A 115,343-nucleotide genomic window follows, 5' to 3' on the forward strand; every position below is an offset into this window, starting at 1 on the left:
GGCCATACGAGGTCTACCTTTTTTCTGTGGTTTGAGTCGAGATATACCTTCGCAAGCATAGAGTTTTTGCCATTGAAATAATATGCCTGAAGATGATAAATCGAAGTAGGCACTTGTATAGGTTAAAGACCACTCATTCATATGCATCGTTTTAAGTGCTTTAAGCTTAAAGGATTGGGTATATGACATTTGTTTGTGTAAAAAACTGCTTTCACCATGAATACGATACACTTGAGACCAGTAACGAACTTGTCTCGAGTCAACACCGAATTGACGCGCAATCATTCTTGAGCTTTGGTGCTGAGATAACTTTGCTAAATAGAGTTTGAATGCTCTGTGATATTTGGACATAAAAAGACCCCCAGTAATTGGAATGTCCAACTATTGGGGGTCAGTTCAATAATTGGGGCTTTTTGTCGTGAGCGTTTAAAGTTTGGGGATTTTGCGAGCATTAGTAAGAAAATGTGCTAATCCTTATGAATAATCGGAGAGCCTTGGTTAAACTCATCGGCTGTTACCGCCTTGCTAACATAGTAGCCTTGACCAAAATCACATTGGAACGCCGCCAGCATTTTCCATTGTTCTCTAGTTTCTACACCTTCCGCTAATACTTTGATATTGAGTTTATGAGCCATGGCAATGATCGCTTCGACGATTTTGCGATCATCTGGATCATTCTCTAAATCCATCACAAAACTACGATCAATTTTTAGCAAATCTACAGGAAGGTTTTTAAGTTGAGATAGCGATGAATACCCAGTGCCAAAATCATCAATAGCGATACAAATACCCATGTCTTTTAGTGTTTGTAACAAATATCTAGCCAGATGTATGTCTTCAAGAATAGAGGTTTCAGTGATTTCAAAACCAATTAAATGAGCCGGCACTTGATACTTTCCAAGCAGCTCTTGGACTAAAGCTACAAAGTGAGGATCTGATAATTGTTCTGACGCAAGATTGATATGTAATAGAATATCAGGTCTACCTTCCTGTTTTCGCTTTGCTAGGTAAGCGATACTACTTTCCAGAACCCAATAGCCCAATTCAACAATTTTTCCTGTGCTTTCCGCGAGAGGAATGAAGTCATTAGGGAAAATTACACCTTTTTCTGGGTGGTTCCAGCGAATTAGTGCTTCAGCACCAAAGACATGATTGGTGCGAATATTAAATTGTGGCTGGTAATACATTTCAAATTCATTTCTTTGTAACGCAAGCGTTAAATCTTCTTCCGCTTTAATTAAGTTATGCGTGCTGATCTTCATTTTTTCAGTATAAAAAGCATACTGATTTTTACCCTTTAGCTTAGCTTGATACAGTGCCATGTCGGCATTTTGCATGATGGTGACTAGATCATAACCATGCTCTGGAATCATCGCGATACCCAATGACGTGCTTAAAATATACTCTCGTGAATCCATTTTAATGGGAGTTCGAACGCTCTCTAGTATTCGATTCGCTTGTTCACTAGCTTGTTTTTCATCGCCAATCTCCCCCAGTAGGATCCCAAATTCATCACCGCCTAAGCGTACAACAAGATCAGACATGGCTTTTAGTTTGTTTAATCTGTCTCCAACAATAACAAGTACTTGGTCCCCAACATCGTGTCCGATGGTGTCATTAATGCGTTTAAAGTTATCTAGATCGAAATAGATAAAAGCAGATATCCGTTTACGCCTCTGGTTGTTATGCAGGGTCTTGGGTAAGCTATCTTGTAAAAAACGTCGATTTGGCAAGCCAGTTAACGGGTCTTTATAGGCGAGCTCTTGAAGTTCTGCGGTTTTTTCTTTGACTAATTTTCTGAGTTTTAATGGCTGGATTAGGATGGCATATAAAGCAAGAGAGAGTAAAAATGCCACCGCAAAGCTGATGGCATAGCCAGTTATCTTTCGCTGTTTTAACTGTGTGTCTAATGCTCGGCTTATTCGCAGAGTCCAAGTGCCCACTGGCAGAATTAGATTTGTCGAAGCTTGAATATCAGAAAGTGGTGTAACTGAGTCTGATAAAACGATGATTTCCTTTGTCGCAGCATGCTTTCTTGACAGGCTATACTGATAACCCTCACTTTCTAGTTGTTTTAATTGTGTTGCTTCTAATAAATTGTCTAAATAAATAACTGCTGAAGCAAAGCCCCAGAATAGCTCTCTTTGTGTTCCTTTATGCAAGAAAATAGGGGCTCGACTGATGACGGCAACGCCACCTTGAACTAATGCGACCGGACCTATGACAAACATCTGATGATTTTTAACAGACAGCATAGCCTCTTCTTTAAAGCCAGGTGTTGATATGACGTTAAACCCTATGGCGTTTTCGTTTCCTTTCAGAGGATAGATATCAGAAATAACACCATCGGGCGCAAGCTGAAGATTTTCAATACCACCGATTGACTCGATTAGCTTGTTTGCATAATTAGGAAACCACTCACCGCTACCGCCATTTTGTTCTACTTCATAAGCTAGAATTTGTGCTGAGGTGAAGGCAGACGAAAGTCGTCTTTCTAGAACGGATGCTTGTGTTCTAGATATGCCACTTAAAAGAGACTGTTGCTGATTCACTATGGATTTGTTTGTTGACTGAGTCCAATAGCCCCCACAAAAAGCAATAATGAAGAAAGCAACGAATGAAAAAAATAAGGCGGAAGGCTGCTTAAACTCTGCTTTCTTCAACTAACGATCCTTCACTTGATAAAAAATATACCGAAAATAATACAGATAAATTCTTTATTAGTATTTAGTTTTTTTGTAAGCCTGAATAATCGGTATTAGAGTAAAAGCATTGGAGCTTGAGTGATGACTGGTTGAGAGGCTTAGTAGGAAAATATTTCCTGTAGAAGGAAGCGACCACTGTTTTTTTTGTAGACAAAGCAGTGGTCGCTAAGCTTATGCTAGCGCTAAAAATAATCCAGCGATAGCAATTAGACTACCTGTTACGCGAGTCACAATAGGTGCTTGGAAGCGGGCAACAGCCATACCAAAACCGATACCAGCAACATGCAATAGTGCTGTTGCTGCAGCAAACCCCAGTGCGTATTCTGCGCCATTAGCATCTAATGGCATTTCTAAACCGTGTGCAGCACCGTGAAAAAGAGCGAATAAGCCAGCAATACCAGCACAAACGGTAACAGGGAAACGTGCAGCACCAACTAACAAAGCCCCCATTAGAATCACAGACAAGACAATACCTTGTTCGATGAAAGGAACTTGCATGCCAGCAACAGCTAACGTACCACCTACTATCATGGTGCCAACAAAAGCTGTTGGCACAGCCCACAAAGCACGGCCGCCAAGGCTAGCGGCCCAAAGGCCAATTGCAAGCATAGCTAACAAATGGTCTAACCCCCCCATAGGGTGCATAAAGCCTGTCATGAAGCTAGTTGTGTGTTCGTGTCCTGGGTGAGCTGATGCAAGAGCTGGTATTGCGGCAACAAGTGCGGCTAATCCCATTTTAAGCGTCGATAAACGCATGGTGTTGTCTCCAAAAATATATGAGTATGAAAGACTTTACAAAATAGTCCTCTCTAAACCACCGCTCTTGCGGCTGGATGGAGAGATTTTAGCATACCTAGAGTGAGGGTAAATTGAATGATGCTGCCAATAGATAACGAAATATTCAGTTTGCTAAATTCAAGATGATGTAATGGTTGTCTAACTGTGTAATTGAGTCGTAGAATCGGTTGAAAAAGTGACCAATATTTAAACGTATAAATAACAGGGAGGTTTATCAGTGATAATATTTTATTTGGTTTTGGCTATTCTCGGGACTTTTATTCCTTATGCAGCTTTTGTTCCTTGGCTGGTTCAAAATGGTGTCAATATACCACTTTTTTTTGCTGAGATGATGGCAAATCCAATTAGTATTTTTGCATGGTTGGATGTGTTTCTTGCGGCAATTGCCCTCTTGGGTTTTATTCTCCATGATGGCCAAAAGAACCAAGTTAAGTGGCGCTTTATAGCAATAATAGGAGCCTTAAGTGTTGGAGTATCCTGCGGATTACCTTTGTACCTGTACTTGCGGGAAAGGCAGCGTTGTGCAGAACCAAGTAGAAGCGAATAAGAGTATTATTTAATAACAAACTTAGGGGCCGGTATGACCTTTCATCTATGGACTTTGTTTTTCTTGGCTTATTTAGTGACCACTCTGTCGCCAGGGCCGAACGTATTGCTAGTGCTTAAAAACAGTATTCAATTTGGTTGGAAGTCTGCCTTTATAACTATTTTGGGTAATTTGACTTGTCAATTTTTGATTGTTTGTTTGGTTGCCTTGGGCGTTGGTGCGCTCTTACAGACATTACCCGTCTGGTTTCTGGTAATGAAAATAATGGGTGGAACCTATTTGATCTACCTTGGAATTAAAGCTCTACGATCAAAAAAGAAATCAACCTTTGACGCTATAGATAATATAGCTGTCAATAAGTCGACTAAAACCGGACTTGCGCTGTTTGGTGAAGCCTTCTTGGTATCAGCAAGTAATCCAAAAACATTAATATTTTTGTCTGCCTTCTTACCGCAGTTTTTAACCTTAGAGTCGCCAGCATACCAACAGTTTTCAGTCATGTTTATTACTATCTGCGCTATCGTGACCAGTGTGCATATCGGCTATGCTTTTGGTATCGCTCGTCTAGGAAAACGTTTCTCACTAAAAAATATGGAAGCCAAAATTACCAAAATAACTGGCGGCTTGTTTATCACTATGGGTGGCGGAATATTGTTGAGTAATCGATAAGGCCAATACAAAGAAGAGGGCTTGCTTTATGGCTAGTGGTTGGGCGCAAGATGGCGCGGTACAGGATCAAATAGACGCGACGGTCGACTCCGAAGTTGAGCGTGCAAAAAATAGTATGCCAAAAGGAGAGAGTCTGACCCATTGTGAAGAATGCGACGCAGTGATTCCTGAGCCTAGGCGTAAAGCTATTCAAGGTGTGCGCTTGTGTATCCAATGTCAGTCTGAGCTGGAGAAGAAAGGCCGTACTGCTTTGTATAATCGCGCAGGTAGTAAAGATAGCCAACTAAGATAGGTTTTGTTGGTTATTTTCTTCCATTCCATTGATATTGATTCCAGTATATTCCACGGAATCTGTGTATTTATCGTCGAATTCTGCCTGCTTGATCCTCTCCATTATGGTAAGGTTTCGTTTATCTAAAAGAGTATTTTGACCATGAATACTGATGCTCTGTTTCTTTCAGAATAAATAAGGATGAGGTTGTGGTAGACACTTACTCAATAGAAGTGAATAAATTAGAGAAATTACGTGCTGCTTGGTTGCCTGCGGTGGAGTTTCTTTTTGGCGAAGCTGTGACTGAAGCCAAGTTTGATGGCTTTGAGGTTTGGGATGACATTGCGAAACCAAGTGCAGTATTTGAACATGCTGACGAGCCATATCGATACAAAATCCACATGCCTGCGAGAGTATTCAGCAATGACGTTATGTTGCTAGCCGATGTGATTCAAGAAATGGTACGTGGCCAGTATCCAGTGGGTTATGAAGGCGCAAAAGTATCGGCTTTATGTGAAGGCGTGGCTGTATTTGGTGCTGTGACGGCCATTAAGCAAGTGTTTGGAGAGGAGTCTGTTGACTCCTACTTGAATGCTCTGAAGGAACAGGCGTTTCCTTATTACGATGCTTTCTCTTACGTAGCGGTTTTGTTGGCAGAAGACCCTCAAGCGATTAAAAAATTGCGTGGTGTTCAGCCTTTCTTATATAAGGTTGAAAAGGCAGACTTTGAAACGGCGCAGGTAGAAATAGATCGTAAAATCAAAGACATCCTTTTATTAGCTTTTCGTGCTTAATAAATAACGCAAAGCGAAATGAAAAAAAAATGCCGCGTAATAGCGGCATTTTTATTGGTAATTGTAGCGAATTTTGTTTCTAGCTTTTTAGCTCTGACAATTCTTCACTAAACCAGATTTTGCGTTTAAAACGAGGGTTTTTAGACGACATATCGATTTTATAAGGGTTCGGCTCGTGGGTCTGTGGCAAATCAAGAATGTTGCAAAGCTCTTGAGCAAGCCATTTTTCCACTTTCAATACGACCATTTTCTTACGCAAGCGACCTTGTTCATCACGGTTCAAAATAGTCGGTAGGGTATTTAGTGTCAAAATTTCGCCAATGGCTGGGTGTGCCATACGTTCACGACCTTCATCGCTGGCATAAAAATGCGATACCGCAAACACCATACGTTCAGGGTTGATTTGCTGTAAGAATTGGCAAGATTTCACGACGGTAGAGCCGGTGCGAACCATATCGTCAAACAACACAATGCTTGCCCCATCTAGGCCGTCAAAAGTGTGTTCGCTTTCTTTATGCAGAGTGATTTCTACTTTGCGCTCCGCAGTACGGTCTTTATCAAGCATGATGAATTTGGCTTTGCTCAGACCTAGAGTTTTGAACATCTCTTTAACGAAATCACGAGCGCCTTTGTCTGGAGCGCACAGTACTAAGCCTTCGCCGTCTTCACCGTAGTTCAGAATGTTTGAATTCAACAAGTAATGGGCGTAAATTTCATAAGGGATTAAGTTATGGAAGTCGCCTTCAAACACTTCGGTAAACATTTTTTGAACGGAATCAGAATGGTTGTGAATCGTCATCACAGTATCCACACCAGAAAGCTTCAATAGTTGAGCGTATAGCTTGGCAGTGAATGGCTGACCATCGAATTTTTTAACGTCTTGGATATCACGTTCAAAACTGGTTTCACCTAAGCTCTGATGAGGGCCTCGATCTTGCGCGCTGTAGAATAGGTCTGGCTCAACCAAAATAACGCGGTCAGCTCCGTTTTCTTTGGCAGCGCGGGCGATAATTAGATTCGCCATTGCTAACTCTTGGCGGCTTTTTACATGGCTACCAGTACTAACAATAATGACAGACTTACCCTTCAGTTTGCGGCCAATGTTATCAAAATCGGCTTCGTCAGAGATAAAACGTGGGCAAAACTCAGAGTTCATGAATTGCTTCATGCTGATCAAATCAGCGATGTCTTCGTGTTGACCCATTGCATAAGCAACATCAATAGCAAACGGATTATCGGAAGAGTTACTAACAACGACGACATTAGTAGCCTGACCGGTCGACAAAGTCATGAGAGATCCTTAACTAAGGGTAGGGGAATTTGCGCTGATTTTAATACTTGTAGGGTTTTTTCGATAGGGCTGATTGAGGAAAAAGGCATTTTTATGTCGATTAGGTGTTACATGATATTTGTGACAGGTGTAAACCGATGTCATTCTACGTTTTCTTAAAGTCTTATTAGAATGAATAGATCATGGAGCTCCAGTACTGCTATATTTTGATTTTAATCATTTTTTGTTAATAGCCATAAATTTTATAAGGCAGTAAGTATGAGCACGACGGATATTCGTAACATAGAAAAAACGCTGTTATCCGATAACTGGTATACCTTAAATAAGTTTTCTTTTGAACTAAAGGGCAATAATGGTCAGTGGCAATATCAAGAGCGCGAGGCGTACGATAGAGGCAATGGCGCAACGATTCTGCTCTATAACACTGAAAAAAAGACCGTAGTGTTGACTCGACAATTCAGAATGCCCACTTTTGTGAATGGTAATCAGGATGGGATGCTGATTGAGTCTTGTGCAGGTCTATTAGATCAAGATAATCCCGAAGATTGCATAAAACGAGAAACGGAAGAGGAAACAGGCTTTAAAGTTGAACACGTCACAAAAGTCTTTGAAGCTTATATGTCGCCAGGTTCTGTCACGGAAATGCTGTACTTTTTTGTAGCTGAATATTCAGACAATATGAAGGTATCTGATGGTGGTGGCCTTGAGCATGAACAAGAAAATATAGAGGTGCTTGAATTAGATTTTCAGCTCGCCTGCTCTATGGTTGATTCTGGTGAGATTAAAGATGGAAAAACCATTATGTTGCTACAATACGCCAAATTAAATGGTTTGCTTTAACCTTGCCTAGCGTAAAAGCAAAATTTGAGGTTTATCCTGAGAACGTGAGAAGAATCATGTTAGTAATGAAACAATTTACTTCTTCGGTGGTAGAGGAAAAAACTCTTTATTCAAACGAAATTGATGTGGAAGATAAACTGGCTCGGTTGGTGGTGATTGATTCCAAATGGCTTTTAAGGTGGCCACTGTAGCTGGTCCATACAAGCTTGCAGGAACCCCAACTGAGTTTAGCCAGTTGGCAATCCAAGGGTTAAGCGGGTTGTCATCAAAGCCAAAAAAAGTGAAGTCTTCCACAATATCTAACCCCATTTCCTGAGTGAGACGATAGGCGCCATAGGCCAGCATATCGCTTAGGCAAACAATGACATCAGGTCTTTTGGGCATCTCCAATAAAGTTTGCATACTTTTATAGCCAACTTCCAGATGATTCAGCCCTTCTGTGTGGGCATGAGGAATGTCTTCAGGGTTAATGCCTTCCTCAGCCAACCTGTCTAGCAAACCTCTACGCCGTTCGGCAGCCGCGGTAAATTCCAAAGACGCATGAATAATCCCAATGTGTCGTTTTCCATTTTGCAAAAGGATATTGGCAACATCGACCCCAGCTTGGTAATTGTTGATGCCGACATAATGGCTGTTATTGTGGTTTGGTGCAGGGCGATTAACAAAAAGTAGTGTAGTACCGTTATCACGGTAATCGCTTAACAGTTCACTTTGCACGGCACCAATAATGACCACGGCTCGTGCAAGTTGAGACCGCATTTCTCGCAAATATTCGTCTTGAATGTCGGCTTCTTCATGAGTGTCACAAAGGGACATGATGTAGCCTTCGTCTCTTAATGACCGCTCTATTGAAGAGGCCATGGCAGACATGGTTGGATTCGCCAAACTCGCTGCTAATACGCCAACCATACGGCTTTCTTGACACCTCAAGGCTCTGCCAATACTTGCTGGCCGGTAACCAAGTTCTTTCACCGCTTTTTTGACTTGAATGATGGTTTGTTCAGAGGCCTTGTTGGTAATGCCGTTAATAATACGCGAAGCGGTTGCTGTCGATACTTTGGCGTGAGCCGCCACCATAGCCAAAGACACTCTGCTGCTTGTTGAGTGTTTTTGTTTACGACGTTGGCTGGGCGGCATGAGATATCCTTAGTAAAGGTTTTGGCGTGTAAAGATTCTAACTGCGTTTGATAAGGGCAACAAGCAAGCGGCTTGATTCATTGAGCTGGGAATGCTTTAGGGCTTGAGAAGGAAGGAATACCTTGTTTATACTTTGCTTGGTTAATCGATTACCCAATAGTGAAATTCAATACTGCTTGGTAAGCGTTTTAGTCTTCAAAAAATAAAGATAATAAGGATGGTTATGATGATAAATAAGCCGATGACCCGATGCGCCTTAACTCTATTGGTCGCATCCTGTATCCCATTTTCTGCACTAAGAGCGGAAAACAGAATCGATACAATACGCGCAGACGCCCCCGAGCTTGCTGCTTACGGAGAACAAACGGTTGGCGTTAGGCAATTAGATTTTATTCATAAAAATCAAATTGATATTTTGAATACGGATATGAATAGAAAAGAGGGCGATGCGTTTCCCTATTATGATCGTCCTTTAACTGTTGAGGTTTGGTATCCGGCACAGGCCAATTCTAGCGGTTCTCGGGTGCTTAAAGCCTATATGCGAGATGGCAAAACACTCGTTGATTTACATGGCAAAGCCATTTTAGGCGCCAAGCCTGCCAGCACCAAGCAAGCATTCCCCTTGGTTATTATGTCCCATGGTTATCCTGGTAATCGCTTTTTAATGTCGCCGATCGCTGAAAATATTGCCTCAAAAGGCTATGTAGTCGTGTCAATTGATCATACGGATTCTACCTACAGCACCTTGTCTAAAGTCAGCTCAAGTTTGGTAAATAGAACCAAAGATCAGTTGTTTGTTTTGGATCAAATTAGCCAGTTAGCCAAAGATAAAACGTCCTTTTTGTATAATTTAGTTGATGCCGATAACACAGGAATCATTGGTTATTCAATGGGCGGCTACGGTACGGTTGTGACCGTGGGCGGTGGATTAACACAATACGCTTTGGATCAGCGAGAAGGCTTGTTTTCTACTCCAAAAGGCACATTGGACCAGTACTTGAGTGGCAGCAAAGAATATTTAGCTTTATCTGATAAGCGAATTAAAACCGCCGTGACTTTCGCCCCAGCAGGAATGAAAAGACACTTTATGGACTCAAACACCACAAAAGGCATTCGAGTTCCGATGTTCTTTATTGCTGGCTCAGAAGACGATGTGGTCGGCTATGAAGAGGGTGTGCGTGCATTATGGAAGTCGGCAAGCGGAGTAGATCGCTCTTTGCTGACTTTTGAGTATGCAAATCACAACGCAGGTGCCCCAATGGCACCACCAAAAGAAGCCAATGTGATGTCTCCAGACTTGGGCTTTAACCTAAGTATGCATTACCTTGATCCTGTTTGGGACAATGTAAGAATGAACAATATTTCAACTCACTTCATTACCGCTTGGCTGGGCGAGTACTTAAAACAGGATGTCGCCATGTCGAGTTACTTTGATCTTGTTCCAGTATCCAATGACGGGAAGTGGAGCAAAGACAAAAATGGCATGGATAAACCAGATAATACCTACTGGAAAGGTTTCCCTAACAGAAGCGCAAGTGGCTTGAAATTGGAAAGCTTAAAAGCTGGCTCTTAAAAAAAAACACTAAAAGCGTCATGAATTGATACCCTAGGCAATATCCAAAAGTAGTTAATTAGGCTTTTGGGTATTGCTTTCTATTGCGAAATTAACTGGCTTTAGTTTGTGTTATGGGAAAATGGTTAGCTAAAGGGTGATCTAAGGTTACGCTGTAATTTTTCCGGAATTGCATTGGGGTTACATTGAAGGCAAGTTTAAATTTTTTAGCAAAGTAGGCTGAGCAATTGAAACCACTCTCAAAGGCAATGTCTGCGATTTGTTTATTGCTTTCAGTCAGCAGTTGAACCGATTTTCGCAGCCGATAATTCAATAAATAGCTGTTTGGTGAGCAATTCAGAGCGTTGCGAAAGATGCGATAACATTCACTTTCGCTGATGTTTGCAGCTTCACTTATATCGGCAATAGAAATACGTTCTTCATAATTGCTGTGGATGAAATTTAACAAGGATTGTATTCGTTTTTCATTAGCCTTTGCTGTGTTGTGAGTCGCGGTGATATCTTGCTGATTGGTACAGAAAATATACCAGAATTTCATTAGCGCAATGTTCATATAAAACTCGCGGTCGGAACCTTGCTCTTTCCATACATTAAAGGCTGTCGCCAACTCATTGATCGCTTTCTCATGCCAAGCTTTAGCGCCGGAGAATTTATAAAACAGCAGCTCTTTGTTATTGATAACAGGAAGCACATGCTTTTTATAAATTAGCCCAAAACCCATACCACCAAGCATTTTTGGACTGAACACCACGTTCAGTATTCTACAGTCTTCAGTGCCATAGTTCGTTAGCTTGTGTAAGGTATTGGCATTGATAAAGACCATTTCTCCAGTTTTTACGATATCACTGGAATTAATACATTCGACTTTGGTGGCGCCTTCTATAACCAACACGACTTCTATTTCATCATGCCAATGCCACGGTACTTCGCCACCAACAAAATGTGAAAAATGTTCGTCATAAGATTCACAAGGAAAGTCATGACTACCGTGAGTCGTTAGCTCTCTGCCATTTTCTTCTGTTTCAATTTTATAAATTTGCATAGCACCACTTATTGAGCGCGTCTTGGTAAAATCAATATTGATAGAATCGTTATATTTTAAGAGAGTATATACCTATATATAAAACTATGTAGACGGTATTGTTCTAAAAAAATTAAAACAGGTACGTTTATGTTATTGCTTTTTATTATCTATATCGCTTTTATCAGTTTAGGTCTACCTGATGCGGTACTCGGCTCATCATGGCCCGTGATGAGAAACGACTTAAATGCTTCACTGGAATTCGCTGGTGTTATTTCTCTCATTATCAGTGCTGGTACAGTGATCTCCAGCCTTTATGTAAACAAGGCGATTCATTATTTTGGAATAGGAAAAGTTGTTGCGCTAAGTGTCTTACTAACTGCACTGGCATTGCTTGGTTTTAGTATGTCCAATCTGGCATTGGCGCTTGTGTTCCTAGCTATTCCTTTAGGTGTTGGGGCTGGTGCTGTAGATGCTGGATTAAATAACTTCGTTGCATTGCACTACAAAGCTAAGCACATGAACTATTTGCATTCTTTTTGGGGAGTGGGGGCGACAGCTGGCCCGCTTCTCATGGCGAATTTTTTAGCTCTTGCAGAAGGTTGGCGTGATGGCTACATGACTATCGCGGTAGTGCAATTCTTACTGGTCATTTTATTATTTGCTTCCCTTCCACTGTGGAAACAGTTTGTTACCCACTCAGTAAAAAGGGATGAGACAAGTGCTCCATTAGTCACAAATATGACTGCATTAAAAATGAAAGGTGTATCGCTGCAATTAATTATGTTCTTTAGTTATTGTGCCATAGAAACGAGCACAGGGTTATGGGCTGCGAGTTACTTAACGACAGAGCGAAATATTTTGCCAGTTGATGCTGCTTTTTGGGTAGCAATGTACTATTTAGGTATTACCGCAGGTCGCTTTGCCTGTGGAGTGATTGCTGAAAAAGTGGTAGAAGAAACCCTTATCCGCTCTGGTGTTGTGATTATCCTATTTGGTTGTGTCTTACTTGCTTTACCCTTTTCAGGTGAACTTACAAAAATGGGATTGATATTCATTGGACTTGGTTGTGCACCTATCTTTCCTAATACCCTTCAAATGACCCCAAAACGCTTTGGCTCATCGGCATCGCAAGCCATTATTGGGCTATCCATGGCGACGGCTTATACCGGCATCATGGTTGTACCACCAATACTTGGTGCCACAGCAAAGGTCTTCACCTTTGCTTCATTCCCCATGATATTGCTGTTTCTGGTCGCCATCTTATTACTAACCACGGAACGATTAAGGCGTTACAGCGACATGTCATTGCGCCAGTAGGAAAGTGAGGAATTCTGATGAGCAGCAGGAAGATGCAAAATATCCAGCGACAACAAACCATACTGCTTTTGCTAGCACTGGATGGAAAAATATTCTCAGAGACATTAAAAAAGCGATTTAATGTGCCAGAAAACATCATTTGTAACGATATAATTTATTTAGAAAAAGCGGGTTTGTTAAAGCGTATTGAAGGTGGGGCTATTGTTTTAGAATAGGGGGCTGAGACAGAAGAAAACGAATTGTTTCTTATCTTTTTAACTGTCACGTTTTTAGAGTGGCGAAGACAAATTAAAATATATGGACTATGATTTAGATCCTTAGAGAACCTCAGAGAACTTTAATGTCTTTAAAAGCAACCTCTGTCAGATTAGACGAAGAGACACTAAAACGCGTAGGTCAAATGGCGGAAGCGATTAAACAATACGTTGCCCGTGAAGATTGGTTTATCCGTGAAGTGGAAAAAGGCATTGAGTCAGCGGACAAAGGGAAATTAATCGACCACTCGATATTAAAGCGAAATGGGATGCAAAGCGTGCTGCTCAAATGGACTGACTTAGCAGAACTTGATCAATTTCAACCTTACTATTGCTTGGAGTACTTTTAAAATCACAATAACCAATGAGTTGAGCTTCTCTTTCAATAAAATAGGGCTTCGCCCAGACATTATCGACGGCATTGCTGACCAGCTCCAACTAGCGATTTTATAGATGAATTATCGGAATAGACTCTTCTAAAAACCTCATGTTAATAGGTGTTTCGCCTGACTGTATAAGAGCTTCTAACTGGTTCTTATTGAGTTTTTTAGCTTCCTGTTTTTTTGATATATTTCATTTTAACTGTCAATAGAGAAATATCCATTTTAAGAAGACCTCACTCCATAATATTAATTTTTTATTTGAATCTATTGCTCTGTTCTGAATCTTATTTTAAATGAAATGGCTTCCTTTTCTATTTTTTCATTATTTAAAAAATCGACACCTTTTACTTTCCATATTTTTGGTGATTTGCTACAGGTATCATGTACAAAATGAATGTAATAGTTTTCTTTTTCTTGTGCAGTTAATAACTCGTTTTTTGAAATGAAAAAGTGCTTGAAACCTGCTGGATTTGATGTGGACTTTACCTCAATATATATTTCATTTCCCCTTAAATCGAAAGATTTTATATCGTACCCAGCACTATCGTCATGTCGTGAAATATGATCAACTTTTTTTGATAAATCTTCTCTACCTCTATCTTTTAGATATTTACGTTGCTCTATAAGAGCAATCAATTCGCCTCGATCTCCAACAATCTTATTCCTTTTTGATTTTTCTATGAAGTCAGCTTTATTTTCTCTTATGTGTCTTTTACTTGACTCAGATGATAATGTTTTAAGGCTTAAATCAACTTCTTCTATTTTTATACTTTCTATTGGAGGTAAATTTCCGATAGTATGATTTTGTAAGGCTTCATATGAATTACCTAGATCATTTTTAGGTGTGCCAAAAGAGTCATAAAGAAATTGATTAAAGGTTATTGTATTCCAATCTTTCATGACTTCATCATGTTTTTTAAAATCTAATAGTACTTTTTGCTTTACTATCTCAGATTTGGAGTTGTTCTCAAGTGAAAGATTGTTTATAAAATGGTCTAGGTAAACAAATGAAAATGTATTAAGAAATTCATCGGGATAGTAAAGTGATAATATTTTACCTTTAAACATTGGGGATAAATTGTTTTTCTTAAGAGTTTCTAGGTCTCTTTTATTTTCTATTAGCTCAATTATTTGTTCTTTTACATTTATGAAAGCTTCTTTTATATTTGAACCGAAAGAGTGTTTTCCTATTCTATATTTTTTGTTTTTATCATCGCCAAGTGTTCCATAGTAAACACCAAACTTCCTTGCTGTACTTCCATGTATATTCCCCCATAGGTTAAGTTCAGTTTCTATTCGATAACAGAATGAGGATTTAAGACCTTTTCCTACCACATATTCATCAAGTGAAAGAGATCTTATCTTTTCAATTGGATAGTCTTTTACAAAACGTTTTCTGAGTTTTAATAGTTCTTTTGATTCTTTTGAATTTACATATTCTTTATAGTTAAAAAATGCTTGATGCTCTCTTAGCTCACTAATTTTCATTTTTTATCCTTTGCAAATGAATTTTATGGTTGTTGAATTTTAAGTTAAAAATATAAAAAAATTATGTTATAGCATTTTTTTAGCGCTAGTAAAGAAGCCAAGCCCTGCATTGCGTTGCGTTGACGACGTCAGTGACGCAAGCAAAACACCACAAAGTTTGGCTTCCATTGATAAATTTCCCCCAAATAAGCCAACTACCGCGCCTCGCATTGCTTATAGCAGCTTGGCGATCTTGGGCAAACGGCACCGCGTGAGCAAATCAATCGAGCATCGTTGTCTATGCCGCGTTCTACCCAATTAATATTGAGAATTTTCGCTACGCTCATGAGGTCTTTTTTGATGCTTCTCGGGATTTGGGATGAGCCTCCTTTGGTCACGCAAGCTTCCCGTAGATCGGCGGCGATGGAGAGGGCGTCTTTGCCTTGGGCATCAATGGCTGGGTTCAGATCAATACCGGAGCAAAGTACGTGGCTGTTGCCAGCAAGGTCTTGCACTTTGACCGACTCACAAGCGTAAATGCGTGGCTCGTCGCCAACATTAAGAATCGATATTTGTGCCGACGTGCCCGTGCTTGGTTCGCTTATTTTGCGAAACACAGACCAGTGCTGACACGGGTCTTCGACCATACTCATATTGCCCCAAGGCAGAGGAATGCCATTACCCCGATACACAGCCTTCAGTTTGCCAGGCGCATAAGCATCAAAATAATGCCAATGAGGATAAGGCGATGCTGCTGTCATGCGGCGCATGGTCACGGATTCAGAAACACCCGCCAGTTGTGCAGTATTAATTTCGTAACCATTGCGGTCCAGCATTTGTCTAAATGGCACTTTGGGGCACAGCAGCGCACCAGCAAAAAAGCTACATTCAAAGTCTCGCCAAGCAAATAGAATATCCTGAGCGTCCATGCCAGATGATTGAATTTTGGCGTTTTTCGCTTGCAGTGGTGATATCTCATTTCGCCCTGTCACTAACACGTTCTTTAGCCCGTCTTTGTCGTGTAATACCGTGTGACCTATGTGTACCGCAAGATTGTATTTCAGGCGCTGAGGCTGATTTTTCATGATTTGATTGATGTAAATCGTGCCTGGTGGATCAAAAAAAGACGTCACTACATGACTTTCATCAATGCCCATTTCTTGTAAAACCGCCAGCGGTGTTTTGCGGAACCATTTGATTTGTAAGCCCATCTGTTTAGTAATGGCGATAATTTCATCAAGGCTCAATGGTAAGCGTTTGAGTCCCACTTCTTCCGCCGCACGTTCTAAATCTGGGAAATGATTTTGATGATGTTCTTGGTGGGCGCGAATCAATAAATGAGCAAATTGACGACCGCTGGTGCCAGTCTGAGAAAGCATTTCAGGGATGGCTATTTGCAGTATTTCTTTGGAAAACAAAAAGTTTGGCTCTAGCGCCATGCCATCGATACCACCGCCAGATCCTTTGGTTGGGGTAATGGCTTCTTCTTCCGGAATATCATCCAAAAACCAGTCAACATCTTTTTGAAAAACGCTGGCAATCACTTCCAAAACGTCTTCACTGGGAATGCGTTTCCCCCTTTCTATCATGGATAAATATGAAACGGATGGTGCTGATTCTGCATCGACTTTTATGCAGCGAGCAGAGAGGTCTTCCATCGTCAAACGGTTGCGTTTACGCAGGTTGCGGATCTTTGTGCCCAAAAAATGGGCCTTGCGATTGAGGCTATTTTTATTTTTCATTTTTGTAAAATTTACACTGTGTAATTCTTATTGTGAAATTTTAGCTTAGACGGGCATAGACTATAAATCAAGCAATCGTTAGAGAGTTTAAACGCATTGCTAACCCTAAGAATCAGAACGATAAGAGAAAGAAGGAAAGCGAGATGAATATGCCCCAAGCTAAAAATAACAGTGTGATTCATCCAGGGTTTTGCCACTTCATCAATGAAGAAGTGCTATCGCTTCACACGATTGAACCAACAAAATTTTGGCGTGATCTTGAGCAATTAATCGCTGATCTGTCGCCCATTAATCGTCAACTTTTGGCTACTCGCGATGCAATGCAGCAGCAGATTGACCAATGGCATCTTGACCACAAAGGTCAAGGGATAGACATCAAGGCGTATGAAGCTTTCCTACGTAAGATTGGTTATTTAGTCGAAGAAGGGGAAAACTTCACTGTTACCACTTCAAATGTCGATGAAGAGATCGCGAGTCTTGCTGGCCCTCAGCTGGTGGTACCCGTTAAAAATGCGCGTTTTGCGCTGAATGCCGCCAATGCTCGTTGGGGCAGTTTGTACGACGCTTTTTACGGTACGGATGTGATTGCGAAAACATCGGGCTTAGAAACGACTGTTTTGGACAATAAAGGTTACAACCCTGCTCGTGGTGAAGCGGTTATTGCCAAAGCGAAAGACTTTTTGGACCAAGTGTTTCCATTAGAGTCTGGCTCTCACCATGACGTCATCAGTTACATGGTTTATTACCACCATTTATTGGCCTTTTTCCAAGATGGTAGCCAAACCGGTTTGCAACAGCCTTGTCAGCTGGTGGCCGTGAATGGGCAGCGCAGTGAGCCAGAAGCCATATTGCTAAAAAACAATGGTTTGCACGTTGAAATTCAATTTGATCGTAATGGAAAAAATGGCGCAAATGACCCAGCTAATATCAATGACATTTTAATTGAGTCAGCCCTAAGCACCATTATTGATTGTGAAGATTCCGTCGCCGCGGTGGATGCGGAAGACAAAATAGAAGTGTATCGCAACTGGTTAGGACTGATGCAAGGCACGCTGGAAGCCAGCTTTAACAAAGATGGGCAAACGCAAACACGCCGCATGAATCCTGATCGTATTTTTACGGATTTAAATAACCAAGAATACCGTTTGCATGGTCGTTCTCTGCTATTGGTTCGTAATGTTGGTCACTTGATGGAATGCGACTTGATGCAAGACGAGCTGGGTAACTTTGTTCCCGAAGGCATTATCGATGCCGTGGTGACCAGCTTGATTGGCGCTTTGGATTTACAACGTACTGCCCATAGTCGAATGAGAAATAGTCGCACTGGCAGTATCTACATTGTGAAGCCAAAAATGCATGGCCCAGAAGAAGTCGCGTTTAGCTGCGAATTGTTTTCTCGCGTTGAGCAAATGCTAGGTTTGCCCGAAAACACGATCAAGATCGGCATTATGGATGAAGAGCGTCGCACCACTCTGAACTTGAAAGAGTGCATTCGTCAGGCGCAATCAAGAGTCTTCTTCATCAATACCGGTTTTCTAGATCGTACTGGCGATGAAATTCACACCAGCATGCAAGCGGGTGCCTTTTTGCCAAAGGACCAAATCAAGAATCAACCTTGGATCCAAGCTTACGAGAACCGCAATGTAGACATTGGATTGCAATGTGGTTTGCCAGGCAGAGGACAAATTGGCAAAGGCATGTGGGCAATGCCAGATGAAATGGCGACCATGATGACGGCAAAAATAGCCCACCCTAAAGCGGGTGCAAATACGGCTTGGGTGCCATCACCAACTGCTGCCACATTGCACGCATTACATTATCACCAAGTGAATGTATTTGAAGTGCAGGAGCGTATTAAAAACCGCCCAAAAGCGAATCTAACGGATCTACTAACTATCCCAACGATTCCAAGCAACCTTACTTTGTCGCAGCAAGTGATTGAACGTGAAATCGAAAACAATGTTCAAGGGTTACTCGGTTATGTGGTGCGCTGGGTAGAAGCGGGCGTTGGTTGTTCAAAAGTCCCTGATATTAACAATGTGGGCTTGATGGAAGACCGTGCCACTTTGCGAATTTCCAGTCAGCACTTGGCAAACTGGTTGCTGCATGGAATCTGTAGCAAAGAGCAAATTGATGAGGTGATGCAACGCATGGCATTGGTGGTAGATGAACAAAATAAAGCCACCGAGGGATATCGTCCGATGGCGAACAATGCCAATAGCGTCGCTTTCAAAGCAGCGCAGGATTTGATCTTCAAAGGTGCCATTCAACCTAACGGTTATACAGAGCCCTTGCTACATGCCTATCGAATACAGGTGAAGGACACGCACTGAAAACGAATTAATTTCTGAGAATTTGTACCCATTTAAACAACCTAAAGAGCGAGAAAAATGATGCATACTTACAAAAATAAAACGCAACAAGCTAGCCAGACGATCCATTCACAAGGTCCAACTTGGGCAGCGATGAACCCAGAATCTGTGGTTAGAATGCAATTGCAAAACCGTTTTAATACGGGGTTAGATATCGCGAAATACACAGCTAAGATCATGCGCGAAGACATGGCGAACTATGACAAAGACCCAGCGAATTACACTCAGTCTTTAGGTTGCTGGCATGGTTTTATCGGCCAACAAAAAATGATTTCTATCAAGAAACATTTTGGTACAACCCGTAGCCGTTACTTGTACTTGTCTGGTTGGATGGTCGCGGCGATGCGTTCTGAATTTGGTCCATTGCCAGATCAATCTATGCATGAAAAAACTTCGGTGCCAGCTTTGATCGAAGAGCTATACACCTTTTTGAAACAAGCAGATGCCCGTGAGTTACAGCATTTATTCAAAGAGATGGACGAAGCGAGAGAAGCGGGCGATCAAGTTCGCGAGCAAGCGACACAGCAAAAAATCGATAATTTTGAAACTCATATTGTGCCAATTATTGCTGATATCGATGCTGGCTTTGGTAACGAAGAAGCGACCTATTTGCTAGCGAAGAAAATGATCGAAGCGGGCGCTTGCTGTATCCAGATTGAAAACCAAGTGTCTGATGCTAAGCAATGTGGTCACCAAGATGGCAAGGTAACCGTGCCGCATGAAGACTTCCTAGCGAAAATTAATGCTGTACGTTACGCCTTTTTAGAATTGGGTGTAGATGATGGTGTGATCGTAGCGCGTACAGATTCTTTGGGTGCGGGTTTAACGCAAAAGATCCCAGTATCACAAACGGCTGGCGACTTGGCGGAACAATACAATGCCTTTATTGATGGCGAAGAAGTGACGTCACTGGAGCAAATGAAGTCTGGTGATATGGCGATCAAACTGGGTGAGCGTTTGATTAAGCCAACTCGTTTAGCCAATGGTTTGGTGCGCTTTAAGTCGAATACAGGTGAAGATCGTGTGGTGCTGGATTGTATTACGTCTTTGCAAAATGGCGCGGATCTATTGTGGATCGAAACGGAAAAACCGCATATTGGTCAAATAGCTTCCTTGGTGAATCGTATTCGTGAGGTTATGCCAAATGCTAAGCTTGTGTATAACAATAGTCCGTCTTTCAACTGGACATTGAACTTCCGTCAGCAAGTGTTTGATGCTTGGATGGAAGAAGGCAAAGACGTGAGTCAATATGACCGCGACAAGCTGATGTCTCAAGATTACGACGGTAGCGCATTGTCAGAGGAAGCGGATGAGCGTATTCGTAGTTTCCAGAAAGACGCGGCGGCTCAAGCGGGTATTTTCCACCATTTGATTACCTTGCCGACGTACCATACAGCTGCCTTGTCTACGGACAATTTAGCGAAAGACTACTTCGGTGAACTTGGCATGTTGGGCTACGTGAGAGAGGTACAGCGTAAAGAAATTCGCCAAGGCTTGGCTTGTGTGAAACATCAGGACATGTCTGGATCAAACATTGGTGATGATCATAAAGAATATTTCTCTGGTGAGCAGGCCCTTAAAGCCTCTGGTAAAGACAATACTATGAATCAATTTGCGGTCTGATTTAATGGAGTAAGTGTCAGAGTGTATTGATAGCAAAGGCCTACAGTCTTCCCCCTGTAGGCCTTTTTTTGTTTGGTTTTCAATAGTACTTAAATGCACTATGATGGATAAATCAGTCTATTGAAGCTGATGCACCTTAAACTATTAATGGGCATTTAATCTGAGAACGCTATTGAATAATTCACGCTATACGTTGGGCGATCAACAACTCAATGATATTAGCTTAAAGGATTTAGCTAGACGCTCTAGGTATGGCGGTGTATTTTATTTATTAGCATTCTGGGCTGCTACTTTTAGCTCTACAACAGCTCGTGAACACATAGATATTATTGGTGTTTTTTCAGGCTGTTTTTTACTGTTGCAGATTTATCGTTTAGTGTTATTTTTTAAAGTCTCTTCATCAAATGATATTGATATCTCCACGTACTTTCCTCGTTATGCTTTTATCTACAATTTATCCGCCATTTTTTGGGTAAGCGGTTCTGCTTGGCTTTTTTACATTAACCCGATTGTCGACTTGGCGGTGACTATTAATATGATGGCTGCTGCAGGTATCAGTATTGGTGGTGTCACAGTACTGGCACCTTCTTATAAATTAATGCGCAGTTATTTTGTATTGATTTGCTTCCCTTTCGCCTTAGCTGCCGGATTGCTGCTAAACGAGCCTGGTAACTTGATTGTAGTGGGCTTAATTATTGGTTATGGCTTGTTTATTTTTATAACTGGAAAACAACAAAATCGTGTTTACTGGCAGGCCCTTAATGATAATTTGAAACTTTCAGTACAGGCAGAAGAGCTAGAAAAAGCGAAAGTTGAAGCCGAGCGCGCAGGGCAAGCAAAAGCCGATTTTTTAGCCGCAATGACTCATGAGATCCGCACACCTATGAATGGCGTTCTTGGCATGGCTCAATTACTGGCGATGGGCGACCTGAATGAAAAGCAAAAGCAGCAAGTGACGGTCATCAATAATGCCGGTCGAACCTTGATGCATATAATCAATAATATTTTAGATTACTCTAAAATTAATGCTGAACAATTGGCGCTAGAAAAAATTCCTTTTGATACACGCAATGTTGTTAATGAAGTGAAATTATTGCTTGCCCCTCAGTTCGAGAAAAAACCAATCACACTCAAATCTAGTATCGAAAATATTCCCTCGTTCGTACTAGGTGATCCTTTTAGACTGCATCAAATTCTTTATAACTTGGTTGGAAATGCCTTTAAGTTTACCGAAAAAGGGGAAATCTCGATTGAGGTTTCTAGTAAGGAAAGTGATGCAGAAAATACCGTAATCTTGTCGTTTTCCGTTAAGGATACAGGGATAGGAATTTCCCCCGAGGACCAAAAGCAAATTTTTGAGCAATTTTATCAGGTGAGCCATTTCGACCCTAATATTCGTGGAACAGGATTAGGTTTGAGCATTACCCAACGCTTAGTTGAGTTGATGGGCGGAACCATTTCATTGATCAGTGAAATAGGAGTTGGTAGTCGATTTACTGTCGATATTCCATTTGTTTTGGCGACGGAAGTAGAAGGTCAAAAACTTTCAATTCCCATGGAAAATATAGCCGTGCAATCCAATATTGAGTCTGATCTTTGCATCCTTTTGGCAGAAGATAATAAAGTGAATCAAATGATCTGCGAGCAATTCTTTTTGAAGCTGGGGGGCTCTGTGGATCTAGCTGAAACAGGCGTTATGGCATTGGAAAAGTTTAATGGCACCAAGAAATACGATGTGATCTTTATGGATTGCAACATGCCTGAAATGGATGGATTTTCGACTACGGTTGCCATTCGGCGAATCGAGAAAGAAAGAGGGTTAAAGCAAATACCGATTGTTGCTCTAACTGCCCACGTAGAAGAAAAAATCAAAAGACAATGTCTTGATTCTGGTATGAATGCTTTCATTAGCAAACCTTTTTTGTTTGAAGATATAGAGGCTATGGTGAATAAGGTACGAAGCAGGGAATTGCTTTGACTTATTGAGTAAGCAAACTCTCGCTCGTCGGGCGATTTTTCGCCTGACCCCAAGCGAAGTTTTGCTCGATGGTAGAGTGTGTTTTTATTAACCCATTGAAAATATTGACTATTTTTAATTGGCATCCATCTTGCTCTTCCTAGGGCGAGTGTTAAAAACACGTTTTTACTATTTTTTAAATAAGGAATTTTATTATGCCAACGCCATGTTTTATCTCGATCGAAGGGGAATCTCAGGGTCTTATCACTGCTGGTGCCATGACAGTCGATTCTATCGGTGACGTAGGCTTGGAAGGTCATGATGACGAAATGCTGGTGCAACGCTTTGACCACAATGTCACCGTACCGACTAACCCACAGTCTGGTAATCCATCTGGTCAACGCGTACATAAGCCATTCAAATTCACCGTTGCTTTGAACAAAGCGGTTCCACTGCTTTACAACGCCTTGTCTTCTGGTGAAAAACTGCCAAAAGTAGAATTGAAATGGTACCGCACGTCTGCAGAAGGTAAGCAAGAGAACTTCTTCGTTACCGCACTAGAAGGCGCGGTTATCGTGGACATCCATTGCGAAATGCCACATTGCCAAGACCCTGCGATGGGCAACTTCACACAGAACCTAACGGTCTCTATGGCTTACCGTAAGATCACTTGGGATCACATCAACTCTGGTACGTCTGGTTCTGACGACTGGAGCAAGCCAATCGAAGCGTAAGCTCGTTTTGGTTTAGGCCGCCTGTTTGCTCAGGCGGCCTTTTTGCGTATTAATGGTTCACATTTTTTGCGCAATCCTCACGTTCTTCGGGGTAGATGGTCGGTTACGAACGTGAATAATGGGCTGTTTAAAATAGGCACTTCACCACTTGCATTCTACGAATGAGATAGACCGTCATAACAAAGGAAACTGGTATGGCTACATTGATGTTTACACTGGCGCTCGACGGCATGGAAGACAACACTCTGCTTGTCCGAGAATACCAAGGGCACGAATCGCTCTCCGATTCCCTGCTAAAAGACGGCTCGCCTTGTTATGGCTTCCGTTACCAATTGGCCCTCGCCAGCCGTCAATCGGATCTGTCTGCTGATACCATCGTCGATAAAAACGCCGAGCTGCGCGTGTTTCGTAACGGCGAACTGATTCAACGAGTGCACGGCATTGTTCGTCATTTTGAAAAAGGCGACACCGGACACCACTTTACCTACTACGGCTTAACCTTGGTTCCAGCATTGGAACGCTTATCGCTACGTCACAACAGCCGTATTTTCCAAAAGCAAACCGCGCAAGACATCATCAGCCAACTGCTGAATGAAATGGGCATCACCGAACACCTGTTTGATACCCAACGTACACCGCTTGAGCGCGAGTTCTGTGCCCAGTACCGAGAAAGTGACTTAGACTTTGTTCACCGTTTGGCCGCCGAAGAAGGCTGGGTCTACTACTTCACCCACGAAGAAGGCAAACACCAACTGCACTTTGCGGATCAAAGCCAACTACTGCCCAAACACCCAACCCCGATTCCGTACAACGTCTTATCAGGTGGGGGCTCAGACGATCAATACATCGCCACCCTGACGCACCATATACAAAGCTTGCCTAGCCAAGCTGTGCTCAAAGATTACAGCTTCAAAAAGCCCGACTACCGCTTCTTGCATCAGCAAGATGGTGAGAACATGGATTACCAGCTGCCAAACTACGAACACTACGATGCCCCTGGGCGATTTAAAGACGACGTCACGGGCAAAGCCTTTTCACGCATCCGTCTAGAATACCTACGTCGCAGTGCACGAACCTTAGTAGGAGAAAGCAACCACGCCGCCATTCAAGCGGGCCTAAAAATCACCATCGAAGGCCACAGCGAAGACAGCATCAACCAAGAGTGGTTACCCGTCTCGGTCGAACATCACGGCACCCAACCGCAAGTCTTGGAAGAAGAAGGCCAATCTGGCAGCACAAACTACCACAACCGTTTTACCTTCATCCCCGCCACCACCAACTGGCAAGCGACACCGCAACCCAAACCCAGTGTCGATGGCCCCATGATGGCCATTGTGGTGGGGCCCGAAGGGGAAGAAATCTTCTGTGATGAGCACGGACGCATCAAACTGCACTTCCCGTGGGACCGCTACAGCGAAGCCAACGACCATAGCTCCTGCTGGGTACGTGTCTCCCAAGGCTGGGCTGGCAACCAACACGGCATGATGGCGATTCCACGAATCGGCAGCGAAGTCATTGTCAGCTTTTTAAATGGCGACCCCGATCAACCGATCGTGACCGGACGCACCTTTAACGCCAAAAACACCCCGCCGTACCTTTTGCCTGACCATAAAACCAAAACCGTGTGGCGCAGCGATACTCACCAAGGCGAAGGCTTCAACGAGATCAGTTTTGAGGATCAAGTCGACAACGAAAAAGTCTATGTCCACGCGCAAAAAGACATGGAAACCGATGTGCTCAACGACCGCATCACCCACATCGGCCACGACCAACACGAACAAATCGACAACGACCGCTTCACCCAAATCGGCGGTGAAAACGGCACAGGCAATGAGCACCTCACCATCAAAGGCGAAAGTCGTCATAAGATAGATAAAAGCCACACGCTTATGGTGGATGGAAGTCTGCAACAGAAAGTTGGCTCGAAAGTCGTACTGGATGCAGCAAAAGAAATTCATCTAAAAAGTGGCAGTAAAGCCGTGATTGAAGCCGGATCAGAAATGACGGTCAAAGTTGGTGGCAACTTTATAAAAATCGACGCGGCTGGCGTACACGTTGTCGGCTCCGCCATCAACTTCAACACCGGCGGCAGTGCAAGCTCTGGGAGTGGGTTTAGTGGTGTAGAACCTGAGCCACCAGTAATTGACGAAACAACCGAGTAAGTGTTTTACGTAGTAAAAGAGAGCAGCGACACTAGCCGAGCATTCACTGGTGCACTGCCACTCTTTCTTTTAGCTGAAGATAAAATAGATAGCAATCTACGGCTCTGATTCATCGCTCATTATAGAAAAGCATTAAGTTATAAACAGAAACTACAGCACAAAACTATTGAAAAAGCAGAGTGTTAGCAACACTCTGCTCATCCTATCGGCTAAAAAATCGCTTTCGCTTCCTTAAACTCTTTTTGGTTAAATATAGAAATGCCCTCGTCAATTGTTGTCGCGAAGGCATTAAAAGAAACAATCAAACAAAGGCTAGTTAACGAGAATATTCTTCGAAACAACTACTTATAATCCTCTGTACTAAAAATCACCGAAGAAAAGCGTGTACACCTGAGGCTTCGTCGATGAATGAGTTTAGATCGTAGTCGACAAGACCCCCCTTGCCTTTTCTTCAATTTTGTCTTTTGTTCTGCTTCAAAATGGGTACATATACCGAGCATGGTTACACTCCCTCCCTGCGGCGATAGTTTCACCCATACAGCTTTCATCACATGACCAACCTAAATAATCACAATAGCGAGTATAACTTGATACCATTAAGTGTATCACCCATGGGTCACTCGCTTCTGTGCCTGGATGCAGTGAGGAGCTGCTCCCCCCCTTGTTCGGAATTAAGTCACACAGAACCCAAAAATAGCATGAGCACTTATACTACTAATCTATAGCTCAACCATTCTTTAATATTACATTCTGCCAACTCCCTTATAAAACGGGGAGAATAGTGATACCTTAACTAACAAAATCACTTAATAGATTATCGTGCAACAAGTGCACCGACTGTCGAATCATCAAGAAACATATTTATAGTAAGGTCTTTAACAAACTCTTGCGCTCTAGATTCCACTTCTTTCATCTCACTATCTGACAAAATATTAATATAAACCTCTTCCCCTTTATCATTAACAACTTTTTCTTTTATATAAAAAGTCCTATCTTCCCCACTAAAATACTTTTCAACTAATGAATAGTAGTAAGCATTTTTATATTTATCCTTAATATCTTCTGATAATTTTTTAATATCAGACTCAGTTTCGATGTCAGGCAATTCGCGTGAAAAATAAAACAAAAGAGAAAATGCGCCAGAGCTATAACCTAGCGACAATGCCTGTCTTGCTAAATCAAGATTCTCAACACTACTACTATCATTTATATAATATAAATCCATCATGGCAGGCGCATAACCTTGTGTTGCTTCATACTCTAGTAGCTCAACATTTTTTTTCATCTCAATTGGTATGTACATATTATAACTAGCCGCTTTATAACCTCCTGCTTTGACAGCCTCTTCAACCAACTCACCGTATTTTTTTTTCTTCAAAATGGGCACGTACGCCCACCATGGCTTGTCCCCCCAGCGCAATAACGCATACATCGACTTACCATCACCTTCATCAGCTCTTTTTTTCCATTCATCTACTGCCTTATCCATCCAAGCTTCGTCACAAGGCCACCCAAGATAAGCACAGTTACCATTATAGCTTGGCACCATCAGATGCATTGCCCATGGACTTCCGGCCTCTGCCGCTTGAAGCAAAGTGGAGGCTGCAGTAAATTGCTCTCCCGTCTGAAACTGAGTAACCCCCAACCAAAGCATCGCTCTTGCATCACCTTTCTCTGCAAGTGGCTCAAATACAAGAAGAGCTTGCTTGTATTTCTGCTGATTAAATAAATCAACTCCTTCGTCAACTGTTGCGGCGAAGCTTCCATATGAAAACACAACAAGACAGCTTATCAGCCATTTTACAATTTGAATCATTCGATAATCTTCCATTTAGTTTTTTTATACCCCTGTTCAGCCATCGAAGCTTTATCACGGGAAGACATATAATCAGGGAAGTTATTCCTACCACCAACATAATATTTATAATTGTCCTTTTGATATAGACTATTTCGATGGGTTAATTTATCTATATAAAGAACAAATGAATCATAGTTAAGAACCATTAATTCATTATACTTCCGATTTTTAACATCATTTTCCAATGCATACTCATATTTATTCATTACACACCGGACAAAGAACCCCTTTATCTTCAGCAGATTATCTGCATACTTCTCCCACTTTTCACCTGGATCCAAAGAGGTCGGATCTTTCAGATACATCCGTTGAACTGTATTTTCAAAGCGATCCAATTGCTCAGCTTTTGGAATATCTGATTCAGCCCCCAACCATTTAAATATCTGTAAGATGGCGTTACTCTGAGCGGCATTTTGCTCAGCTAGTGCATTCGCTTCTTGTTCTGATGCCCAGTTAAACCAATTGTCTGGGATAACATGATAATGCGTCAGTACCGTTAACAGTTTCGATAACGTTTCCGGCAGTGCGTTTTTGATCCATAAAGCATTTTTGTCAGTATAGGTTTTGTTGTTGATGAAGTTTGCTACAAAGCCAGCGTTTCTTTCTTCCAGTGCTCGCGACTCCATTTCACGAATCAGTCTAAACGGTAGCATGGCTACAACCCCCGCCTTTAAGCCGAACGAAATAGCCACCGTCATTACACTATTTAACGCTTTAAATGTTTCATCATCTCGGCCTTCTTCATCAAAAAAAGCAAACCGTTTAAAACTACTGCTATTCGTAATAGACAATAACAAACTCAAAAATGCCTCCATACTCTGCGGGTTCAACTCGGCTGAGATTGTTCCACCGCAACCAATTCCCTTAGTCACTCCTGCATTAAACATGACGATAAAGCGACTTCCATTGAACGTCAAAGTAAACGAACATTCTGCACCAATACCTAAGGTTCCTCGGACGCCGCCACCCACTTTAAATAAATTTAAAAAAGCATGGTTCAAGTTAAGGTTTTTGGCGTCCGTCGCAGTCGGTTTCCAATTAAACTCACAATTAACCGACCCTCCGACCTCTAACCCTGCAAACGCCTTGCCTTCTACCTTGGCAGGTTTATCGCCCGCAGAAAAGTTAGCAAAGCTCGAACTTGTCGGTGTCGTCCCCCGCACTCCAAACAAACCATTTGCCGTATTACCAATATCTAGTTCTGTCGAGAGGTGTAAACTTGCAGCTATCGAGCCGTAAACCGCGCCCATGATCTTAACTTGAAAAGAGCCAATGTTTCGCTCCTGCTTGGTCTCCGGCAGCGCTTTACCATTGGCATCCATACCGCTATGTATATAGGGCAACATAAGTGGCATTTCTTTTTTCGGTAATGTCAGCGTAATGCTACTCTGGCCTGCAGCCACATCCACACCGGTTTGAATAAGGTTATAATTGGCAGCAGCGCTCTTCTGCCCCGAGACAAGATCCTTCTTTATCGAAATAGAGCCGCCCCCAGTCCAGACAAAACGCATGAATTGCGCTGATGCACTTAAATCCGCACCACCTTCCACACCAAACAGGTTCACATCTTCTTTAAACCATGGGAAGCAAGCCACATCATCCATATCAGACAGTTTTTTGCCTCCAGACCAAGACAAAATATTCCCATATTTCGCTTCTAGGCTCGCCGAAAGCTTTTTCATATCAACAAATGAAGTAGTATCTTCCTTCATATTGCCGCCACCAGTCGCACCTCCAATTGGAGAAAACTGATAACCCACCACGCAGTTTTTGTGCTGAGATAGCTTATCGCTCAGAACGGCATGATTGGAACGAATGTACAAAGGCTTATTTGGTTCACTGGCTAATGCACATTCAACAATATGGCATTGTGCACTACTGTTCGTTGCATATAGCTGATTGGTTAGGTTTTCCGGCTGATAGTCATGCTCGTCCCAGATAAGCTGGATGGGCTGCTGCTCTAGGACTTGGTCAGCAAATTTGGCCCCCTCAACCCTATAGTAAAGCTGCGCCTCCTTCTGTTTTTCTGCACACTCCCTCAGAAAATCAATACGTGCCTGACATTTGTGTGCATAGGGCAAAATTTTGTTTACTTGCGCAACATAATCCTGATTCTTACCAACCAGATCTTTAAAGTCCTTAATCCTTTTAGCCACCTCACGTACGATCAACAATTGCAAGACGTAGGCTGGGTAATACCCTAATGTCTCAACTTTGATTTTCGACAATACTGACTCAAGTTTAGTTAAGCTTGAAGTTTGGTTTTCAAACATTTCACGAATGCGGTTTACATCCGCTTTACCGCTCAATAACTGATCTTCTGTTAAACATTGCTCTTTGACCGCCACGGAAAGCAAGTTCAAGCCAACTATACGAGCCATTATCGTGTAATAGCCGATAGGTATAGAACTATTGATGTTATAACGGACAAAGGCGTCCTCTAGCTCATCTGCCGAATACCCATTTCGACGCAACCGCACATTGGTATAAAAGTCCTTGTTTAGACATTCAACTATCATTTTGTGATTACGGTTTTTCCATATATTGTAGAATTCTTCAACCCGGTCCAAGTCGACAATGTCTGTGTCTGGTTTTATATCCTTAATATCTGCTGGCACATCAATGCTGGCACGCTGACGGTACTCGCGCACTGTATTCAATAGCTGAAATACAGCAGAGCCTTTTGCGGAAGAATAATAGCCGAATTCGCTAAATTCATAGCTGAGCTCCCCTTGAGGAAGCTTGACGGACTTTGCTATTTTCTTAGCCTTGTCTTCATAGTCCGCTATTTTATCTTTCACATCATCAAAGACACTATGAAGCAAGTAAATTAAAGACCTGCGATACCGTTTATTTAGATTCGTACGCGCGATCTTACTCTCTTCTGCCAGTTTGGGTATTTGCCGATAATTATCCCCATAAAGATCGCAAAACCTTCTTTCTAGCCTTTCTTCTTGTGTTTTGTGTAGCCGCTCTTTGATCTCTAACTTACGCTTTACACCTATAACCCCAATATCCCGATTATCTTCTGGGAAAGTTAAATTTTCTGGCTCAATTTCAACCTGCCTACTCAACAAAGCCTTTATAAACAAGGCCTCTCGATAATTATCAGCATCCTTGGTGTTTTCTTTGCTGTCATTCATTCGTAAGAAGACTTCATGAGATAAGCTATTAAAGGCATCAAGAATGCCTAACTTACCCATTTCCGCAACTCGAGAAACATTGTCAGGGATAGTGACCGCTTTAACACAAAGGTCATGCTCGGCCTTTACCGCATCAACAGCTTCCTGAGCTAGAAAAAGGTATTTTTGCTCTGATTTACCTTGTTCACCAAGAAAAGAAGGAACATATAACACATCGGTCAAAGTCACGTTCTTACTGCATTCAGATTGTGTAATCAGAGTATTAGGAAGTGTATTTTCAATTTCTTTGTCCTGAGGCTCCCATTGTGCAATGGTCGATTCCTCCGGTGTAACCAATTCATCGCCGGTATAAATTAAGTTGATGTCTTTTATTTGATCGGCATTGAGCTTTTGCAACGTCGTCACGTCTGTATTGTACAGTTTTGCTAATGAGGAGAGAGTTTCTCCCTTTTTAATCATGTGAATTTTAGTCACGATAATAATTCCTCAGCTAATTCCTTGCTAATCATAAGCGGCGATAGAGTTGGAAAGTCAGATGGATTGGTTATAGGTAATAACGCGTCTACATCTATGACCAAAGAAGAAACACTCAATTCTCGAGCCAACCCACACAACACAGATATTTGAGTCAAATCTAAATGCGGTAAAACGACCATAAGTGATTTCGGTGAATAGAAACGAAACAACAATAAACGGCCGTCTTCTGAAGTAATGGTGATATGTTGCTGTAATGAACTAATAACGTCTGCTTGCAATACAGTATCGTCAAACTCAAAACAAACAGAACTACTCGCCCACTGTTTGTCATTTTGCCACCGCTGCCACACTTCATCCCCCTCATAAAACTGAATCCATAGAGGACTACTTTCTATTTGTGTTTGCCATTGTGTACCTAGATAGAGTTTGCCATACCTAATTTCATGCTCAGCACAAATTCGTGCAACTTCTGGAACACGAATTACATCAATCACAAGGTAACGTTGAGTGTTGCTCATGTTATGCATCCTGAATACATGTACAATTTGCTTTTGCGCAGGCTCCATCAGCCTGTCTCTGACAAAGCTCCATAACAGGTAAATCCAACTCAGCAACAGCAGGAAGCGTTGCCTTCATGCTCGGGCTATGTGGAGCCATAAGCGACTTCTCTGGAGCGACAGGTGAAAGGATACCACCAGGTAAGAGAGGCTCTCCCCCACTAAACCCACTCCCCGCACTTGGGCTACCGCCAGAGTTCAGGTTGATAACGGGGCCGACTAAATGGACACCGCCGCCGTCGATTTTGACGAAGCTGCCGCCTGCGGCGAGGGTAATTTCTGCTCCGGCTTCAATCACGGTTTTGTCACCGCTCTTGATGTGTATTTCTTCACCTGCCTCTAATACGGCAATTTTTCCGACTTTCTGCTGTAAATTCCCATCAATACTGATGGATTGATCTTTATCTATCTTATGACGACTTTCACCTTTGATGGTCAGGTGGTCATTGCCTGTGCCGTTGTCACCGCCGATTTGGGTGAAGCGGTCGTTGTCGATTTGTCCGTGTTGGTCGTGGCCGATGTGGGTGATGCGGTCGTTGAGCACATCGGTTTCCATGTCTTTTTGCGCGTGGACATAGACTTTTTCGTTGTCGACTTGGTCTTCGAATGAGATCTCGTTAAAACCTTCCCCTTGGTGTGTATCACTGCGCCAGACGGTTTTGGTTTTGTTGTCCGGTAGAGCGTATGGCGGGGTGTTTTTGGCGTTAAAGGTGCGTCCGGTCACGATCGGTTGATCGGGGTCGCCATTTAAAAAGCTGACGATGACTTCACTGCCGATTCTTGGGATCGCCATCATGCCATGTTGGTTGCCAGCCCAGCCTTGGGAGACACGTACCCAGCAGGAGCTGTGGTCGTTGGCTTCGCTGTAGCGGTCCCACGGGAAGTGCAGTTTGACTCGTCCGTGTTCGTCACAGAAGATTTCTTCCCCTTCGGGTCCCACCACAATGGCCATCATGGGGCCATCGACACTGGGTTTGGGTTGCGGTGTCGCTTGCCAGTTGGTGGTGGCKGGGATGAAGGTAAATGTATTGCTGTAGTTTGTGCTGCCAGATTGGCCTTCTTCTTCCAAGACTTGCGGTTGGGTGCCGTAATGTTCAACCGAGACGGGCAGCCATTCTTGGTTGATGCTGTCTTCGCTGTGGCCTTCGATGGTGATTTTTAGGCCCGCTTGGATGGCGGCGTGGTTGCTTTCTCCTACGAGAGTGCGAGCACTGCGACGTAGGTATTCTAGACGGATGCGTGAAAAGGCTTTGCCTGTGACGTCGTCTTTAAATCGCCCAGGGGCATCGTAGTGTTCGTAGTTTGGCAGCTGATAATCCATGCTATCGCCGTCTTGTTGGTGCAAGAAGCGGTAGTCTGGCTTTTTGAAGCTGTAGTCTTTGAGCACAGCTTGGCTAGGCAAGCTTTGTGTATGGTGCGTCAGGGTGGCGATGTATTGATCGTCTGAGCCGCCACCCGATAAGACGTTGTACGGAATCGGCGTTGGGTGTTTGGGCAGTAGTTGGCTTTGATCCGCAAAGTGCAGTTGGTGTTTGCCTTCTTCGTGGGTGAAGTAGTAGACCCAGCCTTCTTCGGCGGCCAAACGGTGGACAAAGTCTAAGTCACTTTCACGGTACTGAGCACAGAACTCACGTTCAAGCGGTGTACGTTGGGTATCAAACAGGTGTTCGGTGATGCCCATTTCATTCAGCAGTTGGCTGATGATGTCTTGCGCGGTTTGCTTTTGGAAGATACGGCTGTTGTGACGTAGAGATAAGCGCTCCAATGCCGGAACCAAGGTTAAGCCATAGTAGGTAAAGTGGTGTCCAGTGTCGCCTTTTTCAAAATGACGAACGATGCCGTGCACTCGTTGAATCAGTTCGCCATTACGAAACACGCGTAACTCGGCGTTTTTATCGACGATGGTATCAGCAGACAGATCCGATTGACGGCTGGCGAGGGCCAATTGGTAACGGAAGCCATAACAAGGCGAGCCGTCTTTTAGCAGGGAATCGGAGAGCGATTCGTGCCCTTGGTATTCTCGGACAAGCAGAGTGTTGTCTTCCATGCCGTCGAGTGCCAGTGTAAACGTCAATGTAGCCATACCAGTTTCCTTTGTTATGACGGTCTATCCAATTGATAAAATACAAGTCGTAGAATGCAAGTGGTGAAGTGCTTATTTTAAACAGCCCATTATTCACGTTCGTAACCGACCATCTACCCCGAAGAACGTGAGGATTGCGCAAAAAATGTGAACCATTAATACGCAAAAAGGCCGCCTGAGCAAACAGGCGGCCTAAACCAAAACGAGCTTACGCTTCGATTGGCTTGCTCCAGTCGTCAGAACCAGACGTACCAGAGTTGATGTGATCCCAAGTGATCTTACGGTAAGCCATAGAGACCGTTAGGTTCTGTGTGAAGTTGCCCATCGCTGGGTCTTGGCAATGCGGCATTTCGCAATGAATGTCCACGATGACTGCGCCTTCTAGCGCTGTTACGAAGAAGTTCTCTTGCTTACCTTCTGCAGACGTGCGGTACCATTTCAATTCTACTTTTGGCAGTTTTTCGCCAGAAGACAGTGCGTTGTAAAGCAATGGAACCGCTTTGTTCAAAGCAACGGTGAATTTGAATGGCTTGTGTACGCGTTGACCAGATGGGTTACCAGACTGTGGGTTAGTCGGTACAGTGACGTTGTGGTCAAAGCGTTGCACCAGCATTTCGTCATCATGACCTTCCAAGCCTACGTCACCGATAGAATCGACTGTCATGGCACCGGCAGTGATAAGACCCTGAGATTCCCCTTCGATCGAGATAAAACATGGCGTTGGCATAGTAAAATTCCTTATTTAAAAATAGTAAAAACGTGTTTTTAACACTCACCCTAGGAAGAGCAAGATGAATGCCAATTAAAAATAGTTAATATTTTCAATGAGTTAATAAAAACACACTCTACCATCGAGCAAAACTTCGCTTGGGGTCAGGCAAAAAATCGCCCGACGAGCAAAAACTCGCTTGTTAGGAGTGGTGGGTAATTGCTCTCTAGTTGGAGGGGGAAGTTGTTGTTTTAAAAGAAGATTGTGGCTAGATAAGGTGAATCTAAAAAAAAACATCATTACGAATTATTTACATTTCCTTTGCCTTATCTTTTGTTGAGCTTTTTAGTTTTAGTGCGTATTCTATAAAAATATTAAATGCCATTAGATGATGGCTTCGTAATTTATTAGCAAATTTTTATAGCAATGGAAGGCAGTTTTTTAAGCAATTGGAGTGTTGAAGGGATTTAAACTAAACGCAAAGGTATTATCCTTGATGGGTATTTTTTTTTGTGTTTTACATGGAAGTTATTATTGAATAAATTTGTTAACTTTTCCTATATCCCTGCTTTTTTAATATTCCCTTTTTTAAAATTTTAGATTTATTTAGATTTTTGATATCTAGATATGGCTAGGGTTTTTTATGCTCTTTTTTTGTGTTTTTCAAAGAAAGGGTGTTGTATCGATATTTTTATATGGATTTTGAGTGATTTTAAGTTGTTATCCTTAACTGGTAATGCAGCTAAAATTGTTTTTTTATGACGTCGTTGGATGGAGAAAAGTATGTCAAAAGAGGGAAGTGTCGCACCCAAAGAGCGGATAAATATTAAATATATACCTGCTACTGGAGATTCTCAGTCTGAGGTTGAGTTGCCTCTAAAAACCTTGGTTGTTGGTGACTTTAAAGGTCATGCAGAGGATACGCCTTTAGAAGATAGAAAGAGCATTTCTATAGATAAAGCTAATTTTGAGTCTGTAATGCGTGAAAGTAATTTGCGTCTTCAGACGACAGTTAGTAATAAGCTAGATGAGGAGTCTGATGGTGATTTAACAGTAGATCTTTCTTTTAGTGGGATTAATGATTTTTCACCAGATTCAATTGCATCGCAAGTTCCAGAGCTTAAAAAATTAATAGAGCTAAGAGAGGCTTTAGTAGCGTTAAAAGGTCCATTGGGTAATATCCCTTCTTTCAGAAATAGTTTGCAAGGCTTGTTAGCATCAGATGAAAGTCGTGATCAGCTATTGGCTGAATTAAATCTAGCTCATGGGAATGAGTCAAATTAATAATCTCAACCATTAATACATGACGTTGAAAAATTATTAGCAGGGATACAAATATGTCTACAAATGATATTGCAGTCGAAGGAAGTTCGGTAGGTCAAGGGCGTGGAAATCTGCTTGACGAAATAATGGCCCAAACTCGCATAGCTCCGAATGAAGAGGGTTATGATGTTGCTAAAAAAGGTGTTGCGGCTTTTATTGAGAATTTACTTCAATCAAATAAAACTGAGGAACCAGTTAATAAGACCTTAGTTGATCAAATGCTTGTTGAATTAGATCGTAAAATCAGTAGTCAAATGAATGAAATACTACATGATGAATCTTTTCAGCAAATGGAGTCTGCTTGGCGTGGGCTAAAACTGCTAGTCGATCGAACTGACTTTAGAGAAAATAATAAAATTGAGCTAATTCATGTTACTAAGTCTGAATTGCTTGAAGATTTTGAGTTTGCTCCTGAAACCACACAGAGTGGCCTTTATAAGCATGTTTACTCTTCTGGTTATGGTCAATTTGGTGGTGAGCCGACAGGTGCCATTATCGGTAATTATGCCTTCACTCCTTCCTCATCTGATATGAAGTTGCTTCAGTATATGGGGGCTTTAGGTGCGATGTCTCATGCGCCATTTATTTCAAGTGTTGGTCCTGAGTTTTTTGGTATTGAATCTTTTGAAGAGCTTCCAAACCTTAAAGATCTGAACTCTATTTTTGAAGGGCCAAAATACGCAAAATGGCGCACTCTTCGTGAATCTGAAGATGCTCGTTATATTGGTTTAACTGCACCACGTTTTTTATTACGTGTTCCGTATGACCCAATTGAAAATCCTATTAAATCTTTTAACTATCAGGAAGACGTGAGTAAGTCTCATAGTGATTACCTTTGGGGGAATACCGCTTTTGCTTTTGCTTCACGTTTGACTGACAGTTTTGCTAAATACCGCTGGTGTCCAAATATTATTGGACCGCAAAGTGGTGGTGCAGTAGAGGATTTGCCGGTTCATGTATTTGAGTCTATGGGTGAATTGCAAGCTAAAATCCCTACAGAAGTATTGGTAACGGATAGAAAAGAGTTCGAATTAGCCGAAGAAGGCTTTATTGCTCTAACTATGCGTAAAGGTAGTGATAACGCTGCTTTCTTCTCGGCGAACTCAGTACAAAAGCCGAAGGTATTTCCTAATACGAAAGACGGTAAGGAAGCGGAGACCAATTACCGCTTAAGTACTCAATTGCCTTACATGATGATTGTTAACCGTTTGGCGCATTACGTTAAAGTGCTTCAGCGTGAGCAAATTGGTGCGTGGAAAGAGCGTGGCGATCTAGAGCGTGAATTGAATGGTTGGATCAAGCAATATGTTGCTGACCAAGAAAACCCACCTGCAGATGTTCGTAGTCGTCGCCCACTTCGTGGCGCAAAAATCGAAGTATCCGATGTGGAAGGTAATCCAGGTTGGTATCAAGTGTCTTTGGCAGTACGTCCTCATTTTAAATATATGGGTGCGAACTTCGAGCTGTCTCTTGTTGGCCGTTTAGATCAAGCATAAGACTATGAGCTACCTAATAGATGAAAATAGTGTTTTTGGCGTTAGCTTCATGGAACGATTGAATGTTAATGCTAAGGCTATCTCTTTGTCTCAGGGGCCAGATTCTATAGATGTTCTTAACTCAATAAAGCTGAATGTAGCCAACGTTCTGAATACTAGATTGGGGGAGGCGCAATCCGCCCCTAATCTAGGATTGATAGATTTTAATGACGCTTCGTTGGGCGCCATGGATCTATCTTTAAAAGTGAAGTTGGCTGTGCAGAAATGTTTAGCGACTTATGAGCCTAGATTATGCAACTTACAAATCAAAACGGTTACAGATCCAAATAACCCTTTAGGTTTGTGTTTTCATATCAATGCTGACATCAATAGTGCTGCGCTTCATGAGAAAGTAGAGATTAATTTAATACTTGGTAATGACCGTAAATATAGAGTGTATTAGCCGTGAGCCAAGATAAGTATTTTAGAGAAGAGCTGGCGTTTTTACGTGAGCAAGGAAAGCAATTTACGGAAATTCATCCTCAGCTTTCTCGTTTCTTGCATGGGCGAAATACGGACCCTGATGTTGAGCGATTGTTAGAGGGGTTTGCTTTTCTAACCGGGCGTTTAAGGGAAAAAATTGAAGATGAGTTCCCTGAGTTAACTCATTCAATCATTAATATGCTTTGGCCTAATTATCTGCGACCAGTGCCAAGTATGAGTGTTGTTAAGTTTAAGCCAGAGGATAACGTGAGCACTAAGCACGTTATTCAGTCTGGTGTTCAACTTGATAGTCGTCCAGTTTTTGGTACTACATGTCATTTTAGAACCTGCCGCGACGTCTCTATTTACCCTTTAGATTGTGTAGATGTTTCTGCGCAACATACAAGGGAGGCGAGTACCGTAAATCTTGCAATGAAAATTGACGGAGATTTAACGCTCGATGACATCAAGCTCGATACATTAAGGTTCTATTTAGGTGGTGATAAATTCAGCGCTGAGATGACTTATTTATGGCTGAATCACTATTTAGAAAAAATTGTGATAGAGGTTGGTGGTGTTGAATTTAAACTGCCGAAAGATACTTTATCACTGGTAGGTTTTGAAGCTGCCGATAGTTTGCTTCCGTACCCCAAAAATGTTTATGACGGCTATCGAATTCTTCAGGAATATTTAACCTTTTCAGAAAGCTTCAACTTCTTTGATTTGAAAGGATTATCTAGTGCTTTACCTAAAAATATTTCTGGTGAATTTACTATTAAAATGGTCTTCAACAAAACGTTCGAGCCTGGTGTAAAAGTTAGGAAGGAAATGTTTCAGCTGTATTGTACACCGGTCGTTAATTTGTTTGAGCATGATGCAGACCCTATTGATCTAACAGGGCGTAAAACAGAATACAGGATAATTCCATCCAGTACCTCACCGTCACATTATGAAGTCTTTAGTATCGATGAGGTTGCTGGTTGGCAAAATAGCAGTAATGGTGGTCGTGCTAGAGGTGCGAAGCGTGTGTATTCCTCGTTTGAAAGTTTTCAGCATGAGGTGGAGCGAGCTAGACATCGTGAATCTCTTTATTACAGAGCTCGTGTAAAAGACAGTATTAGAAATGATGGTTTTGATAACTTTATTTCTTTTGTCAGAGGTGACGAGTCGTCTGTTTATAACTTTGATGAAGCTGTTTCTCTTAAGCTAACTTGTACCAATAGACAGTTGCCGCTTGAGCTTGGTATTGGCGATATTTGTGAACCTACTGACACGTCTCCAACGTTCGCAACTTTTGAAAATATAACGATACCATCGCCTCCTTTAAGGCCTGTTTTAGATGGCAGCCTGCTTTGGACCTTGATTTCCAATTTATCATTAAATTATCTGTCATTGCTGTCTAAAGATGCTCTTTGCTCTGTATTGCGGGCTTATGATTTTAAGGCATTAGTAGATCGTCAGGCTGAGCGCGTTTCTAGATTACGGTTGAGCGGCATCCTCAAAATAGAGTCGATGCCGACGGATAAATTGATCCAGGGAATGCCCATTCGGGGGTTGAAATCAACGATAACCTTAGATCAGGCTGCTTTTGGTTCGGAAGGTGAATTATTTTTGTTTGGCACAGTGCTGAGTAAGTTTTTTTCTTTATACGCAAGTATCAATTCATTTCATGAATTGGTCGTAATTAACTCAAGCAATAAAGAGGCATATACGTGGGGAATTCAGGAAGGGATGCAACCACTGATATAGAGAGTATCGCCTCTTCCAGTGAGCCAAATATATTTCCAGAAGATGTTGAAAAATTTAATTTTTATCAGCTTGTCGAGTTGTTGTATCGGCTTATAGAGCAAGATCCCGAAGAAAGCGATTGGGAATCGAAGTGTCAGTTGGTATTTAGTGCCAATCCAAGCTTAGGCTTTTCTCCAACGGATGTTTCGTCGTTAAAGCTTATGGGTGATAACCGTATATTGCTTGAAACCAACTTTTTTGGCTTGAATGGCTCTCAGTCGCCACTGCCGGGCTTTATGCTTGAACAGCTGGTAACGGAAGGTGAGTTTGGTTTAAAGCGTCAGTTTCTCGATTTTTTTAACAATCGTTTGATCTCGCTTGTTTACCAAATTTGGAGAAAGTATCGCTACTACATTCGTTTCCAAGATGAAGCGAAGGATAAATTTTCAAGCCAATTGTTTGCATTGGTAGGTTTAGCTGATGAAGGAATGAGGGGCGAAACACCGATTAATTGGTGCAAAATGCTGGCTTATTCCGGCACTTTAGCCGGGCGAAGCCGTTCTCCCCAAGTGGTTGAGGGGATTATTTCGCACTGTTTTGATCTGTCTGAAGTATCGATACGGCAATGGATTAAGCGCAAAGTGCCAATTCATCAAGAGCAAAAGCTGCAATTAGGGATGCAAAACTGTGGGCTAGGACGAGAAACCGTTTTGGGCGACAGTGTTAATGATATTAAAGGGAAGTTTGCTATAGAAATTAAGGGCTTAGATAAAGAGCGATTTGCCGATTTTTTGCCAAGCGGCCGAGAATTCTTGCCTTTATGTAAGTTAGTTGAGTTTACCTTGAGAGAACAGATGGCCTACGACCTTGAATTAGTCTTAAACGAAGATGAAGCTTCTGCTATGTCACAAGGCAATAATAGTATGTCTTTAGGTTGGACATCCTTTCTTGGTGAGTCAAAAGAAGTGAAAAAAGTCGTCATACAGGTAAGGCAATAGTCATGGATAACATTACGCAACGAATCGCTAACTTTATTGTTACCAATGTACGGTCTCTTGAGGCTGGGCTTTTAGCAAAAATGTCTTTTGAAGATAACGGTGGGGTTATAGGTTCTGCTTTAGATGCAGATTGGCATCTTAAAGACCGTGATCAATTAATCAAACCTTTTCATTGTGAAATTGTTTTGGTTGATGACTCTTTTTGCGTAAAGGACTTATGTGGCGAAACCTATGTTAATTCATCTAGCATGCCTTTAGGTGTTAATAAATTAGCTCGACTCAATGATGAAGATGAAATCAAGATTGGTGAGTATGAAATACGTATTTTTTTAAATAGAGAATCAGAGTTAAAAGAAACCAGTCACTCACTTGAGCAATTGTTTTTAAATAAAAGTAATAGCTTGATTGATGGAAATGATAATGAAAGCTTTGATTATGATATTGGCCTTGAAAATTTTACCGAAAATGTCAAAGAACTAGATCCTATTGTTATGCTTGATAATAAAAAAAGCTCAGTTGGTGAAGAGGATTTAATTGATGAAGTGCCTTTATTCGAAGTTGCTGAAGACTTTATCAATAATAGTTTAAAAGATAGTGGAAAAATATCGTCGAAGTTTACCGTACAGGCAGATACTGATAATGATGTCACGGCCGCTTTTGGTTTAAATGATATACGACGTGGTGGCTCCTTAATCGAAAAGGAAAGTAAAACTACGAAATTGAAGAAATTTTTTTCTAAATCTATCTTTTCTAGTGAAAAAGAGGAAGAGAAAAAAAATGACAAACAAATAATGGAGATACAGCCAATGGACGATAATATTTTAGACCTGCTCGAGCAGGAAGTTGCAAAGACTTACACAAAAGAAGATACGGTAAAATCGAGCTCTCAATACAAAGCAACCTATGATAATAACTCCTTTGAGAATAATCATGTGCTTGGTGGGCCTTTAATGTCTGGGCTGGAGGTATCGATTGGGAGCAACTCTAGTGTAGAGGAAATGCAAGCATTATCGGTAGAGATAGGAAGTTCTTTACGTGCCTGTGTTCAAGGTTTGCTAGATCTGCATTCCCAAGTGAAAGACAGTCGCTATGGCATGATGCACAGAAGCCTTCAGCCTATTGAAGATAATCCACTAAAGCTTGGTCTTTCTTACGAAGAAACGATTCGAACTATGTTCGATGAAAACAAAAGTGCAGTGCATCTTTCAGCTACATCTTCCGTTGAAGAAAGTCTGAAGATGATAAAAATTCATAATGAAGCAGTGCAATATGCGACCAATATTGCACTCGATCAAATTTTGCAGGCCTTATCTCCAGACACATTATTAAAGCGCTTTAGTCGTTATAACCGAGATCAAAATAATAGCCAGGATGAGAAGTCTTGGGCATGGGGAATGTACGAAAATTACTACAAGGAATTAACTTCAAATCGCCAGCAAGGGTTTGAGAAACTATTTTGGGAAATATTCGAGCAGTCTTATGATAAAAAATTACGTGAGAAACATGCGGAGTAGCCAGTTATTAAAGCTACTAACGCCTTTTTTACTTATGGTGTTTTTGGCAGGCTGTAGTACTTCTCAGAAAGTTAAGCCTGAAGACCGGATGACAAGAGTCACTTTTAGTTTGTTTGCGGGTAAAAAGGTAAATGCCGGGGAGTCTGGAACGCCTGCACCAGTAGAGATTCAAGTCTATGAGTTGGTTGATGATTCAATGCTTATGTCTGCTGATTTTGACATGATAAATAAGGACTATGAGAAAGCACTGAAAAATAATTTTGTTAAAACTTATGATTATGTTTTAACTCCTGGGCAGTTCAAATTTGTTGGTGACTTTGAAATCGACGAAGAAACAAATTATATCGGTGTCGTGGCTAAATTTGCTGAACCAGATAAAAGTGATTGGAAAAAAGCGGTTAAAATTCTAAACCGTGGAAGAGTATATCATTTATTGATGTATTTTGATGGTTATGAAATTAAATTGGAAAGGGTTGAGTAAATATGATTTCTAGGAATAGAGTTATTTGGAATGAAGGACTATTTATTAAGCCCCAACATTTTCAGCAACAGCAAAGGTATAACGAGTACTCTTTAAATGAAAGAGTACAATCCGTTAGTAGTTATTTATATGGGATATCCCATTTATCTATTAATCCTGAATATTTATCTTTTGGGCGAATAGCGATCGATAGTGCAGTTGGCGTAATGCCTGATGGTACGGTATTTCGTATTCCTCAGGACGACATGCTTCCAGATGCGTTGGATATTGGTGATGCAACCTTAACGGGCCAAACGATATATTTGGCAATCCCGTTAAAAAATGAATCTTTATTAGAGATTGATTGGCCTAATGAAAAAGGCACAGGGCGGTATGCAAGCCATCGTCAAGAAGTAAAAGATACTCAGACTGTAGGTGGAGATACTGCAGTCATAGACTTAGCCTCTATGCGTCTTAAATTGATGTTTGAAAAAGATGACCGTAGTGCTTATGCCTCTATTGCTATCGCCCAAATTCGAGAGAAGCGACAAGATGGCAGTATTGTATTAGAGCCCGATTTCATACCTTGCCATCTAGATGTTAACTGTAATCCTCAGTTACATCGTTGCATTAACGAGTTATCAGGTTTAATGAAAGAGCGTGCGAAAGGTATTGCGGTTCGTCTGGGAGCATCAGGCCAAGGTGCTATTGCTGATGTTTCTGACTTCATGCTGCTTCAGGCGTTGAATAGATTGCAGCCAATTCTTCAGCACCTAGTTAACTTAAAGCGCCTGCATCCAGAACGTTTATATGAAGCACTAGCGTCTATTTGTGGTGAGTTATCAACATTTACTGATGAAAGTCGCTTGTCTCCTGATTTTAAAGGCTATAACCATGACTTACCAAGCGATTCTTTTTGGCAAGTGATTCGCTATCTGCGTCAGAGCTTAAGTGTGGTTCTTGAACCAAGAGCGGTTTCGGTTCAATTGCATCAACGTAAGTACGGCCTAATGGTTGCACCAATTCATGATACTCAGTTAATTGATAATGCAGACTTTATCTTAGCGGTTAAGGCGAATATGCCATTGGATGAATTGAGGAATCTATTTATTCAACAAACAAAAGTGTCTTCAGTAGAAAAGATCAGAGATCTTATTTCACATCAATTACCTGGTATACCTGTTTTACCTTTGCCTGTGGCACCAAGACAGTTGCCATATTTCTCTGGTTATACTTATTACCAATTAGATAAAACAAGTGATGCTTGGCGAATGCTTGAAAATTCTTCTGGTTTTGCTTTCCATGTCGCAGGGGCTTTTGAAGGTTTGGATTTACAATTTTGGGCGATAAGGGATTAATTATGGCTAGTAATGGCATTATTGGTAAATATGATGATTTGCTTTTTGATGAAGCAGAAAACATAAATGATGACAAGGATTACTGGTTTCAAATAAAAGGTCACAATGATAATCCTTTAATTGATTCTGCTACGACTTTCTTCGGTTTATCTTTAAGGGTTAAGTCTTTAAGTGAATGTGAAAATATTGAAGAAATATACAAGCAAACCATCGAAGAAATTAACATTATCGAAATAGAGCTTGCTGATAAGCATTACGAACATTCTGTGTTGATGGCATATCGTTATATCTTGTGCGCTTTCTTGGATGAAGCCGTCATGGGAACTCGATGGGGAGGCTCGTCTGTATGGGCTGAATACTCTATGTTATCTCGTTTTCATAATGAAACATGGGGTGGTGAGAAATTTTTTTCCATTTTATCTAGACTAGAAAAAGACCCAGAGAAATATAAGGATCTACTTGAGTTTATTTATTATTGTTTGGTTTTAGGATTTGAGGGGAAGTTTAAAGTTTTAAATAATGGTAAAGAAGAAAGAGAAAAAGTAATTAGTAAACTTCATTCACTTTTAGATTCAATCGATGAAAAAGAATCTTTAAATCTGACTTCTAAAAATAATCATGTGGTAAATACCCGTTATAAATTAAGCAGACAGTTACCTGTTTGGTCTGTTTTTACATTTTTTGCTGCTTTTTGGGGATTAACTTTTTGCGGTTATTTATTTTTATTAAACAGTAAGTCTTCAAGTGTACTTATGCAGCTTAATCAAATACTGCAGTAAATTTTCGCCTTACAATTTATTTATTATTACCATCACAAGGAATAAGGGAATAACGTGATTAGAATTGAACTTTCCACACTGATTTCTAAATTAAACTCCCAGAGCAAATTGGCTTTGGAGCAAGCTGCCGCATTATGTATTGAACGACAGCATCATGAAGTCAGTATTGAACACTTTTTAAGCGTTTTACTTGAAAACCCTATGTCTGATGTGTGTGTGATTTTTGATCATGTTAAATTGGGCAAGGATGATATTCAGGCAGCAATCTCTAAAAGTTACCCAAGATCAATAACACTCGATACTTACCCGCCATTTTCTCCGTTATTAGTCGAGCTGATGCAGGAGGCGTGGTTGTTATCTTCAACTGAGCTAAATCAAACTGAATTACGATCTGGTGCTATTTTACTTGCATCCCTTATTCATCCTGATCGTTATTATTCTTTTGAAATGATTGGCCTTTTTGAAAAAATTAACAAAGAAGCCATTCGTAAGAACTTTGATCTTGTGCTTGAGCGTTCTTCCGAGTCAGATCATGTTGTAAGCGACTCTCAAGATAAATCCACTTCGTCTTCCGTGGCTGCGGGTAACTCTGCATTGGGTAAATTTTGTACCAATGTGACCTTGCAAGCGAAGAATGATGAGCTTGATCCTGTGCTTTGTCGTGAAGATGAATTGAATCTTATGGTCGATATTCTTTGTCGCCGTAGAAAAAATAATCCTATTGTTGTGGGTGAAGCAGGAGTTGGTAAAAGCGCTGTTGTAGAAGGCCTTGCACTTAGAATTGTTGCTGGGAATGTGCCAGATAAGCTTGCTAATGTAGAAATCCATTCTCTGGATTTAGGGCTTTTGCAAGCTGGTGCATCGATTAAGGGGGAGTTTGAAAAACGTCTCAAAGGCATTATTGATGAGATTAAATCCTCACCTGTTCCGATTATTTTGTTTATCGATGAAGCACACACTCTGATTGGTTCTGGTAATCAAGAAGGTGGTAGTGATGCTGCCAACCTATTAAAGCCAGCTTTGGCTCGTGGTGAATTGTCTACCATTGCGGCAACGACTTGGAAAGAATACAAAAAATACTTTGAGAAAGATCCTGCGCTAACAAGACGTTTCCAACTGGTTAAAGTGGAAGAACCGTCTGTTAGTCAATCTGTTGATATCATGCGTGGCTTACACCATGTCTATGAAAAAGCGCACGGCGTTTTAATTCATGATGATGCGTTGAAAGCGTCCTCTGAATTATCGGCTCGCTATTTGTCAGGTCGCCAGCTTCCTGATAAAGCCATAGATGTACTGGATACGGCTTGCGCTCGTATTGCTATCAATATATCGACACCGCCAAAAGTATTGGGGCAGTTAGAAAATCAATGTTGTACGCGCCAGCGTGAAATAGACATGTTGAAGCGACAAGCATTGATTGGCCAGCTTGTTGATAACGACTATCTAGAAAGTTTGATTGAATTGGAAGTTCAAGCAGAATTAGAAAAAGAAACTCTGCTCAACAGCTGGTCAAAGCAGAAAGAGATAATTGAAAAAATTATCGATATCCGCCAATCCATTTTACGCAATCCAGTGGCTGAAGATGAAGCCTTGAGTGATGATGAGCTAGATGAACTTCGCGAGCAGCTAGCCGCTAGCTATCAGGAACTTGAGCAGATCCCTCATCATGAACGTTTGATGTACCCAGAAGTAAATGCACAACAAATAGCAGAAGTGATTTCTGATTGGACTGGTGTGCCGATTGATCAAATGAACTCTGATGAACTGCATAAAATCACGCACTTGCCTGAAATCTTAAACGTTAAGATTAAAGGCCAGGATGTGGCCATTGAGTGTGTTCATAGGCACTTACTGACATCGAGAGCAGACCTTAGACGCCCTGGTCGTCCGAAAGGCGCTTTCTTGTTGGTTGGTCCAAGTGGTGTGGGTAAAACGGAAACAGTTATTCAATTGGCAGAAGAATTGTACGGCGGAAAGCAATTCCTAACCACCATCAACATGTCTGAGTATCAAGAGAAGCACACGGTTTCGCGACTAATCGGTTCTCCACCAGGTTATGTGGGCTTTGGTGAAGGCGGTGTACTGACAGAAGCTATTCGTAAGAAACCATACTCTGTTGTGCTTCTGGATGAAGTAGAAAAAGCACACCCTGAAGTGCTGAACTTGTTCTATCAGGCTTTTGATAAAGGCGAACTGGCTGATGGAGAAGGTCGCTTAATCGACTGTCAAAATATTCTCTTTTTCCTAACGTCTAATCTTGGCTATCAAACTATCGTCGACAACGTAGAGACACCAAAAGAGATTGAAGCCAAGCTTTATCCTGAGCTGGTGCCATTCTTTAAACCCGCTTTGTTAGCTCGTATGGAAATCGTGCCATATTTGCCACTCAATAAAGACGTGTTAGAGAAGATAGTGCTGGGCAAATTATCTTCCCTAGAAAAATTGTTACGCAAACGTTACTCCGCTGAAGTAGAAATTGATCCGGCATTGGTTCAAGAGATTTTGAACCGTGCCACACGATCAGAGAATGGTGCCCGAATGTTAGAAGCCATAATAGAGGGACAAGTATTACCACCTATTTCTCTTGCGCTTCTTAATCGACTGGCCGAGCAACAACCAGTATCCCGAATCTTCATGACCATTGAAGAAGGGGAGTTCGTAGGTGAGATCGAATAGCAATGAATAACTGGCTTAAGTCTGCAGCTGAGTTGGTGGTGATTCGTAGCACCGCTCAGTTGTTGTCAACATTCACGCAAGTACTTGATAGCGAGCTAGGGTGCCGAGGGGTTTATGTCCTAACCCCTTCTGCTGATGGGCGCTTTGTAGAATCGAGCATGAATGATAGTCGTCAATTATCTTGGTCGGTTTCTGACTTTGATAATCCATTTGCCCACGTCATTCATTCAGGCAAAGTCATGATACTGCGTAACAGCGAATTGCTTTACTGGTTAACGAATGACAGTTTTGCTGATCTGATTGGTTGTACTGATGAAACCGTAAACGTCATCATTTTGCCCATGTTGTCAAAAGATGGGCAACTTCAGGCGATCTTGGTTTTAAAAACGGATAGTTACTCGAATTATGATGTGGACAGCGATGAAAATTTTTTAGGTCTGCTGTCTGTTTGTGCGAATCATTTACAGTTACTTAATGATATGGAAGCAAAGAAAAGGAAGTCACAACTGCTGTCAGAGTCATTGATAGAAGTGGAGCAAGGTAAGAAAAAGAACCATCTCTTAGATGGACTTGCCAACGTATTAATTGGTCACAGTGACGTAATGAAATCGCTGCGTGAACAGGTGACCATTGCTGCATCATCCCGTCTTTCAGTGATGATTCAAGGAGAGACCGGCACGGGGAAGGAGTTGGTGTCGCGTGCTGTCCATGATTTATCCTCACGTAGTAAAGCAAATTTTGTCGCTATAAACTGTGCTGCTATCCCTGAGCATTTGCTGGAAAGCGAGTTATTTGGCTACGTCAAAGGCGCATTTTCTGGTGCAGATAAAAGTAAAAAAGGGCTGTTAGCCGATGCGGACGGGGGCACTCTATTCCTGGATGAAATCGGAGATATGCCGTTAGCTTTGCAAGCGAAATTGCTGAGAGTATTGGAATCTCATAAATATCGCCCAGTAGGATCTGAAAAAGAATTGGATTCTAACTTTAGATTAGTGGTGGCTACCCATTTAAATCTAAAACAACAGGTATTGGATAATAAGTTCCGCAAGGATTTGTATTATCGCTTATATCAATACCCCATCACTTTGCCGCGTTTAAAAGATCGCAAGTCAGATATTGAAAAACTCAGTGCGCATTTTGTTGAGCAATATAATGCCAAGCACAAATCCAGCGTGCGTGGTCTGCATTATAAAGCAATGGATTGCTTACTCGATTATGACTTCCCTGGAAATGTTCGAGAATTAAAACACCTTATTGAATATGGTGCTGCTCAGACGCAAAACGGCGAGCAAATTGAATTGGCCTACATTCAATTGAAACTTGACAGTGAAATGGCTAGCTCAAGTCAACCTGAGCCAAAAAATAGAGCTTTGGTTGAGCTGTCCACCATTCGAGATCTTAAAGTGGCGGTAAGGGAATATGAGTCCAATATCATTGCTGCTCGATTGCGTGAATTTGATGGGGATAGAGGACGAACTGCTGAGAGTTTGGGCATACCCAAACGAACCTTGGCAGATAAGTGTTTGAAATTGGAGATTTCCATAAATGATTAGATACCTGCTTTTACTTGTTATTTTTTTGCAAGTATCAACCCACGTAATGGCTCAAAGCGAGCAAAAAGGTTTCTTAGAAAAAGCCAACCGCTGCACGCAAGAGACGGTGAATTTCGCCAGACTATCTTGCTTTGACAAGGTCTTTTCAACCCCCGTACATATTCCTGTGCCTAGTGATAAGCCAGAGGCATGGCTGCGGGCACAAGCCAGTGAAATGGATCGAGTTGATAACAATGATCCAATGTTAACTCTTGAAGGTAATGACAGATGGGTGACAGTGCCAGCTCTAAACAAAGACAGTAATGCGCAGCTCCCAGCGTTAATGTTTAGCTGTATCAGCGGGATTAGTCGGCTTGAAATGGCGTTGCCAGAGGCTTTAGAAGAAGGGCGAGTCAGTATCTCGTTTGGTAACTCATCCTCCCAACTATGGCGTAGTGACGACACTGGTTACTTGATTGCCTCAGGGCGTGGCTTTATTGCAATTAAGCAAATGAAAACCATTCTTTCGTCGCCAAGTCTTGTGGTTCGATCCAATAATCCATCTATCGATGGGCTTAAATTCGACACAAATAATCTTAGTGAAAAAATAACGCCATTGCGCAAACAGTGTGGTTGGTAAGGTCGTGAGTATGGACATTAATCTTATTCGAACATCGATTCGTGAGCCTATATCCGCTGATCAGCCTGTTGGCGAAAGCGCTATTCATGATCCGCTTTATGAGTTTGTGGATGATCAAATGATGAAGGTTGGCTCTTTGTCTCATGGTTCAGTGCAATGGAAAAAAGCAGAAGAGTCGCTAATTGAACTGCTGAGTAAAAAAACCAAGGATCTAAAACTGCTGACGTATTTTTTTCAATGCCTACACAATAAAAATACACCAGATAGTTTAACTTTATCCATTTTCGTTTTAGCCGATTTTATGTCGGAATATTGGGAGACATGCTTTCCATTCGCTGGAAAGAAAGGGAATTTACCGAGACGTAAGTTTCTTGGGCAAATTATTCAGCGTTTTGGCCTTGCTCTAGATAAGCTGGACTTTGCCAACTTTACTACCTCAGAAAGAGAGAGTTTACGTACTGCCAATGACTTTTGGCATGGTGTTGCGAAAGAACAGGAACTTGCTTCTGAGAATGTTGAAACCATCATCGAGGTTATTAACAGAAAGCTCCAAAACTCAGAAAAAAAGCATGTAGAAACGCAAAGCAAATCTCAACCTCAGGCTGAATCTAAAACTGTAGAGGTCGTGCCTTCTAAACCAGCGATTGAAGTGGATTACAGCTCTGCAAAAAGCACTAAGCAGACCATGCTGAAAGTCGCCGAATTCCTCTCGGAAAACGAAAATAGTCTGGAATTATCCATTCGGATTAGGCGCTATGCGGTTTGGTCGCCGATTACCACATTGCCAGATAATGTGAACAAGCAAACTTTGATTAGTGCTTTGCCGCAAGAGCGAGTGAAAGACTATTGGAGCTTGCTTGATAGTGCAGACCTAGCCTTATGGAAGCGAGTTGAAGCCACGCTGACCGTTGCACCTTATTGGTTTGATGGGCAGTTTCTAAGCTATCAAATTGCTGAAAAATTAGGGTACACGGAATCTGCTCAAGCAGTTCTAACGGAAACTCAGCGATTTCTTCAGCGTTTTCCCTCCCTGTATGATTTCACCTTTAAAGATGGTGAAGTTTTCGTTTCTGATGCTTGTCGGAATTGGCTGGAACAAGCAGATGAAACGAATGTAGAAGAAACTAACCTAGCTGGTGACAGCTGGGCGGAGAAAAAGAAAATGGCCGTTGATTTAGTGGAAAAAGAAGGCATTGGTGCCGCTTTATCCATGATCAATGAAGGGATTAGTAAAGCGGTGGAGCCAAGGGATAATTATTATTGGCGTCTCATTTCTACGGAATTATTGGAAGAAAATAAACTAAATGATTTAGCCCAGCAGCAGTTTCAGCAACTACATACACAAGTTCAGTCAATGTCGGTTTCGGAATGGGAACCCTCTTTGCTCAAGCGAGTAAAGAAGCACATTACAGTCAAATAAATCAAGGATAGTTCATGTTCAAACCTTTAGTTGGCCTATTAAAAAAACTCGTACCCAGCCTTGTGGCGGCGCTGCCGTTTTTAACCTTACTAATAGTCATCCTAATCAACCTTGCTATTTGGTTGACAGGGCCGTGGCTAATCATAAACGAAGAGGCGCCATTGGCGTCTATTAGTGCTCGTTTATTGACTATGGTTATTTTCTCTCTTGCCTGTTTGGCGGCTTGGGGACTATTTCAGTGGCGTAAGCTCAATGCTTATCACGCAGAACTTCAACGTGAAGAAGAGCTGCGAGAAGACCCTGTAAAAGCGGCCGAAGAAAACCAAGAGGCCGAATTAAATAAAGTCATGACTAACATGCAAGAAAGCCTTAATAAGCGTAACTATCTTTATGCTTTGCCTTGGTATCTTGTCATGGGGCTTGAAAATGCCGGTAAAACCAGCCTAATTAACCGCTCTGGTCAGGATTTTACTTTCTCCTCCATTCTAAAATCTTCCGGAGAGGGCAGTAAAAACGCTTATTCTTTTGATTGGTGGGTTGGTGATACTTCTGTATTGATTGATCCAGATGGCGAGTTATTGACGCAAGGCAAGAATGTTTCTGATCCAACTAGCGATGGCGTGATGGAAAAACGCCTATGGGAACATTTTATACATTGGCTTGAACGAACTCGCAGCCGCCGTCCGCTGAACGGTATTGTATTAGCGCTTGATGTATCGAAATTAGCTACCTCAACTATTTATGAAAGAAAAGCATTCGCGACTATTTTAAGGTCTCGAATCCGTGAGCTTATGGAAACCTTGTCCACTCGCTTGCCTGTGTATGTGACCTTAACCAAGCTAGATTTGCTCTATGGTTTTGAACCATTCTTTAAAAATTACACGAAAGAACAACGTGAAGAGGTGCTTGGTTTTACCTTCTCGCTTTCCTCTGTTGATGACCATGATAACTGGATGAAGGAGTTTGATGCGGAATACGAAGAGTTTATTAGCCGCGTTAATGCCATATTGCCTCACATAGTCGCTAAGAACATTAGTGATGAAGATCGTAATGCTGTGTACAGCTTCACAAGACAAATCAGTGGTTTAAAAGACATACTGTCAGTGTTTTTCCAAGATGCGTTAAGTAGCGACCAATTCTCTACTTCAGCATTGGTACGTGGAGTGTACTTTACGTCTGTTTATCAGCAAGGTGTTCCAACTAACGCCTTTGATGATGCCTCGTCACGACGTTATGGTCTGACTCATGCCATAAACAGTGCTCAAAATGCCAAAAACTCGACCATGTACTTCACCAAGAATTTGTTTAATAACATTATTTATCCAGAAGCGGGTTTGGCATCGGATAACTTCCGAGTGAGTAAACAGAAAAAACGCATTATGCTCTTGAGCACAGTGTCTTGTTCCATTATCTCTTTGATACTGATCGGATCATGGCACCGTTATTATTTAAAAAATATTGAGCAAGCGGATGCGGTATTGAGCAAGGTTAACTTGTACATGGAAGAGTATCCTGCGGATATGGACTTGGTGTCTCAGAATGAGATCTTGCCGCCGTTGAATACCATTCGTGATGCGACTTTAGAGTTTGGTTTTTTCCGTGATAAGCCAAGATACATTTCAGATTTAGGTTTATATCAAGGGCATGCCATTGGTCCTCAAGTCGAAATGACGTATCTGAATCTGCTGGAGTACCGTTATCTACCTTCTTTAATGATGGAGCTGGTCGCTGATCTTAAAAGCGCCGATACGGACGAAAATAAGCTTTCAATATTGAGAGTTTATCGAATGCTGGTGGATAAAAACGGTCGTTATGATGAGTTTGTACTGAATTATTTTTCACGCAAGTGGCAAGTTAAATATTCCGGAAACAAGGCGATTCAAGACAAGCTTTTACAGCATTTAGCCTACGCGTTGCAGCATACAGATCTCTATGGGGCTCGCCTTGCTGGAGATGAAAATGCCGATAAAGTATTGCGACCTTACGATAAGTTAATCGCCACCACCCAAGATGGTTTAAGCTCTTTGGCGATTGATGAACGTGTTTACAGAAACCTAAAACTGTCAGCGCAAACTGCACTTGGTGCCGATCTTAATATTCGTACCTTGGTTGGTCCTTCATTCAATCTAGTATTCGATGAAAGAGAAATTGGCAGCGATAAACTGAATGTCCCTAAAGTCTTGACCAAAGAAGGCTTTAAAAGCTATTTCCTACCGCAATCTGAATCCGTGTCTGATTTGGCTTTGATTGACAGCTGGGTGTTAGGACAAACGGAAACAGCGCAATTCAGTAAAGCTGATAAGCAGGCATTGAAAGAAAAAATTAGAGATTCCTATGTCAGTGATTACACGAATACATGGCGAAATGTTTTAAATGAAATTGATATTAAGAACTTCTCTAATATCAGCGAAGCCGTCGATGTATTGGATAATCTAACCGGCAATGGCAAACCTTTGCAGCGCTTGCTTGCTGCCTTAAGGGATAACACCAAACTCTATCCTGAAATTCCTGAGGATGGAGAAGCGCGTGAAGAAATGCTGAAAAGTGCTAGCTACAACTTGGCTTCTAGATTGAATGCGCCGTTTGCTGAGCTGAACCGTATTGTGGAATCTAACGATGGTCAGCCAGCTTATATTGATGAACTATTGTTATCTATTGAGCAATTAAGAACTTATCTTGCAGCAATTCAAGATGCTCCTGATATGGGACGTGCCGCATTAGAGACGACTAAATCACGAGCTTCATTGAATAGTGTTGATCCAATTTACACCCTTTCTAGGGTGGCGACAGGGCTTCCAAAACCTCTGGATTCTATGATGTCTAAGCTGGCTGATGAAAGTTGGTATGTCATTAAGCAAGAAGCAATTCGTTACTTAGAAGTGAGATGGCATGACGACATCTATAAAGTCTATGAGCAGAAATTTGCCGGACGCTATCCGTTTGATCCTAGCTCAAGTCGTGATGTGTCGTTGCAAGACTTTGAAGCCTTCTTTGCGCCAGACGGCATTTTAGACCGATTCTATAACGATCAGTTAAAAATGTTTATTGATGAAAACTCCAATATCAATGGCGGTCATCATGGTAAATCATTGATCCGTAAGGATGTGCTTAAGCAGCTAGAAAAAGCAAAATTAATTCAAGAAGCTTTCTTTAATAGAAAAGGCATATTGGATGTTAGCTTCGGCGTGGAGCCGATCCTTTTATCTGCGAATAAGCGAAGAGGCGTGTTGAATATCGATGGTCAATATTTATCTTACAGTCATGGACCAAGAAATAATGTAGAAGTTATTTGGCCGAATACGCTAAGAGATAACACCACATCGAAATTGACCTTAGTGCCAACTGAGGCTAACGAGTCACCGCGTAGTATCTCAACAGAAGGTCCTTGGTCGCTTTATCGTTTGCTTGATACAGCGAAAGTGGTGGGCGCTAGTGACTCCAGCGTGACTTATCAATTTACGGTTGATAATGGCGATATGGAAGTCAAAGTGAATGCAACCACCTCCAATCCGTTTACTCAGCGCTTATTTAAAAACTTCGAGCTGTCTAAAACCTTGTATTAATCGGTAGGGGAGGTTTTTCCTCCCCTATATTGACCATTATGATCGCATGAAAAATGTAATTTATATCGAGAATAGGCGCTTTTATATAGAGTCTGACTCCAGTCTGATTCGAGATGAAGAGCTGTACTGTGCTATCAAAGATAGTATTAATCGTAGAGCCGCTTTACCCAAAAGTAACTTTGATTGGCAAAGTGTTTATTCAGATGCTGAGTCGCTGGCAGAAAGTGTTGGGGTTGATTTAATCATCGCCAGTTACTTTACCGTCGCGGCATTTAAAACTCAGGGCTTTCGTGGGTTGGCAAACGGTCTTACCTTAATCAACTCGGCTTTATTAAATCAAAATAGCCATGATTTAAAACAGCAAAAGTTAAATAAGGGCTTAGTGGGTTGGATTAAAAAAGAAATCATCACAGATATAGGTAGCATGCAACCTAGCTATGACGCAATGCGAGACCTATATCGTTGTGAGCGAGAATGCCAGATCTTAGATGATGTGCTAGGCAGCCAGCTGGAAATGAATGAAGGCATCTTTGAAGAGATTGCATTGCATCTCCTGCAGTACATTGAGCGTCTTGAGATGCGGTATCACCGCAGTGAAAAAGTGCAAGAGCGAGTGGTAGAAGAACTGTCAAAATTTTCTTGGAATGATACCGCGTTAGTGGCGGCTGCAAGTTTGATTAGTGCAGCATTTACTTTTGTTGTCATGTTGTATTGGCCGAAGTGATTTAAGACTGCGAGTCGTCAGTTTTATTGAGTAAGCAAACTCTCGCTCGTCGGGCGATTTTTCGCCTGACCTCAAGCGAAGTTTTGCTCGATGGTAGAGTGTGTTTTTATTAACCCATTGAAAATATTAACTATTTTTAATTGGCATCTATCTTGCTTTTCCTAGGGCGAGTGTTAAAAACACGTTTTTACTATTTTTAAATAAGGAATTTTACTATGCCAACGCCATGTTTTATCTCGATCGAAGGGGAATCTCAGGGTCTTATCACTGCTGGTGCCATGACAGTCGATTCTATCGGTGACGTAGGCTTGGAAGGTCATGATGACGAAATGCTGGTGCAACGCTTTGACCACAACGTCACTGTACCGACTAACCCACAGTCTGGTAACCCATCTGGTCAACGCGTACACAAGCCATTCAAATTCACCGTTGCTTTGAACAAAGCGGTTCCATTGCTTTACAACGCACTGTCTTCTGGCGAAAAATTGCCAAAAGTGGAATTGAAATGGTACCGCACGTCTGCAGAAGGCAAGCAAGAGAACTTCTTCGTTACCGCACTAGAAGGCGCGGTCATCGTAGACATCCATTGCGAAATGCCACATTGCCAAGACCCAGCGATGGGCAACTTCACACAGAACCTAACAGTCTCTATGGCTTACCGTAAGATCACTTGGGATCACATCAACTCTGGTACGTCTGGTTCAGACGACTGGAGCAAGCCAATCGAAGCGTAAGCTCGTTTTGGTTTAGGCCGCCTGTTTGCTCAGGCGGCCTTTTTGCGTATTAATGGTTCACATTTTTTGCGCATTCCTCACGTTCTTCGGGGTAGATGGTCTGTATCGAACGTGAATAATGGGCTGTTTAAAATAGGCACTTCACCACTTGCATTCTACGAATGAGATAGACCGTCATAACAAAGGAAACTGGTATGGCTACATTGAYGTTTACACTGGCRCTCGACGGCATGGAAGACAACACTCTGCTTGTCCGAGAATACCAAGGGCACGAATCGCTCTCCGATTCCCTGCTAAAAGACGGCTCGCCTTGTTATGGCTTCCGTTACCAATTGGCCCTCGCCAGCCGTCAATCGGATCTGTCTGCTGATACCATCGTCGATAAAAACGCCGAGCTRCGCGTGTTTCGTAACGGCGAACTGATTCAACGAGTRCACGGCATTGTTCGTCATTTTGAAAAAGGCGACACCGGACACCACTTTACCTACTACGGCTTAACCTTGGTTCCAGCATTGGAACGCTTATCGCTACGTCACAACAGCCGTATYTTCCAAAAGCAAACCGCGCAAGACATCATCAGCCAACTGCTGAATGAAATGGGCATCACCGAACACCTGTTTGATACCCAACGTACACCGCTTGAGCGCGAGTTCTGTGTCCAGTACCGTGAGAGTGACTTAGATTTTGTTCACCGTTTGGCGGCCGAAGAAGGCTGGGTCTACTACTTCACCCACGAAGAAGGCAAACACCAACTGCACTTTGCGGATCAAAGCCAACTACTGCCCAAACACCCAACGCCGATTCCGTACAACGTCTTATCGGGTGGCGGCTCAGACGACCAATACATCGCCACCCTGACGCACCATACACAAAGCTTGCCTAGCCAAGCTGTGCTTAAAGACTACAGCTTTAAAAAGCCCGACTACCGCTTTTTGCACCAACAAGACGGCGAGAACCTAGACTACCAGCTGCCAAACTACGAGCACTACGATGCCCCTGGGCGCTTCAAAGACGATGTCACGGGCAAAGCCTTTTCACGCATCCGCCTCGAATACCTACGTCGCAGTGCGCGCACCCTCGTAGGAGAAAGCAACCACGCCGCCATCCAAGCGGGCCTAAAAATCACCATCGAAGGCCACAGCGAAGACAGCATCAACCAAGAATGGCTGCCCGTCTCGGTTGAACATTACGGCACCCAACCGCAAGTCTTGGAAGAAGAAGGCCAATCTGGCAGCACAAACTATAGCAATACATTTACCTTCATCCCAGCCACCACCAACTGGCAAGCGACACCGCAACCCAAACCCAGTGTCGATGGCCCCATGATGGCCATTGTGGTGGGGCCCGAAGGAGAAGAAATCTTCTGTGACGAACACGGACGAGTCAAACTGCACTTCCCGTGGGACCGCTACAGCGAAGCCAACGACCACAGCTCCTGCTGGGTACGTGTCTCCCAAGGCTGGGCTGGCAACCAACACGGCATGATGGCGATTCCACGAATCGGCAGCGAAGTCATCGTCAGCTTTTTAAATGGCGACCCCGATCAACCGATCGTGACCGGACGCACCTTTAACGCCAAAAACACGCCACCGTATCTTTTGCCTGACCATAAAACCAAAACCGTGTGGCGCAGCGATACCCACCAGGGCGAAGGTTTTAACGAGATCTCATTCGAAGACCAAGTCGACAACGAAAAAGTCTATGTCCACGCACAAAAAGACATGGAAACCGATGTACTTAACGACCGCATCACCCACATCGGCCACGACCAACACGGACAAATCGACAACGACCGCTTCACCCAAATCGGCGGTGACAACGGCACAGGCAATGACCACCTGACCATCAAAGGCGAGAGTCGTCATAAGATCGACAAAGACCACACACTCATGGTGGACGGAAGTCTGCAACAGAAAGTCGGCTCGAAAGCCGTGCTGGACGCGGGCAACGAAGTGCATTTAAGCAGCGGTGTGAAACTGGTCGTTGATGCAGGCGCCGAACTCACCTTAACGGCAGGGGGCAGCTTCGTAAAAATAGATGGCTCAGGCGTGCACCTCGTCGGCTCCGCCATCAACCTAAACTCCGGCGGCAGCGCAGGATCGGGCAGTGGCTTAGGAGGATCGCAAGCGGAAACACCGCTCAATGTGGTTTCACCTGAGTACGACGCCAACCTTGAAGCGCCTGAGGGGAATGAGGCACCGGTTGTTCCGGTTCAGCAAAAACAAGCCATAGTCACCGCCGCAGAGCAGGGCACTCCTATTTGTCAGGCTTGTGAAGAGGCGGCAACAGAATGACATTTTTCAGACCAATTGACAGAATCACTGATTCAGCTTCTCAGTCTGCAGAGACTGCAGCAACGGACTTTAAGTCTAAATGGATGATTATTGATGGTGCCTTAATTGTTGAGGATGCACAGCAGATCTTAATCAATCAATTTGTTAATCATCATCAAGGCGCTGAATTTCGTAACTTGTTTGTTAATACCAAATGGAAAGACGTGCTTGACGTGGCACCTATGCTGGTAAGTTATCATCCAGATATCGAAGCTTGGGCGCAATCTAAAGCACCTTGGCGATTTGGTTTAGTGTTTGAGTCTAATGCTTCGTTGGAGGAGCTGGCTGAGCACTGGCATACATTAATACATTGTCAGCACATAGGGCTAGAAGGTTCCTTGAGTCGTTTATACGATCCCATTGCTTTATACCATTTATTGAACATCACCGAAGAAACACGGCAAGTCGCCTGGCTAGGCCCTATCAGCAAAATCTGGTTACCAGATTATGTTGATCAACACTATTTTTATGCAGAGCGGCCAGAACTAGCTGATGCAACACCTCTTGAGCATGCGCAATTTACCGATCCTGAATGGCAAGGTCTAACGGATGCGAAGCGATACGCTTCCGCACACCGTCTGATTCTGCATGTGGACAAACATTTTCCGGATTATTGGCATGACAAAGACAACAAACATCAACATGTACTAGAGCAATTAAAAAAGCTGGAATCTCTTGAGCAAGTGACACAAAAAGACGCCACCTGTTACATGAATATTCTCTGTCGATTGGGGGATATTTGGCACCCAGAGAGCCCGCATAACGACATTGCAAAGATATTAGAAGACAAATCGCAACCGATTGAAGACCGGTTACAGGAAGCCAATTTACAGGCATTAGAGTACGAGCTGGAACAGCGAAATAATAAGGAAGTGACGGCATGAAAAATTACATCATTGAAGCAGGCGATACGATTTCTGCTATTGCAAAAGCCAATGGTATTTCACAGAAAAAATTATTAGCGGCCAACCAATCTATCAGCGACGGCAATGACATTAAAGTGGGCGATCAACTGTCTATTTCTGAAAAAGTCGAAGATCCAGCAACGAAAGACGCACTCTCGCAAAGTAACTCCAAAACCGACGGCGGGGTAGAAGAGTGTCCCTTGCAAGCCGAATGGCTGACCATCAAACCCTTGCGTTATGCCGTGGCGGAAGATGACAGTGAGATTAATTTAGCTGAAGACTTAACTCTAAACTCTAACTTGCCCGCTTTAACCCAGCACAAATATATTACGCGTCTGCTGTCCGATCAGGTGGTGTATCTCTACCATCCAGAAGAAAAATATTTGCTGCAAGTGGTCTACGCCGATGGAAAAGGTCAGGGCAAATGTCTGTTTGGCGAACCTACTCAAGAGATCGTCTCTGCCTTACCGCTACTCAAACAGCCTAAAGACAGCAAAGTCATCATGTGGCTGACCCAAGCACCCTTGACCCAAGCGCGGATAGATTTATTACAAGCCAATCCTGACTTGATCGAAAAGGCTGGTCAAATGATAGATTTTGCTAAGGCCGCCAAAGGTCAACAAGAAGAAACCTTTCCTCTTTTTGATGTAAAAAAATATCTTGCTGAATTGGCCCCCAATGTCACGAGCTTGCTTGACTGGAGCGCCAACCCTCTAGAAACCAGTACTGATGAAAATACTTTTATCGGTGACTGTCAAAGCGCTACCCCAGACAATAACTATGGCGTTTGTCTTGTGGACGCCATTGGCATCACCACAGACTTATGTCGAGAGTTCTCCATTGCTTACGAAATGGTTATGTCCAATATGGCGACTGTTCAGCATCCGTTCCAAATGGCGAAATTGACTCGGGCTCTTATTAATAGAGAAGCGAACAAAGCGAATAAAGCGACAGAAATGGATGAAGGTCGATTACGAGTATTGTTTGGAACCTTTCCGCCACCTGAGTTAACTCAGTCTCTCATCGTATCAGGGTTCTCCGATGAGAAAAAGAACAGAATATTTGAAGAGAAGCGAGCAGAACATGAAGCCTCGTTTCAAGAATACTTTAGCGACTATAAAAAGGATGTCGCTGCTCAAGCCGAGAAAAACGCGCAAGAAAAAAAGGCAGAATTAGAAGCTTATGTTCATGTTAGTGAGATGGATCAACTTCTAAATAACAATGATAAGGCTGGCAGTGAATATAAGAAAGTGCTTGAAGACCTTGCTGAGGACTGGGTAACGTGGATACAAGATGGTAGTCGTATTTTGGACTTAGCTTTTTCTTGGTTCGATGATAATGATGAAGCACAGTTTTTGTTAAAAGAGAATTTATTAGCCGCTTCCCTGAATAATATTAACGCCCCAGATAAAGGAGCTGAGATTGTTGCCAAGTGGGTTGACTCATTATCTAGTCAACTTGCTCAAACCAATGAAACAGATTTGAGCATAACAATTGAAGGAAATGGTGCTCATTATTTTATCGCCATGGGTTTTGGCACTTTCTTAATAACGGGTTCTTCATGGTTGAATGCTATCAATGGTGTGGTTGATGCAGCGCGTACAGAAATAGTAAAAGCACATGAGCTTTTATTGTATAAAGCCCGTGCTACTCCTTCAACAGAAGCATTAATGCATGCTTTAACGGGACATTTAACGCATTTAGGTGTTAAAAGCGAAGGAGCGCAAGTCCTATGGAAGAAGATGATTGCCAACATGAGCTTGCGCTATGGATTACAATTTCCAACCTACAAAGCTAACTTACATGATGTGGCTTTTGACCTGAAAGCGTCATATGCGGCCATGACGGCTGTCACTCTAAACCAGCCTTTGAAACAAGTGTTGTCGCAGGATATTCGACAACTTCGCCGCGTCAGTAACTATGTCGATTTGCTGGATTTAGAGCAAGGTGCTCCACCAGGAGATCCCTTTACACGCAACCAAGCTAAGTATCCAAAACCTTTTGCTAAATATTTAAACGCAGCGGAAGTCTATGGCAAAAACAACACGACGCTGAAAACAGTGTATGCGAAGACGGAGAAAATCTTTTCTACTGCCAGTCAAACTAAATTGGTGGGCATTTTTGCGTTGGGCCAGTTGTTTAACACAGTAAAGTTATATGATGCCATGGAACAAGACAGGAGCTTCAAAGCCAAAGCAGACTTCTATACTGCCTTGTTTAGTTTGAGTATCGCCTCCATGGCCTTGGTAGACACTGTATTCAGCAAATCCTTTGCTGGGCAAAGTTTTACTGGTTATATGAAAACCACTGGGGCCACAGCTTTAGGAAATAAGACTGCAGATTTACTAAAAAGAAAAAAACTAGGGGAAACTTATTTTAGGCGTTATGAGTTTGATGTAAAAAAACAAATGGATTTTTATGAAGATATTGGGAATAAAGCGGCTAAGTTTGTTAACGGTGCATTTCGGGCTTTGCCTGCCATTGGGGCTTTGGTCGCGACTTTTTCAAGCTGGTTAAAGCGGTCAGACGATGCAGAACAGCAAAGTACTGGCGTAGTAACCCTATCGACTCTGTCGCTCGTGGCTAATGCCGCTTCTGCCGCCCTTTTTATAACCGCTATTTTCTTTAGTGGTCCGGCCTTAGTGATTTTAGGAACCATACTAGGTGTGTTGGGGGTGGCGTTTGATTTTTGGCGCGATATGGTGGCGGATGATAAGTTGGCACTTCTGCTTAAAACTTCGTATTGGGGCAAGGGGCAATATAAGTACAATAAGGATGTGTCCAGCTTGGAAGAGAAAGAAGAGTATCTTAGTGCTGATATATCCGATGACGCTATTCGTAAAGGAGTAGTATCTGGGCTGAAAAAGGAATTGCGGGCTTTTTGCGACTATCTCTACAAGCCCATGGCGCAAATTGTAGAGCAAACGAAAGAAGGTGCGCTCAGTGTGTTTAAGATTCAAGTAGAATTCCCCCAATTTATAAAAGGAGTCAGTGATGTGACTTTCTCTATTACGGGTAGACGTACTGGAGTAAAGTCTGTCCTGTTGGCTACAAGTAGCACTGAAAACCGCTGGCAAATGAATAAGCTAAAAGGTCAGCTTGATATAAAAAATCAATCAGGCATTTTGACTCTTGAAGTGGATGAGCGCAAGTTAGCGCCACAGCCGATTCGAGGGGCAGGTCAAATGGGTAGACCTGTCTCAACTCAAGGAATGAATTACACCGAATATAATTTGTCATTGGAATATGACCAACCCGCAGGTATCCCCATTAATTTAACTTACCCTAAAATCACCATAGCCGATGGCGGTTCTATTTTGGCTTTTTGGCGGGATCACACCGAGATTGAAGAGTTTCATTTGGAGACAGCTACACCATGAGTAAAATTAAACAGGTTGGGGCTAACCTTTGGCAAGGGCCTACTCGACGAGGTATTACTCCCCAGTTTAAACGCACTGAGCATGCTATTAATCATTACCCTAATGGGGAGTCATTGATACATGAAACTTTGCAACCGGGGGATAAAAAATTGCCCTTAGTGTTTAAAAGCAAGGAAACAGAAGATTTAGGTGAAGTTTTTGAAGGCTCCTCGGCGGGCGGACATGAAGGCTATTTGGATATGCGAGTCGATTCTGTGGCTAATCGTGGAGAAGGTTTCTATATGATGGGAGTCATTGGCTTGCTGTTTTGGTGGTCGTTTGAATCCTTTGTGTTGTCCTATCTTCCTGATCCCCAGCTAAGGGATATAAGCATCTATAGTGGCTATGCGTTTTTTATTATTGGCGCTCTTGTTTGTTTGTTTCGCACTTTACATACGCCGGTACGTTTTCATAAAGACAATCAGGAGGTGTATGTATGGCACAAAAAGATTTTGTATCGTATACCTTGGGATGAGTGTGAAATCTCCATCCAAGTTACTAAGCGTAATCTTGGCTTAAAAGGTTCCCAAGATGGTTATCAACTGACCTTATGGCTCAACCCTAAACATGCCATCAACAAAGATTTAACAGGGCAAAAACATGTGCCATTGAATATGTTTCATAATATGGAGCATCACACGCCTCTTTATGCGTATTGGGAATACGTGCGTCGATATATGACAGGAGACAAGCCTATCTATATGGATATTAGTAAACGCCCAAGAAATATTCATTTGAAATATGATCCTGATGAAGAAAGTTATATAAAATTTCTCATCATGGTCGCATTAACAGCACCACTGCTTTTGTTATTTAAGCCAGATAAAGTGGCCTTATTAAGCCCCTTCAAAGAAAAATGGCCAGAAGAGGTTCACGAGTGGACGGGAGAACGTTGTAATTGGCATTAGTTATTTTTGTTGGGTGGTAAAGCAATGAAGCCACACAAGTCTTTAGACACTCGTGTATTGAATAAAATATAAATGGAAAGATAGGACAGAGCGCCATGCCTCTTATTTGTATAGACGGAACGACGGTGTCCATTAGTGTTGATGGACCACAAACCATAGCGAAGACATCGGATACGGTGGCAACGTCAACGATGAATACCATGAAAATAGATGGTAAATCGATTTTGCTTGAAGCAGATTTAGCCGATTGGCTGTCTGGTTATCAGACGGCTTATGACCATTCCTCGTATTCGGGTGGCAAGGCGCAAGGGGATGCCATCACAGGGATTTCTAATCTGACCACGAAAACCTTTTCGAGTGCTCAGGTGGTTAAAGCCGATACCGTGATAAAAGGCACTTTAAAAGTAACTGCGCCAGCAACAGATTCTAAAGGTTCAAAAGATCCGGTGAGCACTATTAACGTAACGATTAAAATCACCGATCCCGCGCAGACTTATTCTAAGTCGACTTGATAATTGAGTGCATTGATAACGCTACCACTTTAAAACATAGCCCTAGCTTTTGCTGGGGCTACGTTTTTATAAAGCATTAAATTAGAAGTCCCAAAACCACCATCGACGATGACAATTTTTCTATATTGCTATGGCGTCATAATACAGAAGTCGAAGACTTTGTCATGGAGCAAACACAGTATGAGTAATATTAAACAAGTAGGACCTAATTTGTGGACAGCTCCCGAAGATATGGGAGTCACTCCTAAGTTTATGCGAACGGAGCATGCGATAAAACATTATCCTAAAGGACGATCTTTATTGCATGAGCCTTTAAAGCAAGATGTTAAAACCCCTTTAAAGGCATCAGGGGAGGAAACTGAGGCATTAGGTGAAGTGTTTGAATACTCTTCCGCAGGGGGCCACCCAGGGTATCTGGACATGCGGGTGAATTCGGTTACTAACCGAGACATGTTTTTTTATGGCGGCTTGTTTTTTGCCTTTATTTGGTGGGGCTTTGTCTACTTTTCCAACGGTATTGTCACCGACGATTTTATCCCCAGCTATTTTGAGTACAGCATTTATGGTTTGTGTTTTGCGCTCAGTATTCTCACCTTGTTTCGTCCTCTTGCGAAACCAATGCGTTTTCATAAAGCCAATCAAGAAGTGTACGTCTGGCATAAAAAAGTTTTGTACCGCATTCCATGGCAGGAATGTGAATTTTCCATTCGGGTCGCCAAGCAAAATGAAGGTTACCGTGGGTTACGGGATGGTTATCAACTGAGTTTGTGGTTGAACCCTAAACACGCGGTCAAGCCAACACTAAGTGGACAAACCTATGTAGAGCTGAACATCTTCCATAACATGAACCACCATATCCCGCTTTATGATTACTGGGAATACGTTCGTCGTTATATGAATGGCGAAGAACCTCTTTATATTGAAATGGATGAACGGCCAAGATGTCCTCGCTACAGTACTAAGACGGCAAAGGAAGAAGGCTATGTTAAAACTACTTTGCTGTTTATCATTGGCTTACCCATTATGTTACTTATTAAGCCTAACAAGATGGCGCTTTGGACGCCCTTTAAAGCAAAATGGCCAGAAGAGGTTCACGAGTGGACAGGCGAGCGATGTGACTGGAACTAGTGTTGTTTTAGCTCATGCTGTTCTAGGCCACACAAGTCTCTAGATACTCGTGTATTGAATAAAATATAAATGGAAAGATAGGACAGAGCGCCATGCCTCTTATTTGTATAGACGGAACGACGGTGTCCATTACTGTTGATGGACCACAAAAAATTGCGAAGACATCGGATACGGTGGCAACATCGACGATGAATACCATGAAAATAGATGGTAAATCGATTTTGCTTGAAGCAGATTTAGTCGACTGGCTGTCCGGTTATCAGACGGCTTATGACCATTCCTCGTATTCCGGTGGCAAGGCGCAAGGGGATGCCATCACAGGGATTTCTAATCTGACCACGAAAACCTTTTCGAGTGCGCAAGTGGTAAAAGCCGATACCGTGATAAAAGGCACTTTAAAAGTCACTGCGCCAGCAACGGATTCTAAAGGCTCAAAAGATCCGGTGAGCACCATTAATGTAACGATTAAAATTACCGATCCCGCGCAGACTTATTCTAAGTCGACTTGATAATTGAGTACATTGATAACTCTATAGCTTTAAAACATAGTCCTAGCTTTTGCTGGGGTTATGTTTTTATAAAGCATTTTATTAAATTATAAGCCCCAAGATTCAGCATCAACGATGACAATTTTTCTATATTGCTATGGCGTCATAATACAGAAGTCGAAGACTATGTCGTGGAGCAAGCTAAGTATGAGTAATATTAAACAAATGGGGCCTAATTTGTGTATTAAGTAATATCAAAAATAGCAATTTCAGCTCGAGTCATTGATAGTCAATGTTCGGGCTTTTTAATGTCAATTCATCAAACCGTCATGGCAAGTCTTTATCTTTAAGTGAGAATCATAAAATGCACTGATGTGTAATTTCACTAAAGGGGTAAAAAAATGACAAGTAAGGTCTGGTTGGCAAGTTTGGTTTCTGTTGGTGTTTTATCGGGTTGCGCGAATAATTCAGTAACGGCACCGACGTCTAGTTTTGTAGATAACTTCCCAAAGCAAGGTAGTGAGTTACCCTATTCCGTATTGCGTGATGATCTGATTGATAGTAAAACGAATCAGCCATTTGAAATTCGAAATGGTGGTTTTGGTTCTGCTATGACAGCGAACCCTAATCAAGCTAACCAGTTCTATGCTCTAACTGACCGTGGGCCGAATGCTGATTACAGTGGTGAATATGGTAAAGGTAAGAGCTTCCCTGTGGCGTCTTATACCCCACGTATAGGTTTGTTTGAGGTTTCTGCTGATGGCAAGGTTTCGATGGTAAAAAGTATTTTATTGAAACGCCCAGAAGGTAGTTTGATTTCCGGTTTGCCGAATACGTCGGCGTTAGGTGGTACAGGGGAAACGCCTTATCATTCAAATGGTCAACCTGTTTTAATGAATGATAATAAGCCTTATGACAAAGCAACTAATCCAATTAAATTAGACGATTACGGTTTAGATGGTGAAGGTTTAGTCGCTCTGAAAGACGGAACTTTTTGGGTGAGTGATGAATATGGACCACATATTGTCCACTTTGACAGTAATGGTGTTGAAATTGGTCGTATTAATGCCTTTAAAGATGACAGCCGTGATGTTTATCACCTGCCTGCCGTATTCCAGCATCGTCGTGCTAACCGAGGCATGGAAGGTTTAGCTATCACACCAGATGAAACTACTTTAGTTGGTATTATGCAATCGACGTTGCAGAACCCTGATAAAGCTGCACAAAAATCGGATTTGACTCGTATTGTAACGGTGAATTTAATCACAGGTAAAACTGAACAGTATTTGTACCGCCAAGAAAAAAATGAAAACTCTAATTCAGAAATATCCACTTTAACAGCTAATAAGTTTTTGGTTATCGAGCGAGATGGTGCTTTTCTTTTCGGAGGTCCAGATGGTGAACCGAAAGCTAAGCCGAATGCTCAAAAGCATGTTTATCGCATTGACTTAAGCACAGGAACGTCGCTTTCTAATGTCGCTTTGTCCTCTTCTATTACTCGTGATGAGAGCCATGGATTAATGATTGATGGCTTAACGTTAGAGCAGTTCACTATTAAAAATGGCTGGGAAGCGTTAGCAGAAAAGGGAATTAAACCAGTTAACAAAACATTAGTGGTAGATATGGTAAAAGCGGTTGCTTATCCGCACGATAAAATGGAAGGTTTGTGGGTGATTGATGGACATCATCTTGGTGTGCTAAACGATGATGATTTTGCTACTTGGTCGACCAAAGGCAAACTAGAACAAAAGCACCTTGATAAAAATACTATTGATTCGAATCGACTCTATATTATTAAAGCGGATTTAATGGGGAAGTAACTACTTTTCTCATTTAAATATTCTTTTAAAAAGGAATGCCAAAAGGTATTCCTTTTTTATTGATGTTTCGTAAATAACTATTCTTGTATGGTTTTTATTTTTGAGTTGAATTTATTGGCCTCATTCATAATAAAATCTGAAAACAGTTTTACATGACTAGGTTGAGCTCTGTTTTTCAAGCTCACTAAATAAATGTCTCTTTCTAAATCGACATCTTCAAAAGGCACAATAGCAATATTTTGATGCTTAAATTGAAATAACGTTAAACCGCTGGTAATGCCAATACCATAGTTAGCAGAAATAAGCCCCATCATGGTCGTGAGTTGTTGCACTTCTAAGGAGTACTTAATTTGTTTTCCTTGGCTTTCGAATAGTTTATCTGTGTATTGACGGATACTTGTGCGTTGACTAAAGCCAATAAATGGATATTTGTAAAGATCGCTGAGTTTTACTTTTTTATTTTGTGCTAGCGGGTGATTGACGTGACAGAGCAAATAAAATTTATCTGAAAATAAGTAATGAGAATCAAAAATATTAGTCGCGGGTTGGCTGGCTGTGAGGGCTAAATCTGCTTGGCTATTTACAATGGATTTGAGGCATTGATTCCATTGAGTATCATTTAATTTTATTTGGGTCTGTGGGTGCATCGCGCTGTATTGGGCTAGTATTTCAGGTAGCCATTCTACCGCGAGCGATGGTAGTACGCTCAATGTTAGAGTGCCATTTTTGCCTGAAGCTCGAGCTTCAATTTCATTGATGGCTTCATCGTAATCTAGGATGAGGCGGCGTGCGATTTCAATAAAATGAATACCATTAGCGTTTAACTCTACCTTACGTGTATCTCTATCAAATAAACGGTAACCAATTTCGTCTTCAAGACTGGCAATTAAGGTACTAAAAGCTGGCTGCGAAAGGTTAAAGCGCTTGGCCGCTTGAGTAAAGCTATCATGGTCACTTAGCGCTAAAAATGCACGTAACTGTTTTATAGATAAATTCATTATTTTTCTTTTTTTATGTGTTTAGGTTGATTCTCATTAAATTATTTTTATTCGAAACGATACTAACCATCTAAGTTGTAAGCGTCAAATTATGGCGATGTGACGGTGTAATATTTTTTAATTTTATTTGAATTTAATATATACCTATTTGATTTTTAAATATGTTTTTGGTTTTTTAATTTGAATATCCATTAAGCTCATTTGTTTTTTCGATTGGAGTTTTTTACTTGTTTAATGGTAGAAATAAAGTCTGATTATGTTCGCTTTCATCTTTGAAAGCAGTCACATTGCTTCAAATATAATAATAAGGAGTTGCTCAATGTTGGCATTCTGGGGGTTCTGCACCATCGCGGTGTTATTGACGCTTATCATGACCAAACGTATGTCGGTCGTTGTGGCCTTAGTTTTGGTTCCTATCGTGTTTGGATTATTGGCGGGTTTAAGTTCTGAGTTAGGTGGTTATATTTTAGACGGGCTGAAAAGCGTGGCGCCTACCGGAATTATGCTGACATTCGCCATCTTGTATTTTTCTGTGATGAATGATGCTGGGATGTTTGATCCAATGATTAAAGGGATCATTAAATTTGGCGGACAAGATCCAATCAAAATCGCGGTTGGTACTGCGCTGATTGCTATGTTAGCGCATTTGGATGGTTCTGGTGCATCGACTTTTTTAGTTTGTATTCCTGCCATGATACCTATTTATGATCGATTGGGAATGGATCGTAAAGTGCTTGCCTGTATTGCTGCATTAGGGGCTGGTACGATGAATATTGTGCCTTGGGGCGGTCCAACATTACGAGCTTCTTCCTCATTAGGTATCGATATCTCTGAGCTATTCAATCCAATTATTCCTGCTCTTGGAGCTGGGGTATTAACCGTTCTTGCTGTGTCTTTTTGGTTGGGTAAAAAAGAAAAAGTGCGTTTGACAAATGCCGGCACGTTGGACAGTGGTCCATCGTTTGTTGGTATTGATGATAGCGCAGATGAGGACAAAGCTAACCTAAAACGTCCTAAGTTATTTCTGTTTAATTTATTACTTACAGTAGGTGCTTTGACGGCACTAGTCACGAAAAGTGTACCTTTACCAGCTGTATTTGTTATTGCTTTACCTATTGCCTTGTTGGTGAATTACCCGAATGTAAAGTTACAACAAGCTCGTATTACGGCCCATGGTCACGCAGCTATTTTGATGATTTCAATTATTTTTGCCGCGGGCGTATTTACTGGCATCCTCAAGGGATCAGGTATGATTAAAGCATTGGCAACTTCATTGGTGGGTGTTGTTCCTGAAAGTCTAGGTGCACATTTTCCACTTTTGACAGCTATTACATCTATGCCTGCAAGTTTGTTGTTTGATCCTGATTCATATTATTTCGGAGTGTTGCCTGTTTTAGTGCATGCGGCTGAAGCTCTAGGTGCAAGTGGTATTGAAGTCGCTCGTGGTGCTTTACTCGGACAAATGACAACGGGTTTTCCTGTAAGTCCTTTGACGGCGTCAACTTTTTTATTGGTTGGGTTAGCTGGTGTTGATCTTGCTGATCACCAAAAGAAGACCATTCCATTAGCGTTTTTGGTGACTATGGTGATGACTTTAGTTGCTGTGATTACGGGTGCATTAAGTATTTAATCCGAAGGGGATTTATCATTGTTATTTGGTGATATTTCCCTTCTGTAGTGCACTTATACTGACGCTTTTCTACTAATTTATTGGATCAAATAAGAGCATGAAAAAAATCAGAATTGGTTCTGGCGCAGGTTACGCAGGTGATCGAATAGAGCCAGCAGTGGAGTTGGCTCAAAAAGGTCAATTAGATTATTTAGTATTTGAATGTCTTGCTGAGCGAACCATCGCTATAGGACAAAAGCAAAAAAAGCAAAACGCGAGCAAAGGCTATAACGAATTGTTAGAAGCTCGAATGAGAGCAGTACTACCAAGTTGTTATAAGAACGAGGTGCGAATTATTACTAATATGGGAGCTGCTAATCCTATTGCAGCTGGACATGTGGTGATGAGTGTTGCTAGGGAGTTGGGCTTAGAGTCATTTAAAGTGGCGGTGGTCACTGGTGACGATGTGTTACTCGAACTGCAGCGATTGGATTTAAAGCTGATCGAGGCAGGTGTCGCTTTATCTCAAAGTGGCAAAGATATCTTATCGGCTAATGCTTATATGGGGATTGAAGGCTTAGTTGAAGCACTGGAAAGCGGAGCCAATATGGTGATTGCAGGTCGAGTTGCTGATCCTTCTTTGTTTCTTGCTCCTATGGTTCATGAGTTTGGTTGGTCCCGAGATGATTGGAGGAAATTGGGAAAAGGTACGTGCATAGGTCATTTGCTTGAGTGTGCAGGCCAAATAACTGGCGGGTATTATGCTGATCCTGGCGTTAAGGATGTGATGAACTTGGCTCGTCTTGGTTTTCCTCTTGCTGAGGTTGATGAGTCTGGTGATGCGGTTATCACCAAAGTCGAAGGTTCTGGTGGTGTGGTTTGTGAAGCCACTTGCAAAGAGCAGCTGTTGTATGAAATCCACCGACCAGATCAGTATTTTACTCCTGATGTTGTTGCTGATTTCTCCAATGTCACTTTTCAACAAGAAGCTGAGAATCGTGTTGCTGTAAAAGGCGCAAGTGGTTTGCCTCGAACAGATACATTGAAGGTGTCTGTAGGGTATAACGATGGTTTTATTGGCGAAGGTGAAATTTCTTACGCAGGACCAAATGCAGTAGCTAGAGGTCAACTAGCGCTTGATATTGTAAAAGAGCGTTTTACTATTTGTGGCTTTGAGCCAGTTGAAGCTCGCTATGACTTAGTTGGTTTAAATGCATTGCATGGTGTAACTCGATCGGCTCAGAATGAACCCTATGAAGTGCGAGCTCGTGTTGCTGTGCGTTGCTCGACTTTAGAAGATGCAATCTTTGTGGGGAATGAAGTTGAGACGTTATATACCAATGGACCGGCGGGCGGCGGTGGCGTGGCTAAGTCTGCTAAGGCTGTTTTGGCTATGGATTCTTGCTTGATTTCCCGTGATCAAGTACATGCAAGCATCATCATATTAGGGGGGGATAAAGAATGAAATTAAGGGATATAGCTCACTCTCGCACAGGAGATAAAGGAAACACTTCTAACATCTCCCTGATTGTTTATGATATGAAGAATTATGATCTGATTAAAGAGGCCGTTACAGCTGAGAGAGTAAAAGTTTGGTTTGGTGATATTGTTTCCGGAGAAGTCGTTCGTTATGAGCTACCTGCTATTGGAGCCTTAAATTTTGTGATGTATGAGGCGTTAGGTGGTGGGGTCACTCGTTCTTTGGCTCTCGATATACATGGTAAGAGCCTAAGCTCTGCCTTGTTGGATTTGGTTGTTTAGTTGATGTTTTTGCCTGCCACCAAATTGGATGGCAGGCTTTTTTATCTTAATTCTCCCTTTTTACGCCCGCTTCAATACTCTCTTATCAACTCTTTATCCTATTAAAAACTGTATTAATGACAAAAATTCAGTACATTATAGGAAAGTTGTTTTGTCTTATATTCTGCTGTTTATGGCTTTTGTCCTAAGAAAGATTGTATGAATTTGGAATCATTGTTTTCTATTACTCCCTATAGTTGGGGATCCATCATAACGGCTATTTTTTGTGGCGTTATTGTTGGCTTAGAGCGGCAGTTGCGAGGAAAGCCTGTTGGAATTAGAACCTCTGCATTAATTGTGCTGGGGACCTATGTATTTATTGCCTCTTCAATGTTTGTCGCCTCTGACACTACAGATCCCTCACGAATTATAGGGCAGGTGATTACGGGGATTGGCTTTCTTGGTGCGGGTGTTATGTTGTCAAAGGATGGTGCGGTTATTGGTGTTACCTCGGCAGCGACGATTTGGACACTGGCCGCCATCGGTGTGTGCATTGCTATTATTGGCTCTTATGTGGCAATAAAGCTGTCTTTTATTGTGGTCGCTATATTGTACGGTGTTGATATTCTTGAGGAGTATTCGTCCGCCTTTACGCGTGGAGTGCACTCTAAATACAGTCGTTGGCGCAAGCGGGATTAGCTTAAATTAATCCTAAGAAATGTGGGGAATTATGATATCCGGTTATCGAATTAGCTGTGATCGTGAAGAAATGGATTTTGATGCCATTCATACTTATATATCAAGTACTTATTGGGCAGAAGGCATCCCTAAAGAAACGTTTAAAAAGGCCTTAGATAATTCGTTGTGCTTTGGTGTGTTTTCGTCTGAAGGGAAACAAGTTGGTTTTGCTCGAATGATAACGGATCAGGCAACTTTTGCGTACTTGGCCGATGTTTTTATTGATGAAGCTCATCGTGGTAAAGGCTTGTCAAAATGGTTGATGCAAGAAGTCCATGACCATTCATCGCTACAGGGATTACGAAGAATACTGTTGGCAACCCGAGATGCGCATAGCTTGTATCAACAGTTTGGTTATACACCATTAAGTTCACCATCAACCTTTATGCAAAAATGGCAACCTGATATTTATAAGGGATAGTTTACTCAGATAGTTCTACGCAATTACGTCCTTTATCTTTACCTCTGTAGAGCGCTTTGTCTGCGCGTTTTATCATTTTTAGAGCGTTATCATTATCTTGATGGCGCTCAGTTAGTCCTTGTGTGATCGTGAGTGCAAGGCTAAATTTACTGAATTTTTGTTTTTCTATCGTCGTTTTCAATGTATCCGCTATGACGGCAGCATCACGTTTTGCTGTGTTTGGTAAGATAATGATGAACTCTTCTCCTCCAAATCGGGCAATAATGTCGTTTTTTCTTATTGCTTGTGAGAGAGTGTTAGCTATTTCTATCAGACATACATCACCAATATCATGACCATACATGTCGTTTATTTTTTTAAAGTAGTCAATATCAATGAGAATAAGGCTTAAAGGCAAATTAGCTGTGTTTGCATTGTCTAACTCTGTACTAAAATGAAGGTTTAAGCCTCTTCTATTGAATAATCCTGTTAAGGGGTCTTGGATATTTTCATTTTTCAGCTGTTGTGTAAGTTCAGCGTACCTTTTTAAAAAGAAGCGGCCAAAGACGCCACTAAAAATAATGGAAATTGTTAACCAAAAACCTCGATCGATTGATTTTTGTTGAGAGTGAATCTCCCCTGTTAAATCGGTAATGTGCTGACTAAAAATGGTCGCTAATATGACGCCTAGGGCAAGTATGATCGTAATAATTAATGATTCGCGGTAACCCCCAATTAGAGCTGCAAAAATAGGACATAAGGGTAAAATACAGGCTGCCTGGCTATTGACTCCTCCCGAGAGTGCTAATGTGGGAAGAAGGATGATAACGGCGGTACATAGAGAAAGAATAATCTCTAGTTTGGGTAGAATATAGAAGCGAACAATTACATACAGCGCTGTGACTATGACTAAGTCTAGTAAAATAATTACTGTAAATTGAATTGGCAGGTCAACAATTAAAGGTCGAAATATCAGAGCAAAAAAAATGGTAATAATAGACAACTCAATTATTCTTAAAGTGAGCTTGTGATTTAGGTCTACTTGAGTGTTATTTGGCATAATCTTGTGCCATTGTCCTTTTTAGATAGAAATAATGAGTATTAAAGATTCATACTAATCAATCGCTAGTTGTATTTTATAGCGATATGCTTGTTCGATTTTTCAATTTTAGCCTTCGTCTCATCTCTTTTTTGTGATGAAAAAAGACAAAATCTAGCAAGTGATTTCTAAGTAAAGTAAACCAAGCAAATAAAAGACAACTATATGCTAGATTTGTTCTCTATGTTGTTATGTGTTGTAAGGAGTGTTAAATGAAAGTAAGAAATCGTTTTATTGCGTTTGGTGCTTTGTGGTGTGGTTTTGTTACTTTACCAGCGATGGCTGCCACATTTGAAGTGCCACGTTCTTTTGAGATCATGTATGTCGATCTTGAAAGCGCAGGTCATTTTGGTAATGATTTTAAAGTAGATATTGATGAAGGTCAGCATCAGATAGTTGTGCGTTTTAACAAGTTGTTGCGAAGCGGCGGTGATACACAAAAATATCAATCTGAACCAATTGTTTTGGATTTACAGTTTGAAAAGGATACCTATTTTACGCTGAAAGCACCTTATATCTCGACCAAAAAGCAAGCTGAGGCTAATGCCAAAGACCCACAATTTACGATTTATGATAATGTAAATGGTCAAGATGTTGACTATAAGCAACAAAGCTTAAAAACTAAATCTGGACTTCAAAACACTCGTGATTACGTTTCAGAAATTGAGCGACTAACAGCCCCAAATTCACCGAGTAGTACTAATGCCAGCTCTACTGGCCCAGTTCCTGCTCCTATTATTATGACAGAAGACGTTGCGTTGGAAATGATGCAATTTTGGTATAACCAATCTGACGACGCGACTCGTAAAGATACTCGTATCTGGATAGCAGATGATATGTATAAGCCAACAGTTGCTAATATCCAGCTGGAAATGTTTCAATTTTGGTTCAATAAAGCCGACAAAGAAGCGAAAAAGGCCTTACAGGCTTGGCTTGTTGAATAGCACATTGTCTCGTCCTAAAATACGTTGACGATTTTTGTTAAGCCAGTATGGATTCCATACTGGCTTTTTCATGCACTTCTTCTGGTGTTTTCATATTTAGACTTAAGTGAGGTCGATACCTATTATAAATATCAATAGACTCACTAATATGCCTTTCTAACTCTTTAAAAGTTCTGCATCTTCCAATCAAAAATTCTTGCTTCAATATGCCATTCACCCTTTCTGCTAACGCATTTTGGTAGCAGTCATAGCCATCTGTCATCGACGGTCGTATTTTATTACGTTGTAATTCTTTTTGATAAAGAGCCGAACAATACTGCGACCCTCTATCTGAATGATGCGTTAGTGGCTTTGTCGTTTTACGAGACTGAACCGCTTTCTTTAAGGCTTTAACGACATTGTCTGCTTTCATATCATGACTGAGTTTATACCCCATGATTTTTCGATTAAAAGCGTCTGTCACAAGCGAGAGATAATGCACACCTTCATCACTTTCTACATAGGTAATATCGCTCACAAACACTTCTTCTGACCTTGTCGGTTGATGACCTGCTAAGAGATTCGGGTACTTCTTCATCCAGTGTTTACTGTCCGTTGTCTTGGTATAGCTACGTTTTGGCTTAACCAAGAGACCTTCTTCTCTTAAATAACGAAACAAGCCATCTCGACCGAGCTTTATATCCCGCTCTTTCAGTTTATCTTTCAGCAGAAAATATAACTTTCTTGTACCAAGTCTAGGCATGAAACGACGTATATCCATCACCAAGTCTTTAACAATGGATAGACGGTCTTGTTGTATTAGCTGCCTCTGCTCTTGTTGATAGACAGCTTGCCTGCTAATGCCAAGAAGCTGACAAGAACGGCTTAAACTGATTTTTTCTTCAGTTTGAAGGCGTCTCGCTCCTTGGCTATATACTTTTTTCTAAGATTCATCCCATGTTCAGTATCTAGAATATCAACCACCGTATTGAGTAAGCGATTCCTTAATCGTTCATCTTCCAACTCTCGTTCAAGTCTTTTGATTGTTTGAGCCGGTGTCTCTTTTACTTTCGGGGATTTAGACATGGGTAGCCTCACTTTGGTAGACCAATCCATTTTGCCGTGTTTTCGAAGCCAAGTCAGCACCGTTGATCGGCCTTGGATTCCATAGATCTTTTGAGCTTGCTTATAAGTCATGTCGCCTTTTTCAACGGCCATCACTATCTGTAATTTAAAGCCCATTGTGTAGTCGCGTTGAGTACGCTTGCGTTTGGTATTACTTGGTGTCCCCATAATAGGTCTCCTAGGTGTAAACCTATTTCAGGACGGGACATTAGCGACAAAAAAGCCGCATCAAGGATGCGGCTTTTTTATGCTTTCAATTTAGCATGCAGCTGAGCTAAAACAGAAAGTCATTTCCTTTCGGAAGTTTTGCCATTTCAGCTCGCATCCAAACATCCATTTCCTCATGTAATGCTGAGGTTTTTTTACCTTCAGATTCAATGATAGGGCCGATAACAACGCGGATAGATCCCGGAAACTTGCGCCAGCGTTTACCAGGCCAAGTATAACCTGCATTGTGTACCACAGGCAGAATAGGCACCCCAGCAGATGTTGCTAACATAGCAGCGCCTTTGTTGAAGGCTTGCTCTTCATTAGGCGCGATTCGCGTGCCTTCAGGAAAAATCAGCACAGAACGGCCATCGTCTAAACGCTCTTTACCCTGACTGATAATTTGCTTCAAAGCATTAGTCCGCTGAGAGCGGTCAATTGCTATGGGCTGCACCATACGCAATCCCCAGCCAAAGAAAGGCACTGACAGCAGTTCTTTCTTCAATACCGTTGAAACAGGTGCCATCAATACTTGCAGTACATAGGTCTCCCATTCACTCTGGTGATTTGCCACCAACACAACGGGACGATTTTTGTTGATATGCTCTAAGCCAATAATCTCAACCTTCACACCACAAAAAATACGAAAGACAAATAACAAACCTTTGTTATGCAGGTTCAAAACTGGTTGACGATAACTCTTTGGCAACAAGACCGTCGCGAAAGGCGCAAGAACACCAAATACAATGGTGGATACCATATAGTAAATGGCAAATATTGTTGAGCCGATCCAAGATCTTGATGACTCCCATATGCTCATTAACAGCTTACTCCCTATGACTATTTATTTAGATATTTTTGCTGCTGTCTCAATGGATTTGCATACATTGCCAACACAGTTTCTTTTAAGTTTTCAGGACAACGCTCAAGATAACTTGAGAATGCGCTATCGGTTGAAGGCAAGCCTTGTTGTAATGCAAGCGCAGCCTCATTGGTCGATTGAATAGCATAGTTAGTGATGATTTGACGATCTACTTCCGCAACAAATTCTTCAGGCGTTTCGAAACCATCTTTTATTACATCGCCAAAAGTTACTACCACTTTGCCTTTCTGACCAACAATGCCATTTTTAATACTGTCGATGTCTTCAAACTCGGCTTTTTCATAATTACCGGTTGTGGATTTCTGATGCAGCTCACGGGCCTTATCAAAAGCACAAGGGTCATATTCATAAGCAATCGAGACAGGTACAATTTTCAAGTTCGCCATGGCATCAGAGAAAGGTACTTTTTCTTTTTTCTGACTCATAAAGAACATTTTTATGATCGCAGGATCAGTCTGATCCAAACCATCTTTCGCACGCCCCTCTTTTTGAGCAATCCAGATATTAGCTTGGTCTTTCGTCAATGATTCAGTGATATAAGCAGATAACTGACCAAAAGCAGCCATCATTTCTCGAATACCATTCGCTGAGCGCTTCACGATAAAGCTTTTATTTAGACGCATCAGATCAGACACAAAAGGGCGACGCAATAAGTTATCCCCTATTGCAATCCGCACCGTATCCAATCCTGCTAAGTATAAACCATAGTTAACAAAAGCCGGATCCATAGCGATATCTCTGTGATTTGACAAAAATAAATAGCCAACACCTTTCTCTAGCTTTTCAATACCGCGGTATTCAACATTCGTTGTTGTGGTTTTAATCATGCGTTCCATGTAACTTGCGACACGCATTTGAAACTCATGAACATTCGAAATATTAGCAATTTGACGCTTTAGCGCTAGCTTGACGCAAAACGCCAGCGGCGCCTTAAGAAACTTAGGCCATTGGGCAAAGCGAAAACCAATTATAGTATTAATAAAATCTGGCATTTCGACCAAATTATTCAACACCTCAGCGACTTCATCGTCGTTATAGGGGCGTATATCGTGAAACTGATCCATTTAATTTTCCGTCAGTAAAACTGTTTTGTTTTTTGTTATAAAATATTTTTACAGGCTTTGAATATCAAACCCTAACGCTTCCAGTTCCGCACGTTTTGACGTTGACGTTACCACAGCGACATTTTCATTTTCTTTCGTTAGGTAAGTCTTAGCGACTTGCTTCAGCTGTTCAAGTGTTACAGCCAAGATCTTAGCGCGAAATGCTTCTCTATAGGCCAAACTACGACCATGCAAATGCACATAGAAATCGCTCTGCGCTTCTCCGGCAGGTGAACCAGGTTTATCCATCGAACCAATTACACCCAAAATGGCTTCTTCAAGGGCATCTTCAGTATGAGTGTCATTTAATATCCACTCGATAGACGCATCAAAGTCCGCTAAGGTTTCAGTTAAACGAGGATCACGATAAGAATAGAAACGGAACGAGCCCGTGCTTCCATCAAACGTCGCACCACCACCGTAAGCACCACCCTGCTCGCGAATAACACGATGTAAGAAACCATTTCGTAAGAATCCACCCAAAACAGTCAATGCTGCCACATCTGGGTGCTCACCGTATGCCGTACGAAATGCTTTACTGCAAAAGCTTACCTGAGTTGATGTTAGCCAAGCCACATTCACTTTCGAGTCAACTGGCGCCATAAAGAACTTAGTTTGCACGCTGCCTGCAGGCAAATCGGCAAAAACAGCCTGAACTTCGTTCAATATACTTGCTTCATGCTGAGGCTCTGCCACCAATAAAAGCTGTTTGTTAGCTTGCAGCAATTTTTCATGCAAACGTTTAAAAATAGCCAAAACATCTTCGGCTGTTTTACTATCGGCTTTCATCGCATCATCCAACGCAATCGCTGAACGAATACCTGACATGCCACTCCATTTCTCTTGCTGTGCAGCCAAACCAGAAATCGCGCTTGAAGCCGCCGTCATAGCAAGCGAGTGGCCTTGACCGGTAATCGATTGTTCGCGACGAGCACGGCGTTGAGCCACCACCTCTTTCACTCGATTCGCTTCATCGAAGCGAACATTAAGCATAGTGTCTTTCAACAATTCGCTCATGGCTTTAACATTTGGGACTAAGGCCTTAGACGATAAAATGAAGTACCCATTTAGCTCTTGACGATCTTCAATCGTAGCGCGAATCGAATTAGAGGCACCTAATCCGCCACAAACTTGAGCTTGACGCTCTTGAACAGCAAGGTAATCTGCTTCGCCAATGCCCAGCTCCGTCATCATTGAAGAGAACAAAGGCAAGTACTCGATTTCCTCTTCATCTAGCTCTGGTAGATCAATCACCAACTGCTGATAAACCAAGCCATTTGTGCCTTGTGGATAAAAAGTAATAGGTAAATCGCCTGCTACTTTTTCATTCTCATATTCAGGCAAGCGCGCAGGCACATCTTCTAAACCAACTTTTGGCAAAATGCTCATGTCGTCAACTTGCGATTGACGCGCTTTCAAGGCTGCACTGCGAGCAATAATTTGTTGTTTTTCAGCATCAGACAAGGCCGCTTTGATTTGACTCAAACGATCTTTTTCCGCCTGATTGCGACGCGCTTCAAGAGCATCATCGGGGCTCAATGTTAACGTTACTCGGTGCGCATTTGTCAGCAGCAAGTTGTTAATCAAGTTCGGAATATATTGCTGATCTTGAACTTTCTCACGCATTGCATTGATAACAGGATCAAGATCAAGCTGAGCAATCACATCACCCGCATGGACCGCGGTCGACAAGCCAGCCAAAATCAACTGTAAACCATAAGGATAGCTGCCACCGCCGACTTCACGTTGGCTCAATTCCAATTGATGCAACATGGCATCAACCATGTCTTGTGGAACGCCTTTTTCAGCAATGCTTTCTAGAGTCGACAAGACTAAAGCTTCAACTTTCGGTGCATCTTCTCGTTTTACACCTTCCAATCCGCACATGAAGCTCATTTCTTTATTGCTGTCTTCAAGGCCGCACATAGGTGAAGGCGCACGACCAAGATCGCTGTTTTCCAATACTCGAAGCAAAGGTGACGCACTGTTATCTAATAACACGCTAGATAACAGTTGTGCTTCGAACTGCTGATTTAAATCGGTGCTTTCACCCAACAACCAGCCGACTACCACATGACTACCATCTTCTTTTACTTCATCTGCCGCGTAGCCTTCTTCTACTCGTACTGGCGAGAAATAACGCTTCGCATTCGGCACACTGACTTGCTCTTCTAGGCGCTCAAAACGGCTCAGCACTTTCTCTTCGAATTCAGCTTGTAATGTTTCAGCTGGAATATCGCCAAATGTCATGAATACCGCATTGGAAGGATGGTAATGCGTGCGATAAAAAGCCAATAAATCTTGGTAAGATAAATCAGGGATATCTGTGGGCTCGCCACCAGAATTGAAATGATAGGTATTGTTCGGGAACAAGTATTTGGTTAACGTTTGCCACAACACCGATGTGGTTGAGCTCATCGCGCCTTTCATCTCATTAAATACAACGCCCTTGAACGTCAATTCTGACTCAGCATTATCTGGCTCGGCGAACTCTAAGCGATGACCTTCCTGAGAAAAGTCCAATTCATCAAGACGCGAGAAAAACACCGCATCCAAATACACACCTAAAAGGTTATGGAAGTCTTTCTTATTCTTACTCGCAAACGGGTAAGCAGTCCAATCGGAAGACGTAAACGCGTTCATAAAGGTATTCAACGAACGGCGGATCATCATAAAGAAAGGATCTCGTACAGGAAAACGCTCAGAGCCACACAATACTGTGTGTTCAAGAATATGCGCGACACCACAAGAATCCGTCGGAACTGTTTTTAAGCCAACTAAGAAGACATTTTCATCATTCTCAGATGCGATGTGAAAATGTTTAGCACCCGTGACGGTGTGTTCAAACTCTTGAACGGTAACATTCAGAGCATCAATAAACTCACTGCGAAGAAACGTAAACGCTGGATGGTGCGCGGTGCTATTTGCCATTCTCTACCTCGATAGAATTAGAATACGATAATTACAATATTTTGGGGCAGCTTGGAAACATTCAAGACAACATAAATCCAAGACAGCAAAGTGGCGGGATTATAGCAAAAACATGGCTTTTACTGCACGAATTAACGTGAATACTCCCATCTAAGACGAAACAAAACATTAACGCTTTTGATGTTTTTCCCAATCATCCAAGCGTACTTTTTCCGTCTTTTTAAACAACACATACACAGCACCCAAACCACCATGGTGTCGCTGCGCGCTATGAAACGCCATAACAGCATCAAGCTCTCTCAACCATTTATTAATATGGCTTTTAATCATAGCTTGGCTATCAGGGTCTGGCGTGCGATCCCCTTTACCATGCACAACAATAGCGACTCGAATATCGTTACGCATGCAGTCATCAACAAATTGATACACCTGCTCTCGCGCTTGAGCCACAGTATGCCTATGCAGATCTAAACGTGCATCTATGCCATACTTACCTTGTCTCAGGCGCTTAAAAACACCGTCTTGCACGCCAGAACGCTTATACTCAAGTACATCATTGGGCTCCACTTTTTCCACATAGTCTTGCGACAAATGATTCCTGTCCGCCTCTTTAGCGATCAACGCCGCCTTTTGGCGAGCCAAAAAATCGACCTGAGGACCTTTCTTGCCCAGATACACTTCGCTTTTCTTAAGTGGCTTAATACCCGCCACCTCTTGAGCGAACAAAGACGTTTCATCTTCGTCGTTCACAGCCTAAATCCTCTTTGATTTACTCGTTTCATTTAGCACACCACTATAGAACAATAAAGGCCCCTAAAAGGAGCCTTTATTACTTCAACACCAATGTATCAAAGGATTACAACTTATACGTGATCTAGAACGGGATGTCATCGTCGAAATCATCAAAGTTTGGCGCTTGTTGAGGCTTTGGCTCAGGCGCTGGTGCACGTTGAGGGGCTGGCTGTGGCGCACGTTGCTGTGGTGCAGCTTGAGCTGGAGCTTGCTGTGGTGCATTACCCCAACTGCCAAATGACTGAGGCTGAGCAGCTTGTTGTGCTGGCTGATGCGCTGGTTGCTGAGGTGCTTGACCGTAACCACCTTGAGGTTGGTTAAATCCACCACCTTGCGGTGCATGCTGCTGTGGAGCCTGTTGCGCAGGCACCTGACCGTAACCTACTTGTTGAGGCGCTGCTTGCTGTGGTGCTTGGCCATAACCGCCGCCACCTTGCATAGAATCGTAGCCACCGCCTTGCTGACCTGAGTTATCACCTCGGCCGTCTAACAATTGCATTTCGTTCGCTACGATTTCTGTTGTGTAGCGTTTGATGCCGTCTTTTTCCCACTCACGAGTACGCAATGAACCTTCTACGTATACTTTAGAACCTTTCTTAATAAAATCGCCTGCAATCTGGCCAAGACGGAAGTTACCACGATCCATAAAAGCCACGCGGTGCCATTCCGTGCGCTCTTGCATTTGACCGGTTTGCTTGTCACGCCAGCTTTCTGTTGTCGCTAAGTTAACGTTTGCAACCGCTGCGCCAGATGGCATGAAACGCACTTCGGCATCGTTGCCTGCGTTACCGATCAAAATTACTTTGTTTATTCCACGTGCCATGACGTTCTTCTCCAACTAAAAGATAGAATAGTGTTTTACTTAAAGACGCACTTGCGGTGCCAGACGCACCAGAGCATCTTTGTCTAATATTTTTTTATCGACTTTCAGATAAGCGGTTTGCTCATCTTTAAAAATTTGCATACCTTCCACTCCTTGGATTTGCGCAAGTTGATCCGCCAACTTCGTTACTTCTTCATCTGTCATATTGGGCAGGCTAAACGCCAGACTACTTAACTGACGAGGTGCAGGCTGGATGGCACAAACAAGTGACCAAGCCAAAAACACCACGCCGACAACCCAAAAGACGCCACTGCTTGAATGATGCTGGAGCAGCCAACCGCCACCAACGCCACCCAAAAATGATCCCATAAATTGATGGGTAGAAAACACGCCCATCGCTGTGCCGCGATAACCAACTGGCGCTAACTTGCTAATAAGAGATGGCAACACAGCTTCCAGTGAGTTAAAGCCTACAAAATAAGCCCATAACAACGCCCCAAACACCCAAAGGTAAGGAGTCCATTGCAGCAATATAGAACTTAAACCCAACAAAATCATCACGGCGATTAACACGCCTTTTGTCTTACCTTTTGATTCGGCAATAATCACCAATGGTAACATACCTGCGAAGGCAAAACCCATGATGGCTAAGTATAGCCAGCTATGTTGTGACAAGGGCAAATCAAACTGCTGAACCAATAAATTTGGAACGGTCACAAACAAAGCTGTTAGGCTCGCGTGTAACAACAAAACACTCACATTCAAGAACCGCAGTCTTGAATCTTTTAAGACTAAACCTAGCGCCAAAAGGCTCGGGGTCGTATCGCGCCTAAAAGTGTGCTGGACGATATTAGGCACAGCAAAAATGATCAAGACTATGCCCAGTAAAGATAGCGCAAAGGATAGATAAAATAGACCTGAAAGCCCGACTAAGGCAAAAATCCAAGGTCCCAATACCAAAGACAACATAAACGAGGCGCCGATACTGATACCAACAATCGCCATAGCTTTGGTTCTATTTTGTTCTCGTGTAACATCACTCAATAGTGCCATCAAGGTACTGGCGATAGCGCCCGCCCCCTGAATCGCACGACCGACAATCAAAGTATTGATATCGCTCGCATTGGCACAGATCAAACTACCTACAGCAAACAATAATAACCCAATGACAATAACACGTTTACGGCCAATTTTATCGGACCACATGCCCATCGGAATCTGCAAGCTCGCCTGAGTCAGGCCGTAAATACCGATCGCAGTACCAATCAACGCGGCGTCCGCTCCGGTCAACCCATCAGCGGCCACGCTGATGACAGGCATAATAAGGAATAAGCCTAACATTCTAAATAAATAGATCAGTGCTAAAGCAAGAACTGAACGACGTTCGAGTAGATCCATAAGGAGGTTTCAACCGTTTAACTTAGGTGGTTAAGAAAAAGATTGTCAATTTTACAAAAAATACCGTTGAAGCTCCATTTCAACTACTGTAAAAATAGACAGTTATTTAATTTACTGGCAGATTTCTTTCTGTTGATCGACTTCACATTGGAGAATCATGGATACCATTACCATACGCGGGGCCCGCACACACAATCTAAAAAATGTGGACCTAGACATCCCAAGAGACAAACTTGTGGTGATTACTGGCCTATCCGGCTCAGGTAAATCCTCTCTCGCTTTTGATACTTTGTACGCCGAAGGACAACGACGCTATGTAGAATCCCTTTCGACATACGCTAGACAATTTTTGTCCATGATGGAAAAGCCAGACATAGACCACATTGAAGGCCTTTCTCCTGCTATCTCTATCGAGCAAAAATCAACCTCTCATAACCCACGATCAACAGTCGGTACAATAACAGAAATCTACGATTATCTACGATTGTTATTTGCCCGTGCAGGACAGCCTCGCTGCCCAGATCATGGCGAGCCACTAGAGGCGCAAACCATATCACAAATGGTCGATAAAGTTATCTCTCTTCCAGAAGAAACCAAGATGATGCTTTTAGCACCCATTGTTAAAGATCGTAAAGGTGAGCACTTACACACCATCAGCGATCTATTATCTAAAGGTTTTATTCGCGCTCGTATCGATGGCATTGTTGTCGATCTGGACGACGCACCAGTATTAGAAAAAAATAAGAAACATACCATTGAAGTCGTGATTGACCGTTTTAAAGTTCGCTCTGATCTACAGCTTCGCTTGGCAGAATCCTTTGAAACTTGCCTTGGTTTATCTGACGGGATCGCCAAAGTCATCAATATGGATGACGAACAAGAAGAATATATCTTCTCTAGTAAATTCGCCTGTCCAGTTTGCGGTTACAGCTTAACGGAATTAGAGCCACGCCTTTTCTCTTTTAACAACCCAAATGGCGCTTGTCAGACATGTGACGGATTGGGCACTCATCAAATGTTTGATCCTGACCGAATTATTCAAGATGAAACTCTGACGCTTGCAGAAGGTGCAATCCGAGGCTGGGGGCGACGTAGTATTTTTTACTATCAACAACTTAGCGCCTTGGCGAAGCACTATGGATTTGATATAGAATCGAAATACAAAGACATCCCTAGTGATTTCAAAAAGCGCATCTTACACGGCTCGGGAAAAGACAAGATAGACTTTGTTTATATCAATGAGCGTGGCGATAAAATGACACGCTCTCATGCATTTGAAGGTGTCATCCCAAATTTACAACGTCGCTACCACGAAACAGAATCTGACAGCGTGCGTGATGACCTTTCACAGTACATCAGCATTCAACCTTGCCCAGACTGTCATGGCTCTCGACTCAATCGATCTGCTCGCAACGTCTTTATAGCTGAACAAACATTGCCTGAAGTCGTGACCTATCCAATCGCTGAATGCTTGAAGTACTTTGAAACACTTGAACTTCCCGGTTCGCGTGGAGAGATCGCCTCTAAAATCCTGAAAGAGATTCGTGACCGATTAACCTTCTTGGTAAACGTCGGCCTAGACTATCTAACGCTAGATCGAAAAGCAGATTCCCTTTCAGGTGGTGAAGCGCAACGAATCCGACTTGCTAGTCAAATTGGTGCAGGTTTAGTGGGAGTTATGTATATCCTTGATGAGCCATCTATTGGCTTGCATCAACGCGATAACGAAAGACTTATAGCAACACTGACCAGACTAAGAGATCTAGGCAATACGGTCATTGTCGTTGAACACGATGAAGACGCCATTCGTATCGCAGACTTTGTTGTCGACATTGGCCCAGGTGCAGGCATTCACGGTGGCGAAATTATCGCCAGCGGTACGCCACAAGACATAATGGACTGCCCTGAATCCATTACTGGACAATTTCTAACGGGCAAACGAAAAATTGAAATCCCAGCCATTCGTCATCAAGCTAAGGATAAACAATTCCTTAAGTTAATAGGCGCAACAGGCAATAATCTAAATACTGTTGACCTTAAGATCCCTGTCGGCGTAATGACTTGCATCACTGGCGTTTCTGGATCTGGTAAATCGACATTAATAAACGGCACTTTGTACCCACTAGCCGCTACAGCACTTAATGGCGCAACCACACTTAAAGCAGCACCGCATGAACGTATTGAAGGTTTAGATTTATTTGATAAGTGTGTGGACATTGATCAAAGCCCTATAGGACGCACACCAAGATCGAACCCAGCAACCTATACTGGCATCTTCACTCCAATGAGGGAACTGTTCTCAGCAACACAAGAATCTCGCTCACGAGGTTATAAACCAGGAAGGTTCAGCTTTAACGTCAAAGGCGGACGCTGTGAAGCCTGCCAAGGCGATGGCGTAATCAAAGTTGAAATGCACTTTCTTCCAGATATCTACGTGCCTTGCGATACATGTAAAGGCAAACGCTACAATCGTGAAACCTTAGAAATTCATTACAAGGGCAAGAACATTCATGAATGCTTAGAAATGACTATTGAAGACGCTCGAGAGTTCTTTGATCCAGTTCCATCGATCGCAAGAAAACTACAAACTCTAATCGATGTTGGTTTGGGATATATTCGCCTTGGACAAGCAGCTACAACGCTTTCTGGCGGTGAAGCACAGCGAGTTAAACTGGCAAAAGAACTGTCTAAACGTGACACAGGTACAACACTATACATTCTTGATGAGCCGACAACAGGTCTGCATTTTGCCGATATAGAACAACTATTAAAAGTTCTTCATCGTCTAAGAGATCACGGCAATACCGTCGTTGTCATTGAACATAACCTTGATGTGATAAAGACAGCCGATTGGATTGTAGATTTAGGTCCGGAAGGTGGTAGCGGTGGCGGATACATAGTTGCTGAAGGAACACCCGAAGAGATAGCAAAAACAGACAAATCTCATACCGGACGATTCCTAAAACAAATGCTTCCATAGGTACATCACATGTAAATCAAAATACCCGATCAAGATTACTTGATCGGGTATTTTTTTAACGCCAATAAATTACAGGCAAAAAAAAGCCGAGCTATTAGCTCGGCTTTTTATTACAAACTGATATTACTCAGCAGCTTCTGCAACTGGACGATCGACCAATTCAACATAAGCCATAGGCGCGTTGTCACCTGAGCGGAAGCCACATTTAAGAATGCGAACATAACCACCAGGACGAGCTTGGTAACGAGGACCAAGCTCAGAGAACAATTTACCTACTGCATCTTTGCTACGAGTACGAGCAAAGGCAAGGCGACGATTCGCAACAGAATCAACTTTCGCCAATGTGATCAAAGGCTCAGCAACACGACGCAATTCTTTAGCTTTCGGCAACGTAGTTTTAATAACTTCGTGTTCGAACAAAGAAGCAGCCATGTTTTTAAACATCGCTTTACGATGTGAGCTAGTACGGTTTAAGTGACGTCCACTCTTACGATGACGCATTTTACATTCCTTACCAAACTACGGTGGTCAGGGAACAATGACCTAGCGAGCTAGAACTTTGCTATCGTCTTTTAAACTAGCCGGTGGCCAATTTTCTAGACGCATTCCCAAAGACAAACCACGCTGTGCTAAAACATCTTTGATTTCAGTTAACGACTTCTTACCTAGGTTAGGCGTCTTAAGAAGCTCAACCTCAGTACGTTGAATCAAATCACCGATGTAATAAATGTTCTCTGCTTTTAAACAGTTAGCACTGCGAACGGTCAATTCAAGATCATCAACCGGGCGTAGCAAAATTGGATCAATCTCATCCTCTTCTTCTACAACAGGCGCTTCGCTCTCGCTTTCAAGGGCGACGAACACGGCAATTTGCTGTTGTAAAATAGTCGCTGCACGACGAATTGCTTCTTCAGGATCGATAGTACCATTAGATTCGATGTCTAAGACTAACTTATCTAAATCTGTACGCTGCTCTACACGAGCATTATCGACACTGTACGCAACACGGCGAACAGGGCTGAATGAGGCATCCAGTTGCAAGCGACCGATTGGACGAGTCTCATCGTCGCCAGCAACACGAGCATCAGCAGGCTCATAACCACGGCCACGTGCAACTTTGATCTGCATAGTTAACTCAGCAGTGTCATCTAAGTGCGCAATGATATGATCCGGGTTAGCGATCTCTGCATCAGCAACCAACTGGATATCTCCAGCTGTTACGATACCAGGACCTTTTTTACTTAGAGTAAGAGTTGCTTCATCTTGCCCGTGTAGAGCGATCGCAACTCCTTTCAGGTTAAGAAGAATTTCAATTACATCTTCTTTAACCCCTTCGATTGCGCTGTATTCGTGTAATACACCGTCGATTTCAACTTCAACAATCGCACAACCTGGCATTGAAGAAAGCAGGATACGGCGCAACGCGTTACCCAAAGTATGACCAAAACCACGTTCTAGCGGTTGCAGTGTAACTTTAGCGCGACAGTTGCCTAGTTCCTGAACTTCAATGTTGCGTGGGGTTAACAATTCGCTCACTGAACGCTGCATAGATCCACCTATTTCTTAATCCTAATCACCAACTTACTTAGAGTAAAGTTCGACAATTAGGTTCTCATTAATTTCAGCTGATAAATCGGCACGCTCTGGAAGTGCTTTGTAAGTAGCTTCCAGTTTAGTTGAATCAACTTCGATCCAATGGATCGGTGCACGACCTTTAGATAGCTCTAGTGCGCTTTGTACACGCAATTGCTTCTTAGCTTTTTCACGGATAGACACAACATCACCAGCTTTGACTTGGTAAGACGGAATGTTAACCGTAGCGCCATTAACTAGAATGCCTTTATGGCCTACTAGCTGACGAGCTTCTGCACGTGTAGAACCAAAACCTGCGCGATATACAACGTTATCTAAACGTGATTCTAAAAGTTGCAGAAGGTTTTCACCTGTAGCACCTTTAAGACGAGCAGCAGATTTATAGTAATTACGGAATTGTTTTTCAAGAATACCGTACATACGACGTACTTTTTGTTTCTCACGTAGTTGCAAGCCGTATTCAGAAAGGCGACCGCGACGTGCACCGTGCACACCTGGAACCGTTTCTACTTTACATTTCGACTCAAGAGCGCGTGAACCGCTCTTCAATTGCAAGTCGGTACCTTCACGACGAGACAACTTACAAGTTGGACCTATATAACGAGCCATGTATCTGTCTCCTCAATTAAACGCGACGTTTCTTAGGTGGACGGCAACCGTTGTGCGGAATTGGCGTCACATCTGTGATGTTATTGATACGCAAGCCCAATGCATTTAATGCACGAACTGCGGACTCACGACCAGGACCAGGGCCCTTAATCATTACGTCAACGTTTTTAAGGCCGAACTCTTGTGCGACAGTACCGGCACGTTCCGCTGCTACTTGAGCTGCGAAAGGAGTACTTTTACGAGATCCGCGAAAACCAGAACCACCTGCAGTAGCCCAAGACAAAGCATTGCCTTGGCGGTCAGTGATAGTCACGATCGTGTTATTAAATGACGCGTGTACATGAGCAACACCGTCGACGACCGTCTTTTTGACTTTTTTCTTGGTGTTGCGCGTAGCTGGCTTAGCCATATTGCACTTTCCTATTTAATGCTCAGCTCTAGCAAACTTAGTGGCTAGAGCGAAACGCGTTTAAATTACTTACGAATAGGCTTACGAGGGCCTTTTCGTGTACGAGCGTTCGTTTTGGTACGTTGACCACGAACTGGTAGGCTGCGGCGATGACGAATCCCGCGATTACAACCTAGGTCCATCAAACGTTTGATAGACATACTGACTTCACGACGTAAGTCACCCTCTACAGTATACTTAGCAACTTCGCCACGAAGTTCATCAAGGACATCATCACTTAATGAACCAATTTTCGCAGTTTCAGCAACACCCGTAGCAGCGCAAATAGCGCGAGAACGAGTGCGACCAATTCCGAAGATGTAAGTCAGAGAAATGACCGCATGTTTATTGTCAGGAATATTGACACCGGCTATACGAGCCATTCACTTTACTCCGTTGTTATTGATGATTATATGTTAATTCATCACTTTACTATCATGAGGGCGGCTGATTATGCCTATCTTTAGGCCATAAATCAACCACCCTTTCCCATCATCGAGCGAACTCGCTATTAACCTTGACGTTGTTTGTGACGAGGCTCAACGCAAATCACTCGAACTGAACCGTTACGACGAACGATTTTGCAGTTACGACAGATTTTCTTTACAGATGCACGTACTTTCATGTTCAACTCCAACCTACGCTTAACGCATTAGGCCATTTGGACCATAACCAGTCAGATTAGATTTCTTCATTAATGATTCGTATTGCTGACTCATCAAATGACTTTGAACTTGCGACATAAAGTCCATGACAACTACCACTACGATTAACATAGAAGTACCGCCAAAGTAGAATGGAACATTCCACGCAACAACAAAGAACTGAGGCATCAGAGACACTAGAGTGATGTATAAAGCACCAAACAATGTCAAACGAGTCATTACACCATCAATATATCGAGCTGTATGATCGCCTGGACGAATACCCGGCAAAAAAGCACCGGATTTTTTCAAGTTATCTGCCACATCTTTAGGGTTGAACACTAGTGCCGTGTAGAAGAAGCAAAAGAATACAATTGCTATCGCAAACAACAGCACATAGAGCGGTTGCCCAGGAGCTAGAGCCAAAGAAATATTTTGCAACCATTCCATTCCTTCGCCTTGACCAAACCACTGTCCGATCGAAGCTGGGAACAAAAGGATACTTGAAGCAAATATAGGTGGGATTACACCAGCCATATTCACCTTAAGAGGCAAATGACTCTTTTGTGCAGCAAATACTTTTTTGCCTTGCTGACGCTTGGCATAATTAACCGTTATACGACGCTGCCCACGCTCGATGAAAACAACGAACGCAATAGTCGCAATAGCTAATATACCAATTAGCAGCAAAGCTAAAATATTGATATCGCCTTGACGAGCCGACTCAAATGAACGACCTAAAGCAGATGGCAGGCCTGCAACGATACCTGCAAAGATAAGAATGGATATACCATTGCCAATACCTTTTTCAGTAACTTGCTCACCCAACCACATTAAGAAAACAGTACCAGCAACCAGCGTCACAACAGCAACAGCATAGAACTCCATGCCACTACTAAATGAGATGCCTTGACTTGCCAAACCAACCGCCATACTGGCAGACTGGACAAGGGCAAGAAGCACCGTACCGTAACGAGTGTACTGAGTAATCTTACGACGACCAGCTTCACCCTCTTTCTTTAGCTGCTCTAGCTGCGGACTCACAACCGTCAATAACTGCATAATAATAGAGGCAGAAATATAGGGCAAAATCCCGAGTGCAAAAATACTCATGCGCTCAAGCGCGCCCCCTGAGAATACGTTAAATAAACTCAGAATAGTGCCTTCATTTTGATCAAACAACGCAGACAACCTATCAGGATTAATTCCTGGAACAGGGATGTGTGCACCGATTCGGTATACAATAATTGCCAGAAAAACGAAACGGATACGAGCCCAAAGCTCGCTTAATCCGTTTTGCATACCAGCTGGTAGTGAGCCACGCTTTGCCATTTATTCCTCGACTTTTCCGCCAGCTGCTTCAATAGCGGCACGAGCACCTTTAGTCACTTTAAGACCACGAACTGTAATAGCCTTGTCGATTGAACCAGACAAAATTACACGTGCAGTCTTAATTTGATGACCAAGAATGTCGGCGCTTTTAAGAGCAGCCAAATCTACAACTTCAGCATTTACAGTAGCAAGCTCGTTTAAACGAACCTCAGCAACATACTTTGCCTGACGTGAAGTAAAACCGAATTTAGGCAGACGACGCTGCAAAGGCATTTGACCACCTTCAAAACCAGGTTTTACTGAGCCACCAGAGCGAGACTTAAGACCTTTATGGCCACGTCCGCCGGTTTTACCCAAGCCGCTACCAATGCCGCGACCAACACGTTTAGGAGCATGCTTGCTACCTTCGCCAGGACGAAGTGTATTTAAGAACATGTTATTCCCCTACCACTTTAACCATATAATAAACTTTATTAACCATACCACGTACAGAAGGAGTATCTTCCAACTCACGTGTTTGGCCAACTTTACGCAAACCCAAGCCTTTAACAGTTTCACGGTGCTTTGGAAGACGACCGATCGGGCTGCGGGTTAGTTGAACTGTGATGGTATTATTCGCCATGACACATTACCCCAAAATTTGATCGACTGACTTACCGCGTTTTGCCGCGATTTGTTCAGGTGCTTTCATATCCTGCAAACCTTTAATCGTAGCGCGAACTACGTTTACTGGGTTTGTAGAGCCGTAACACTTAGCCAAAACGTTATGAACGCCAACGATTTCGAGAACCGCACGCATTGCACCACCGGCAATAACTCCAGTACCTGGAGACGCTGGTTGCATAAACACTTTAGATGCTCCATGACTTGCTTTAATAGGATACTGAAGAGTATCACCATCAAGTCTTACAGAAACCATGTTACGACGAGCTTGTTCCATTGCTTTTTGAATCGCTTGAGGAACTTCACGCGCTTTACCACGTCCGAAGCCAACTTTACCATTACCATCACCAACAACTGTCAAAGCTGTGAAAGAGAAGATACGACCACCCTTTACAACTTTAGCAACGCGGTTTACTTGAACTAGCCTCTCTTGGAGATCGCTAGTTTGTTGATCATTAACTGCCATTTGCTACCCCTTAGAACTCTAGACCGGCTTCACGTGCAGCGTCAGCAAGAACTTGAACGCGGCCATGGTATTTGAAGCCAGAACGGTCAAAAGCGACCGAAGTGACGCCTGCTGCTTTAGCGCGCGTAGCAATCAAAGTACCGACTTCTTTAGCCGCTACTTTATTACCAGTCGCCGAGCCACGAAGAGCTTCTTCAAGAGTAGAAGCACTAGCTAGCACTTTACTACCACAAGGAGAAATCACTTGAGCATACATATGGCGTGGTGTGCGATGTACAGTAAGACGATTCGCACCTAAGTCACGAATATGCAAGCGAGCACGACGTGCACGACGAATCCGAGATTGTTTTTTAGTGTTCATGAATGCCTACCTACTTCTTCTTAGCTTCTTTACGACGAATTACTTCGTCAGAATAGCGAACACCTTTGCCTTTATATGGCTCTGGCGGACGGAAACCGCGAACTTCTGCAGCAACCTGACCAACGGCTTGTTTATCAATACCACGGATCACAATTTCTGTTTGAGAAGCACATTCAGCTGTTACGCCTTCAGGAAGTTCGTAATCTACTGGATGAGAAAAACCCAGAGAAAGGTTAAGTACGTTGCCTTTAAGCGCAGCACGGTAACCAACACCTTGAAGAAACAATCTTTTCTCAAAACCTTGACTAACACCAACAACCATGTTGTTAACCAAAGCACGAGTTGTACCAGCTAAGGCACGGCTTTGTTTTGCACCATCGCGCGCAGCGAAGGTAATAACATTTTCTTCTTTAGACACTTGTACGCTTGTGTGAATATTAAACTCTAAAGAACCTTTACCGCCTTTAACAACGACAGTTTGTCCATTTAGAGTCAAATCTACACCACTAGGAAGCGTCACGGGACTATTAGCAACTCGAGACATACTAACTCCTAGAATACTGTGCAGATTACTTCGCCACCGATACCAGCAGCGCGAGCTGCACGGTCTGTCATTACACCTTTAGAGGTAGAAATGATTGCAACACCAAGGCCAGCTTCTACTTTAGGTAGAGCACTAGTGCCTTTGTATTGACGCAAACTTGGGCGAGATGCGCGTTTGATTTGTTCGATAACAGGCTTACCTTCGTAGTATTTTAACTCGATAGTAAGCGTAGGTTTAACTGCTTCGTCTACAGAAAAGTCACCAACGTAACCTTCTTCACGTAGAACAGCAGCAATCGATGACTTCATTTTTGATGAAGGCATGCTCACAGAGGTCTTTGCAGCCATCTGTGCATTACGAATACGTGTGAACATATCCGCAAGGGTATCTTGCATACTCATTTAAGAGCTCCTAATTTAAAAACCATTGTGCAGCAAATAGAGCTCGCGCATAGTACACAGCAGCGAGCAGAATGTCCAGTATTTAGACACTCCACTCACTGCCATGTATTATGATCGCGCTCTACTTGCTTACCAACTAGCTTTCTTCAAGCCTGGTACGTCGCCACGCATCGCTGCTTCACGCAGTTTGATACGAGACAGACCGAAACGACGGTATACACCATGCGGACGACCTGTAATTTGGCAACGATTACGCTGACGTGAAGAAGATGAATCGCGTGGAAGCGCTTGCAATTTAAGCGTCGCTTCCCACTTTTCATCGTCCGATGCATTAACGTCGCTAATGATCGCTTTTAGAGCCGCACGCTTTTCAGCGAACTTAGCTACTAATTTGGTACGTTTTGCTTCGCGCTGAATCATTGATACTTTAGCCATGATTCCTACCTCTTATTTCTTGAAAGGGAAACTAAAGGCTGCTAGCAAAGCACGACCTTCTTCATCGGTACGAGCAGTCGTTGTAATGGTAATATCCATACCACGTACACGATCTACTTTATCGTAATCGATCTCTGGGAAGATGATTTGCTCTTTAACACCCATACTGTAGTTACCACGACCGTCGAAAGACTTAGGATTAAGTCCGCGGAAGTCACGGATACGTGGAATAGCAACATCAACCAAACGGTCGAAGAAATCCCACATACGCTCGCCACGTAGAGTAACTTTACAACCGATCGGGTAACCGTCACGGATTTTAAAGCCTGCTACAGACTTACGAGCCTTAGTCACTACAACTTTCTGGCCGCTAAGTGCTTCAAGATCATTTACCGCATGCTCAAGAAGTTTCTTGTCTGCGATAGCTTCACCAACACCCATATTTAAAGTGATTTTAGTGATTTTAGGCACTTCCATCACGTTTTTGTAACTAAACTCTTCTGTAAGTTTTGCTACAACTTGATCTTTATAAACTTGCTTAAGTCTCGCCATGGCTATAATTCTCGCTCTTAGGCGTCGATCGCTTCACTATTTGATTTAAAAACACGTACTTTCGTACCGTCTTCGTTCAATTTAAAGCCGACGCGATCCGCTTTACCCGTAGCACTGTTATAAATGGCTACATTGGAAACCTGGATAGGTGCTTCTTGTTCAACGATACCACCAGTTGAACCCTTCATAGGGTTTGGTTTCTCGTGTTTCTTAACAGTATTAACGCCAGAAACTAGAACTCGGTTTTCGCCTACTACTTTAACAACCTTACCGCGCTTGCCTTTGTCTTTCCCAGCAATCACGATAACTTCGTCGTTACGTTTGATTTTACGCATAATGTCCCCTCTCCCTCTTACAGCACTTCAGGTGCAAGAGAAACAATTTTCATGAACTGCTCTGTACGCAATTCACGTGTTACAGGGCCAAAGATACGAGTACCAATAGGCTGCCCTGAAGCATTCAATAGAACCGCTGAGTTTACATCAAAACGGATCACTGAACCATCGGAGCGACGAACACCTTTTCTAGTTCTAACGACAACTGCGTTAAGAACTTGCCCTTTTTTAACACGACCACGTGGGATCGCTTCTTTCACTGTGACCTTAATAATGTCACCGATAGCAGCATAACGACGATGTGAGCCACCCAGTACTTTAATACACTGAACACGCTTTGCGCCGCTGTTATCTGCAACATCAAGCATCGATTCTGTTTGAATCATTACTGCTCTCCAATCAAATTAGATAACAAGTCTCACGAAGGAAGGAGCAGCTTATACAGCTGCTGCTTTCTCTACAACTTGAACTAGTTTCCAAGTCTTAGACTTAGAATAAGGACGTGTTTCAACAACCTTAACTAAATCACCGATTTGGCACTCATTGTTTTCATCGTGAGCGTGTAGTTTAGTTGAACGACGGATAAACTTACCGTATAGAGGGTGTTTTTCTGTACGCTCAACTAGTACCGTGATGGTTTTATCCATCTTATCGCTTACTACTTTACCAGTAGCTATACGCGCTTTTGTTTCTGCCATCTTAGTTACCTGCCTTATCATTTAGCACGGTTTTAACACGTGCGATATTGCGGCGAACTTGCGAGAGCAAATGAGTTTGCGCTAACTGACCAGTGGCTTTCTGCATGCGCAGAGTAAATTGCTCACGTAGCAGTTCAATCAAGGTCGCTTGTAGCTCAGCTACAGACTTTTCTTGCATTTCTTTTGCTTTCATCTACATCACCGTACGCGTTACGAAAGTTGTGGACAGAGGAAGCTTAGCAGCAGCCAACGCGAACGCTTCGCGTGCTAGCTGTTCTGAAACGCCCTCAACTTCATAAAGCATCTTGCCAGGTTGGATCTGTGCAACCCAGTATTCTACGCTACCCTTACCTTTACCCTGACGAACCTCAAGAGGTTTCTGAGTAATCGGCTTATCAGGGAACACACGAATCCAGATTCTACCACCACGCTTGATGTGACGAGTCATTGCACGACGCGCCGCTTCAATTTGACGTGCTGTAAGACGACCACGTTCAGTGGACTTCAATCCGAATTCACCAAAGCTAACTTGGTTTCCGCGAAGAGCAAGACCGCGGTTACGGCCTTTCTGCATTTTGCGGAACTTAGTACGTTTCGGTTGTAACATGACTTACCCCCTACTTAGACTTCTTCTTTTGTGCGCCTTTATCAGCTCGCACTTGTTCAATACCGCCCAAGATTTCGCCTTTGAAGATCCACACTTTTACGCCAATGATGCCGTAAGTTGTAGCAGCTTCATAAGTAGCGTAGTCAATGTCAGCGCGTAGAGTGTGTAGAGGCACGCGGCCTTCACGGTACCACTCAGCACGTGCAATTTCTGCACCGCCTAAACGACCACTTACCTGAACCTTGATACCTTTCGCGCCTGCACGCATAGCATTTTGTACTGCGCGCTTCATAGCACGACGGAACATTACGCGACGCTCAAGTTGGCTAGCAATATTTTGCGCAACCAATTTAGCATCCATTTCAGGCTTACGAATTTCTTCGATGTTAATGTGGACAGGTACGCCCATCATTTCAGAAACTGCATTACGTAGTTTCTCAACATCTTCGCCTTTCTTACCAATCACAATACCCGGACGGGCAGTGTGAATCGTAATACGAGCTGTCTGAGCAGGACGCTGAATCTCGATACGAGAAACAGAAGCCTGGACCAATTTTTTCTCCAGGAACGCACGAACCTGAAGATCGTTTAATAACAGCTTAGAGTAGTTTTGATTATTCGCATACCAAGTAGAAGTATGATCTTTAACTATCCCTAGGCGTATACCAGTTGGATGAACCTTCTGACCCATTGGGTTTCTCCTAATTAGTCAGCGACTTTAACTGTGATATGGCAACCGCGTTTTAGAATACGGTCAGCACGGCCTTTGGCACGTGGCATAATACGCTTCAGAGTCATAGCCTCATCAACGTAAGCCGTAGACACACGCAAGTCATCTACATCAGCACCTTCGTTATGCTCAGCATTAGCTATAGCAGACTCTAGTACCTTCTTAACAATTACTGCCGCCTTCTTAGGACTGAACGTTAAAATGTTCAGTGCTTCGCTAACAGATTTGCCGCGGATTTGATCTACAACCAAACGGGCCTTCTGCGCTGAGAGGCGAGCACCCTTCAATGAAGCTTTTACTTCACTCATGTTAATACCCCTTATTACCGTTTGGCTTTCTTGTCCGCAGCATGACCACGATATGTACGGGTCGGAGCGAACTCACCCAATTTATGACCGACCATATCTTCAGTTACTAGAACTGGAACATGCTGGCGACCATTATGGACAGCGATAGTCAACCCTACAAAATCAGGGAAGATAGTAGAACGGCGTGACCAAGTTTTAATTGGACGACGATCATTTTTCTCTACCGCAGCCTCTACCTTTTTCAACAAATGAAGGTCGATAAAAGGACCTTTTTTTAGTGAACGTGGCACAGTCGTTTCCTCTTATTACTTAGTACGGCGACGTACAATAAGTTTGTCAGTACGCTTGTTGCTGCGTGTTTTGTAACCTTTAGTAGGCACACCCCATGGTGTAACTGGGTGACGACCACCTTTGCTACGACCTTCACCACCACCATGTGGGTGATCCACTGGGTTCATCGCCGCACCGCGAACGGTAGGACGAACACCACGCCAACGCGTAGCACCAGCTTTACCAAGAACTCTTAAGCTATGCTCAGAGTTTGATACTTCACCTAAAGTAGCGCGACATTCTGTCAGTACTTTACGCATTTCACCTGAACGTAGGCGAAGAGTAACGTAACGACCTTCACGAGCAACTAGCTGAGCAGAAGCTCCAGCAGAACGCGCAACTTGCGCACCTTTACCTGGCTTAAGCTCGACACAGTGTACGGTACTACCAACTGGGATATTTTGCAGAGGCAAAGTATTACCCGCTTTGATAGGCGCATCTGCACCACTAAAAACGATATTGCCAGCTACCATACCTTTGGAAGCGATAATGTAACGACGCTCACCATCAGCATATCTAATCAATGCAATATTTGCAGAACGGTTTGGATCATATTCCAAACGCTCAACTACCGCAGAAATCCCATCTTTATTACGACGGAAATCAACCATACGGTAATGCTGCTTATGACCACCACCTACGTGACGCGTAGTGATGCGTCCGTTATTGTTACGTCCACCAGATTTGCTTTTTGTGTCTAGCAAAGGTGCATATGGTGCGCCTTTGTGCAAATCGTTGTTGGTAACTTTAACAACGTGACGACGGCCTGCAGACGTTGGCTTACTTTTAACAACAGCCATTGACCTATCTCCCCTTATTCAGCGACCATGAAATCAATGTCTTGACCTTCGGCTAAACGTACATACGCTTTTTTCACGTCTTTACGTTTACCTAGACCACGAACTGTACGCTTTGTTTTACCTTTATGGTTCAACGTGCGAACAGACTCAACTTTGACTTCAAAAAGCGCTTCGATAGCTTGTTTGATTTCAGGTTTAGTTGCATCACCAGTTACACGAAAAACATACTGACCATTGCCTTCGGCTACGATAGTTGCTTTTTCGGAAATATGTGGACCCAACAGAACTTTATAAATACGTTCGCCGATCATGCTAGTGCCTCCTCAACTTGTTTCAGAGCACCAACTGTCACCAACACTTTGTCGTAAGCAATCAAGCTAACAGGGTCGATAGACGCTGCATCACGTACATCTACGTTAGGAATGTTGCGAGCCGCCAAGAATAAATTGTCATCCAAATCATGGGAAACAATCAAAGCGTTCTCAATATTCAATTCTGCCATTTTTGCTATGAAGAGCTTAGTTTTTGGAGCTTCCAATTTAAGATCTTCAACAACAACAAGACGGTCTTGACGTACAAGTTCAGACCAGATGGTGCGCATTGCTGCACGGTACATCTTCTTGTTCACTTTCTGAGAGTGATCTTGTGGTTTCGCAGCAAACGTAACACCACCTGAGCGCCATAGAGGGCTACGGATAGTACCTGCGCGCGCACGACCAGAACCTTTTTGTTTCCAAGGTTTGCGTCCACCACCTGCTACTTCAGAGCGTGTTTTTTGTGCACGTGAGCCTTGACGAGCGCCAGCCAAGTAAGATGTAACTACTTGGTGAACCAACGCTTCGTTATATTCACGAGCAAAGGCTACGTCAGAAACTTCTACAGTTCCTTCCGCGCCTGTTAGATTCAAGTTCATTGTCTACCCCTCTTAGCGAGCTTTAACAGCTGATTGAAGAATAACATCACCATTTACTGCACCAGGTACGGCACCTTTCACTAGGATAAGGTTACGTTCTGTGTCTACACGAACCACTTCTAGTGATTGAGTAGTTACTTGTGCAGCACCCATATGGCCAGCCATCTTCTTGCCTTTCCAAACACGACCAGGTGTTTGACATTGGCCGATAGAACCAGGTGCACGGTGAGACAACGAGTTACCATGAGTAGCGTCTTGCATACTAAAATTATGACGCTTGATGGCACCTTGAAACCCTTTACCCTTTGATTGACCAGTTACATCAACCATTTGGATAGATTCGAAATCAGCAACAGTCAGCTCATCACCAACATTGATTTCTTTTTCGTCACCTGCCAGGCGGAACTCCCACAAACCACGACCTGCTTCAACATTCGCTTTTGCATAATGACCCGCAGCAGCTTTGTTAACGCGGCTCGAACGGCGAGAACCTACAGTAACTTGAACAGCTTGGTAGCCATCAGTTTCTGCTGTTTTCACCTGAGTAACGCGGTTCGGTTCAACCTCGATGACGGTTACTGGCACGGATACACCATCTTCAGTGAAGATACGTGTCATACCGGCTTTGCGTCCGACTAATTGAATAGCCATTTTTTACCTCACTTGCCAGTTGTGTATGGGGCTATCACCCGCTACGGCTGATCATTCCAGATCATTCCACTATTGTGCATATAGCCGACTGATAACCAGCCGGTTGTCGCACCCCAAACTTTGAGCTATTAACCCAAAGAGATTTGTACTTCCACGCCTGCCGCAAGATCCAGCTTCATTAGAGCATCAACTGTTTTTTCAGTTGGCTCAACGATATCTAGAACACGTTTGTGTGTACGGATTTCATACTGATCACGCGCATCTTTATTTACGTGTGGAGAAATCAATACTGTATAACGCTCTTTGCGAGTAGGAAGTGGAATCGGTCCACGCACTTGCGCACCTGTACGTTTCGCTGTGTCCACAATTTCTTGTGTTGAAGCATCGATCAGACGATGATCAAACGCTTTCAGACGAATACGGATTTTTTGGCTTTGCATTTCCAACTCCAAATACAATGTTTTAATGACTTAACTGTACATTTATTAAGCCACAATCCTTTTTTAAGGACGGCGAATATTAGCCATTCAAAAACTGGTTGTCAAGTAACCAATTTCTGAACAAACAAAATAAACCATAAAATAAAAAGGCCACTCGATATGCGAGTGGCCTTTTCTAAATCAAAGTAAGCAGATATTAATATCTAATTACTTAAGGATTTTAGCTACAACACCAGCACCAACTGTACGACCACCTTCACGGATCGCAAAACGTAGACCTTCGTCCATCGCGATTGGGTGAATTAGTTCAACAGTCATTTGAATGTTATCACCAGGCATAACCATTTCTACGCCTTCAGGAAGAGAACATGCACCAGTTACGTCAGTTGTACGGAAGTAGAACTGTGGACGGTAACCTTTGAAGAATGGAGTGTGACGACCACCTTCATCTTTACCCAATACATAAACCTCTGCTTCAAACTGAGTGTGAGGAGTGATTGAACCAGGCTTAGCCAATACTTGACCACGCTGTACATCTTCACGTTTAGTACCACGAAGAAGAATACCACAGTTCTCACCAGCACGACCTTCGTCAAGAAGCTTACGGAACATCTCAACACCAGTACAAGTTGTTTTAGTAGTATCAACGATACCAACGATCTCAACTTCTTCTTGAATTTTGATGATACCACGCTCAACACGACCAGTAACAACTGTACCACGACCTTGGATAGAGAATACGTCCTCGATAGGCATCAAGAATGCACCGTCGATTGCACGCTCTGGATCAGGAATGTAAGTGTCTAGTGTCTCAACTAGTTTACGTACAGCAGTTGTACCCATTTCGTTGTCGTCTTCGCCTTTCAACGCCATTAGCGCAGAACCTGGGATGATTGGAGTATCATCACCTGGGAAGTCGTATTCAGACAAAAGGTCACGCAATTCCATTTCAACCAACTCTAGCATTTCTGCGTATTCTTCAGAATCCGCACCACCACAGTCATCAGCCAACAAGTCAGACTTGTTCAAGAAAACAACGATGTAAGGAACACCTACTTGACGAGAAAGAAGAATGTGCTCACGAGTCTGAGGCATAGGGCCGTCAGTCGCACCACAAACTAGAATCGCACCGTCCATTTGAGCAGCACCAGTGATCATGTTTTTAACATAATCGGCGTGTCCAGGACAATCTACGTGTGCGTAGTGACGAGTTGGTGAATCGTACTCTACGTGAGAAGTAGAGATAGTGATACCACGCTCACGCTCTTCAGGAGCATTATCGATACCGTCAAAAGCAACGGCAGTACCGCCAAATACTTCTGCACATACGCGAGTCAATGCTGCAGTTAGAGTTGTTTTACCATGGTCAACGTGACCAATTGTGCCAACGTTAACGTGCGGTTTATTACGTTCGAATTTACTCTTTGCCATGATACATACACCTTAAGAATTAGTAAGTATGATGATTAATCTTCATTTTTGATGATCGCGTCTGCCACACTAGCCGGTGCTTCAGCGTATTTCTCAAACTCCATTGCATAACTTGCACGCCCTTGCGACAAGCTACGCACGTCAGTTGCATATCCGAACATCTCCCCGAGAGGAACTTCAGCACGAATAATCTTCCCTGACGGGGAATCGTCCATCCCCTGAACAAGACCACGACGACGATTCAGGTCACCCATCACATCACCCATGTATTCTTCAGGAGTTACAACTTCCACTTTCATTACAGGTTCAAGAACGCAAGGATCAGCATCTACCGCTCCTTTTCTTAGCCCCTGAGAAGCTGCAATTTTAAAGGCCATTTCGTTAGAGTCAACATCATGGAATGAACCATCGATCAGCACAACCTTGATACCCAACAATGGATAACCAGCGATTACACCGTTCTTCATTTGCTCTGAAACACCCTTTTCTACTGCAGGGATGTATTCTTTAGGAATAGCACCACCAACAATCTCGTTAACGAATTCAAGCCCATCTTTTTCAGTTGGAATCAATTTCATTACGACGTGACCGTATTGACCACGACCACCGGATTGACGCACAAATTTGTGATTAACCACCACTTCTTTGCGAATTTTCTCCCGGTAGGAAACCTGAGGCTTACCAATGTTAGCCTCCACCTTAAACTCACGACGCATACGGTCAACAAGAATATCAAGGTGTAGTTCACCCATACCAGAAATAATAGTTTGCCCCGTCTCTTCATGCGTCTCCACACGGAAGGAAGGGTCTTCTTGCGCCAATTTACCTAACGCAACAGCCATTTTATCCTGGTCCGCTTGAGATTTAGGCTCAACCGCAACAGATATAACTGGCTCTGGAAACTCCATACGCTCTAACACAACAACATCTTTCATGTCACAAAGAGTATCACCCGTAGTAGCAAACTTCATACCTACGAGAGCAGCGATATCACCCGCCAAAACCTCTTTGATCTCTTCACGATTATTTGCATGCATTTGCACCATACGTCCAATCCGCTCACGCTTCTGCTTAACAGAATTATAAACAGCATCACCGGAACGCAGCACACCTGAATACACACGAATAAACGTCAATGTGCCTACAAATGGATCCGTTGCTATCTTAAAGGCCAACGACGAAAAAGGATCTTCATCATTCGCCACACGAGTCACAACTGTTTCACCATCCTCAAGCGTACCTTCAATCGCTTTAACTTCAAGCGGTGAAGGCAAATATTCAACAACAGCATCCAAAACAGCCTGAACGCCTTTATTTTTAAAGGCTGAACCACACGTAACCAAGACAATCTCATTGGATAACGTACGAATCCGCAGACCGCTTTTTATTTCCTCAACAGACAAATCACCTTCTTCAAGATATTTATCCATTAATTGCTCACTAGCCTCAGCTGCGGCCTCAACCATGTGCTCACGCCACTCTTGCGCTTCATCAAGCAGATCTTCAGGAATATCTTCCAAAGTGAAAGTCATACCTTGATCTTCTTCATTCCACACAATCGTTTTCATCACAACCAAATCGATGACGCCGCGAAAATCTTCCTCAGCACCCACATTGATTTGAATAGGAACCGCATTTGCACCAAGACGCGTTTTTAATTGACGAACAACCGAAAAGAAATCAGCCCCTGTACGGTCCATCTTATTGACGAAAACCATACGAGGAACTTCATACTTATTAGCCTGACGCCAAACCGTCTCAGTTTGAGGCTGCACACCCGAAGAACCACAAAGCACAACAACAGCACCATCTAGCACACGTAAAGAACGCTCTACTTCAATAGTAAAGTCTACGTGTCCCGGCGTGTCGATAATATTGACACGATGCTCTTCGAACTGCTTATTCATTCCACTCCAGAAGCATGTTGTTGCCGCTGAAGTTATCGTGATACCACGCTCTTGCTCTTGCTCCATCCAATCCATTGTTGCTGCACCATCGTGCACCTCACCAATTTTATGAGACAGACCAGTGTAAAAAAGAACGCGTTCAGTTGTCGTCGTTTTACCTGCATCAACATGCGCACAAATACCGATGTTACGGTAGCGGTTGATAGGGGTTTTACGTGCCACTGTGTATCCTTCTCTGGATGATTAGAAACGGTAGTGAGAGAATGCTTTGTTAGCTTCTGCCATACGGTGAACGTCTTCACGTTTCTTAACAGCAGAACCTTTGTTTTCAGCAGCATCTAAGATTTCGCCAGCTAGACGCAAAGCCATGGATTTTTCACCACGCTTACGAGAAGCATCAACCAACCAACGCATAGATAAAGCTGCGCGGCGAGCTGGACGAACTTCTACAGGAACTTGGTAAGTCGCACCACCAACACGGCGAGATTTAACCTCAACCATTGGCTGGATAGATTCCAATGCTTTTTCGAAGATAGCCATTGGCTCTTCAGTTTTAGCGCGAGCTGCTACAGTATTTAGTGCATTATAAACGATGCTCTCTGCAACAGATTTTTTACCGCTAACCATTACATGGTTGATAAATTTAGCGAGAATCTGGCTTCCGTGTTTAGGATCCGGAAGGATTTCACGCTTAGCGACGACGCGTCTTCTAGGCATATCTATATCCTCTTCAGGTTCGCCCGAGACAATTCAATTATTGCTCGGCCTTACTGTATTAAAAAATTATGTCTAAACGATGAATTAAGCTGGTTTAGCTTACTTCTTAGGACGTTTAGTACCGTATTTAGAACGGCCTTGCTTACGATTTTGTACGCCTGAAGTATCCAAGCTACCACGCACTGTGTGATAACGAACACCAGGAAGGTCTTTTACACGACCGCCGCGAATCAGCACTACGCTGTGTTCTTGCAGGTTGTGACCTTCACCACCGATGTAGGAAGTAACTTCGAAGCCGTTAGTCAAGCGAACACGACATACTTTACGCAAAGCCGAGTTAGGCTTTTTAGGTGTAGTAGTATATACGCGAGTGCAGACACCGCGGCGTTGCGGACAAGCTTGTAACGCAGGAACGTCACTCTTTGCCACTTTACGTTTACGTGGTTTACGAACCAACTGGTTAACGGTTGCCATTAGACAAGCTCCACAAATCCAATTCTCATGACGGAAATCGCCAAAATTAAGGAGGCGCAAGTTTAATTTGCGCCTATAAAACAGTCAATAGGGAGGCGACTAAAAAATCACCTCCCTTACGATTTAACAGCAAATAACTAGTCTTTCAGTGCAGCACTCAATGCTTCTTCAACATCTGAGGCACTTACTGTCGAACTTCCTTCCTTCGCTGCTAGCGCAAGCTCTTTCTTTCTCTTGCGCTCATTGTGGTAAGCCAAACCTGTACCGGCTGGTATCAAGCGACCCACAACAACGTTTTCTTTCAAGCCACGCAAGTGATCTTTCTTACCAGTTACCGCACCTTCCGTAAGAACTCGAGTTGTCTCTTGGAAAGATGCTGCTGATATAAAGGACTCAGTAGCCAAAGAAGCTTTAGTGATACCTAGAAGCACACGCTCAAACTTAGCAGGGAACTTACCCTCTGCTTCGGCTTTTTCGTTTGCATCCAACAGATGAGTATACTCAACCTGATCACCTTGAATAAGATCTGTATCACCAGACTCACCAACTTCTACTTTACGCAACATTTGGTTAACAATAACTTCAATATGCTTATCGTTAATTACTACGCCTTGTAAGCGGTAAACTTCTTGCACTTCATTCGTGATGTAATCAGCCAAAGCCTCTACACCTTGAAGACGCAAAATGTCATGAGGGCTCAAAGGACCGTCGGCAATAATCTCACCTTTAGCCACTTCCTCACCATCAAAGATGTTGATTTGACGCCATTTAGGAATCAAAGTCTCAACTGGCTCATCACCGTTTTGAGGGGTGATAACCAAACGAATCTTACCTTTTGTTTCTTTACCGAAGCTAACCACACCGCTAGTTTCCGCCATAACAGCAGGATCTTTCGGACGGCGCGCTTCGAATAGGTCTGCCACTCGTGGCAAACCACCGGTGATATCTTTGTTACCAATAGATTCTTGTGGGATACGCGCAAGAACCTCACCTGATTTCACTGTCGCGCCATGATCAAGACTCAACAATGCTTTTTCAGGAAGCATGTACTGGACTGGTGACTCAGTACCAGGAATCAATACAGGGTTACCCTCTGCATCAACAACGGCAATCATCGGACGTATGTCTTTACCAGCTGCAGGACGATCACGCATCTCCATAACTTCAATAGTAGTCAAGCCCGTCATTTCGTCAGATTGACGACGAATAGTAACGTTCTCTTCCATACCACTGAACTCAAGACGACCTTCCATCTCAGATACGATTGGGTGAGTATGTGGGTCCCAGTTAGCTACGATTTGACCCGCAGTAACCTGATCACCTTCACGCACACTCAATACCGCACCGTAAGGAAGCTTGTAACGCTCTTTCTCACGGCCCGCTTCGTCAGCAATGGCCAATTCAGAAGAACGAGATGCAACAACTAAGTGACCAGTGTGACGCTCGATACTCTTCATTTTATTGAAACGTACCGTACCCGCACTCTTCACCTGAACGCTATCAATCGCAGACGCTCGAGATGCCGCACCACCGATGTGGAACGTACGCATTGTTAACTGTGTACCTGGCTCACCGATAGACTGTGCTGCAACAACACCAATCGCTTCACCAATGTTAACTTGATGACCACGAGCAAGATCACGGCCGTAACACTTAGCACATACACCATGACGTGTATTACAAGTGATAACAGAACGAATGATCATTTCATCCACACCAGCCGCTTCGATAGTACGAACATCATGCTCGTCAATCAAAGTACCTGCAGCAAGAACAAAATCACCTTTACCATCAATAACATCTTGAGCCACTACACGGCCCAATACGCGATGACCTAGCGGAACAACTACGTCACCACCTTCAATCATGGCTGCAACGGAAATACCGTTTGTAGAACCACAATCTACTTCAGTGATAACCAAATCCTGCGCTACGTCTACTAGACGACGAGTCAAGTAACCAGAGTTTGCTGTTTTCAATGCCGTATCAGCTAGACCCTTACGAGCACCGTGTGTAGAGGTAAAGTACTGAAGTACTGACAGACCTTCACGGAAGTTCGCAGTGATTGGTGTTTCGATGATGGAACCATCTGGTTTCGCCATCAGACCACGCATACCACCTAACTGACGCATTTGCGCAACACTACCACGGGCACCAGAATCGGCCATCATATATACAGAGTTGAAAGATTGCTGCTCAACCGTTTCACCTGCTTTATTGACAGTCATCTCTTTTGCCAAGTTTTTCATCATGGCTTCAGTTACAGTTTCGTTAGTACGAGACCATAAATCGATTACCTTGTTGTACTTCTCGCCTTGGGTTACAAGACCATCCGCATACTGGTATTCGATTTCTTTAACTTCTGCCTCTGCTTTAGCAATGATCGCCGCTTTCTCTGGTGGAATAACGAAGTCATCAACACCAACAGAAGAACCTGACGCTGTCGCGTAAGCAAAACCTGTGTACATCAATTGGTCAGCAAAAATACAGCTCTCTTTCAAGCCTACTTTACGGTAACACTCGTTGATCAAGTTAGAGATCGCTTTCTTCTTCATGGTTTGGTTAACCACAGAGAACGGTAGGCCATCAGGAACAATATCAAACAACAAGGCACGACCAACGGTTGTATCTGCAATGAAAGTAGATGGCACTTTGTCGCCATCAAGCGTGGTATCAACTTGGCTGATACGTACTTTTACTTTCGCGTGCAATTCAACTTGTTTAGCACCATACGCACGGTGTACTTCTTTGATGTCAGAAAATGCCATGCCTTCGCCTTTAGCATTGATTTTCTCACGAGTCATATAGTACAGACCCAATACAACGTCCTGAGAAGGAACGATGATCGGCTCGCCGTTTGCAGGTGATAGGATGTTGTTCGTAGACATCATCAAGGCACGAGCTTCAAGCTGCGCTTCGATAGTCAACGGAACGTGAACCGCCATTTGGTCACCATCGAAGTCGGCGTTATATGCCGCACACACTAGTGGGTGCAACTGAATCGCTTTACCTTCGATCAACATTGGTTCAAACGCTTGGATACCCAAACGGTGAAGTGTTGGCGCACGGTTCAACATCACTGGATGTTCGCGGATAACCTCATCAAGGATATCCCATACTTCAGGCGTCTCACGCTCAACCATTTTCTTCGCTGCTTTGATCGTCGTAGCCATACCACGAAGCTCAAGCTTAGAGAAGATAAATGGCTTGAATAGCTCAAGTGCCATTTTCTTAGGTAGACCACACTGATGTAGACGCAGTGATGGACCTACTGTGATTACAGAACGACCAGAATAGTCAACACGCTTACCTAGCAAGTTCTGACGGAAACGACCTTGCTTACCTTTGATCATATCAGCCAAAGATTTTAGAGGACGTTTGTTAGAACCCGTAATTGCACGACCACGACGACCGTTATCAAGCAAAGCATCAACAGATTCTTGCAACATACGCTTTTCGTTACGTACGATGATATCTGGAGCTGATAGCTCTAACAGGCGTTTTAGACGGTTGTTACGGTTAATCACACGACGATAAAGGTCGTTCAAATCAGACGTCGCAAAACGGCCACCTTCAAGTGGTACCAATGGACGAAGATCTGGCGGAAGAACTGGCAACACGTCTAGCACCATCCACTCAGGGTTGTTGCCAGAATGATAGAATGCTTCAACTAGCTTAAGGCGCTTAGAAAGCTTCTTAATGCGAGTTTCAGAATTTGTGCTGTTTAGCTCTTCACGCATGCTGTTAATTTCTACAGGCATATCTAAATCGCGAAGCAACATCTGAACCGCTTCCGCCCCCATACGGGCATCAAACTCGTCGCCGAATTCTTCTAGCGCTTCAAAATACTGCTCATCGTTTAGCAATTGGCCTTTATCAAGCGTCGTCATACCTGGATCGATCACGATGAAAGATTCAAAATACAAAACACGCTCAATGTCACGCAACGTCATATCTAAGATAAGACCGATACGAGACGGTAAAGATTTCAAAAACCAAATGTGTGCAACAGGCGATGCAAGCTCAATGTGACCCATGCGTTCACGACGCACTTTAGACAGAGCCACTTCAACGCCACACTTCTCACAGATAACACCACGGTGTTTCAAACGCTTGTATTTACCACACAAGCATTCGTAGTCCTTAATAGGACCAAAGATTTTTGCACAGAACAAACCGTCACGTTCTGGTTTGAACGTACGGTAGTTGATGGTCTCTGGCTTTTTAACTTCACCATAAGACCATGAACGAATCATATCTGGTGATGCCAAGCCAATGCGGATCGCATCAAACTCGTCAGATTGTCCCTGTGATTTTAGAAGACCTAATAAGTCTTTCATGGATATTCGCCCCACTCGTAAGGCCGGGGAGTCTTGCTCCCCAGCAGGTCAAATGTGATTCGTGCTTATTCGTTTTCCAGCTCGATATCGATACCAAGAGAACGAATCTCTTTCACCAACACGTTGAAGGACTCAGGCATGCCAGGTTCCATACGGTGGTCACCATCTACGATGTTTTTATACATCTTAGTACGGCCATTCACGTCATCGGATTTAACAGTCAACATTTCTTGAAGCGTGTAAGCGGCACCATATGCTTCTAGCGCCCATACCTCCATCTCCCCGAAACGCTGTCCACCGAACTGAGCTTTACCACCCAGCGGCTGCTGAGTAACCAAGCTGTAAGAACCAGTAGAACGTGCGTGCATTTTGTCGTCAACCAAGTGGTTCAACTTAAGCATGTACATGTAACCAACAGTTACTGGACGTTCAAAAGCATCACCGGTGCGGCCGTTAAACAATTTAACTTGGCCACTTTCGTTGATTCCAGCTAAGCGCAACATACGTTTAATTTCAGACTCTTTTGCACCATCAAAGGCACCAGACGCCATTGGAACACCACCTGTTAGGTTGGATGCCAAAGTCAAAATTTCTTCGTCTGTAAAGCTGTCTAGATCTTCTGTACGAGCGCAACGCAAATCGCCTTCGTAGCCGTTATAGATTTCGCCAAGGAAGCTACGCAGTTCTGCAACCGCTTCTGCTTTCTCACGCTCTACAACAAGCATTTCGTTGATCTTACGACCCAAGCCTTTAGAAGCTGCACCTAAGTGAGTCTCCAGGACCTGACCAACGTTCATACGTGAAGGAACACCTAGTGGGTTCAATACGATATCAACTGGATCACCGTTTTCATCGTACGGCATGTCTTCAACTGGCATAATTTTAGAAATTACACCTTTGTTACCATGACGACCGGCCATTTTATCACCTGGCTGGATGCGACGTTTAATGGCAACATAAACTTTAACGATTTTAAGAACGCCTGGTGCTAGATCATCACCTGTTTGTAGCTTGCGTTTCTTATCTTCAAATTTCGCATCAAGCTCTTTACGGCGCTCAATCAAAGCGGCTTGCGCTTTTTCAAGCTGCTCACTCGCGTCTTCATTAGCAACACGAATTTTAAACCACTCAGGGTGATCTAGATTCGCCAAATATTCTTCCGTAATAATCGCATTGCGAGCCAAACCAGGACCACCTTCCGCTTGCTGGCCGATTAGGGCTTCAGCTAGACGTTCGAAAGTCGCTTTCTCAACAATACGGAACTCTTCGTTCAAGTCTTTACGAACTTGATCAAGCTGCGATTTTTCAATGAACTTAGCACGATCATCTTTTTCGATGCCATCACGAGTGAAAACTTGCACGTCGATAACAGTACCGCGTGTGCCAGTCTTAACTCGTTGAGACGTATCTTTTACGTCAGACGCTTTTTCACCGAAGATCGCTCGCAAAAGTTTCTCTTCAGGCGTTAGCTGTGTTTCACCCTTAGGCGTCACTTTACCAACTAGAATATCGCCTGGCTCAACTTCTGCACCGATGTAAACGATACCTGATTGATCCAACTTAGAAAGCGCACCTTCACCCACGTTAGGGATATCGGCAGTAATCTCTTCTGGCCCAAGCTTAGTATCACGTGCAACACACGTTAACTCTTGAATATGGATAGAAGTGAATCGATCTTCTTCTACAACACGTTCAGAAACTAGAATCGAGTCTTCGAAGTTGAAACCATTCCAAGGCATGAAAGCGATACGCATGTTTTGACCAAGCGCCAATTCACCCATATCAACAGAAGGACCATCGGCCATGATATCGCCAGATGCTATCCTCTCACCTTTCATAACCAAAGTACGCTGGTTAATACAAGTATTCTGGTTAGAACGCACGTATTTAGTTAGGTTGTAGATATCTACACCGGCTTCACCAGCAATCGTTTCTTCTGAATTCACACGTACAACGATACGGCTTGCATCAACAGACTCAATCACACCGCCGCGATTCGCAACAATACAAACACCAGAGTCTTTTGCTACGTTTTTCTCCATACCAGTACCAACAACCGGCTTGTCAGCCTTAAGTGTTGGAACGGCTTGACGTTGCATGTTCGAACCCATCAAAGCTCGGTTAGCATCATCGTGCTCTAGGAACGGAATCAAAGATGCCGCAACAGAAACAACCTGACGAGGAGACACGTCCATTAAGTTAACTTTTTCCTTTGGAATCAAAGTGGTTTCGTGCATATGACGCACCTGAACCAACTCATCAACCAAACGACCTTCTGCATCTACGTTTGCAGATGCTTGGGCAATAACATATTTCGCTTCATCGATCGCCGAAACATAAACAGTTTCGTCCGTCTGCTTACCATCTACAATCTTACGATATGGCGTTTCTAAGAAACCGTAGCTATTAGTACGCGCATAAGTAGATAGCGAGTTGATCAAACCAATGTTTGGACCTTCTGGCGTTTCGATAGGACAAACACGACCGTAGTGAGTAGCGTGTACGTCACGTACTTCAAAGCCTGCACGCTCACGAGTAAGACCACCAGGCCCTAACGCTGAAACACGACGCTTATGCGTTACTTCAGATAGCGGGTTGTTTTGGTCCATAAACTGAGACAACTGGCTTGAACCAAAGAACTCTTTGATTGCGGCAGCAACAGGCTTCGCATTCAAAAGGTCTTGTGGCATAAGGCCATCAGCTTCCGCCATAGACAAACGTTCTTTCACTGCACGCTCAACACGTACCAGACCAACACGGAATTGGTTCTCGGCCATTTCGCCAACAGAACGAACTCGACGGTTACCCAAGTGATCGATGTCATCAACCATGCCGTTACCGTTACGGATATCTAGCAAGGTTTTTAGAACAGCAACGATGTCATCATTATCTAGAACACCAGCACCAGTATCTTCTTCACGACCTAAACGACGGTTGAATTTCATTCGACCAACGCCAGATAGATCATAACGATCTTCTGAGAAGAACAAGCCTTGGAACAAGCCTTCAGCCGACTCTTTGGTCGGTGGCTCACCAGGACGCATCATGCGATAGATTTCAACCAAAGCTTCCAACTGATTGCTAGTTGGATCGATACGAAGCGTGTCAGAAATAAATGGACCATTATCCAAATCATTCGTATAAAGCGTATCAACTTCAGTAATACCAGAAGAAACCAACGCCTCTAGTAAATCAACAGACAGCTCAGTGTTTGCTTCCGCAATCAGCTCACCCGTCGCAGGGTGAACCAAGTTTTTAGCTGTTACTTTACCAAGCATATACTCAAGCGGCACAGATAGACGCTCAAGGCCTGATTTTTCCATCACACGAATGTGCTTAGCAGTGATACGACGACCTTCTTCTACGATCAGTTCGCCATTCGCATCAGCAATATTAAACAGTGCAGTCTCGCCACGTAGACGATTTGCAACTAGATCCATTTCAAAACCATCGCGTTTCAAATAGAAACGAGTAGAGTCAAAGAAAGTATCCAGGATTTGCTCTGTTCCGTAGCCCAAAGCGCGCAACAAAATAGTTGCCGGCAGCTTACGACGACGGTCAATACGAACAAATACGCAATCTTTTGGATCAAACTCGAAGTCCAACCATGAACCGCGGTAAGGAATAATACGAGCAGAATGTAGTAACTTGCCTGAAGAGTGTGTCTTACCACGATCGTGGTCGAAGAACACACCAGGAGAACGGTGCAATTGAGATACAATAACACGCTCAGTCCCGTTGATTACAAAGGTACCATTGTCTGTCATAAGCGGAATTTCGCCCATGTAGACTTCTTGCTCGCGAATGTCTTTGATTGCTTTATTGGACGACTCTTTATCATAAATGATAAGTCGTACACGAACACGTAAAGGTGCCGCGTAAGTAACACCACGCAACTGACACTCTTTAACATCAAAAACTGGCTTGCCTAAACGGTAATCGACGTATTCTAGCGCCGCATTGCCGGAAAAGCTGACCATTGGAAAGACAGATTTAAAGGCCCCATGCAGACCTAATTCCCCACGCTCTGCAAGGCTTTTACCTTCCTGCAGAAAATTACGGTAGGATTCAAGCTGAATTGCCAGCAAGTATGGCACATCCAAAACGGGCGGCAGTTTACCGAAATCCTTACGGATACGTTTTTTCTCAGTGTATGAGTAAGCCATCAGCATTCCCCAGCTTGTGCACATTGACGCAAAAGGCCCAAATCAGGCCTTACCATATATGGGAGCATTATCTCCCACGTGAAAATTCTTTTAAGTTTTATTTGAGTTTCAGAAACCCAAAAAGGCCGGTGACAATAATGTCACCAGCCATTTCGACTATTGGTCGAAATCTGGAAATACAAGTATCATTACTTGATTTCGACAGATGCACCAGCTTCTTCAAGAGCTGCTTTAAGAGCGGCAGCATCTTCTTTAGAAGCAGCTTCTTTAACAGTCATTGGAGCGCCGTCAACGATAGCTTTAGCTTCTTTCAAGCCTAGACCAGTCGCTGCACGAACAGCTTTGATAACGTTTACTTTCTTGTCGCCAGCAGCAGTAAGAACAACGTCAAATTCAGTTTGTTCTTCAGCAGCAACGCCAGCGTCAGCAGCAGGACCTGCAGCTACAGCAGCTGCTGCAGATACGCCGAATTTTTCTTCCATTGCAGAAATTAGTTCAACAACGTCCATCACAGACATTTCTGCTACTGCATTGATGATATCTTCTTTAGTTAGAGCCATGACTCAGATTCCTAGCATTCTTTATAATCACCCAAGGGTGATAAAACAAATATTTATCAAGAAGGGATACGGTAAGCCGTATTAAGCCGCTTCTTGCTCTTTTTGATCGCGAACCGCTGCAAGAGTACGTACAAACTTGCTTGTTGCGCCCTGAATAACACTCATCAGTTTCGCAATAGCTTCGTCGTATGTAGGCAGTGTTGCCAAACGATCAATGTCGCCAGCTGGGATCAACTCACCGTTGAACGCCAACGCCTTCACTTCAAACTTGCTGTTAGTTTTCGCAAACGCTTTCAACAAACGAGCAGCCGCACCCGGGTGTTCGTTAGAAAAAGCAATTAACGTAGGACCAACAAAGCTCTCTGCTAGACATTCGAAGTCAGTGCCTTCAACTGCACGGCGAGCCAAAGTGTTACGTACTACACGTACATAAACACCTGCTTCACGCGCTTCTTTACGTAGCTCTGTCATACTGCTCACGGTAACACCGCGAGAGTCAGCAACTACTGCAGATAGTGCAGTTTTAGCAACTTCGCTAACTTCGGCGACAATGGCTTTTTTGTCTTCTAGACCTAATGCCACTGGTTTTCTCCTGGATTAGCAGGGAATAAATTCCCCTATTTTTACCAACTCTCCGATTACTCGAAGTACTTGCTGGTGAGTTAGATCCAGTTAATCTGAATCGGGCCACACCATCTGCGCAGGACAAACATTTTTCAACGTTGTTATTAA

Annotated in this window: 102 protein-coding genes and 1 pseudogene; 45 read left to right on the forward strand and 58 right to left on the reverse strand. The window is 42.9% G+C overall.

From position 1 onward, the window contains the following. From B6N13_RS15705 to B6N13_RS15715, 3 genes and pseudogenes are all read right to left on the reverse strand, one after another. Positions 1-351: pseudogene (locus B6N13_RS15705) on the reverse strand (helix-turn-helix domain-containing protein); the annotation flags it as partial. Between the two features lie 116 nt (positions 352-467). Next, positions 468-2,663: an EAL domain-containing protein gene (locus B6N13_RS15710; RefSeq protein ID WP_169459928.1), complete on the reverse strand. Its 2,196-nt coding sequence runs from the start codon at positions 2,661-2,663 to the stop codon at positions 468-470. A gap of 213 nt (positions 2,664-2,876) precedes the next feature. Next, positions 2,877-3,461: a HupE/UreJ family protein gene (locus B6N13_RS15715; protein WP_012068879.1), complete on the reverse strand. Its 585-nt coding sequence runs from the start codon at positions 3,459-3,461 to the stop codon at positions 2,877-2,879. A 259-nt stretch (positions 3,462-3,720) separates the two neighbouring features. Between B6N13_RS15715 and B6N13_RS15720 the strand changes: the two genes are divergently transcribed. The 4 genes from B6N13_RS15720 (at position 3,721) to B6N13_RS15735 (ending at position 5,784) form a co-directional block, all read left to right on the forward strand. Further along, positions 3,721-4,050: a DUF2834 domain-containing protein gene (locus B6N13_RS15720; RefSeq protein ID WP_169459929.1), complete on the forward strand. Its 330-nt coding sequence runs from the start codon at positions 3,721-3,723 to the stop codon at positions 4,048-4,050. A 33-nt stretch (positions 4,051-4,083) separates the two neighbouring features. Beyond that, the gene (locus B6N13_RS15725) at positions 4,084-4,719 is read left to right on the forward strand and encodes a LysE family translocator (RefSeq protein ID WP_169459930.1); all 636 of its coding nucleotides are present in this window, start codon (positions 4,084-4,086) and stop codon (positions 4,717-4,719) included. 28 nt (positions 4,720-4,747) lie between these two features. Further along, positions 4,748-5,011 carry a DksA/TraR family C4-type zinc finger protein gene (locus B6N13_RS15730; protein ID WP_012068882.1) on the forward strand — a complete coding sequence of 88 codons (264 nt, stop codon included), beginning with the start codon at positions 4,748-4,750 and terminating at the stop codon, positions 5,009-5,011. Between the two features lie 188 nt (positions 5,012-5,199). Next, on the forward strand, positions 5,200-5,784 hold the full coding sequence (locus B6N13_RS15735) for a hypothetical protein (RefSeq protein WP_012068883.1): 585 nt from the start codon (positions 5,200-5,202) through the stop codon (positions 5,782-5,784). 79 nt (positions 5,785-5,863) lie between these two features. Here B6N13_RS15735 and B6N13_RS15740 read toward each other — a convergent pair whose 3' ends face one another. Further along, a complete protein-coding gene (locus B6N13_RS15740; protein WP_012068884.1) occupies positions 5,864-7,075 on the reverse strand; it encodes a phosphoribosyltransferase family protein in 1,212 nt (403 codons plus the stop codon). Positions 7,076-7,333: 258 nt separating this feature from the next. On the opposite strand from B6N13_RS15740, the gene nudK reads away from it, so the two are divergent. Continuing rightward, positions 7,334-7,915 carry a GDP-mannose pyrophosphatase NudK gene (gene nudK / locus B6N13_RS15745; RefSeq protein ID WP_169459931.1) on the forward strand — a complete coding sequence of 194 codons (582 nt, stop codon included), beginning with the start codon at positions 7,334-7,336 and terminating at the stop codon, positions 7,913-7,915. 75 nt (positions 7,916-7,990) lie between these two features. Here nudK and B6N13_RS15750 read toward each other — a convergent pair whose 3' ends face one another. Then, the gene (locus B6N13_RS15750; protein ID WP_169459932.1) at positions 7,991-9,052 is read right to left on the reverse strand and encodes a LacI family DNA-binding transcriptional regulator; all 1,062 of its coding nucleotides are present in this window, start codon (positions 9,050-9,052) and stop codon (positions 7,991-7,993) included. Positions 9,053-9,275: 223 nt separating this feature from the next. On the opposite strand from B6N13_RS15750, the gene B6N13_RS15755 reads away from it, so the two are divergent. After that, positions 9,276-10,625: a dienelactone hydrolase gene (locus B6N13_RS15755; RefSeq protein WP_211172894.1), complete on the forward strand. Its 1,350-nt coding sequence runs from the start codon at positions 9,276-9,278 to the stop codon at positions 10,623-10,625. A 91-nt stretch (positions 10,626-10,716) separates the two neighbouring features. Here the strand turns inward: B6N13_RS15755 and B6N13_RS15760 are convergent, their stop codons facing one another. Further along, positions 10,717-11,667 (reverse strand): AraC family transcriptional regulator, encoded by a 951-nt coding sequence (locus B6N13_RS15760; protein ID WP_169459933.1) that lies wholly within the window; start codon positions 11,665-11,667, stop codon positions 10,717-10,719. A gap of 129 nt (positions 11,668-11,796) precedes the next feature. Here B6N13_RS15760 and B6N13_RS15765 point away from each other — a divergent pair, with 129 nt between their 5' ends. From B6N13_RS15765 to B6N13_RS15775, 3 genes are all read left to right on the forward strand, one after another. Continuing rightward, a complete protein-coding gene (locus tag B6N13_RS15765) occupies positions 11,797-12,966 on the forward strand; it encodes an MFS transporter (protein WP_169459934.1) in 1,170 nt (389 codons plus the stop codon). Positions 12,967-12,983: 17 nt separating this feature from the next. Beyond that, a complete protein-coding gene (locus B6N13_RS15770) occupies positions 12,984-13,181 on the forward strand; it encodes a DeoR family transcriptional regulator (RefSeq protein WP_169459935.1) in 198 nt (65 codons plus the stop codon). Positions 13,182-13,306: 125 nt separating this feature from the next. Further along, complete coding sequence (locus tag B6N13_RS15775) at positions 13,307-13,570, forward strand: hypothetical protein (RefSeq protein WP_211172895.1); 264 nt, start codon at positions 13,307-13,309, stop codon at positions 13,568-13,570. Between the two features lie 297 nt (positions 13,571-13,867). On the opposite strand, the gene B6N13_RS15780 is transcribed toward B6N13_RS15775, so the two are convergent. Together B6N13_RS15780 and B6N13_RS15785 are read right to left on the reverse strand one after the other, a co-directional pair. Continuing rightward, on the reverse strand, positions 13,868-15,091 hold the full coding sequence (locus tag B6N13_RS15780; RefSeq protein ID WP_169459936.1) for a DUF3883 domain-containing protein: 1,224 nt from the start codon (positions 15,089-15,091) through the stop codon (positions 13,868-13,870). A 194-nt stretch (positions 15,092-15,285) separates the two neighbouring features. Beyond that, positions 15,286-16,773 carry a DUF3612 domain-containing protein gene (locus B6N13_RS15785; RefSeq protein WP_248280359.1) on the reverse strand — a complete coding sequence of 496 codons (1,488 nt, stop codon included), beginning with the start codon at positions 16,771-16,773 and terminating at the stop codon, positions 15,286-15,288. 182 nt (positions 16,774-16,955) lie between these two features. On the opposite strand from B6N13_RS15785, the gene B6N13_RS15790 reads away from it, so the two are divergent. The 5 genes from B6N13_RS15790 (at position 16,956) to tssI (B6N13_RS15810) (ending at position 25,660) form a co-directional block, all read left to right on the forward strand. Then, positions 16,956-19,145, forward strand: coding sequence for a malate synthase G (locus B6N13_RS15790; RefSeq protein ID WP_169459938.1), 2,190 nt, complete (start codon positions 16,956-16,958; stop codon positions 19,143-19,145). 60 nt (positions 19,146-19,205) lie between these two features. Next, positions 19,206-20,807 carry an isocitrate lyase gene (locus tag B6N13_RS15795; RefSeq protein WP_169459984.1) on the forward strand — a complete coding sequence of 534 codons (1,602 nt, stop codon included), beginning with the start codon at positions 19,206-19,208 and terminating at the stop codon, positions 20,805-20,807. Positions 20,808-20,979: 172 nt separating this feature from the next. Beyond that, a complete protein-coding gene (locus B6N13_RS15800) occupies positions 20,980-22,785 on the forward strand; it encodes an ATP-binding protein (RefSeq protein ID WP_169459939.1) in 1,806 nt (601 codons plus the stop codon). Positions 22,786-22,979: 194 nt separating this feature from the next. Continuing rightward, the gene (locus B6N13_RS15805; protein WP_012068897.1) at positions 22,980-23,498 is read left to right on the forward strand and encodes an Hcp family type VI secretion system effector; all 519 of its coding nucleotides are present in this window, start codon (positions 22,980-22,982) and stop codon (positions 23,496-23,498) included. A 194-nt stretch (positions 23,499-23,692) separates the two neighbouring features. Continuing rightward, a complete protein-coding gene (gene tssI, locus B6N13_RS15810) occupies positions 23,693-25,660 on the forward strand; it encodes a type VI secretion system tip protein TssI/VgrG (protein WP_169459940.1) in 1,968 nt (655 codons plus the stop codon). Between the two features lie 814 nt (positions 25,661-26,474). Here tssI (B6N13_RS15810) and B6N13_RS15815 read toward each other — a convergent pair. The 5 genes from B6N13_RS15815 to B6N13_RS15835 form a co-directional block, all read right to left on the reverse strand. Then, a complete protein-coding gene (locus B6N13_RS15815; RefSeq protein WP_169459941.1) occupies positions 26,475-27,476 on the reverse strand; it encodes a hypothetical protein in 1,002 nt (333 codons plus the stop codon). After that, the gene (locus B6N13_RS15820) at positions 27,473-31,135 is read right to left on the reverse strand and encodes a LysM domain-containing protein (RefSeq protein ID WP_169459942.1); all 3,663 of its coding nucleotides are present in this window, start codon (positions 31,133-31,135) and stop codon (positions 27,473-27,475) included. Before B6N13_RS15820 ends, B6N13_RS15815 begins: the two co-directional genes overlap by 4 nt. Continuing rightward, complete coding sequence (locus tag B6N13_RS15825; protein ID WP_169459943.1) at positions 31,132-31,656, reverse strand: DUF4123 domain-containing protein; 525 nt, start codon at positions 31,654-31,656, stop codon at positions 31,132-31,134. The genes B6N13_RS15820 and B6N13_RS15825 overlap by 4 nt, the downstream gene beginning before the upstream one ends. Before the next feature lies 1 nt (position 31,657). Then, entirely contained in the window at positions 31,658-33,778 is a 2,121-nt protein-coding gene (gene tssI / locus B6N13_RS15830) for a type VI secretion system tip protein TssI/VgrG (protein WP_169459944.1), read from the reverse strand. Positions 33,779-33,986: 208 nt separating this feature from the next. Continuing rightward, positions 33,987-34,505 (reverse strand): Hcp family type VI secretion system effector, encoded by a 519-nt coding sequence (locus B6N13_RS15835; RefSeq protein WP_012068897.1) that lies wholly within the window; start codon positions 34,503-34,505, stop codon positions 33,987-33,989. 765 nt (positions 34,506-35,270) lie between these two features. Here B6N13_RS15835 and tssB point away from each other — a divergent pair. The 24 genes from tssB (at position 35,271) to B6N13_RS15955 (ending at position 67,407) form a co-directional block, all read left to right on the forward strand. Beyond that, on the forward strand, positions 35,271-35,771 hold the full coding sequence (gene tssB, locus B6N13_RS15840) for a type VI secretion system contractile sheath small subunit (protein WP_012068911.1): 501 nt from the start codon (positions 35,271-35,273) through the stop codon (positions 35,769-35,771). Positions 35,772-35,824: 53 nt separating this feature from the next. Then, complete coding sequence (tssC, locus tag B6N13_RS15845) at positions 35,825-37,306, forward strand: type VI secretion system contractile sheath large subunit (RefSeq protein WP_012068912.1); 1,482 nt, start codon at positions 35,825-35,827, stop codon at positions 37,304-37,306. 4 nt (positions 37,307-37,310) lie between these two features. Further along, positions 37,311-37,748, forward strand: a complete 438-nt coding sequence (gene tssE / locus B6N13_RS15850; RefSeq protein WP_012068913.1) for a type VI secretion system baseplate subunit TssE — start codon at positions 37,311-37,313, stop codon at positions 37,746-37,748. 2 nt (positions 37,749-37,750) lie between these two features. Then, positions 37,751-39,517: a type VI secretion system baseplate subunit TssF gene (gene tssF / locus B6N13_RS15855; protein ID WP_169459945.1), complete on the forward strand. Its 1,767-nt coding sequence runs from the start codon at positions 37,751-37,753 to the stop codon at positions 39,515-39,517. Then, positions 39,481-40,494 (forward strand): type VI secretion system baseplate subunit TssG, encoded by a 1,014-nt coding sequence (gene tssG / locus B6N13_RS15860; protein ID WP_348981552.1) that lies wholly within the window; start codon positions 39,481-39,483, stop codon positions 40,492-40,494. Before tssF ends, tssG begins: the two co-directional genes overlap by 37 nt. 2 nt (positions 40,495-40,496) lie before the next feature. Continuing rightward, entirely contained in the window at positions 40,497-42,008 is a 1,512-nt protein-coding gene (gene tagH / locus B6N13_RS15865; RefSeq protein WP_169459946.1) for a type VI secretion system-associated FHA domain protein TagH, read from the forward strand. Then, a complete protein-coding gene (tssJ, locus tag B6N13_RS15870) occupies positions 41,998-42,489 on the forward strand; it encodes a type VI secretion system lipoprotein TssJ (RefSeq protein WP_169459947.1) in 492 nt (163 codons plus the stop codon). Before tagH ends, tssJ begins: the two co-directional genes overlap by 11 nt. Before the next feature lie 2 nt (positions 42,490-42,491). Next, positions 42,492-43,826 (forward strand): type VI secretion system baseplate subunit TssK, encoded by a 1,335-nt coding sequence (gene tssK, locus B6N13_RS15875; RefSeq protein WP_169459948.1) that lies wholly within the window; start codon positions 42,492-42,494, stop codon positions 43,824-43,826. A 2-nt stretch (positions 43,827-43,828) separates the two neighbouring features. Then, positions 43,829-44,605, forward strand: coding sequence for a type IVB secretion system protein IcmH/DotU (icmH, locus tag B6N13_RS15880; RefSeq protein ID WP_169459949.1), 777 nt, complete (start codon positions 43,829-43,831; stop codon positions 44,603-44,605). A gap of 54 nt (positions 44,606-44,659) precedes the next feature. Further along, on the forward strand, positions 44,660-47,281 hold the full coding sequence (tssH, locus tag B6N13_RS15885) for a type VI secretion system ATPase TssH (protein ID WP_169459950.1): 2,622 nt from the start codon (positions 44,660-44,662) through the stop codon (positions 47,279-47,281). A 2-nt stretch (positions 47,282-47,283) separates the two neighbouring features. Continuing rightward, positions 47,284-48,834 carry a sigma-54 dependent transcriptional regulator gene (locus tag B6N13_RS15890; RefSeq protein WP_169459951.1) on the forward strand — a complete coding sequence of 517 codons (1,551 nt, stop codon included), beginning with the start codon at positions 47,284-47,286 and terminating at the stop codon, positions 48,832-48,834. Beyond that, positions 48,827-49,453, forward strand: a complete 627-nt coding sequence (vasI, locus tag B6N13_RS15895; RefSeq protein ID WP_169459952.1) for a type VI secretion system-associated protein VasI — start codon at positions 48,827-48,829, stop codon at positions 49,451-49,453. Before B6N13_RS15890 ends, vasI begins: the two co-directional genes overlap by 8 nt. Positions 49,454-49,463: 10 nt before the next feature. Next, positions 49,464-50,873, forward strand: coding sequence for a type VI secretion system protein TssA (tssA, locus tag B6N13_RS15900; protein ID WP_169459953.1), 1,410 nt, complete (start codon positions 49,464-49,466; stop codon positions 50,871-50,873). Positions 50,874-50,887: 14 nt separating this feature from the next. Then, positions 50,888-54,436 (forward strand): type VI secretion system membrane subunit TssM, encoded by a 3,549-nt coding sequence (gene tssM / locus B6N13_RS15905; protein ID WP_169459954.1) that lies wholly within the window; start codon positions 50,888-50,890, stop codon positions 54,434-54,436. A gap of 46 nt (positions 54,437-54,482) precedes the next feature. Next, positions 54,483-55,160: a type VI secretion system ImpA family N-terminal domain-containing protein gene (locus tag B6N13_RS15910; RefSeq protein WP_169459955.1), complete on the forward strand. Its 678-nt coding sequence runs from the start codon at positions 54,483-54,485 to the stop codon at positions 55,158-55,160. 215 nt (positions 55,161-55,375) lie between these two features. Further along, positions 55,376-55,894, forward strand: coding sequence for an Hcp family type VI secretion system effector (locus tag B6N13_RS15915; RefSeq protein WP_012068897.1), 519 nt, complete (start codon positions 55,376-55,378; stop codon positions 55,892-55,894). 194 nt (positions 55,895-56,088) lie between these two features. Further along, positions 56,089-58,188, forward strand: coding sequence for a type VI secretion system tip protein TssI/VgrG (tssI, locus tag B6N13_RS15920; RefSeq protein ID WP_169459956.1), 2,100 nt, complete (start codon positions 56,089-56,091; stop codon positions 58,186-58,188). Then, the gene (locus tag B6N13_RS15925; protein WP_169459957.1) at positions 58,185-59,111 is read left to right on the forward strand and encodes a DUF4123 domain-containing protein; all 927 of its coding nucleotides are present in this window, start codon (positions 58,185-58,187) and stop codon (positions 59,109-59,111) included. The genes tssI (B6N13_RS15920) and B6N13_RS15925 overlap by 4 nt, the downstream gene beginning before the upstream one ends. Then, entirely contained in the window at positions 59,108-62,512 is a 3,405-nt protein-coding gene (locus B6N13_RS15930; protein ID WP_169459958.1) for a LysM peptidoglycan-binding domain-containing protein, read from the forward strand. The genes B6N13_RS15925 and B6N13_RS15930 overlap by 4 nt, the downstream gene beginning before the upstream one ends. Continuing rightward, positions 62,509-63,459, forward strand: a complete 951-nt coding sequence (locus B6N13_RS15935; protein ID WP_169459959.1) for a hypothetical protein — start codon at positions 62,509-62,511, stop codon at positions 63,457-63,459. Before B6N13_RS15930 ends, B6N13_RS15935 begins: the two co-directional genes overlap by 4 nt. Before the next feature lie 95 nt (positions 63,460-63,554). Continuing rightward, positions 63,555-63,971 carry a hypothetical protein gene (locus tag B6N13_RS15940; RefSeq protein ID WP_169459960.1) on the forward strand — a complete coding sequence of 139 codons (417 nt, stop codon included), beginning with the start codon at positions 63,555-63,557 and terminating at the stop codon, positions 63,969-63,971. Positions 63,972-64,151: 180 nt separating this feature from the next. Beyond that, the gene (locus B6N13_RS15945; protein ID WP_169459961.1) at positions 64,152-65,099 is read left to right on the forward strand and encodes a DUF6708 domain-containing protein; all 948 of its coding nucleotides are present in this window, start codon (positions 64,152-64,154) and stop codon (positions 65,097-65,099) included. 92 nt (positions 65,100-65,191) lie between these two features. Continuing rightward, complete coding sequence (locus B6N13_RS15950) at positions 65,192-65,608, forward strand: hypothetical protein (protein ID WP_169459962.1); 417 nt, start codon at positions 65,192-65,194, stop codon at positions 65,606-65,608. A 380-nt stretch (positions 65,609-65,988) separates the two neighbouring features. Further along, complete coding sequence (locus B6N13_RS15955; RefSeq protein WP_169459963.1) at positions 65,989-67,407, forward strand: esterase-like activity of phytase family protein; 1,419 nt, start codon at positions 65,989-65,991, stop codon at positions 67,405-67,407. A 77-nt stretch (positions 67,408-67,484) separates the two neighbouring features. Here the strand turns inward: B6N13_RS15955 and B6N13_RS15960 are convergent, their stop codons facing one another. Continuing rightward, positions 67,485-68,405, reverse strand: coding sequence for a LysR family transcriptional regulator (locus B6N13_RS15960; RefSeq protein WP_169459964.1), 921 nt, complete (start codon positions 68,403-68,405; stop codon positions 67,485-67,487). A 319-nt stretch (positions 68,406-68,724) separates the two neighbouring features. Here B6N13_RS15960 and B6N13_RS15965 point away from each other — a divergent pair, with 319 nt between their 5' ends. From B6N13_RS15965 to B6N13_RS15985, 5 genes are all read left to right on the forward strand, one after another. Next, positions 68,725-70,035 carry a citrate:proton symporter gene (locus B6N13_RS15965; RefSeq protein ID WP_211172896.1) on the forward strand — a complete coding sequence of 437 codons (1,311 nt, stop codon included), beginning with the start codon at positions 68,725-68,727 and terminating at the stop codon, positions 70,033-70,035. A 97-nt stretch (positions 70,036-70,132) separates the two neighbouring features. Continuing rightward, complete coding sequence (locus tag B6N13_RS15970) at positions 70,133-71,479, forward strand: acyclic terpene utilization AtuA family protein (RefSeq protein WP_169459966.1); 1,347 nt, start codon at positions 70,133-70,135, stop codon at positions 71,477-71,479. Then, entirely contained in the window at positions 71,476-71,775 is a 300-nt protein-coding gene (locus B6N13_RS15975) for a hypothetical protein (RefSeq protein ID WP_012068942.1), read from the forward strand. Before B6N13_RS15970 ends, B6N13_RS15975 begins: the two co-directional genes overlap by 4 nt. A 198-nt stretch (positions 71,776-71,973) precedes the next feature. Beyond that, the gene (locus B6N13_RS15980; RefSeq protein ID WP_169459967.1) at positions 71,974-72,453 is read left to right on the forward strand and encodes an MgtC/SapB family protein; all 480 of its coding nucleotides are present in this window, start codon (positions 71,974-71,976) and stop codon (positions 72,451-72,453) included. A gap of 31 nt (positions 72,454-72,484) precedes the next feature. Continuing rightward, positions 72,485-72,913, forward strand: coding sequence for a GNAT family N-acetyltransferase (locus B6N13_RS15985; protein WP_211172897.1), 429 nt, complete (start codon positions 72,485-72,487; stop codon positions 72,911-72,913). A 1-nt stretch (position 72,914) separates the two neighbouring features. On the opposite strand, the gene B6N13_RS15990 is transcribed toward B6N13_RS15985, so the two are convergent. Next, entirely contained in the window at positions 72,915-73,952 is a 1,038-nt protein-coding gene (locus B6N13_RS15990; RefSeq protein WP_169459968.1) for a GGDEF domain-containing protein, read from the reverse strand. Positions 73,953-74,203: 251 nt separating this feature from the next. On the opposite strand from B6N13_RS15990, the gene B6N13_RS15995 reads away from it, so the two are divergent. Beyond that, positions 74,204-74,935, forward strand: a complete 732-nt coding sequence (locus B6N13_RS15995; protein ID WP_169459969.1) for a DUF2057 domain-containing protein — start codon at positions 74,204-74,206, stop codon at positions 74,933-74,935. A 37-nt stretch (positions 74,936-74,972) separates the two neighbouring features. Here the strand turns inward: B6N13_RS15995 and B6N13_RS16000 are convergent. The 7 genes from B6N13_RS16000 to B6N13_RS16030 form a co-directional block, all read right to left on the reverse strand. After that, positions 74,973-76,207, reverse strand: a protein-coding gene (locus B6N13_RS16000; protein WP_085987546.1) for an IS3 family transposase whose coding sequence is annotated in 2 segments (ribosomal slippage) — positions 74,973-75,838 and positions 75,838-76,207 — 1,236 coding nt in all. Because the reading frame shifts where the segments join, the coding sequence is not laid out codon by codon here. Positions 76,208-76,313: 106 nt separating this feature from the next. After that, positions 76,314-77,066 carry a lysophospholipid acyltransferase family protein gene (locus B6N13_RS16005; RefSeq protein ID WP_169459970.1) on the reverse strand — a complete coding sequence of 251 codons (753 nt, stop codon included), beginning with the start codon at positions 77,064-77,066 and terminating at the stop codon, positions 76,314-76,316. Positions 77,067-77,086: 20 nt separating this feature from the next. Next, entirely contained in the window at positions 77,087-78,193 is a 1,107-nt protein-coding gene (locus tag B6N13_RS16010) for a 1-acyl-sn-glycerol-3-phosphate acyltransferase (RefSeq protein ID WP_012071904.1), read from the reverse strand. A 48-nt stretch (positions 78,194-78,241) separates the two neighbouring features. Continuing rightward, positions 78,242-81,163, reverse strand: a complete 2,922-nt coding sequence (locus tag B6N13_RS16015; RefSeq protein ID WP_012071905.1) for an insulinase family protein — start codon at positions 81,161-81,163, stop codon at positions 78,242-78,244. Between the two features lie 168 nt (positions 81,164-81,331). Further along, positions 81,332-81,913, reverse strand: coding sequence for a DNA endonuclease SmrA (gene smrA / locus B6N13_RS16020; protein WP_169459971.1), 582 nt, complete (start codon positions 81,911-81,913; stop codon positions 81,332-81,334). Between the two features lie 124 nt (positions 81,914-82,037). Beyond that, the gene (gene ssb / locus B6N13_RS16025) at positions 82,038-82,778 is read right to left on the reverse strand and encodes a single-stranded DNA-binding protein (protein WP_012071907.1); all 741 of its coding nucleotides are present in this window, start codon (positions 82,776-82,778) and stop codon (positions 82,038-82,040) included. A gap of 39 nt (positions 82,779-82,817) precedes the next feature. Further along, a complete protein-coding gene (locus tag B6N13_RS16030; protein ID WP_169459972.1) occupies positions 82,818-84,176 on the reverse strand; it encodes an MFS transporter in 1,359 nt (452 codons plus the stop codon). A gap of 157 nt (positions 84,177-84,333) precedes the next feature. Here B6N13_RS16030 and uvrA point away from each other — a divergent pair, with 157 nt between their 5' ends. Further along, positions 84,334-87,156 (forward strand): excinuclease ABC subunit UvrA, encoded by a 2,823-nt coding sequence (gene uvrA, locus B6N13_RS16035; RefSeq protein WP_012071909.1) that lies wholly within the window; start codon positions 84,334-84,336, stop codon positions 87,154-87,156. Positions 87,157-87,279: 123 nt separating this feature from the next. Here uvrA and rplQ read toward each other — a convergent pair whose 3' ends face one another. The 36 genes from rplQ to rplJ all read right to left on the reverse strand — a co-directional run bounded on the left by rplQ (position 87,280) and on the right by rplJ (position 115,193). After that, positions 87,280-87,657 (reverse strand): 50S ribosomal protein L17, encoded by a 378-nt coding sequence (gene rplQ / locus B6N13_RS16040; RefSeq protein WP_012071910.1) that lies wholly within the window; start codon positions 87,655-87,657, stop codon positions 87,280-87,282. 42 nt (positions 87,658-87,699) lie between these two features. Next, a complete protein-coding gene (gene rpoA / locus B6N13_RS16045; protein WP_012071911.1) occupies positions 87,700-88,704 on the reverse strand; it encodes a DNA-directed RNA polymerase subunit alpha in 1,005 nt (334 codons plus the stop codon). A 33-nt stretch (positions 88,705-88,737) separates the two neighbouring features. Continuing rightward, positions 88,738-89,358, reverse strand: coding sequence for a 30S ribosomal protein S4 (gene rpsD, locus B6N13_RS16050; RefSeq protein WP_012071912.1), 621 nt, complete (start codon positions 89,356-89,358; stop codon positions 88,738-88,740). Between the two features lie 16 nt (positions 89,359-89,374). Further along, positions 89,375-89,767: a 30S ribosomal protein S11 gene (gene rpsK / locus B6N13_RS16055; protein ID WP_012071913.1), complete on the reverse strand. Its 393-nt coding sequence runs from the start codon at positions 89,765-89,767 to the stop codon at positions 89,375-89,377. 65 nt (positions 89,768-89,832) lie between these two features. After that, on the reverse strand, positions 89,833-90,189 hold the full coding sequence (rpsM, locus tag B6N13_RS16060; RefSeq protein WP_012071914.1) for a 30S ribosomal protein S13: 357 nt from the start codon (positions 90,187-90,189) through the stop codon (positions 89,833-89,835). A gap of 128 nt (positions 90,190-90,317) precedes the next feature. Continuing rightward, a complete protein-coding gene (gene rpmJ, locus B6N13_RS16065; protein ID WP_012071915.1) occupies positions 90,318-90,431 on the reverse strand; it encodes a 50S ribosomal protein L36 in 114 nt (37 codons plus the stop codon). Between the two features lie 19 nt (positions 90,432-90,450). Then, the gene (gene secY / locus B6N13_RS16070; protein WP_012071916.1) at positions 90,451-91,782 is read right to left on the reverse strand and encodes a preprotein translocase subunit SecY; all 1,332 of its coding nucleotides are present in this window, start codon (positions 91,780-91,782) and stop codon (positions 90,451-90,453) included. Then, positions 91,783-92,217 carry a 50S ribosomal protein L15 gene (gene rplO, locus B6N13_RS16075; protein WP_012071917.1) on the reverse strand — a complete coding sequence of 145 codons (435 nt, stop codon included), beginning with the start codon at positions 92,215-92,217 and terminating at the stop codon, positions 91,783-91,785. A 1-nt stretch (position 92,218) separates the two neighbouring features. Further along, positions 92,219-92,404 (reverse strand): 50S ribosomal protein L30, encoded by a 186-nt coding sequence (gene rpmD, locus B6N13_RS16080; protein WP_012071918.1) that lies wholly within the window; start codon positions 92,402-92,404, stop codon positions 92,219-92,221. A 6-nt stretch (positions 92,405-92,410) separates the two neighbouring features. Next, a complete protein-coding gene (gene rpsE, locus B6N13_RS16085; protein WP_012071919.1) occupies positions 92,411-92,911 on the reverse strand; it encodes a 30S ribosomal protein S5 in 501 nt (166 codons plus the stop codon). A gap of 10 nt (positions 92,912-92,921) precedes the next feature. Further along, a complete protein-coding gene (gene rplR, locus B6N13_RS16090) occupies positions 92,922-93,272 on the reverse strand; it encodes a 50S ribosomal protein L18 (RefSeq protein ID WP_012071920.1) in 351 nt (116 codons plus the stop codon). Between the two features lie 10 nt (positions 93,273-93,282). Beyond that, entirely contained in the window at positions 93,283-93,816 is a 534-nt protein-coding gene (gene rplF, locus B6N13_RS16095) for a 50S ribosomal protein L6 (protein ID WP_012071921.1), read from the reverse strand. 8 nt (positions 93,817-93,824) lie between these two features. After that, entirely contained in the window at positions 93,825-94,217 is a 393-nt protein-coding gene (gene rpsH / locus B6N13_RS16100) for a 30S ribosomal protein S8 (protein ID WP_012071922.1), read from the reverse strand. A gap of 129 nt (positions 94,218-94,346) precedes the next feature. Then, the gene (gene rpsN / locus B6N13_RS16105) at positions 94,347-94,652 is read right to left on the reverse strand and encodes a 30S ribosomal protein S14 (RefSeq protein WP_012071923.1); all 306 of its coding nucleotides are present in this window, start codon (positions 94,650-94,652) and stop codon (positions 94,347-94,349) included. A 12-nt stretch (positions 94,653-94,664) separates the two neighbouring features. Beyond that, complete coding sequence (gene rplE / locus B6N13_RS16110; RefSeq protein WP_012071924.1) at positions 94,665-95,204, reverse strand: 50S ribosomal protein L5; 540 nt, start codon at positions 95,202-95,204, stop codon at positions 94,665-94,667. A gap of 17 nt (positions 95,205-95,221) precedes the next feature. After that, the gene (rplX, locus tag B6N13_RS16115) at positions 95,222-95,539 is read right to left on the reverse strand and encodes a 50S ribosomal protein L24 (protein ID WP_012071925.1); all 318 of its coding nucleotides are present in this window, start codon (positions 95,537-95,539) and stop codon (positions 95,222-95,224) included. A gap of 17 nt (positions 95,540-95,556) precedes the next feature. Continuing rightward, on the reverse strand, positions 95,557-95,925 hold the full coding sequence (gene rplN, locus B6N13_RS16120; protein WP_012071926.1) for a 50S ribosomal protein L14: 369 nt from the start codon (positions 95,923-95,925) through the stop codon (positions 95,557-95,559). Positions 95,926-95,976: 51 nt separating this feature from the next. Continuing rightward, positions 95,977-96,237 carry a 30S ribosomal protein S17 gene (rpsQ, locus tag B6N13_RS16125; protein WP_012071927.1) on the reverse strand — a complete coding sequence of 87 codons (261 nt, stop codon included), beginning with the start codon at positions 96,235-96,237 and terminating at the stop codon, positions 95,977-95,979. 1 nt (position 96,238) lies between these two features. Then, positions 96,239-96,430, reverse strand: coding sequence for a 50S ribosomal protein L29 (rpmC, locus tag B6N13_RS16130; protein ID WP_012071928.1), 192 nt, complete (start codon positions 96,428-96,430; stop codon positions 96,239-96,241). Next, positions 96,431-96,844: a 50S ribosomal protein L16 gene (gene rplP, locus B6N13_RS16135; protein ID WP_012071929.1), complete on the reverse strand. Its 414-nt coding sequence runs from the start codon at positions 96,842-96,844 to the stop codon at positions 96,431-96,433. Positions 96,845-96,854: 10 nt separating this feature from the next. Next, positions 96,855-97,535, reverse strand: coding sequence for a 30S ribosomal protein S3 (gene rpsC, locus B6N13_RS16140; protein ID WP_012071930.1), 681 nt, complete (start codon positions 97,533-97,535; stop codon positions 96,855-96,857). A 14-nt stretch (positions 97,536-97,549) separates the two neighbouring features. Then, positions 97,550-97,882, reverse strand: a complete 333-nt coding sequence (rplV, locus tag B6N13_RS16145) for a 50S ribosomal protein L22 (protein WP_012071931.1) — start codon at positions 97,880-97,882, stop codon at positions 97,550-97,552. Between the two features lie 14 nt (positions 97,883-97,896). Beyond that, positions 97,897-98,172 carry a 30S ribosomal protein S19 gene (gene rpsS / locus B6N13_RS16150; protein WP_012071932.1) on the reverse strand — a complete coding sequence of 92 codons (276 nt, stop codon included), beginning with the start codon at positions 98,170-98,172 and terminating at the stop codon, positions 97,897-97,899. 15 nt (positions 98,173-98,187) lie between these two features. After that, positions 98,188-99,012, reverse strand: a complete 825-nt coding sequence (rplB, locus tag B6N13_RS16155) for a 50S ribosomal protein L2 (RefSeq protein ID WP_012071933.1) — start codon at positions 99,010-99,012, stop codon at positions 98,188-98,190. 14 nt (positions 99,013-99,026) lie between these two features. After that, the gene (gene rplW / locus B6N13_RS16160; RefSeq protein WP_012071934.1) at positions 99,027-99,323 is read right to left on the reverse strand and encodes a 50S ribosomal protein L23; all 297 of its coding nucleotides are present in this window, start codon (positions 99,321-99,323) and stop codon (positions 99,027-99,029) included. Then, positions 99,320-99,925, reverse strand: coding sequence for a 50S ribosomal protein L4 (gene rplD, locus B6N13_RS16165; protein WP_012071935.1), 606 nt, complete (start codon positions 99,923-99,925; stop codon positions 99,320-99,322). The genes rplW and rplD overlap by 4 nt, the downstream gene beginning before the upstream one ends. A gap of 12 nt (positions 99,926-99,937) precedes the next feature. Then, positions 99,938-100,576: a 50S ribosomal protein L3 gene (gene rplC / locus B6N13_RS16170; RefSeq protein ID WP_012071936.1), complete on the reverse strand. Its 639-nt coding sequence runs from the start codon at positions 100,574-100,576 to the stop codon at positions 99,938-99,940. 128 nt (positions 100,577-100,704) lie between these two features. Then, complete coding sequence (gene rpsJ, locus B6N13_RS16175) at positions 100,705-101,016, reverse strand: 30S ribosomal protein S10 (protein WP_012071937.1); 312 nt, start codon at positions 101,014-101,016, stop codon at positions 100,705-100,707. Positions 101,017-101,223: 207 nt separating this feature from the next. After that, positions 101,224-102,447, reverse strand: a complete 1,224-nt coding sequence (tuf, locus tag B6N13_RS16180; RefSeq protein WP_012071938.1) for an elongation factor Tu — start codon at positions 102,445-102,447, stop codon at positions 101,224-101,226. A 35-nt stretch (positions 102,448-102,482) separates the two neighbouring features. Beyond that, on the reverse strand, positions 102,483-104,576 hold the full coding sequence (gene fusA, locus B6N13_RS16185) for an elongation factor G (RefSeq protein WP_012071939.1): 2,094 nt from the start codon (positions 104,574-104,576) through the stop codon (positions 102,483-102,485). 21 nt (positions 104,577-104,597) lie between these two features. Beyond that, positions 104,598-105,071 (reverse strand): 30S ribosomal protein S7, encoded by a 474-nt coding sequence (gene rpsG / locus B6N13_RS16190; RefSeq protein WP_012071940.1) that lies wholly within the window; start codon positions 105,069-105,071, stop codon positions 104,598-104,600. A gap of 99 nt (positions 105,072-105,170) precedes the next feature. Continuing rightward, the gene (rpsL, locus tag B6N13_RS16195; protein WP_012071941.1) at positions 105,171-105,545 is read right to left on the reverse strand and encodes a 30S ribosomal protein S12; all 375 of its coding nucleotides are present in this window, start codon (positions 105,543-105,545) and stop codon (positions 105,171-105,173) included. Between the two features lie 137 nt (positions 105,546-105,682). Then, positions 105,683-109,885, reverse strand: a complete 4,203-nt coding sequence (gene rpoC, locus B6N13_RS16200) for a DNA-directed RNA polymerase subunit beta' (protein WP_012071942.1) — start codon at positions 109,883-109,885, stop codon at positions 105,683-105,685. A gap of 65 nt (positions 109,886-109,950) precedes the next feature. Then, on the reverse strand, positions 109,951-114,051 hold the full coding sequence (gene rpoB, locus B6N13_RS16205) for a DNA-directed RNA polymerase subunit beta (protein WP_012071943.1): 4,101 nt from the start codon (positions 114,049-114,051) through the stop codon (positions 109,951-109,953). 188 nt (positions 114,052-114,239) lie between these two features. Next, positions 114,240-114,611, reverse strand: coding sequence for a 50S ribosomal protein L7/L12 (gene rplL / locus B6N13_RS16210; protein ID WP_012071944.1), 372 nt, complete (start codon positions 114,609-114,611; stop codon positions 114,240-114,242). Positions 114,612-114,692: 81 nt separating this feature from the next. Next, on the reverse strand, positions 114,693-115,193 hold the full coding sequence (rplJ, locus tag B6N13_RS16215; RefSeq protein WP_012071945.1) for a 50S ribosomal protein L10: 501 nt from the start codon (positions 115,191-115,193) through the stop codon (positions 114,693-114,695). Positions 115,194-115,343: the final 150 nt, after the last annotated feature.

Source organism: Marinomonas sp. UCMA 3892, assembly GCF_012726345.1.
GTDB lineage: Bacteria > Pseudomonadota > Gammaproteobacteria > Pseudomonadales > Marinomonadaceae > Marinomonas.

What these genes read in the sequence shown, in the direction of transcription:
- nudK (WP_169459931.1), top strand. Translation starts at nt 7,334, where the DNA reads ATGAGCACGACGGATATTCGTAACATAGAAAAAACGCTGTTATCCGAT.
- tagH (WP_169459946.1), top strand. Translation starts at nt 40,497, where the DNA reads ATGGATAACATTACGCAACGAATCGCTAACTTTATTGTTACCAATGTA.
- rplL (WP_012071944.1), bottom strand. Translation starts at nt 114,611, where the DNA reads ATGGCTCTAACTAAAGAAGATATCATCAATGCAGTAGCAGAAATGTCT.
- B6N13_RS15995 (WP_169459969.1), top strand. Translation starts at nt 74,204, where the DNA reads ATGAAAGTAAGAAATCGTTTTATTGCGTTTGGTGCTTTGTGGTGTGGT.
- rplP (WP_012071929.1), bottom strand. Translation starts at nt 96,844, where the DNA reads ATGTTACAACCGAAACGTACTAAGTTCCGCAAAATGCAGAAAGGCCGT.
- rpsD (WP_012071912.1), bottom strand. Translation starts at nt 89,358, where the DNA reads ATGGCTCGTTATATAGGTCCAACTTGTAAGTTGTCTCGTCGTGAAGGT.
- tssB (WP_012068911.1), top strand. Translation starts at nt 35,271, where the DNA reads ATGTCAAAAGAGGGAAGTGTCGCACCCAAAGAGCGGATAAATATTAAA.
- tssJ (WP_169459947.1), top strand. Translation starts at nt 41,998, where the DNA reads ATGCGGAGTAGCCAGTTATTAAAGCTACTAACGCCTTTTTTACTTATG.
- B6N13_RS15740 (WP_012068884.1), bottom strand. Translation starts at nt 7,075, where the DNA reads ATGACTTTGTCGACCGGTCAGGCTACTAATGTCGTCGTTGTTAGTAAC.
- icmH (WP_169459949.1), top strand. Translation starts at nt 43,829, where the DNA reads ATGGCTAGTAATGGCATTATTGGTAAATATGATGATTTGCTTTTTGAT.
- B6N13_RS15765 (WP_169459934.1), top strand. Translation starts at nt 11,797, where the DNA reads ATGTTATTGCTTTTTATTATCTATATCGCTTTTATCAGTTTAGGTCTA.
- B6N13_RS15775 (WP_211172895.1), top strand. Translation starts at nt 13,307, where the DNA reads ATGTCTTTAAAAGCAACCTCTGTCAGATTAGACGAAGAGACACTAAAA.
- tssC (WP_012068912.1), top strand. Translation starts at nt 35,825, where the DNA reads ATGTCTACAAATGATATTGCAGTCGAAGGAAGTTCGGTAGGTCAAGGG.
- rplV (WP_012071931.1), bottom strand. Translation starts at nt 97,882, where the DNA reads ATGAGTGAAGTAAAAGCTTCATTGAAGGGTGCTCGCCTCTCAGCGCAG.
- rplE (WP_012071924.1), bottom strand. Translation starts at nt 95,204, where the DNA reads ATGGCGAGACTTAAGCAAGTTTATAAAGATCAAGTTGTAGCAAAACTT.
- B6N13_RS15770 (WP_169459935.1), top strand. Translation starts at nt 12,984, where the DNA reads ATGAGCAGCAGGAAGATGCAAAATATCCAGCGACAACAAACCATACTG.
- tssE (WP_012068913.1), top strand. Translation starts at nt 37,311, where the DNA reads ATGAGCTACCTAATAGATGAAAATAGTGTTTTTGGCGTTAGCTTCATG.
- B6N13_RS16010 (WP_012071904.1), bottom strand. Translation starts at nt 78,193, where the DNA reads ATGGATCAGTTTCACGATATACGCCCCTATAACGACGATGAAGTCGCT.
- rplX (WP_012071925.1), bottom strand. Translation starts at nt 95,539, where the DNA reads ATGCGTAAAATCAAACGTAACGACGAAGTTATCGTGATTGCTGGGAAA.
- rplN (WP_012071926.1), bottom strand. Translation starts at nt 95,925, where the DNA reads ATGATTCAAACAGAATCGATGCTTGATGTTGCAGATAACAGCGGCGCA.
- B6N13_RS15790 (WP_169459938.1), top strand. Translation starts at nt 16,956, where the DNA reads ATGAATATGCCCCAAGCTAAAAATAACAGTGTGATTCATCCAGGGTTT.
- rpsC (WP_012071930.1), bottom strand. Translation starts at nt 97,535, where the DNA reads ATGGGTCAGAAGGTTCATCCAACTGGTATACGCCTAGGGATAGTTAAA.
- B6N13_RS15795 (WP_169459984.1), top strand. Translation starts at nt 19,206, where the DNA reads ATGCATACTTACAAAAATAAAACGCAACAAGCTAGCCAGACGATCCAT.
- B6N13_RS15910 (WP_169459955.1), top strand. Translation starts at nt 54,483, where the DNA reads ATGAAAAATGTAATTTATATCGAGAATAGGCGCTTTTATATAGAGTCT.
- B6N13_RS15965 (WP_211172896.1), top strand. Translation starts at nt 68,725, where the DNA reads ATGTTGGCATTCTGGGGGTTCTGCACCATCGCGGTGTTATTGACGCTT.
- rpmC (WP_012071928.1), bottom strand. Translation starts at nt 96,430, where the DNA reads ATGAAAGCAAAAGAAATGCAAGAAAAGTCTGTAGCTGAGCTACAAGCG.
- rplB (WP_012071933.1), bottom strand. Translation starts at nt 99,012, where the DNA reads ATGGCTGTTGTTAAAAGTAAGCCAACGTCTGCAGGCCGTCGTCACGTT.
- B6N13_RS16015 (WP_012071905.1), bottom strand. Translation starts at nt 81,163, where the DNA reads ATGGCAAATAGCACCGCGCACCATCCAGCGTTTACGTTTCTTCGCAGT.
- tssI (WP_169459940.1), top strand. Translation starts at nt 23,693, where the DNA reads ATGGCTACATTGATGTTTACACTGGCGCTCGACGGCATGGAAGACAAC.
- B6N13_RS15970 (WP_169459966.1), top strand. Translation starts at nt 70,133, where the DNA reads ATGAAAAAAATCAGAATTGGTTCTGGCGCAGGTTACGCAGGTGATCGA.
- uvrA (WP_012071909.1), top strand. Translation starts at nt 84,334, where the DNA reads ATGGATACCATTACCATACGCGGGGCCCGCACACACAATCTAAAAAAT.
- rpsE (WP_012071919.1), bottom strand. Translation starts at nt 92,911, where the DNA reads ATGGCAGTTAATGATCAACAAACTAGCGATCTCCAAGAGAGGCTAGTT.
- B6N13_RS15725 (WP_169459930.1), top strand. Translation starts at nt 4,084, where the DNA reads ATGACCTTTCATCTATGGACTTTGTTTTTCTTGGCTTATTTAGTGACC.
- secY (WP_012071916.1), bottom strand. Translation starts at nt 91,782, where the DNA reads ATGGCAAAGCGTGGCTCACTACCAGCTGGTATGCAAAACGGATTAAGC.
- B6N13_RS15950 (WP_169459962.1), top strand. Translation starts at nt 65,192, where the DNA reads ATGCCTCTTATTTGTATAGACGGAACGACGGTGTCCATTACTGTTGAT.
- tuf (WP_012071938.1), bottom strand. Translation starts at nt 102,447, where the DNA reads ATGGCAAAGAGTAAATTCGAACGTAATAAACCGCACGTTAACGTTGGC.
- B6N13_RS16030 (WP_169459972.1), bottom strand. Translation starts at nt 84,176, where the DNA reads ATGGATCTACTCGAACGTCGTTCAGTTCTTGCTTTAGCACTGATCTAT.
- rpsQ (WP_012071927.1), bottom strand. Translation starts at nt 96,237, where the DNA reads ATGGCAGAAACAAAAGCGCGTATAGCTACTGGTAAAGTAGTAAGCGAT.
- B6N13_RS15915 (WP_012068897.1), top strand. Translation starts at nt 55,376, where the DNA reads ATGCCAACGCCATGTTTTATCTCGATCGAAGGGGAATCTCAGGGTCTT.
- rplO (WP_012071917.1), bottom strand. Translation starts at nt 92,217, where the DNA reads ATGTTCTTAAATACACTTCGTCCTGGCGAAGGTAGCAAGCATGCTCCT.
- rpsN (WP_012071923.1), bottom strand. Translation starts at nt 94,652, where the DNA reads ATGGCTAAAGTATCAATGATTCAGCGCGAAGCAAAACGTACCAAATTA.
- rpmJ (WP_012071915.1), bottom strand. Translation starts at nt 90,431, where the DNA reads ATGAAAGTACGTGCATCTGTAAAGAAAATCTGTCGTAACTGCAAAATC.
- rplR (WP_012071920.1), bottom strand. Translation starts at nt 93,272, where the DNA reads ATGAACACTAAAAAACAATCTCGGATTCGTCGTGCACGTCGTGCTCGC.
- rplD (WP_012071935.1), bottom strand. Translation starts at nt 99,925, where the DNA reads ATGAACTTGAATCTAACAGGCGCGGAAGGAACTGTAGAAGTTTCTGAC.
- B6N13_RS15890 (WP_169459951.1), top strand. Translation starts at nt 47,284, where the DNA reads ATGAATAACTGGCTTAAGTCTGCAGCTGAGTTGGTGGTGATTCGTAGC.
- B6N13_RS15980 (WP_169459967.1), top strand. Translation starts at nt 71,974, where the DNA reads ATGAATTTGGAATCATTGTTTTCTATTACTCCCTATAGTTGGGGATCC.
- B6N13_RS15975 (WP_012068942.1), top strand. Translation starts at nt 71,476, where the DNA reads ATGAAATTAAGGGATATAGCTCACTCTCGCACAGGAGATAAAGGAAAC.
- B6N13_RS15755 (WP_211172894.1), top strand. Translation starts at nt 9,276, where the DNA reads ATGATGATAAATAAGCCGATGACCCGATGCGCCTTAACTCTATTGGTC.
- B6N13_RS15715 (WP_012068879.1), bottom strand. Translation starts at nt 3,461, where the DNA reads ATGCGTTTATCGACGCTTAAAATGGGATTAGCCGCACTTGTTGCCGCA.
- B6N13_RS15985 (WP_211172897.1), top strand. Translation starts at nt 72,485, where the DNA reads ATGATATCCGGTTATCGAATTAGCTGTGATCGTGAAGAAATGGATTTT.
- rpsK (WP_012071913.1), bottom strand. Translation starts at nt 89,767, where the DNA reads ATGGCTAAGCCAGCTACGCGCAACACCAAGAAAAAAGTCAAAAAGACG.
- rplF (WP_012071921.1), bottom strand. Translation starts at nt 93,816, where the DNA reads ATGTCTCGAGTTGCTAATAGTCCCGTGACGCTTCCTAGTGGTGTAGAT.
- rpsJ (WP_012071937.1), bottom strand. Translation starts at nt 101,016, where the DNA reads ATGCAAAGCCAAAAAATCCGTATTCGTCTGAAAGCGTTTGATCATCGT.
- rpoA (WP_012071911.1), bottom strand. Translation starts at nt 88,704, where the DNA reads ATGCAGCGTTCAGTGAGCGAATTGTTAACCCCACGCAACATTGAAGTT.
- B6N13_RS15925 (WP_169459957.1), top strand. Translation starts at nt 58,185, where the DNA reads ATGACATTTTTCAGACCAATTGACAGAATCACTGATTCAGCTTCTCAG.
- B6N13_RS15955 (WP_169459963.1), top strand. Translation starts at nt 65,989, where the DNA reads ATGACAAGTAAGGTCTGGTTGGCAAGTTTGGTTTCTGTTGGTGTTTTA.
- B6N13_RS15990 (WP_169459968.1), bottom strand. Translation starts at nt 73,952, where the DNA reads ATGCCAAATAACACTCAAGTAGACCTAAATCACAAGCTCACTTTAAGA.
- B6N13_RS15760 (WP_169459933.1), bottom strand. Translation starts at nt 11,667, where the DNA reads ATGCAAATTTATAAAATTGAAACAGAAGAAAATGGCAGAGAGCTAACG.
- B6N13_RS15960 (WP_169459964.1), bottom strand. Translation starts at nt 68,405, where the DNA reads ATGAATTTATCTATAAAACAGTTACGTGCATTTTTAGCGCTAAGTGAC.
- B6N13_RS15930 (WP_169459958.1), top strand. Translation starts at nt 59,108, where the DNA reads ATGAAAAATTACATCATTGAAGCAGGCGATACGATTTCTGCTATTGCA.
- rplC (WP_012071936.1), bottom strand. Translation starts at nt 100,576, where the DNA reads ATGGCTATTCAATTAGTCGGACGCAAAGCCGGTATGACACGTATCTTC.
- vasI (WP_169459952.1), top strand. Translation starts at nt 48,827, where the DNA reads ATGATTAGATACCTGCTTTTACTTGTTATTTTTTTGCAAGTATCAACC.
- ssb (WP_012071907.1), bottom strand. Translation starts at nt 82,778, where the DNA reads ATGGCACGTGGAATAAACAAAGTAATTTTGATCGGTAACGCAGGCAAC.
- B6N13_RS15780 (WP_169459936.1), bottom strand. Translation starts at nt 15,091, where the DNA reads ATGAAAATTAGTGAGCTAAGAGAGCATCAAGCATTTTTTAACTATAAA.
- B6N13_RS15935 (WP_169459959.1), top strand. Translation starts at nt 62,509, where the DNA reads ATGAGTAAAATTAAACAGGTTGGGGCTAACCTTTGGCAAGGGCCTACT.
- rpoB (WP_012071943.1), bottom strand. Translation starts at nt 114,051, where the DNA reads ATGGCTTACTCATACACTGAGAAAAAACGTATCCGTAAGGATTTCGGT.
- rpmD (WP_012071918.1), bottom strand. Translation starts at nt 92,404, where the DNA reads ATGGCGAATAATACCATCACAGTTCAACTAACCCGCAGCCCGATCGGT.
- B6N13_RS15940 (WP_169459960.1), top strand. Translation starts at nt 63,555, where the DNA reads ATGCCTCTTATTTGTATAGACGGAACGACGGTGTCCATTAGTGTTGAT.
- B6N13_RS15815 (WP_169459941.1), bottom strand. Translation starts at nt 27,476, where the DNA reads ATGATTCAAATTGTAAAATGGCTGATAAGCTGTCTTGTTGTGTTTTCA.
- tssA (WP_169459953.1), top strand. Translation starts at nt 49,464, where the DNA reads ATGGACATTAATCTTATTCGAACATCGATTCGTGAGCCTATATCCGCT.
- rpsM (WP_012071914.1), bottom strand. Translation starts at nt 90,189, where the DNA reads ATGGCTCGTATAGCCGGTGTCAATATTCCTGACAATAAACATGCGGTC.
- rplQ (WP_012071910.1), bottom strand. Translation starts at nt 87,657, where the DNA reads ATGCGTCATCGTAAGAGTGGACGTCACTTAAACCGTACTAGCTCACAT.
- B6N13_RS15825 (WP_169459943.1), bottom strand. Translation starts at nt 31,656, where the DNA reads ATGAGCAACACTCAACGTTACCTTGTGATTGATGTAATTCGTGTTCCA.
- tssM (WP_169459954.1), top strand. Translation starts at nt 50,888, where the DNA reads ATGTTCAAACCTTTAGTTGGCCTATTAAAAAAACTCGTACCCAGCCTT.
- rplW (WP_012071934.1), bottom strand. Translation starts at nt 99,323, where the DNA reads ATGATCGGCGAACGTATTTATAAAGTTCTGTTGGGTCCACATATTTCC.
- B6N13_RS15730 (WP_012068882.1), top strand. Translation starts at nt 4,748, where the DNA reads ATGGCTAGTGGTTGGGCGCAAGATGGCGCGGTACAGGATCAAATAGAC.
- rpsL (WP_012071941.1), bottom strand. Translation starts at nt 105,545, where the DNA reads ATGGCAACCGTTAACCAGTTGGTTCGTAAACCACGTAAACGTAAAGTG.
- B6N13_RS15945 (WP_169459961.1), top strand. Translation starts at nt 64,152, where the DNA reads ATGAGTAATATTAAACAAGTAGGACCTAATTTGTGGACAGCTCCCGAA.
- rpsH (WP_012071922.1), bottom strand. Translation starts at nt 94,217, where the DNA reads ATGAGTATGCAAGATACCCTTGCGGATATGTTCACACGTATTCGTAAT.
- B6N13_RS15805 (WP_012068897.1), top strand. Translation starts at nt 22,980, where the DNA reads ATGCCAACGCCATGTTTTATCTCGATCGAAGGGGAATCTCAGGGTCTT.
- rpoC (WP_012071942.1), bottom strand. Translation starts at nt 109,885, where the DNA reads ATGAAAGACTTATTAGGTCTTCTAAAATCACAGGGACAATCTGACGAG.
- B6N13_RS15835 (WP_012068897.1), bottom strand. Translation starts at nt 34,505, where the DNA reads ATGCCAACGCCATGTTTTATCTCGATCGAAGGGGAATCTCAGGGTCTT.
- rpsG (WP_012071940.1), bottom strand. Translation starts at nt 105,071, where the DNA reads ATGCCTAGAAGACGCGTCGTCGCTAAGCGTGAAATCCTTCCGGATCCT.
- tssK (WP_169459948.1), top strand. Translation starts at nt 42,492, where the DNA reads ATGATTTCTAGGAATAGAGTTATTTGGAATGAAGGACTATTTATTAAG.
- B6N13_RS15750 (WP_169459932.1), bottom strand. Translation starts at nt 9,052, where the DNA reads ATGCCGCCCAGCCAACGTCGTAAACAAAAACACTCAACAAGCAGCAGA.
- B6N13_RS16005 (WP_169459970.1), bottom strand. Translation starts at nt 77,066, where the DNA reads ATGAGCATATGGGAGTCATCAAGATCTTGGATCGGCTCAACAATATTT.